Below are 115,343 nucleotides of genomic sequence, written 5' to 3'. Positions count from 1 at the left end.
CGCAGGCGCGTGCCAGCTGGTCGCGCAATGGCTTGGCATTTGCCGATAGCGCCGATCTGTACAGCATGCCGCAGCATGCTGCCGACGTGATCCTGGGGCAAAAAACCGCATGAAGCTGATATTGGCCGAACCCTTCAAACGCCTGTGGGCCGGGCGTGATGCCTTCGACGCCGTGGAGGCGCTGCAAGGCGAGGTCTATCGCGAGCTGGAAGGGCGCCGCACGCTGCGCACCGAAGTGGCTGGCGAGGGCTTTTTCGTCAAGATCCACCGTGGCATCGGCTGGGGCGAGATTTTCAAGAACCTGTTCACCGCCAAGCTGCCGGTGCTCGGTGCCGGCCAGGAGTGGAAGGCCATCCAGCGCCTGCACGAGGTGGGTGTGCCTACCATGACCGCAGTCGCCTATGGCGAGCGTGGCAGCAACCCGGCCGCGCAGCACTCGTTCATCATCACTGAAGAGCTGGCGCCGACCATCAGCCTGGAAGACTTCAGCATCGACTGGGTCAAACAGCCGCCTGAGCCGCGCCTGAAGCGTGCACTGATCGCCGAGGTGGCGAAGATGACTGGCGGGATGCACCGCGCCGGGGTCAACCACCGCGATTGCTACATCTGCCATTTCCTGCTGCACACCGACCGACCGGTGACGGCGGATGACTTCAAACTGTCGGTGATCGACCTGCACCGCGCGCAAACCCGTGCCAGAATCAGCCGCCGCTGGCGCGACAAGGACCTGGCTGCGCTGTACTTTTCGGCCCTGGACATTGGCCTGACCCAACGCGACAAGCTGCGCTTCCTGCGCGGTTACTTCCAGCGTCCGCTGCGGCAGGTGCTGAAGGACGAAGCCGCGCTGCTCGCCTGGTTGGAGCGCAAGGCCCAGAAACTCTACGATCGCAAGCAACGCTATGGGGACGCACTCTGATGGCGAGTTGGACACTGGCGCCGGGGTACGAACACCTGGCGGCGGACTTCGGCAGCCTCGACGCGGTGTTCGCCCTCCAGGGCGAACGGCTGACCCGCGACCCGCTCAGTGAGGTGGTACGCATCGAGCGTGACGGGATCAACTACTACGTCAAGCGCTACACCGGGGCCGGCAAGCACATGCGCCGGTACCTGGGGCGGCCACGCATCAAGGCCGAATGGCAAAACCTCAAGCAGTTCGCCAAATGGGGTATCCCCACTGCCGAAGTCGTGGCTTGGGGCCTGGAGCGCAACGGCCTGGCCTTTGGCCGTGGTGCTATGATCACCCGTGAACTGCCGCACACCGAAGACCTGTCGGCCCTGGCCGAACACAACGATGCGCGCTTGGCCGACCGCGCCTGGGTCGACCATGTCAGCCGTCAACTGGCGCGCCATACCCGGGTCATGCACCAACACCGCTTTGCCCATAACGACCTGAAGTGGCGCAACCTGCTGGTCGATGACCAAGGCACGCTATTCTTCATCGACTGCCCTACCGGCGACTTCTGGCGCGGTTTCATGTGGCGCCACCGGATGATCAAGGACCTGGCATGCCTGGACAAAGTGGCCAAATACCACCTGTCAGCTACCCAGCGCCTGCGCTTCTACCTGCAATACCGTGGCCGCGACCGGCTGAATGTGCGTGACAAAAAGCGCATTCATCGGGTACTGGGCTTTTTCGAGGGAAGGGAATGACCGATTACCTGGCCAGCGCGGACCTCGCGCTGCTCAAGCGCCATGGCCTGGACAACTTCGAGGCGCTGTGGGCGCTGCAACTTGATGCTGTGGACGAACCCAACACCGGCCGTGGTGGCTGGAGCAGCGTCTTCCGTCTGGAACTCGAAGGCAAGGGCTACTACCTCAAGCGCCAGAGCGACTACTTGACCCGTACCTTGCACCGGCCGTTCGGCGAGCCCACCTTCGCCCGCGAATTCCGCAACATCAGTCGCTACCAGAAGCTGCGCATTCCGGCATTGCAGGCGGTGTTCTACGGCGAGCGCAAGCAGGGCGGCAAGCACCGGGCTATCCTGATGACCCGCGCTCTGGACGAATGGGCCGACCTCGACAGCCTGCTGGCGCAGTGGCCGCGGTTGGGTGAAGCCGAGCGCACTGGCATCCTGCAGGCCTGCGGTCAGCTGGCGCGCACCCTGCACAGCGCCGGCCAGGTGCATGGTTGCTTCTACCCCAAGCACATTTTCCTGCGTCAACGCCGCGAGGGTTGGGACGCGCAATTGATCGACCTGGAAAAGACCCGGCCGCTGCTGTTCGGCATGCGTGACCGCCTCAAGGACCTGGAGCCGCTGCTGCGCCGCGCGCAGGCCTGGCGCGTGCAGGATGTACGTACTTTGCTGGCGACCTACCTGGGTCAGCCGGCGGACGGCGCGCTGGTCGACACCTGGCTGCAACGGCTGACGCAACGCCGTCGTGAAAAAGAGGCTCGCTGATGCGTTTGTCTGAACTGAAGGATGCCGGGCGCAGCCCGACGCTGCCCCTGAGTATCACGTTGGTTGATGCCGCCGGCAGTGCCGACTTGCAACTGCTCACCCTGCTGCGTGTGCTGCCGGGCCAGCGTTATGTGGGCGCTGGTGTCTGGCGTGGCACACCGGTGCTGGCGAAGCTGCTGGTCGGTGGTAACGCCGCGCGGCATTTCCAGCGCGAACTGCAGGGTGTGAAGTTGCTGGCCGAACAAGGCCTGACCACACCGACGCTACTGGCCGACGGCCTCAAGGAAGGCGAGGGCGGCTGGCTGCTGTTCGAGTTCCTTGACGGTGCCCAAAGCCTGTCCGATGCCTGGGCCGCAGTGGAAAACCTGCCAGTGCTGGCGGACGAGCAGCACCTGGTACTGGGCGAAGCGCTCACGGCTGTGGCGCACATGCACGCCCAAGGCCTTTGGCAGGAAGACCTGCACCTGGACAACCTGCTGCGCCATGCCGGCAAGCTGTACCTGATCGACGGTGCGGGCATCAGGGCGGAAACACCCGGTCAGCAGTTGTCGCGTCCACGCGTGCTGGAAAACCTCGGGGTGTTCTTCGCCCAGTTGCCCAAGCGCCTGGAGCCGTTCATCGAAGAGCTGCTGGTGCATTACCTGCTGGCCAATGCCGAGCATGCGTTGCCGCTGGAAGCCCTGCAAAAACAGGTGGACAAGGTGCGCACCTGGCGCCAGAAGGACTATCTGGACAAGGCTGGCCGCGAGTGCAGCCTGTTCAGCGTCCAGCGCACCCTCTCGGGCTTGCAGGCGATCCGCCGCAGTGAGGTCGAGGCCATGCAGCCTGTACTGGAGCAGGCCGATGCGCTGATCGACAAGGGCCATTTGTACAAGACCGGTGGCGCTGCCAGCGTGGCGCGCATCGAGGTCAATGGTCGCCCGTTGGTGATCAAGCGCTACAACATCAAGAACACCGCACATTGGTTCAAGCGCTTCTGGCGCCCGAGCCGGGCCTGGCATTCCTGGATTGAAGGCCACCGCCTGGAATTCCTCGACATCGCCACGCCACGCCCCCTCGCGGTGCTGGAGCAGCGGGTGCTGGGCCTGCGCAGCCGTGCTTACCTGGTCACCGAGTATGTCGACGGCCCGGACCTGACGGCATGCTTCGCGCCCTACGTCGAAAGCGGCGATGCGCCCGAGGAGCAGGTAGATGCCTTGGTGCACGTGATGCAGCAGCTGATTCGCGAGCGCATCAGCCACGGCGACTTCAAAGGCCATAACCTGTTCTGGCACAACGGCCAGTGGTCGCTGATCGACCTCGATGCCATGTGCCAGCACGCCACCCAGCTCAGCTTCGCCCCGGCCTATGCCCGTGACCGGGCGCGGCTGCTGCGCAACTGGCCCAATGGCAGTGCCTTGCATCAGCGGCTGGACCGGCTGTTGCCAAAACTGGTCGACTGAGGCCGCCGGTTCCGGCTGTCAGTGGGCCGGCGGTGGTTGATCTGGCAGTGTCAGCCAGTCACTGCTGCGCCCTGCCTGGCGAACGCGTATCAGCCACTGGCCGTTTTCGTGGCGCAGCACCGCCCACGGCACCACGCCGGCGTCGCTGGCGATGGCAAGCTGCAAGTGGTAATGATCCGGCAGCAGGTGGCGGCGCACAGGCAACTGCCCGTCCTCGAGCGCCAGGTACAGCTGATCGTCAGCTTGAAAAAGCCCTTGTTCGATGTTTACCGGCAGGCCGTCCACAGGCGTTTGCAGATAGCAGTCCTGCAGTAATTGTGTCAGGTCGGGTAGCCCGTCGTACCAGAGCACCGGTGAGTCGATGACCCACTGCCCGTCGGCTTTGCGCTTGAGCGGTTGCTGCAGATAGGCATCTGGCTGGTCAGGGTCGATGGCTCGCCAGCGGTAGCCGTCGAAGCTGACCCGGTAATAGCGGTTGTCGTTGTCCTTGACGAAGTACAGTGATTGCCCACCAAACGCCGAGCTTTGCTCGTAGACACCTTCACCGTAGATACCGTCTATGCGATAGCGCAGGCTGCTGCTGCCCGATTGTACCTGGAGGCGTGCGGGCAGCGGCAGTGGCGGTGGTTTGGGGATCCCGCGCAGGGATCGGCGTAGCACTCTGGAACCCAGAAAACTGGTACCCGCATCGTTGAGGTGGCTAAGCGCCTGATAGGCATGCCGCATCACCCCTTCGACATCCTCTTGCTTGAAGGCCTCGGCGCCGTCCCAGATGTCGATTGCCATGCGGCTGATCGACAGCACCAGCAGCGCACGGTTCGGCAGCAGCAGGCTGATGAAGTCCAGCAAGCGCCAGCTCAACGCCATGACCGATTCCGTATTCACTTCCCTGGTCGTCATGCTGTCGGCGTCGGCTTGGGCAATCAATGCTCGGGCCTCGGCCATGTAGTAGACGAAGAACAGGTCGTCCTGGATCTCGGGTGTCGTCAAATGTGTGCTCATGCGACCCTTCTCCAGCAGCCGCTGCACCGTGACGGCTGGCAGCAATGGCAGGCGCTGGGCTACGTATGCTCTCAACGTGGGCTGTTGGCGCAATGTGCGAAGCAGTTCGCGGGTTGTTCGAAAACGGCGCCAGGCCCTGCGGTCCGGGGCATCCGGGGTGTACAGCACGCATGCCGGAGACTTGTAGGGGAGGCTGTTGAGCAGAAGCACGCCCTGCAGGGTATGGCCCATGATGTTCAACTGCCGAACAGTGACCGGGTAGCCTGCTACTGGCGCACGCAAGGCATTGTGTGGTTGGTCCAGCACTGCGCGCACCCAGTTGTAGCCATGTTCGAAAGGGTCTTCGCCAAAGTGTCCGGCGTAGCGCGCCTTCACGGCTTCAGCGTGCATGCGTGCACGGTTGACCTTGCTGTGCGCAGTCAGGCGCCATTTGCCTGCTCTGGAACTGATCAGTTGGGTGTGCAGGTACTTTGCGTAGCTGTCACCCACGTTCAGTTCCCGGACCATGTGCTTGACATACTGCGGCGTGAGCCCGGCGGGCATGGCTTTGCCGTGGGCATGGATCACCCGGGCAGTCAGCCAGTAGTCGGTATCGAACCACGGCAAGTTCTTGAGGGCGATCTCTTCGAGGGTGTTGATTTCCTCGACCATTTCCACCATCTCGTGGCCCACGCGTCGCATGCCTACATAGGTGACATAGGATGAGAGGGCGAAGGGATGCATGATGGCGCCCGTGCGGCGGGCGCGCACGACGATGATCTTGATCTCGCGAGGATCTGTGTCGTATCCCAGGTCATGGCTCAGGCGCTCGCGAAGGCGTGCGTTGGCCCAGGCCAGCAGGCTATTGCGTTGTTTGAAGTCGTTAAGGCTCAGCACTCCCGGGGCAGCAGCCTGCTCGGCGATTGCCACCAGCGTTTGCATGGCCTGCATCATATGGCTCAGGCCTTGCGCAGATGTATTGCGCAGCCAGTTGGGCAGATTCTTCTCAAGCAATTGAGAGTAGCGTGTTTGCAGGATGGGTTTGGCGCCGACTTCGGGCCATAGCGCCAGGGCTTTATGTATTCGGGTGTGCTGGTCGGGTGAGCCGTTGCTCCACAAGCCGGTGTCACTCAGGCGTTGGCGTTGGGCTTCTATCACACTGTCGATCTGGGCCTCCAGCAGGCTGTCGGCGTACCAGTCATAGCGCAGGCGCTGTGACCGGCGAGCGCGGTCCGCCTGCGTGTCAGTGTACAGATGCAGCAGCGGTCTGCTCTGGAGTGGGTCTTCCAGGCGTTCGCAAAGCTCCTGGTGCAGTGCGCCCAAGGAGTCGAAAGCCTCGATGCCTTGTGACAGGCTGCACAGCAAAGCAGCGCCTGCGGCATCCTGAGGCGTGAGCATAGGGCCTTCGGCGGTACCGGCAACGATGATCAGTGTGCCTGGCAGGTAGCTTCGCCAGTTGGGCCGTAGGCCTTCCAGCAGAACGCGGTAGACCTGTGGCCTTTTGGCCAGGGGCATATGCCTGCGCTGGGAGGGTAGTGGCTGTTGCAGGCAGGCCCATAGTTGATCGGCTGAGCGGTAGCCCAAGGTCTCGTCGCCCAGGCGCAGTTCAACCTCGGCCAGCATCAGCGCCTTGCGCAGTGCCAGCAGCTTTTGTCTGGGGGTTTCGCCTTGCTCATCGGCCGTGGTCCAGAAGCTGGCCAGTTCGCCGTGCAGCCAGGTGCGCGTGTCGGGGTTGATGGGGTGTTGAAGGTCGAGGGTCGGAAGGCCGTCGAGCAAGTCACCGATTTGTCGGTCGATCTGTTCCAGTTGTTCGAGGGGGCGCATGGGGCGGTTCCTTGGTTGAGGAAAACCCCATGCTTGGCAATACCTGCGGTTGCGGGGTGGTAGCGGGCTAGCGCCCCCGACGCCAGAGCAGCCCGCGCAGGCTCAGCAGGGCCGGTAGGCCCAGGCCGGCCCATGCCAGAACGTCCCAGCCACCGTCGCCGAGCAGTGCGGCGAACAGGCCCAGAAAGCCAAGCAGGGCAATCAACACTGGCCAGGCGAAGAGGCGCGCAGTGGGTTGCGACCTGTGGCTCATGCGCGTGCCTCCCTGGGTTTGCGCTGCTTGCCCCACCACAGGTAGAGGCCGCTGCCGAGCACGATGATTGTCAGCACGTCCAGTAACGCCCAGAGGATCTGCATCGGTCGCCCGCCGTAATCGCCGAAATGCAGTGGCTGCGACAGGCCCATGGCATCCATGTACCAGGGACGGTTGCCGACGGCAGTCACTTCAAGGGTGCGAGCATCGATCAGTACCGGTGTGAACAGGTGCGAACTCAGGTGGGTGGCACCGTTCATGAACACCGCATAGTGGTGCTCGCTGGAGAAACGCGTGCCAGGAAACGCGATGAAGTCCGGGCGCATGCCGGGTGTGGCCCGCTCGGCAATTTCCAGCAGGCGAGAGGCTGGGGCGCGCTCGACGAGCGGCGGGGCGTCGCGGTAGGGGGCAACCATCGCAGCCAGGCTGTCGTTGCGCCAGGCTGCGATGACCAGGTCGGACAGGGCACTGATTACCCCGGTCACGCTCACCGTCAATGCCCAGGCCAGGGTGACCACGCCGATCAGGTTGTGCAGGTCGAGCCAGCGCAGGCGGCGGGACTTCTTGTGGCGTACGGTGCCGAATTCCAGGCGGCGCATGAACGGCGCATAGAGCACGGTGCCGGAGACAATCGCGACAATGAACAATACGCCCATGAAGGCCAGCAGCAGCTTGCCCGGCAGGCCTGCGAACATGTCCACATGCAGGCGCAGCATCACCATCATGAAACCGCCGTTGGCGGCCGGCATGGCCACCGCCTCGCCGGTGCGTGCATCGAGCATGAAGGTGTGCGACAGGTTGGGGTCGGTGCCGGCGGTGGCGGCGGTAATGGCGACCACGCCGTTGGGCTCGTCTTCATCGTAGCCGAAGTACTGCATGACCTCGCCGGGGCGATGTTGTTCGGCCTTGAGCACCAGTTGCTGCAGGTCGAGGTGCGGGGTGCCTGCCGGCATTTCACGCAGTTCAGGGGCGTCGCCTAGCAGGTGTTCGAGTTCGTGGTGGAAGATCAGCGGCAGGCCGGTGACTGCCAGCAACAGCAGAAACAGGGTACAGACCAGGCTGCTCCAGGTGTGGATCAAGGACCAGCGGCGGATGGTGGGGCTCTTCATCACGGTACCGATTGTTGTCGGTTGGAACCCGGGGCCGCAAGGCGGCCCCAGCTCACTCAGAACTTGTAAGTGGCGCTGGCGACAACGCTGCGCTCATCGCCGTAGTAGCAGTAGTACGCGTCACAAGTAGAGAGGTAGTCCTTGTTCAGCAGGTTGGTGGCGGTGACCGCGACCGACGCGCCCTTCAGGCTGCCGTTCAGGCGACCCAGGTCGTAATGCACCGACCCGTCGAAGACGGTGTAGGCCTTGGCCTTGCCCAGGTAGGTATTGCCTTGGTCGCCGTAGGTATTACCGGTATAACGCGCGCCCAGCCCGATGCCGAATCCGTCGAGTACGCCTGAGTGCCAGGTGTAGTCGCCCCAGATGGACGCTTGCTGGTTAGGCATCAGTTGCAGGCGGTTACCTTTGAAATCGCCATCCTGCACCTCGGACTTGGCCAGGGTGTAGGCGGCAATCACCTTCAGGTTGTCGGTCACATCGGAAACCGCTTCCAGCTCAAGGCCGCGGACTTTCACTTCACCGGTCTGGCTGGTGATGGTCACACCACCGACCGTGTTGGTGACCGAGACGTTTTTCTGAGTCAGGTCGTACACGGCTGCCGACAACAGGGTGTTGGACCCCGGCGGCTGATACTTCACGCCCAGCTCCCACTGTTTGCCTTCGGTGGGCTTGAACGAGTCCGAGGCCGACACACTGGCATTGCTGGACGGCTGGAACGACTCGGCATAGGACAGGTACGGCACGAAGCCCGAGTCGAACACGTAGCTGATGGCTGCGTTGCCGCTGAACTTCTTGTCCCGCTGGGTATTGGTGGCATCGCCCTGGTTGAAGAACTTGGTGCCGGTGTGCACCCAGTCTTCACGACCGCCCAGGGTCAGGCGCCAGTTACCAAGCGCCATCTGGTCCTGCACATACAGGCCGGTCTGACGGGTTTTCTGGTTGTAGTCGTAAAACGCGGTCGAGCGATCCGGGCGAGTGATCGGCAGCCCGTAGACCGGGTTGTTGACGTTGCTGTCCGGCACGGTGAAGTCGAAGATCGACAGGTAGTTGGTGTTGATGCGCTGGTGGTCCAGACCGATCAACAGCGTGTGGTTGATGTCCCCGGTAGCGAAGTCCGCCTGGAAGTTGTTGTCCACCGCGAACTGGCTGATGTCTTCATCGGTGTTGGTGGACATGCGGCTGACAGTGCCATCGTCTTTGACCGGGCCGCCGGGCTCGTAGTAACTGCCAGGGGTGATGGTCTGGAACGACAGGTCTGACTTGGTGTAGCGCAGGTTCTGGCGGAACTGCCAGACGTCGTTGATGCGGTGTTCGAAGGCGTAACCCAGCGCGTAGTAAGTACGGTCGTAGAACTCGTAATCCGGGTCACCCAGGTTCTTGTGGTGCGAGATCTTGCCGAACGGCATGTCGATCTTGGTGCCCTGGATGGGCCGGAATTGGCTGGTGGCACCGGTATCGTCACGGGTGAACTGGGTCAGGAAGGTCAGCGTCGTGTCTTCGTCAATGTTCCAGGTCAGGCTTGGGGCAATGTTGTAGCGCTTGTTGTCGATGTGGTCGATCTGGGTGCCACTGTCACGGATAACGCCACTGACGCCATAGAGAAAGCGACCTTCATCGTCGATCTTGCCGGTGCTGGCGAAGTTGATCTGGCGATGGTTGTCGCTGCCGTATTGAAGCTCGATTTCGTGAGCGCTTTCCGCTTGCGGACGGCGGCTGACCATGTCCAGCAGGCCGCCAGGTGGGGTCTGGCCGTAGATCGAAGAGGCCGGGCCGCGCAGCAGGGCGAGGCGGTCGAGGTTCCAGGTTTCGGCTTTCGGGTTGGCGTACACGCCGCGTGGCAGCGGCAGCCCATCGAGGAATTGCGTTGGTTCGAAGCCGCGCACGCGCATCCAGTCATACCGCGTATCGCTGCCGAAGCTGGCGGAGACGATACCTGGCATATAGCGCACTGCATCATCCAGGCTGTGTACACCGCGGTCTTTCATTTGCTCGCGGGTGGCCACAGAGATGGAGCGGGGGACCTCCACAAGTGCCGTGTCAGTCTTGGTGCCAGCAGCAGTGCGCTTGGCCACGTAGCCTTCAACCGGGCCCCAGGCGCTTTCGCTGGCGCTGGTGGCATTCACGGTGGTTTCCGGCAAGGCCAGTGTGCCATCCGGCACGGCCACCAGGCTGTAGCTGCCCGCACTGCTCTGCTGCAACTGCAGGCCGGTACCGCTCAGGGCGGCTTGCAGGGCGCCCAGGCCGTCGTATTGGCCGCTTACCGGGGCCGAGGTGCGTCCGCTGACCAGTGCCGGGTCGATGGCCAAGGCAATGCCGGCCTGGCTGGCGATCTGGTTGAGGGTGGTGGCCAGTGGCGCGCTGGGCAGGTTGTAGGCGCGCGACATGGATTGCTCGGCGGCGAACAAGGCAGGGCTGGTCAGCGGGGCAGCCAGGCCGATGGCCAGGGCCATCAGGCTGGGGCGCAGAATATGATCAACGGCACGGGACATGCGGCGGTTCCTCGACGGGTAAGTGCTTGCTGCTTCCTTGCCGAGCGAGATCTGAAAAGTGACAGGGTGAATCTGAAAAATATTGAGAATTATTTAAAAGAGGGTTTGCCAGCACCGGCCTCTTCGCGGGTGAACCCGCTCCTACGACGACCGTGATGTGTGCCCACCACCGTGGTAGGAGCGGGTTTACCCGCGAATACGGTGGTGGCGGCAACGGTGAACGGCGGGTGGAAATTGGCCAGCAGGCCCGGCCTCTTCGCGGGTGAACCCGCTCCTACGACGACCGTGATGTGTGCCCACCACCGTGGTAGGAGCGGGTTTACCCGCGAATACGGTGGTGGCGGCAATGGTGAACGGCGGGTGGAAATTGGCCAGCAGGCCCGGCCTATTTGGACGTGACGTTCACCCACCACTGCGTATGCCGCTCGATCTTCACCGGCAACGCCGGCACCAGCGAGGCCAGCGCCAGGTCGGTGTTGGTCAGCGGGAAGCTGCCGGTCACACGCAGGTCGGCGACCTTGGCATCCACCCCGAGGTAGCCGCTGCGGTACTGGCCCAGTGTGGCGAGCAGGTCGCCCAGGCGTACGTTGTCGACCACCAGCATGCCGCGGGTCCAGGCATCGGCACCGGCAGGCACCGTGCCAACCTCGCCGAGGCCGTTGGCGTTCATCAACACCTGCTGGCCTTCGCGCAGCACCTGTTCGTCGCCGCTGTTATGCGGCATGGCGGCGACCGAGGCTTGCAGCACTTCCAGGCGCGTACCGCCGGCTTCGCGGCGCACCAGGAAGCGCGTGCCCAGTGGCCGCAAGCGACCGTCTTCAGTGCGTACCAGCAGCGGGCGCGAGTCCTGGTGGCCGGTTTCGACCGAGATTTCGCCTTGGTGCAGCACGATCACCCGTTGCGCGCCGGCGTAGTCGATGTCCACGGCGGTGTGGGTGTTCAGGCTCAGCAGTGTGCCGTCTTCCAGGCGCAAGGTACGCAACTCTCCCGTGGCGGTGCGCTGGTCGGCCAGCCAGTAGCTGGGTGCCAGCGACGGGGCGCCGCCCCATGCCAGCAGCGCGCCGAGCAGAAACGTGCCAGCCAGCCCGCCGCCAACCTTGCCAATGCGTCGCCGCAGGCTGGCGCGTGATTGCAGCAGCGCCTGGCGTGCCGGGCCAGCCGCCGCGCTAACGCGTTGGTCCATGGCGCCGAGCTGGCGCCAGGCACGTGCGTGCTCTTCGCTGGCGGCATGCCAGCGCATGAATTCATTGCGCTCATCAGGCGTGCTGCTGCTGTCGCCGAGGCTGAGTTTCCAGGCAATCGCGGCTTCCAGGACCCGGGACGAAACCGGGACGTTGCTCACGTCGGCTCCCCATACAGGGCTACATAGCACTGGCGCATCCCTTGGGCGATGTACTGGCGCACCCGCGACACCGAAACGCCAAGGCGCTCGGCAATCTCGGCATGGCCCATGCCGTCCAGGCGGCTGTGCAGAAACGCCGCGCGAGCCTTGCTCGACAGCTTGCCGAGCAGGCGGTCGATGGCTTTGAGGTCTTCAAGGATCAGGTGCTGCATTTCTGGCGAGGGCTGTTCGGCTTCAGGGATCAATGCCAGTTCGGCCAGGTAGGCTTGTTCCAGCGCGGTGCGACGGAAGTGGTCGAACATCAGCCCCTTGGCCACGGCGGCCAGAAACGCGCGGGGTTCGCGGGGTGTCTCCAGTTGCTCACGACCAAGCAGGCGCACGAAGGTGTCCTGGCTCAGGTCTTCGGCACGTTGGCGGCAGGCCATGCTGCGTTGCAGCCAGGCGAGCAGCCAGCCGCGGTGGTCGCGGTACAGCGCACCGACCAGATCGGCGTGTGGGCTTTGTGCAGAAGACAAGCAGCGTCCCCCCGGAACGAATGCATTAACTAACGATAATTATTCTCGATTGTTGCAGAGGGGAGGGGGTGGGTGCAATGGACGCTTATCGGATTGCCATCATGGGGCTTGGTTTGAGTTATGTGGCGCCGGTGGGATCGAGCTTGCTCGCGATGCGCCGCACGGGCGGCGCTCGATCTCACCGGCGCTGCAAATCCCACGCCCTACAAACCATGACTCTGCATCTTGCGCCGTCGCCACCCGCGCAACCGTTGCTCCAGCTGCAGCGGGCTGTCCAGCTGCTGGCGCCGGGCCTGGCTGAACAGGATCAGCGCAAGCTCTGCGGTCACCTGGGCATCGGCACTGGCATGATGGCGTTCTTCAACCTGCAAGCCAAACCGTGCCACCCAGTCATCCAGCCCGGCCTCGCGCAGTACCGTGTCTGGGTTGAGCATCGGTGCCAGTTCGGCAACGTCGAGGAACATTGACTGCAAGCGATGCCCAAGGGTCTCTTTCAGCGCACGGGCCAGCATGCGCTGGTCGAATGACGCGTGAAACGCCAGCACCGGGCTGTTGCCAATGAAATCGAGTAAATCCAGCAAGGCCTCGGCCGGGTCGCAACCGGCAGCCAATGCGCTGGGGCCCAAGCCGTGGATCAGTACGCTGGCGTTGGTCTTCTGCAAAGGCCGGTGCAATGTGCGTTCGAACTGCTGGGCAAAGTCGATGGCACCGTCCTCGATGGCCACCGCCCCAATCGACAGTACCTGATCACGGTTGGGGTTGAGCCCGCTGGTTTCCAGGTCCAGCACCACCCAGCGCTGCTCACGCAGGGTACATACCCCCAGCGGCACGGGCTTGGGCAACCGGGCCAGGCGCTGGCGCTTGGCGTGGTCCAGCTCGGGCGCGCTGGGGCGCAGCCAGGCGAACAGGCTCACAACTGGTACCTCAAGGCCAGGCTGCTTTGCAGGCGCTGGGCCTGGCGCAGCGACTCGCGCAGGATGCGCCGGTCCAGGTGGTTGAGGCTGTCCGGGTCGACCCGGTTGGAGTAAGGCAGGTTGTCGCGTATCTGGCGCTGGTGCTGCTGCATGCGGGTTTGCTGGATGAAGTGGTAGGCCTCTTCATAGGCGGCGCCGTCCAACGGCTCGATCACGCCCTTGGCCACCAGTTGGCGTAGGCGCTCCAGGGTATTGCAGGCTGCTATGCCATTGGCCAGGGCCAGCAAACGGGCACCATCCACGAAGGGCGTCAGGCCCTGGACCTTGAGGTCGAGGGTCGCCGCCTTGTCGTTGCCCTGGCGTGTCAGCACGAACTCGCGCAACCGGCCCACCGGCGGGCGTTGGCGCAGGGCGTTGTCAGCCATCATGCGCTGGAAGATGCGGTTGTCGGCTACCTGTGCCAGCAGGCCTTGGCGCAGCTGCTCGCAGCCTTGCTCGTCGCCCCACACCACCCGCAGGTCGAAGTAGATGCTCGAGCCCAACAGGTTCTCCGGGCTGGCTTCGCGAACAAACCCGGCAAAGCGCCGCGCCCACTCGCTGCGCGACAGGCACAGTTCGGGGTTGCCGGCCATGACGTTACCCATGCACAGGGTGAAACCGCACTGGGCCAGGCATTGGTTGATGTATTGCGCCAGCGGCAGCAGGCGAGCGCGGATCGCGTCGGCCTCGGCGCCGTCGACTGCTTCGAAGAGGATGCCGTTGTCCTGGTCGGTGTGCAGGGTCTGCTCGCGTCGCCCTTCGCTGCCAAAGCACAGCCAGCTGAACGGCACGCCCGGGTCGCCACGTTCGGCCAGGGTCAGTTCGATGACCCGGCACACGGTATGGTCGTTGAGCAAGGTAATGATCTGGGTGATCTGCGTCGACGATGCGCCATGGGCCAGCATGCGTTCTACAAGCTGGCTGATTTCGCCGCGCAGCGAAACCAGCGTATCCAGGCGTGGCGCATGGCGTATGGTGCGCGCCAGGTGAACCAGATCGACCCGTTGCAGGGAGAACAGGTCGCGCTCGGAAACCACCCCGCACAGGCGACCGTTTTCCACCAGGCAGACATGGGCAATATGCCGCTCGGTCATGGCCATGGCGGCATCGAAGGCGCTGGCCTGGGGTGGGAGGTAGAACGGTTTGGCGGTCATGTGCTGGTCGATGGCGGCGCCCAGGTCGGCATCTACTGTCGCCACCACCTGGCGCAGGTCGCGCAAGGTGAAGATACCGATGGGGTAGCGCTGCGGGTCGACCACCACGATGCTGCCCACCTGTTGCTCGTGCATCAGCCGCACGGCTTCGCGCAGGGGCGTATGGGCGCTGCAGACCACCGGATGACGCATGGCCAGTTCACCCAGGGGGGTGTTCAGCGAGTATTGGGTGCCGAGGGTTTCCACAGCGCGCTGGCGTACTTGCTGATTGACCTGATCAAGCAGGCTGCTGACACCGCGCAGGGCAAAATCCCGAAACACTTCAGACATCGAGAACACGCGGATGAATGCGGCCTTGTTCAGTTGCAGGCAGAAGGTGTCTTCCCCGGCCAGGTGCTCGGTGCGGGTTGCCCGCTCACCCAGCAGGGCTGCCAGCGGGAAGCACTCCCCGCTGGTGATCTCGAACGTGGTTTCGACACCCGGTTTGGCCAGGTGCTGGCGCTCGCCAACCACGCGGCCCTGCTTGACGATGTAGAAGTGCTCGACCGGCCCGTCGGCAGGTTTGACGATGCTTTCACCGCAGGCGTAGAAGCGCAGCTGGCACTGCTCGACCAAGAAGGCCAGGTGGCTGTGCTCCATCTGATTGAACGGCGGAAAGCGCTGCAGGAACTGCAATGTGCCTTGGATGTTTTGCAGTACCGCTGTCTTGCCCGCCTGGCTGTAGGCGTCCTTTTTGCTCATGAAACTGACCGTATCGCTATGCCGAACTATATATATCTATATATAGGTACCGGCCATGTTGTTCTCTGCCTCCATGGTCGGCTTGCGGCGGGGTGGTGCCCATTGGACGTAAGTCTATGAGCGCCCTTGTCAAAGACCCGACGAAAGGCGAAACGGGTTACGCAAGTAATGCGGTCCTAATGCTGAAGCGGAATTATTTTGACGAGACAAGCATGCCCGAGCACACCGACATCCTGAGCGACGCCGAGCGCGAGGCCTTGGCCGTGATAAACCAAAGTGCGCCTGTGGAAGCCAGACCGTTGGTGCTGGTGGTGGATGACAACGCGGTGAACCGCGAGGCGCTGATCCTGTACCTGAAAAGCCGGGGCATTGATGCGGTGGGGGCGGATGGGGCCGAGGAAGCCAGGTTGTACCTGCACTACCAGAAGCGTATCGGGTTGATGATTACCGATTTGCGCATGCAGCCTGAAAGTGGACTGGACTTGATCAGGACAATTCGCGCGTCGGAGCGGGCGGCGTTGTCGATCATTGTGGTGTCGGGTGACACCGATGTGGAAGAAGCAGTGGATGTGATGCACCTGGGGGTGGTGGACTTCCTGCTCAAACCGGTGGATTTGGGCAAGCTGTTGGAGCTGGTGAGGAAAGAACTGAAAATGGGTTAATGCGCCAGGGGGCTGCAAAACGGCCCCCTGGCGCAGATGTTACTTACAACCCGTTACGCGCCTTGAACTCGCGGCGACGGCGGTGCAGTACCGGTTCGGTATAACCGTTCGGTTGCTTGCCACCTTCCACCACCAGTTCCACAGCCGCCTGGAACGCCACGTTGTCGTCGAAGTTCGGCGCCATCGGGCGGTACAGGGCGTCGCCAGCGTTCTGCTGATCGACCACCACGGCCATGCGCTTGAGGCTTTCCAGCACCTGCTCCTGGCTGACCACGCCGTGGCGCAGCCAGTTGGCCAGCAGCTGGGCAGAGATGCGCAGGGTGGCACGGTCTTCCATCAGGCCGACGTTGTTGATGTCCGGCACCTTCGAGCAACCCACGCCCTGGTCGATCCAACGCACCACGTAGCCGAGAATGCCCTGGGCGTTGTTGTCCAGCTCGTTGCGGATCTCTTCGGCCGACCAGTTGGTGTCGGCAGCCAGCGGAATGGCCAGAATGTCGTCCACCGACGCCGGGGTACGTGAAGCCAGTTCACGCTGGCGCGCCTGTACGTCCACCTTGTGGTAGTGCAGGGCGTGCAGGGTGGCGGCAGTTGGCGACGGTACCCAAGCGGTGTTGGCACCGGCCAGCGGGTGGGCGATCTTCTGCTCGAGCATGGCGGCCATCAGGTCAGGCATGGCCCACATGCCTTTGCCGATCTGCGCACGGCCTTGCAGGCCGGTGGCCAGGCCAACGTCGACGTTGTTGTTTTCGTAGGCGCCGATCCACTTCTCGTTCTTCATGGCACCTTTGCGCACCACGGCGCCGGCTTCCATCGAGGTGTGGATTTCATCGCCAGTGCGGTCAAGGAAGCCGGTGTTGATGAACGCCACGCGCTCGGCGGCTGCCTTGATGCAGGATTTGAGGTTGACCGTGGTACGGCGTTCCTCGTCCATGATGCCGACCTTGACGGTGTTGCGCGGCATGCCCAGCAGGTCTTCGACCTGGCTGAAGATCTCGGCGGCGAAGGCCACTTCCTCAGGGCCGTGCATCTTCGGCTTGACGATGTACACGCTGCCGCTGCGGGTATTCTTGCGGCTGGTGTTGCCGTTGAGGTTGTGCAGGGCGATCAGGTTGGTGAACAGCCCGTCCTGGATACCTTCGGGGATTTCGTTGCCTTGGGCATCGAGGATCGCCGGGTTGGTCATCAGGTGGCCAACGTTGCGCACGAACAGCAACGAACGACCGTGCAGGGTCACGCTGCCGCCGTTAGGCGCCGCGTACTCGCGGTCCGGGTTCATGGTGCGGGTGAAGGTTTTGCCACCCTTGCTCACGCTTTCGGCCAGGTCGCCTTTCATCAAGCCCAGCCAGTTGCGGTAGACGATGACTTTGTCGTCAGCGTCTACGGCTGCAACCGAGTCTTCGCAGTCCATGATGGTGGTCAGTGCCGACTCCATCAGGATGTCTTTGACGCCAGCGGCGTCGGTGCTGCCGACGGGGGTGCTGGCATCGACCTGGATTTCGAAGTGCAGGCCGTTGTGCTTGAGTAACACGGCAGTCGGCGCGGCGGCGTCGCCGTGGAAGCCGATCAGTTGCGCATCGTCGCGCAGGCCGCTGTTGCTGCCGCCTTTCAAGGCAACAACCAGCTTGCCGCCTTCGATGCGGTAGCCCGTGGAGTCAACGTGCGAGCCGGCGGCCAGTGGCGCGGCTTCGTCGAGGAAGGCGCGGGCGAAGGCGATGACCTTGTCGCCGCGTACCTTGTTGTAACCCTGGCCTTTTTCGGCGCCGCCTTCATCGCTGATGGCGTCGGTGCCGTAAAGGGCGTCGTACAGCGAACCCCAGCGGGCGTTGGCGGCGTTCAGGGCGAAGCGGGCGTTCATCACCGGCACGACCAGTTGTGGGCCGGCCATGTGGGCGATTTCTTCGTCCACGTTCTGGGTGGTGGCCTGGAAATCGTCGGCTTGTGGCAGCAGGTAGCCGATTTCCTGGAGGAATGCTTTGTAGGCTGCGGCGTCGTGGGCCTGGCCTTTGCGTGCCTGGTGCCAGGCGTCGATCTTGGCTTGCAGCTCGTCGCGCTTGGCGAGCAGGGCTTTGTTCTTTGGAGCGAGGTCATTGATGATCTTCTCTGCACCCGCCCAGAACTGCTCGGCGACGATGCCGGTCCCGGGGATGGCTTCGTTGTTCACGAAGTCGTACAGGACCTTGGCGACCTGAAGGCCACCGACTTGAACGTATCCAGTCATTGCTTGCCTCACTCTGCTCAGCTATTTCGCTCTTCTGTATTAAGCCTGTAGCGCTTCTCTAAACACGGCACCAGTGCATGCTCCCGGTTTTGCTCGGGGGCGGCTGGGTGCGGCCTGCCAGACAGGCTGGCGGGCAGTGTGCGTATTTTCACAGGCGCCTTGGCAGACATCCAAACGACGTTTTGTAGTCCGCGCCACGGGATACTACATGAAGCAGTAGGCGGGGCAAAATCAGACTAAAAGCGCCGTTATGCGACCCGTTGGTCGCGTATGGTCACGCTGGGAGAGGGTATGTTCGCAAAAAACAGGTGGATTGTTCCAGATAAATCTTGAAACAGTACACGATTGGCTGTGCAGATTGCCCTGCGGCAGGTTGCCGCGCCTTGCCTATACTGACTCGATCCCCCGATTTTCTGCCGCCCGGCGCGGTCCGACACGAGGAAGGGCTTGTGGATCATCTTGTACTGACTGTAATTGCCCCTGACAAGGCCGGCCAGGTCGAACGTATTGCCCAGTGCATCGCCGACCACAGTGGTAACTGGCTGGAAAGCCGCATGTCGCGTATGGCCGGGCAGTTTGCTGGCATTCTGCGGGTGGCGGTGCCGGCAGAGAATTACGCCGAGCTTGTGGCCTCGCTGCAGGGGCTGGCCAGGTATGACATTCGCGTGCTGATTGCCGAGAGTGGGATCGAGCCGTCGTGCACCTGGAAGCCAATTGCCATGGAGCTGGTGGGTAACGACCGGCCGGGGATCGTGCGGGACATTACCCGCTTGCTGGCCGAGTTGCAGGTAAACGTCGAGCGGTTTTCCACAGACGTGCAGCCGGCGCCGATGAGCAGTGAGCCGTTGTTCCACGCCGACGCATTGCTGGCGTTGCCGTTGACCTTGCCGCTGGAAGAACTGCAGCAGCGGCTGGAGAGCCTGGCGGATGACTTGATGGTGGAGTTGAAGCTGCGGGCAGAGGATTGATCAGCGATTGCCGGGGCCGCTTTGCGGCCCTATCGCGACACAAGCCCGCTCCCACACGGTCCTGCGTACACCGGACAAATGTGGGGCGGCCTTGTGTTGCGAAGCGGCCATCTGCGGTTATCCCGATATCACGGGGAAGGCCCTGTGGATAACCTGGGGGTGTACCTCTCCAGCCCAGGTATCACGTGCCTTGTACTGTTTTGCTCAAAAAATGCTCAATTATCAGCAGCTTGTGCACAAAGCGCGGGGACGAGGGTGTGGATAACCTATGGAGATGTCTCTGCAGGCCAGGCGCTACATGGCCTGCAGATCTTTGATCGTTTTCTGATCAGCTACGTTTGCGCAAGTTCAGCCATGCATCGACGCTGTAAATCGCCAAACCTGCCCAGATGAACATGAAGGCCGCCAGGGTGCTCGACGACAAATGCTCATCGAACAGCACTACAGCCTGCAACAGCACCAAGGTCGGTGCCAGGTACTGCAGGAAGCCCAGCGTGGTGTACGGCAGGTGCCGTGCGGCGGCGTTGAAGCATACCAGCGGCACCAGCGTCACCGGCCCGGCCGCCATCAGCCACAGCGCCTCGCTGCTGGTATAGAACGCGCCCTGGGCACTCATCGCGGCCGGGTGCAGCAGCAGCCAGCCAAGGGCCAGCGGCACCAGCATCCAGGTTTCCACCACCAGGCCGGGCAGTGCCGCCACCGGCGCCTGCTTACGGATCAGCCCATAGAAGCCGAAGCTCAACGCCAGCACCAGTGACACCCACGGCAGGCTGCCCACTTGCCACACCTGCTGCGCCACACCCACGGCAGCCATGCCCACCGCCAGCCATTGCAGGCGGCGCAGGCGCTCGCCAAGAATCAGCATGCCCAGCAGTACGTTGATCAGTGGGTTGATGTAATAGCCCAGGCTGGCCTCGAGCATACGGCCGTTGTTCACCGACCACACGTAGGTCAGCCAGTTACCGGCGATCAGTGCCCCGCTCAGTGCCAGGATGCCCAGCCGGCGCGGGTTGTTGCGCAGTTCCCGCCACCAGCCGGGGTGTTTCCACACCAGTAGCAGCAGCGAGCCGAACAGTGCTGACCAGAGCACCCGGTGGACAATGATTTCCACCGCCGGGACGCTCTGGATTGCCTTGAAGTAGAGGGGGAAAAGGCCCCAGATGATGTAGGCGCTCAAGCCCAGTATGTATCCGCGACGCGGGTTTGCGGCGTGCATGCAGAATCCTTGCTTAGGTTGCTAAATAAAGCGACGCCTATTGTAGACAGAGGCGGGCGTGCTTCTAGAACAATTTCAGCGGTGCTTCATCCAGCGCAGCCATCTGTTCGCGCAAGGCGAGAATCTGGTCGCCCCAGTAGCGTGGCTGGCCAAACCAAGGGAAGCTGGGCGGGAACGCGGGGTCGTCCCAGCGCCTTGCCAGCCAGGCGCTATAGTGCAGTTGCCGCAGGGCGCGCAGGGGCTCGATCAGGGCCAGTTCGCGCGGGTCGAAGTCGTGGAACTCGTTGTAGCCGTCGATCAGCTCGGCCAGTTGCCCCAGGCGCTCCTCGCGGTTGCCGGCCAGCATCATCCACAGGTCTTGCACCGCTGGGCCCATGCGGCAATCGTCGAGGTCGACCACGTGGTACACGTCGTCACGGTGCATCAGGTTGCCGGGGTGCAGGTCGCCATGCAGGCGGATGAGCTGGTGTGGTGTGCGAGCGTAGATGTCCTCCACCCGCTTGAGCAGATCGCGGGCCACGGACTCGAACGCCGGCAGCAGTTCACGCGGGACAAAATTACCCTCCAGCAAGGTGTTCAGCGAGGCGTGGCCAAAGTTGTCTACAGCCAGTGCCTCACGGTGCTTGAACGGCTTGCTGGCGCCCACGGCATGCAGGCGGCCAAGTAACTGACCCAGGCGATACAACTGGTCGAGGTTGCCAGGCTCGGGGGCGTGGCCGCCGCGACGGGGGAACAGCGTGAAGCGGAAGCCCTTGTGTTCGAACAAGGTGCGGTCATCGTGCTGCAGGGGCGCAACCACCGGGACTTCGCAGTCGGCGAGTTCGGCCGTGAAGGCGTGTTCTTCGAGGATGGCTGCATCGCTCCAGCGGCCTGGGCGGTAGAACTTGGCAATCAGCGGCTGCGCGTCTTCGATGCCCACCTGGTACACGCGGTTCTCGTAGCTGTTCAGCGCCAGCACCCGCGCATCGCTGAGAAAGCCCAGGCTTTCCACTGCGTCCAGGACCAGGTCGGGGGTGAGGGTGTCGAAGGGGTGGGACATGGTGGCTCCGGAGGGTAAGCGGCGTGGGGCCATGGTAGCGCGTTATGCCTGTGCCGGCCCCTTCGCGGGCGTGCCCGCACATTTCGGCCCAGATGCATCGGGTGGTGCGGTCCCTGTGGGAGCGGGCAAGCCCGCGAACCGCGCACCGCGCGGCCAGACTATGCGGGAACCCCGATCAACACATAAGACGGGTGAAACTGCACCCGCACCACACTGCCATCCACGACCTGCTGGGCAGCCAACCAGTGCGCATCAGCCATTGCACACAGGGTCTGCCCGTTGCCTAACGCCAGCCTGACTTCACTGGGCCCATCGACCTCTGCCAGCACTTCCTCCACCTTCGTGCAAAGGCAATTGCTCCCCGCTTCGGCCTCTTCCCCCTCCGCCAACAAGCGCACCCACCCGGCCTTGAGCAGCGCCACCACCGTTGTTCCCACTGTCAGCTCCAGGCGCGCAGTGCTGTCGTGGGTGATCAGCGCATCGATCTCCAGCCCGCCGCTCAATGCCAGGCTGACGCGGTCATACCGGCCTTCACGGCGCAGGCCGCTGACCTGGCCCTGCAACTGGTTGCGCGCACTGGTGCGCAGCATCAGGCGCCCGAGCAGGTCGAGGTCGCTGGATTCTTCGGCGGCTTCAAGGATTTGTGCCTGCAGGGCCTGCAGCCTTTGGTACAGGCGCAACACCCGCTCGCCTTCCGGCGACAAGTGCGCACCGCCACCGCCGCGGCCACCGGTGCTGCGCTTGACCAAGGGCTGGCTGGCCAGGTTGTTGAGCTCGTCGATGGCATCCCAGGCCGCCTTGTAGCTGATACCTGCGGCCTTGGCGGCGCGGGTGATTGAGCCTTGTTCGGCAATGTGCTGCAGCAGCGCGATGCGCTGTGGGCGGCGGGCGATGTGCTGGGTGAGAACGGGGGGTAGGGACATGGGTATTCCGTATACAAGGGTGCTTTACAAAGGGGCAGGTCGCGCCTGGTCATACATACCCCGGTTTGGGCGTACGTGCCAGGCAATACACATCCACCCGCCGCGCACCTGCCTTGCGCAGTGCCTGGGCGATAGCCTGCGCAGTGGCACCGGTGGTCAACACATCATCGACGATGGCGACATGCTTGCCTTCCAGTTTGCCCATGACCGCGAACGCCTGGCGCAAATTGCGCTGCCGTGCCTTGGCGCCCAGATGTTGCTGTGCCGGTGTCTCGCGTGTGCGGACCAGCAAACGCTCGTTGCAGGTTACCCCGACGTGCGACGACAACCACCGCCCAAGCATCCCCGCCTGATTGAACCCCCGCTCGCGTAGTCGACGCCTGGCCAAAGGCACAGGCAACAGCAGGTCAGGGCGAGGCAACCCTTCGGCATAGCGATACAGCAGCCCCTGCCCCAGCAGCTCAGCCATCAGGCGTCCCAAAGGCCATTGGCGATTGTGCTTGAAACGGCTAATCAACGTGTCCACCGGAAAACCGAAATGCCACAGGGCAATGACCTGATCGAAGGCCGGCAAGCAGCGGCCACACGGGGCGCAGGTCAAGCCGGCCATGGGCAAGGGCAGGGCGCAATGCCGGCACTGATCACCCAGCCAGGGCAGTGCCTGTTCGCAGGTAACGCACAGCGGGTAAGGCTGCTCGGCAGGCTCATCGCATAACAAGCACTTCTGATTAATAAGTGAGCACTTGTAAACCAGTCGCTTCCAGTGCAGTTGACAGTTCATAGGCCTTCCATGACTATGCGAGCTATCCGTGATGCGCTGGCGGGCTTTCCTGTCCCGGCGCCAGCTACAGCCTAAACAAGGAAACGCCGATGAGCGCCAGCACAACTGCAACAACACGTCACGATTGGGCCTTGGCCGAGGTCAAGGCGCTGTTCCAGCAACCGTTCAATGATTTGCTGTTCCAAGCGCAGACCGTGCACCGCGCGCACTTCGACCCCAACCGCGTGCAGGTTTCGACCTTGCTGTCGATCAAGACCGGCGCCTGCCCGGAAGATTGCAAATATTGTCCGCAGTCCGGCCACTACAACACCGGGCTGGAGAAACAGAAGCTGATGGAAGTGCAGAAGGTGCTGGAAGAAGCTGCCCGCGCCAAAGCCATCGGTTCTACCCGTTTCTGCATGGGGGCGGCGTGGAAGCACCCGTCGGCCAAAGACATGCCCTACGTGCTGGAGATGGTCAAAGGCGTCAAGGCCATGGGCCTGGAAACCTGCATGACCCTCGGCAAACTCGATCAGGAGCAAACCAAGGCCCTGGCCCACGCGGGTCTGGACTACTACAACCACAACCTCGACACCTCACCGGAGTTCTACGGCAGCATCATCACCACACGTACCTACAGCGAGCGCCTGCAGACCCTGGCCTACGTGCGCGATGCCGGGATGAAAATCTGCTCTGGTGGCATTCTGGGCATGGGTGAATCGCTGGATGACCGCGCCGGCCTGCTGATCCAGCTGGCCAACCTGCCGGAACACCCGGAGTCGGTGCCGATCAACATGCTGGTCAAGGTGGCCGGCACGCCGCTGGCTGAGGAAGAGGACGTCGACCCGTTCGACTTTATCCGTATGCTGGCCGTGGCCCGTATCCTCATGCCCAAGTCTCACGTGCGCCTGTCCGCCGGCCGCGAGCAGATGAACGAGCAGATGCAGGCCCTGGCCTTCATGGCGGGCGCCAACTCGATCTTCTACGGCGAAAAGCTGCTGACCACTGCCAACCCCCAGGCCGACAAGGACATGCAGCTGTTCGCACGCCTGGGCATCAAGCCCGAAGCGCGTGAAGAGCACGCCGACGAAGTGCACCAGGCAGCCATCGAGCAAGCGCTGGTCGAGCAGCGCAGCAGCGAGATGTTCTACGACGCCGCGACAGCCTGATATGGCTTTCGACCTGGCAGCGCGCCTGGCCGAACGGCGCGCCGCAGACCTGTATCGGCAGCGGCCATTGCTGGAAAGCCCGCAAGGGCCGGAAGTGGTGGTCGACGGCCAGCGGTTGCTGGCCTTCTGCAGCAATGACTACCTGGGCCTGGCCAACCACCCCGAGGTGATCGCCGCCTGGCAGGCCGGCGCCGAGCGCTGGGGTGTGGGGGGTGGTGCCTCGCACCTGGTGGTTGGCCACAGCACTCCGCACCATCAGGTTGAAGAGGCACTGGCTGAACTTACCGGCCGCCCGCGCGCACTGTTGTTCTCCACCGGTTATATGGCCAATCTGGGCGCCATCACGGCGCTGGTGGGGCAGGGCGACACGGTGCTGCAAGACCGCCTCAACCATGCTTCGCTGCTGGATGGCGGGCTGCTCAGTGGCGCCCGCTTCAACCGCTACCTGCACAACGACCCGGCCAGCCTGGCCAGCCGCCTGGACAAGGCGGTCGGCAATACCCTGGTGGTGACCGATGGCGTGTTCAGCATGGACGGTGACCTGGCCGACCTGCCGGCGCTGGCCAATGTCGCCCGTGCCCGCGGTGCCTGGCTGATGGTCGACGACGCCCATGGCCTGGGCACCCTGGGCGCCCAAGGCGGCGGTATCGTCGAGCACTTTGGCCTGGGCGTGGATGATGTACCCGTGCTGATCGGCACGTTGGGCAAGGCTTGCGGCACCGCGGGTGCCTTTGTTGCTGGCAGCGAAGCGCTGATCGAGGCGCTGGTACAGTTCGCCCGCCCCTATATCTACACCACCAGCCAGCCACCGGCGCTGGCCTGCGCCACACTCAAGAGCCTGGAGCTGCTGCGCCGCGAAACCTGGCGTCGTGAGCACCTGGCAGCCTTGATTCGCCAGTTCCGAGAAGGCGCGCAGCAGCTGGGGCTGCAGTTGATGGACAGCCCGACGCCGATCCAGCCCATCGTCATCGGCGACAGTGCGCAGGCGTTGCGCCTGTCACGCCTGCTGCGTGAGCGAGGCTTGCTGGTGACGGCCATCCGCCCACCCACCGTGCCGGCTGGCAGCGCACGCCTGCGGGTAACCCTGAGCGCCGCACACAGCGAGGCGCAGGTGCAGCTATTGTTGAATGCATTGGCCGAGTGTTATCCACAGTTGGAGAACGCCGATGCGTAATCGACTTGTTCTATTGCCCGGCTGGGGCTTGGGAACTGCTGCGCTGGAGCCGCTGGCCGCTAGCCTGCGTGCTCAGGACGCCCGCCTGCAGGTAGAGCTGATGCCCCTGCCAGAACTGGCCCACAGCGATGTGCAGGCCTGGATCGACCATCTGGACCGCAAGCTGCCCAGCAATGTCTGGCTGGGTGGCTGGTCACTGGGTGGCATGTTGGCCAGCGCGCTGGCGCACAAGCGTGGCGACCACTGCTGCGGGCTGCTGACCTTGGCCAGCAACCCCAGCTTCCTGGCCCGGCCAGATTGGCCCCATGGCATGGCCGAAGACACCTTCGGCACCTTCCTCGACGGCTGCCGCAACCATACCCAGGTCACCCTCAAGCGCTTCCGTACCTTGTGCAGCGACGGCGCCCTGCAGCCGCGCACCTTGTTGCGTCAGCTGGGTGTCGGCGTGCCGGATACCGACCCGTTGTACCTGGCCACTGGCCTTGAAGTGCTGGCCAAGCTGGACACCCGTGAAGCCTTGCAGGCCTATGGTGGCCCGCAACTGCACCTGTTCGCCGGCAGCGATGCGCTAGTGCCGGCAGAGGCGGCAAAGGCGTTGAGCGAGCTGTTGCCCGATGTAGAAGTGGGCCTGGTCGAAGACAGTTCCCACGCGTTCCTGCTGGAGTATCCGCAGGAGCTGGCGGCGGGCATCAAGAGTTTTCTGCATGAGAGTGGCGATGACTGACCTTTCCCGTCCGACCCTGCCCGGCGCATTGCCCGACAAGCGCCAGGTGGCGGCCTCGTTCTCCCGCGCCGCGGCCAGTTACGACAGCGTGGCGGCCCTTCAGCGCGCTGTAGGCCTGAGCCTGCTGGAGCTGTTGCCGGCAGGCCTGCAGCCGTCACACTGGCTGGACCTGGGCAGTGGCACCGGCCATTTCAGCCGCATGCTGGCCGAGCGTTTCGTCCAGGCCAGCGGCGTGGCGGTGGATATTGCCGAAGGCATGTTGCTTCATGCCCGTCATGTAAAGGGTGGGGCGCAGTATCACGTGGTTGGCGACGCCGAGCGTTTGCCGCTGTGCGATGGCAGCGTCGACCTGGTGTTTTCCAGCCTGGCGGTGCAGTGGTGCGATCAGTTCGCCAGTGTGCTGGCCGAGGCGCAGCGGGTGCTGCGCCCAGGTGGAGTACTGGCCTTCAGCAGCCTGTGCGTGGGCACCCTCGACGAACTGCGCGCCAGCTGGCAGGCGGTGGATGGCCTGGTGCATGTAAACCGCTTCCGCCGTTTCGAAGACTATCAGCGCCTGTGCGCAGCCAGCGGTTTTGAGCAGCTTGAGCTGGAGCGGTGCCCGCATGTGCTGCACTACCCGGATGTGCGCAGCCTGACCCACGAACTGAAGGCGTTGGGGGCGCACAATCTGAACCCTGGGCGACCTTCCGGCCTCACCGGCCGGGCGCGAATGCAGGGCCTGTTGCAGGCCTATGAGGCATTTCGCCAACCCGCGGGGCTGCCAGCCACCTATCAAGTGGTCTATGGTGTGTTGCGCAAGCCACTGGCGTAAGGGGAGCACGATGAGCCAGGCCTTTTTCATTGCGGGTACCGATACCGATGTCGGCAAGACCACCATCGCCGCTGGCCTGTTGCATGCGGCGCGTTTGCAGGGCATGAGCACACTGGGTGCCAAGCCGGTTGCCTCGGGCTGCACCATGACGCCGAAAGGTTTGCGCAATAGCGATGCCCTGGCGCTGATCGACGAAAGCACGGTCAAGCTGCCCTATGAGCAGGTCAATCCGTTTGCCTTCGAGCCTGCTATTGCCCCGCATGTGGCGGCGCGCGAGGCAGGGGTGACGCTGGCTGTGCCAGAACTGCTCGCGGCGATGCGCAATGTGCTGCAACAAAATGCCGACTTCACCCTGATAGAGGGGGCCGGTGGCTGGCGCGTACCGCTGTCGGGCCTGGAGAACCTGTCCGATCTTGCCGTTGCCCTGCGGTTGCCGGTGATTCTGGTGGTAGGTGTGCGGTTGGGTTGCATCAGCCATGCCTTGCTCAGCGCCGAAGCGATCGAGCGTGATGGGCTGCAGTTGGCGGGTTGGGTGGCAAACATCATCGAGCCGCGCACTTCACGCCTGGAAGAGAACCTGGCCAGCCTTGCAGAGCGCTTGCCGGCGCCTTGCCTGGGGCGGGTGCCCAAGCTCAAGCAGGCCAGTGCCGACATGGTGGCTGAGCATCTGCAGTTGGATCTGCTGGATTAGTGTGATGCAGGCCCGGCCTCTTCGCGGGTAAACCCGCTCCTACGAGGAGACGCATACGGTTGTGGGCGCGGGTTTACCCGCGAGGCGGCCAGTGCAGGAATACCCAAGGCCTATCAACTGGCATTGAGCCATTAGGGATTTAAACGGGCCTTTTCGCCCCTAGCCTGTTTTAATTGGGGCTGTTCGTCATCCAGCGTCAATGGAGTCCTGACATGGAAATCACCGGTAGCTCCGCCTACTACGCGGGCCTGAGCGCAATCCAGACCGGCCAGAACCGCGTCGATCAGGCCGCCAGCCAGATCGCCAACACCACTGCCGAACGTACCGCCACTAGCCAGTCCAGCGATTTTCAGGCCGAACGCCTGCGCGCGGTCGACCGCAGCCAGCAGATGGACCTGGCCACCAGTGTCGTGCAACAGGCGGTGGGCAAGACCGAAGTCGAGCTTGGCGCGAAGGTCGCCAAGGCATCCGACGAAATGCTTGGCCGGATCATCGACACCTACGCCTGAACACTTGCGTCATCCCCTATTTCAGCGCCTGCCCTTGTAGGAGCGGGCTTGCCCGCGAATGCGTCCGATCAGACAACAATTTTGTCTGGTCGGGCCTCTTCGCGGGCAAGCCCGCTCCTACAAGGGTTTGTGCCATGGCATGACTGATTTGCCATTTTTCGTGGCGTAAATGGCACCATAGTCCATCCTTGACAGAAAGCTGAGCTAAACGTAAGTTTCAAACAACTGTTTGATCGGCTTCCGCCAAGCGCGGGTCACCCCACAGAACTCACCTAGAGGTTCATCGCAATGCCTGACTACAAAGCCCCCTTGCGTGATATCCGCTTCGTTCGCGACGAGCTGCTTGGCTATGAGGCGCACTATCAGAGCCTGCCGGGCTGCCAGGACGCCACGCCCGACATGGTCGACGCGATCCTTGAAGAAGGCGCGAAGTTCTGTGAGCAGGTGTTGTCGCCGTTGAACCGCGTGGGTGACCAGGAAGGCTGCACCTGGAGCGAATCGGGGGTGAAAACCCCAACCGGCTTCAAGGAAGCCTACCAGCAGTTCGTCGAAGGCGGCTGGCCGAGCCTGGCACATGACGTCGAGCATGGCGGCCAAGGCCTGCCAGAGTCGCTGGGCCTGGCCCTGAGCGAAATGGTCGGTGGCTCGAACTGGTCGTGGGGTATGTACCCAGGCCTGTCGCATGGCGCGATGAACACTATTTCTGCGCATGGCACTGCCGAGCAGCAGCACACCTACCTGACCAAGCTGGTGTCCGGCGAGTGGACCGGCACCATGTGCCTGACCGAACCGCACTGCGGTACCGACCTGGGCATGCTGCGCACCAAGGCCGAGCCACAGGCCGACGGCAGCTACAAAGTGTCGGGCACCAAGATCTTCATTTCGGCCGGTGAGCACGACATGGCCGACAACATTGTCCATATCGTCCTGGCCCGCCTGCCGGACGCACCGGCCGGTACCAAGGGGATTTCGCTGTTCATCGTGCCGAAGTTCCTGCCCAACGCCGAGGGAGGCGTGGGCGAGCGCAACGGCGTGAGCTGCGGCTCGATCGAACACAAGATGGGCATCCACGGTAACGCTACCTGCGTCATGAACTTCGATGCTGCCACCGGCTACCTGATCGGCCCAGCCAACAAAGGCCTGAACTGCATGTTCACCTTCATGAACACTGCTCGCCTGGGTACCGCGCTGCAAGGCCTGGCCCACGCCGAGGTGGCGTTCCAGGGTGGCCTGAAGTACGCCCGTGAGCGCCTGCAGATGCGTTCCCTGACCGGTCCGAAAGCACCGGACAAGGCCGCTGACCCGATCATCGTCCACCCGGACGTACGGCGCATGCTGCTGACCATGAAGGCCTTCGCCGAAGGCAATCGCGCGATGGTTTACTTCACTGCCAAGCAGGTGGACATCGTCAAGTACAGCCAGGACGAAGAAGAGCGCAAGAAGGCTGATGCCCTGCTGGCGTTCCTGACCCCGATCGCCAAGGCATTCATGACCGAAGTCGGTTTCGAAGCCGCCAACCACGGCGTACAGATCTACGGCGGCCATGGCTTCATCGCCGAATGGGGCATGGAGCAGAACGTGCGCGACAGCCGTATCTCCATGCTGTACGAAGGCACTACCGGTATTCAGGCCCTCGACCTGCTCGGTCGCAAAGTGCTGATGACTCAGGGCGAAGCACTGAAGGGCTTCACCAAGATCGTGCACAAGTTCTGCCAGGCGCAGGAAGGTAACGAAGCGGTCAAGGAGTTCGTCGAACCGCTGGCGGCCATCAACAAGGAGTGGGGCGAGCTGACCATGAAAGTGGGCATGGCTGCCATGAAGGACCGTGAAGAAGTGGGTGCGGCTTCGGTCGATTACCTGATGTACTCCGGCTATGCCTGCCTGGCTTACTTCTGGGCCGACATCGCCCGCCTGGCCGCCGAGAAACTGGCAGCCGGTACCAGCGAGGAGGCGTTCTACACCGCCAAGCTGCAGACTGCCCGCTTCTACTTCCAGCGCATCCTGCCACGTACCCGTACCCATGTGGCGACCATGCTGTCGGGCGCCAACAACCTGATGGCGATGGACGAAGAGCACTTCGGCCTGTCGTACTGATACTGGCGCTGTACCCAAAACCCGCCTGCCCTGACCGGCAGGCGGGTTTTTTACGTCTTCAGGTTCAGCGTGGTCCCTCGTAGGAGCGGGTTTACCCGCGAAGAGGCCGGGCCTGCTGGCCAATCTCCATCAGCCGTTCACCGTTGCCGGCGCTACCGTATTCGCGGGTAAACCCGCTCCTACCACGGTGGAGGACACACATCAGGGGTTGGACACAGGCCGTGGTGTAGGAGCGGGTTCACCCGCGAAGAGGCCATGCCTGCTGGCCAATCTCCATCAGCCGTTCACCGTTGCCGGCGCCACCGTATTCGCGGGTAAACCCGCTCCTACCACGGTGGAGGACACACATCAGGGGTTGGACACAGGCCGTGGTGTAGGAGCGGGTTCACCCGCGAAGAGGCCATGCCTGCTGGCCAATCTCCATCAGCCGTTCACCGTTCCGGCGCTACCGTATTCGCGGGTAAACCCGCTCCTACAAGGCTCGCGTGGCGGCCGGAAGTTCGTTCATCCAACCGCAAATTCAACTGTTCCAGTGCACTGCCGATGAAGTGAGGGCACAATGCCATTATTGATCTGCCGGGTTGGAGATTACCCTTGTTTCGTTTTAATGCTGTTCGCGCAAGCCACTTCCTGCCGTCGCTGTTCTTGTTGCTGGCAGGGCTCGCCGCAGCCTATGTGAGAGACCTCAGCGTCTTTTTCACATCGCTGTTCAATGTCCTGCCTACCTTGGTTCTACTGCTGGGCGGCGCCTACTGCGCGGTTTACCGCCGCCAGCGTGAGCTGTTCCTGATGCTGACGGTGTACATCGCCTACTTCCTGCTCGATACCCAGACCGACTTCTACCGTGACCATGGCCGCGTGCGTGAGGACGCCGCGGTGATCTTCCACCTGGTCTGCCTGTTGCTGCCGGCGCTGTTCGGGCTGTACGGCGCCTGGCAGGAGCGCACGCACCTGCTGCAGGACCTGGTCGCCCGCGGTGCCGTACTGTTTGCTGTGGGCAGTGTGGCGGTGGCCCTCCAGCAAAGCTACCCCGAGGCGTTGCTGACCTGGTTGGCGGAGATCCGCTGGCCGGCTTTGCATGGCCACTGGATGAGCCTGATCCAGATGGTCTACCCACTTTTCCTGGGTGTGTTCATTCTGCTGGTGGTGCAGTACCTGCGTGCACCCCGGCCGCTGCACGCTGCGCAGTTGATCGGCCTGCTGGGCATTTTCTGGATGCTGCCGCAAACCTTCATCCTGCCGTTTACCTTGAACATCATGTGCAGTCAGGTAATGCTGATGATCGCCGCGGCAGTGGCGCACGAGGCTTATCAGATGGCCTTCCGTGACGAGCTGACTGGCCTGCCGGGGCGTCGTGCGCTGAACGAGCGCATGCAGCGCCTGGGGCGTAACTATGTGATCGCCATGACCGATGTCGACCACTTCAAGAAATTCAACGACACCCACGGCCACGATGTCGGTGACCAGGTGCTGCGGTTGGTCGCCAGCCGCTTGTCCAAGGTCACCGGCGGTGGCCGCGCCTACCGTTATGGCGGGGAGGAGTTCGCCCTGGTGTTCGCCGGCAAGACTGCCGCGGAATGCGTGCCGCATGTGGAAGCCGTGCGTGAAGTGATCGCCAATTACGTGATGCACCTGCGCGATCAGCACAACCGCCCGCAGGACGATACCGCCGGGCGCCAGCGCCGGGCGGGCAGCGCCGGCGGCACGGTCTCGGTCACCATCAGTATCGGCGTGGCCGAGCGCCAGGCCGATCATCGAAACCCCGAGGCGGTGCTGAAATCCGCCGACCAGGCGCTTTACAGTGCCAAAGGCGCGGGGCGAAATTGTGTCATGGTGCATGGGCGACAATCACAGCGTGGGGCAGTGCGCACGGCGTGACCAGGTGAGACTATACAGTCGATTGATGACCCTATGTCTCGCAAAAGTTGTTCGGTTACACTGCCAGTAACCCCAGTGTCGCGGTTCCCCGAGACCGCCCCGACCCGACTAGCGAGAGGTTGTCATGGCTGACTATAAAGCGCCGCTGCGCGACATGCGCTTCGTACTGAATGAAGTCTTCAACGTGGCCGAGCAGTGGACGCAGTTGCCCGGGCTGGCCGAGGTTGTCGATGCCGACACGGCCATGGCCGTGCTGGAAGAAGCCGGCAAGGTCACCGCCAGGACCATTGCGCCGCTCAGCCGCGCCGCCGACGAAGAGGGCTGCCACTGGGACAACGGCGCGGTACGCACCCCAGCCGGTTTCATCGAGGCCTACAACACCTACGCCGAAGGCGGCTGGGTGGGCGTGGGCGGCGACCCGCTGTTCGGCGGTATGGGTATGCCCAAGGCCATCTCGGCCCAGGTCGAGGAAATGGTCAACGCGTCCAGCCTGGCTTTCGGCCTGTACCCGATGCTGACCGCCGGCGCCTGCCTATCGATCAACGCCCACGCCAGCGAGGCCTTGAAGGAAAAATACCTTCCGAACATGTATGCCGGCGTTTGGGCCGGCTCCATGTGCCTGACCGAGCCGCATGCCGGTACTGACCTGGGCATCATCCGCACCAAGGCCGAGCCCCAGGCGGATGGCAGCTACAAGGTCAGCGGTACCAAGATTTTCATCACGGGTGGCGAACACGACCTGACCGAGAACATCATCCATCTGGTGCTGGCCAAGTTGCCGGATGCACCGGCGGGGCCGAAAGGTATTTCGCTGTTCCTGGTGCCGAAATTCCTGGTCAATGAAGACGGTAGCCTCGGCGCGCGGAACCCGGCCACTTGCGGCTCGATCGAGCACAAAATGGGCATCCAGGCCTCGGCTACCTGTGTGATGAACTTCGACGAAGCTGTCGGCTACATCGTCGGTGAGCCGAACAAAGGCCTGGCGGCCATGTTCACCATGATGAACTACGAGCGCCTGGGCGTTGGCATTCAAGGCCTGGCGTCGGCCGAGCGCTCCTACCAGAACGCCGTGGAGTACGCCCGCGATCGCCTGCAAAGCCGTGCCCCGGCCGGCCCACAAGCCAAGGACAAGGCTGCAGACCCGATCATCGTCCACCCGGACGTGCGTCGCATGCTGTTGACCATGAAGGCGCTGATCGAAGGTGGCCGCGCATTCTCCACTTATGTGGCCATGCAACTGGACAGTGCCAAGTACAGCGAAGACGCCAGCGTGCGCAAACGCAGCGAAGAGCTGGTGGCACTGCTGACGCCGGTGGCGAAGGCCTTCCTCACCGACCTGGGCCTGGAGTGCGCAGTGCACGGCCAGCAGGTATTTGGCGGGCATGGTTACATTCGTGAGTGGGGGCAGGAGCAGTTGGTGCGCGACGTGCGCATTACCCAGATCTACGAAGGTACCAATGGCATCCAGGCCCTCGACCTGATGGGGCGTAAAGTGGTGGCCAGCGGCGGGGCATACTACAAGCTGTTCTCTGACGAGATTCGTCAGTTCATTACCGGTGCAGGCAGCGAACTGGACGAATTCGCCAAGCCACTGGGCGCTTCGCTCGATCAGCTCGACGGGTTGACCGAGTGGGTACTGCAGCAGGCCAAGGGCAACCCGAATGAAATTGGCGCGGCTTCGGTCGAGTACCTGCATGCCTTTGGCTATGTTGCCTATGGCTACATGTGGGCACTGATGGCGCGGGCGGCACAGGCGGGCGAGGGGGATGCGCCGTTCTATTCGGGCAAGCTGGGTACGGCGCGGTTCTACTTCGCGCGGTTGCTGCCACGGGTGGATTCGCTGGTGGCTTCGGTGAAGGCGGGAAGTGAGTCGCTGTACCTGCTGGATGCCGAGCAGTTCTGATCGATTTCTGGGGCTGCTGCGCAGCCCAATCGCGACGCAAGGCCGCTCCCACAGGTATCGCCTAAGTTTGGATATGTGGGGCCTTGCGTCGCGATTGGGCCGCAAAGCGGCCTCAGCCATCGCATATCTGTGAATGAACTCCCTGTGTAAGCTTTTTCCTACACGACGCGGTGACTTTTCACCACTGTTCTAAGATTGGATCCACTGTTAATCTTTATCACATGGACGTTGCGCAGGAAGCGCATAGGACAGATCAAGGATGACGACGAAGGACCACCTGCCAGGATGGCGGGGCGATACGGATGTCACAGGGAAACAGTCTGGAAAACCCCGCTTCGGCGGGGTTTTCTTTGTGTGCGTGTTTTAGGCCAGCACATCCAGCGGTGATGCCCCCAGCAGGCGGGCGTCCGTCTCTTCCTCAAGCAATGTGCGCAGCAGCTCTACAGAGGCCTGCTGGCGCTGGGCATCGCGAAATACCAAGCCAACCTTCAATGGCACGCGCGGCTCGCTCAACGGCTTCCACAGCAGCCCCTGATCATCTTCGGCGGCCTCCTTGGCGCGCCCCGGCAGAATGGTAGCCAGCGCCGTGTGCGCGAGGCTATCGAGAATCCCTGCCATATTGTTCATCTCTGCCTGCACCTGCGGCCGTCGGCCTTGGCTGGCCAGCTGCGCCTGCCAGATCTGGCGGATCTGGAACTCTTCGCCCAGCATCAGCATGGGCAACTCGGCGGCCTGACGGATGGACACCTTCTTGAAGTCCTTCAGCGGGTGGGTATCGGGTATGACCAGTTGCAGCTCATCTTCGTACAACAGCAGGCCATGCAGCCCTGGCTGGCGCGGCGGCAAGTAGCTGATGCCGATGTCCAGGTTGCCATTGAGCAGGCGCCGTTCGATCTCTAACCCCGACAACTCGTAAATCTGCACGACCAGGTGAGGTTGAGCCTTGCGCAGCCGTTCAAGCAGCTGCGGTATCAGGCTTGGCCGCACGGTCTGCAATACACCGATAGCCAAGGTGCGCAGCGACTGGCCCTTGAAGTTGCGCATAGCCTCGTGGGCGCGCTGCAGGCCGTCGAGCAACGGCAGGGCATGGTTGTACAAGGTGTGGGCGGCCAGGGTCGGCAGCAAGCGTTTGTTGCTGCGCTCGAACAGGCTCAGGTCGAGGCTGTGCTCCAACTGGCGAATCTGCTGCGAAAGCGCCGGCTGTGACAGCGACAGGCGTTCGGCGGCACGGCCTACGTGGCCTTCTTCGTACACCGCGACGAAATAACGCAGTTGGCGGAAATCCATAAGTAATACTTATCGAAAATGCTGGAAAAACGAAATGGTCGAAAACCCTGCTGAAGCCTAGTCTATCGCCGTATTCCAAAGGGTTACAGCGATGATTCGGTCGATTGTTACCCCGGATGAAAAACACTTTTGATAGGAAAGGCAAAATATCGAGTGCCGGCACCAAGACCGCACCGTGGCTGCCCTTTACCGTGATTGGTTGGAGCCCTTGATGAACCTGTTCAACCTGCGCCGCTCGGCTCCTGCCGCCGCCGCCGAGCCCAAGCGTGCGCCGGTGATCGTGCCGCACGCGTCTGAGCTGTCGCCTGAGCGCCTGATGCCCGGCGCCGAACGTGCAGCGCAGGTATTCGTGCGTGGCCAGGGCTCATGGTTGTGGGACAACGAAGGGCATGCCTACCTGGACTTCACTCAGGGCGGTGCGGTCAACAGTTTGGGCCACAGCCCCAGCGTGCTGGTCAAAGCGTTGGGCAACCAGGCTCAGGCGTTGATCAACCCGGGCTCGGGCTTCCACAACCGTGGCCTGCTGGGGCTGGTCAACCGGCTGTGTCAGAGTACCGGCAGTGACCAGGCCTACCTGCTTAACAGCGGTGCCGAGGCCTGTGAAGGGGCGATCAAGCTGGCGCGTAAGTGGGGCCAACTGCACCGCAACGGCGCCTATCACATCATTACTGCCAGCCAAGCCTGCCATGGCCGTAGCCTCGGCGCGCTGTCCGCGTCCGACCCGTTGCCGTGCAATCGCTGCGAACCTGGCCTGCCGGGTTTCAGCAAGGTGCCGTTCAATGACCTCGCGGCGCTGCACGCCGAGGTGGATTCACGCACCGTGGCAATCATGCTCGAGCCGATACAGGGGGAGGCGGGCGTTATTCCCGCTACTCAGGAATACCTCAAGGGCGTGGAAACGCTCTGCCGTGAACTGGGCATCCTGCTGATCCTTGATGAGGTGCAGACCGGTATTGGTCGCTGTGGTGCGCTGCTGGCCGAGGAGCTCTATGGCGTGCGCGCCGACATCATCACCTTGGGCAAGGGCCTGGGGGGCGGCGTGCCGCTGGCCGCCTTGTTGGCAAGGGGCAAGGCATGCTGCGCCGAGCCTGGTGAGCTGGAAGGCAGCCATCACGGCAACGCGCTGATGTGCGCCGCCGGCCTGGCGGTGCTGGACAGCGTGCTGGAACCTGGCTTTTTAGCCCAGGTACAGGACAACGGTCGTCACCTGCGTGAAGGCCTGAGCCGCCTGACCGGGCGCTATGGTCAGGGTGAGGTGCGCGGTCACGGGCTGCTATGGGCCCTGCAACTGAAAGAAAACCTGGCCCGCGAACTGGTGGCTGCGGCCCTGCACGAAGGCCTGCTGCTCAACGCGCCGCAAGTGGATGTAGTGCGCTTTTCACCGGCGCTGACTGTGAGCAAAGGCAACATCGACGAAATGCTGCTGCGCCTGGCGCGCGCTTTCGCCCGCCTGCATGCCCAGCAGCAGGCCCGTCGCGAAATGCCGGCGTAGCGGCCTGGCAAAGAATTCAACGAACCGTCTGGCGTTCCTGCGCATCGCCCCTGGCCTGTTTCATTCGGCCCGGGGCGTTTTTTTTTGCCTGTGGAACCTCTACGGCTGGGAGCTAGTCTTTGATGTAACCCTTCAGGAGAGACTCGCATGGACTTTATTCGCATCATCATCGCCATTCTTCTGCCGCCGCTGGGGGTGTTCCTGCAGGTCGGGTTTGGTGGGGCGTTCTGGCTTAATATCCTGCTGACCCTGCTGGGGTACATTCCGGGGATCGTGCATGCGGTGTATATCATCGCCAAGCGTTGATACAGGCAGAGATTGGCCCCTGCAGGAGCAGCACAAGGTTGCTCCTGCGGGGGCGCCTGGAACTATTGCACCAACACCCGGCAATAAAATTTCCACTCTTCTTCCAAGGCATGCGCCAGGTTCTCCGCCTTGCGGAACCCATGCCGCTCTCCCGCATAAAAGTGCCCTTCAGCGTCGATCCCGTTGGCCTGCAACGCTGCCAGCATGGACCGCGTCTGTTCCGGCACCACCACTGCATCCAGCTCACCCTGGAAGAAAATCACCGGCACCTTGATGCGCTCTGCATGCAGCAGCGGCGTGCGCTGGCGATAGCGGTCAGCGTCCCGCTGCGGGTCGCCGATCAACCAGTCCAGATAATCACCCTCGAACTTGTGGGTGGCACGGCCCAGGGCTATCGGGTCGCTGACCCCGTACAGGCTGGCGCCGGCGCGAAACACGTCTTGGAACGCCAAAGCGCACAGGGTGGTGTAGCCCCCGGCGCTGCCGCCGCGGATGAACGCCTTGCGTTTGTCGACCACGCCCTGAGCTGCCAGGTATTCGACTACCGCGCAGGCATCGGCCACATCGCTCTCGCCCCAGCGCTGGTGCAGTGCCTGGCGGTATTCCCGACCATAGCCGGTGCTGCCCCGGTAGTTGAGGTCGGCCACGGCAAAGCCGCGCTGGGTCCAATACTGGATACGCGGGTCGAGCACGGGATAACAGGCTGAGGTTGGCCCGCCGTGGATGAACACCACCAGCGGTGCGGCGCCTTGCGGCTGCGCTGGCGGGTAGAAGAAACCATGGGCCTGCTCGCCGCCACTGTCGTAATGGATCGGCTGCGGCAGGCTGATTTGCCCTGCCGGCAGCATTTCGGCACCACCGGCCAGCACGCGTACTTCATGGTTGCTGCGGTCAATGGCAATGACTGCCGGGGGGCTGATGGGCGACGCGGCGATGGCATACAGGTGTTCGCTGTCCATGGCCAGGCTGCGAAAGCGTGTGTAGGCACTGGCGAAACGCTCCATACGGCCATCTTCACCACGCAGCCCCAATTGCCCGAAGCCGTCTTCGAACCAGCTGGCCAGGTAGCTTCGCGGGCCCAGTGCCAACCAGGTACAGGTGCCCAATTGCCAAGGCGCAGCAGCATGGTCTGCCGGTGCGGCAGGCAACGCCTGCCATTGGCCATCGACCTCACCCCAGGGTTGCCAGAAACCATTGCGGTCGGACAGGCAGTAGAGCCGACCTTCGGCATCGAAGCGTGGTTGTTGCAGCGATTCTTCTGCGGCGGCTACACATTGCGTCGGCCCCCAGTGGCCGCTGGCATCGCGCGCGCGATACATCAGCCGGGTGACGGTCCAGGGCTGCGCCGGGCGGTCCCATTCGATCCACGCCAGGCGCTGGCCATCGGCACTGACAGCAGGCGAGGCATAGAAGTCGGCGCCCTCGGCGAGCACCTCGCGGCTGCTGTCACCCAAAGCGACCAGGCGGTGCTCTACCTGCTCGGCATGGCGCTCTTCGACGGCCAGCACCTGGCCGTCGTGCCACTGCACATCGCCGTAGCGGCAGCTGACATCCTGGGTCAGCGCACGCGGTAGCGAATCGTCCAGCGGCTGGGTGTAGACCTGCTGGTCCTTTTCGTTGACGAACACCAGCCCGTCGCCACCTAGGCAGAAGCTGCCGCCGCCGTACTCATAAACCCGGCTGCGTACGCTGAAGCCGTCCGGGGTCAGGCAGCGGGCCTGGTAGTGCAGCCAGTGCCAGATACGGCACGCTCCATCGGCTGGGCGGAATTCGTTCCAGAACAGCCCGTCGGCACTGACCTTGAGTTCGGCGAAGTCGGTGCCGGCGGCAACCGCCTGGGCCGCGCTGAACTCAGCCGCGGGCGATGACACGGGAGTTTCGATCATTGCGGAAGGTCATCTGTTCGATCGCGAGCTGGGCGGTTTCTGCCTCCTCGCGGGCCTTGAGGATGATGCCGTGCTCGGTCGATTTGGCACACACCGGGTCTGCGTTGCTGGCATCGCCGGTCAGCATGAAGGCCTGGCAGCGACAGCCGCCGAAGTCCTTTTCTTTCTCGTCGCAGGAGCGGCAAGGTTCGCGCATCCACTCATAGCCACGGAAGCGGTTGAAACCGAACGACTCATACCAGATATGGTGCAAGTCGTGGTCGCGTACATTCGGAAACTGCACGGGCAGCTGGCGGGCACCGTGGCAGGGCAAGGCGGTACCGTCCGGGGTGATGGTGAGGAACAGGTTGCCCCAGCCGTTCATGCAGGCCTTGGGGCGCTCTTCGTAGTAGTCAGGGGTAACGAAAATCAGCTTGCACGGGTTGCCCTCGGCCTTGAGCTTGTCCCGGTATTCGTTGGTGATACGTTCTGCCCGCTCGAGCTGCGCGCGGGTTGGCAGCAGCCCAAGGCGGTTGAGGTGCGCCCAGCCATAGAACTGGCACGTGGCGAGTTCGACAAAGTCGGCCTCAAGGGCAATGCACAACTCGATGATGCGGTCGATCTTGTCGATGTTGTGCCGATGGGTGACGAAGTTGAGCACCATCGGGTAGCCATGGGCTTTTACCGCGCGGGCCATTTCCAGCTTCTGTGCAAAAGCCTTTTTCGAGCCGGCCAGCAGGTTGTTCACCTGCTCGTCGCTGGCCTGGAAGCTGATCTGGATATGGTCCAGGCCAGCCTTTTTGAAGTCGGCGATGCGCGCCTCGGTCAGGCCAATGCCCGAGGTGATCAGGTTGGTGTAGTAACCCAGGCGGCGGGCCTCTGCGATCAGCTGGGCAAGGTCCTGGCGTACCAGCGGTTCACCGCCGGAAAAGCCGATTTGTGCGGCACCCATTTCCCGCGCTTCAGCCATGACCTTGAACCACTGTTCGGTGCTCAGCTCTTGGCCCTGGGCGGCGAAGTCCAGCGGGTTGGAGCAATACGGGCACTGCAGCGGGCAGCGGTAGGTCAGCTCGGCCAGCAGCCACAGCGGCAGGCCGACCTCGGGCGTAGGTGGCAACTCAGGCGAGGACGATCCAGTGTTCGGCACGGGCCACCTCCATGAACTGCTCGATGTCATCGGCCACTTCCGGGACATCGGGGAATTGCTGTTCGAGTTCGCTGATAATCGCTGCCACATCACGCTGGCCGTCGATCAGGCCACCGATCAGGCTCGCGCTGTCGTTGAGCTTGATCATGCCTTCGGGGTACAGCAACACATGGCCCTTTTGCGCCGGCTCGTACTGGAAGCGGTAGCCGGGGCGCCAGTTCGGCACTTGGTTACGGTCGAAACTCATAGGGTGATTCCCTTGTGCCACACCCGTTCCTGGGTGACGGAGTGATAGGGTGGGCGGTTCAGTTCGTAGGCCATGCTCATGGCGTCGAGCATACTCCAGAGGATATCCAGCTTGAACTGCAGTATCTCCAGCATACGCTCCTGGCCCGCACGGGTGGTGTAGTGCTGCAGGGTAATCGCCAGGCCGTGTTCCACATCGCGTCGAGCCTGGCCCAGGCGGGTACGGAAATACTCATAGCCGGCGGGGTCGATCCACGGGTAGTGCTGCGGCCAGCTGTCCAGGCGTGACTGGTGGATTTGCGGGGCGAACAGCTCGGTCAGCGAACTGCTGGCGGCTTCCTGCCAGCTGGCGCGGCGGGCAAAGTTGACGTAGGCGTCCACGGCAAAGCGCACGCCAGGCAATACCAGTTCTTGCGAGCGCAATTGGTCCGGGTCCAGCCCGACAGCCTGGCCCAGGCGCAGCCAGGCTTCGATGCCGCCATCCTCGCCGGGCGCACCATCGTGGTCGAGCAGGCGCTGGATCCACTCGCGGCGCACTTCGCGGTCCGGGCAGTTGGCCAGGATCGCGGCATCCTTCATCGGGATGTTGACCTGGTAGTAGAAGCGGTTGGCTACCCAGCCCTGGATCTGCTCGCGGGTGGCGCGCCCCTGGTACATCGCCACGTGGTACGGGTGATGGATGTGGTAATAGGCGCCCTTGGCGCGCAGGGCCTGCTCGAATTCGGCAGGGGACATTGGCAGTGCGTCGCTCATTCGGCTGGCTCCTGTAGAACGATTATCTGGCCTGGCACATCCCTCTCCCTTGTGGGAGCGGGCGTGCCCGCGAACACCGGCGAAGCCGGTGCCATGGACCGTGTTGGCTTTTTCGCGGGCATGCCCGCTCCCACAGGGTCTGGTGTCGCCTCACAGACTGTTTTACAACGCGATGCTCATGCCATCGAAGGCAACTTCGACGCCCCGGCGCAGGACTTCGGCGCGCTCGGGTGAGTCTTCGTCGAGAATCGGGTTGGTGTTGTTGATGTGGATAAGTACCTTGCGCTGGCGCGGGAAGCCGTCGAGCACTTCCAGCATGCCGCCAGGGCCGTTCTGGGCCAGATGACCCATCTCGCGGCCGGTGCGGGTGCCCACGCCACGGCGCTGCATTTCGTCGTCTTCCCACAGGGTGCCGTCGACCAGCAGGCAGTCGGCACCGTGCATCATCGCCAGCAGCTTTTCGTCTACCTGGCCCAGGCCCGGGGCGTAGAACAGCTTGCCGCCGGTGCGGGTGTCTTCGACCATCAAACCCAGGTTATCGCCCGGGTGCGGGTCGAAGCGGTGTGGCGAATAAGGCGGCGCGGCGCTGCGCAGGGGGAAGGGGGTGAACTTGAGGTTGGGGCAGGCGTCGATCACGAAGCTGCCTTCCAGCTCGATACGGTTCCACTGCAGGCCACCGTTCCAGTGGCTGAGCATGTTGAACAGCGGGAAACCGGTGGTCAGGTCCTGGTGGACCATGTCCGTGCACCACACCTGATGCGGGCAGCCTTCGCGCAGGCTGAGCAGGCCGGTGGTGTGGTCGATCTGGCTGTCCAGCAGGACGATGGCGTTGATACCAGTGTCGCGCAGTGCCCGGGCCGGCTGCATCGGCGCAAAGGCCTGCAGTTGGGCGCGGATGTCGGGCGAGGCATTGCACAATATCCAGTGCACACCGTCGTCGGACAGGGCGATGGATGACTGGGTGCGCGCCGTGGCTTTCAGGGTGCCATCACGGTAGCCCTTGCAGTTGACGCAGTTGCAGTTCCACTGCGGGAACCCGCCACCGGCGGCGGAGCCGAGAACCTGGATGTACATGGCCACTCTCTATGCAGAAACCGGATCTGAAAAACGAAAACGCCCCGGCAGGCCGAGGCGTGAAACCCTAAGCCCGGCTTAGCGGTTAGCGAAGTACATGGTGACTTCGAAGCCGATACGCAGGTCAGTGTATGCAGGTTTGGTCCACATGGAATTACTCCTTCCGAATGAGGGTTGGGTTGTTCAGCTACTACTTGGGTACCGCCATGCGTTGGCAGTTCCGTGAAAACGGGATTGCGCTATCTTACAAGAAAAATTTGAACCGGAAGGTTAATTATTCGAGAAGCGCCGTTGCAGTTCGCGTAATAATCATCGATCTTCACCCAGCCAGGAAGTGTCTGGCGCGGCAGCGTTGGCCAAACATAGCCAAGCGGAACCTGGGTCGAGCAGGTCGCTCAGCAGGTGGTCCAGATCCGTCTGCCGCGTAGTCAGGATAGACCTGCGCAGTACATCCAGCCTATCGGCTTGTGTGCCCAAGTGTGTCTGCCACGCCCATTCGGCGACATCGGCATTGGCCATGGCGGGTTCGTCGAATTGCCCGGCCAACGCCTGGCGAGCGGCCGGGTCAAGGGTGACGCCATGGCGCAGCAGGCTGAGCAGGTGGTCGAGCACCTGTGCCTGACCGGTGTGGGGGGACTGCACACCGAACAGCAGCCCACCGACCCCCTCGACCTGACGAAAGGCGCTGAACACCGCGTAGCCGAGTTGCAAGTCTACCCGCAGGCGCTGGTAAACCGGCCCTTGCAGCAATTGGGCTAACAGGCGGCCTGCGGCCTCTTTTGCTGCCGGCAACGGGCAGAACAGCAGCAGGGCATGTTCGCTGCCTGGCACTTGGGCATGCTGCCAGCGGTGGTTGGCCCATGATGGCAGGGGCCCCGGCCGCGAGCCTTGCCCAGGGCACTGCAACAGCGCGGCGCCCAAGGCGTTTAGCGCGGTATCCTCGAAACCTGCAGCCATGCCATGCCACTCGGTGTGCAGCCACAGGCTGTCGAGCTGCTGCTGGGTCAGCGTGCAGGCAGGCACCGCTGCGGGCAGGCTACCCCGTACCGCGTCTGGCAGTTGCTTGAGCAGTGCCCTGATGGGGATCAGGGCCGGGGGCTGCGCCGTGTCGGGCAGCCAGCAACTGGCAGGTGGCTTGAGCATCAAGGCCAAGGCTTGTTCCACTGCCCGCAGCACTGCTGCTGGCAGGCCGGCGCAGCGCAACTGCCAGTATTCTCCGACGCTGCTGTACTGCAGTTGCACGGAGGCGCGGTCACAGCGTTCCTGCAGTGGTGCCAGGGCCAGTTCCAGCACACGCTGTAGCTGCTGGCGCAAAGGCGAAGGTACATACCAGCGCAGGTACAGCGCAGCGTATTGGCGCGCGGGCGGGAGCTGGTCACTGATCTTCAGCGCTGCCGGCAGCGGCTGCGCCTTGGTATGGGGCAGGTCAGCCTTCAGCAATGGATCGACTGGCAAAAGCTGCCAATCGCCATGGTCGCCACCTGGCAGGCTTTCCAGCAGGGCGCCAAGCGCCTGCAACCCTTGGGCATCCAGCCTGGCGAACGGCTGGCCTGTGCTGTCCCGGCGTGCCAGCTCGAGCGCGCTGGCACTGTGCGCACGGCTGTGCTGCAACAGGCCGAATTGGTGGTTCAACTGTTCGCGGTCGGCCTGGCGGATGAACCTGAACCAACCTTGCAGCAGGGCGCTGGCTTCGTCCGGGCAAGCGTCGGCACTGAGCTTCAGGTCAAGGTGCCACAGCAGCTGACCGGCGAACGCATACAGCCTTTCGGCCGTGAAACGTTGTAGCCAGTCACGCTCGCGAAGCGCGCCCAGCCAGGTACCTGGGCGGCTGTCCTCCAGGTAAGCGATCAGCAGTTCCAGGGCGTGCTCGGCACCGCTGGGGAGGCTTTGGTGCGTGAAGGTCAAAGCGCTAGCCATTGCTGGCAGTGGCGGCGGCAGCATTTGCGGCACGCGCTCACCTGCGGCGAACAGTTCGGCATGCTGCCGGGCAAGGCGTTCAAGTTCATCCAGCGGCTGCGGACCGCAAAGGCTCAGGCAGATCTGGCCGCCTTGGTAGAAGCGCTGATGAAAGCCCGCAAGCGCTTGCTGGAAGGCCGCATCGTGCAAGGCCAGGGTGTATCGATTGCCAGCATGAAAAGCGCCCAGTGGATGCTTGGCTGACACTGACTGCAGCAAGGCGAACTGCTGTTGGGCCGATGGATTGCGCGACCAGGCGATGAATTCGGCATGGATCACTTCGCGTTCACGGCGTTGGCGTTCGATGCCCAGATCCGGTTCTGCCAGCATTTGGCACAGGCGCTCGAGACCGCCACCGAGCGTGTTGGGGGGCACCTCGAAGAAAAAGTCGGTGGCGCGTTCCCGGGTGCTGGCGTTGACCTGGCCGCCCAGGGCTTGCACGTAGCGCATCAGGCCGTCTTCCAGCGGGAAGCGCGGGGTACCGAGGAAGAACAGGTGTTCGAGGAAGTGCGCCAGACCGGGCCATTTGGCAGGCGCGTCGTGGCTGCCCGCGTGCACCCGCAGTGCGGCGGCCGAGCGCTTGAGGCGCGGGGCGTGGCGCAGGGTCAGTTGCAAGCCGTTGGCGAGGGTAAGTTGGCGGATGGCGTCAAGCATGGGGGCTCCGGTGGCTGCTTTCCATGCTAACCGATTTGTTCGTAGGCCCGGCCTTTTCGCGGGTAGGGCGCCGGTATGAAAGGCAGCGCAGACCCCGTGGGAGCGGGCGTGCCCGCGAATGGGCCGCATAGCGGCCCTTGTCAGCCTTTACGCAGGTGCAGCTCCTGGCGCAAATCGGTCAGGTAGGGAAACGCCGTGCGCCCCTGCACCACCCGCTCATGTTCAAGCTCTGCCAACAACTGGCACTCATCCCGCCCGGCCATGGCCAGCAAGCTGCCATCCGGGCCGATGATGCTGCTCTGCCCGCAATACTCGATCTCGTCTTCCGCACCGCAGTAGTTGGCATATACCAGGTAGCACTGGTTTTCCTGTGCCCTCGCTCTCACGGTCACCTGGCAGGTAAAGTCGTACGGCGTCATGTTCGCCGTCGGCACCAGGATCAGCTCGGCGCCATCCAGCGCCAGGCGTCGGGCGTTCTCCGGGAACTCGATGTCGTAGCAGATCAGCAGGCCAACCTTCCAGCCTTCCAGTTCCACCACCGGGAAGTGGTCGGCACCTGGGCTGAACATCGAGCGGTCCAGTTCACCGAACAGGTGCGTCTTGCGGTAATTGCTCAGGCTGCGGCCATGCGCATCGATCAACTGCACGCTGTTGTAGATCGCCCCGTCGTCACCGCGCTCCGGGTAGCCATAGACAATGGCGATGCGGTGCGCCTGGGCGATCTCTACCACGGTCATGGCTGCCGGGCCATCGGCGGCCTCGGCCAGGCGCTCTACCTGGGCCAGGCCGATGTTGTAGCCGGTCAGGAACATCTCCGGGCACACCAGCAACTGTGCGCCGCGTTCGGCTGCCAGCTGCGCCTGGTGGCGCAGCCGTTGCAGGTTGCCGGGCACATCCAGTGGCTTGGGTGCGCCCTGGTACAGAGCGATGCGCATGGTGCCTCCTTGTCTCAATCCGCCAGGGCGATCGGGCCGATTTCGTTGAACACATCGCCCGGGCCCGGGTTGTCGGGGTGGGTGTGGCCACCAAAGTGGTTCATGATACCCCACACTGCATTCAGCGACGTCTGCACCGCGCCTTCAACCCAGGCGGGGGTCCATGACACGTCGTCACCGGCAATGAAGATACCGCGCTGCTCTGCCGGCATGTCCTGCTGCATGAAGTGCGCATACATGCGCTGGTTGTAGCGGTAATGGCCCGGAAGCGCGCCTTTGAAGGCGCCGAGGAAGTACGGGTCAGCCTCCCAGGAAACCGTGATCGGGTCGCCGATGATGTGGCCGGCGATATCGGTCTTCGGGTAGATCTTCTTCAGCGCATCCAAGGCCAGTTGTACGCGCTTCTCCACCGGGTGCGGCAGCATCTTCAGCGCGTCGCTCATCCACGAGTATGACAGGCAGATCACCCCGGGCTTGTCGTTGCCGTTGTCGAACAGGTAAGTGCCGCGGGTGAGGCGATCGGTGAGGGTCATGCTCAGCAGGTCACGGCCGGTTTCCGGGTCCTTGTCCTTCCAGAACGGGCGGTCGACCATGACGAAGGTTTTCGACGACTGCATGTAGCGGGTACGGTCCAGGGCCATCCACATCTTTTGCGAGAACAGCGATTCTTCGCAGTCGATCTGGGTGGTCAGCAACCAGGTCTGGCAGGTGGCGAGTACTGCGCTGTAGTGGCGGGTATCGCCCCAGTTGTCGGTGACCGCCAGGCGGCCATCGGCGGCGCGGGCAATGCGCTTGACCCCGGTACGCGGTGCGCCGCCATGCAGCGTGCTCAGGCTGGTGCCCTCTGGCCAATGCACGCAGCGTTCCGGTACGTGGCGCCAGATGCCTTGTGGCACTTGTTCCACGCCCCCGACCACCAGGTGCTGGTGGTCGTCGCAGTTGGTCATCACCACGCGGAAGATTTCCAGCATCGAGTTGGGGAAGTCCGAGTCCCAACCGCCGGTGCCGAAACCGACCTGGCCGAACACTTCGCGGTGCTGGAAGCTCAGCTTGGCAAAAGAGCGCGAGGTGGCGACGAAGTCGTAGAAGGTGCGGTCGTCCCACAGCGGCACCAGCTTGTTCCAAAGTTCCTTCAGGCGCGGTACATCACGGTCGCGGATGGCCTGCTGGATATCGGCGAACTGCGCACCGCTCTCCAGCGCATCGGCCCAGGCGTCGGCTACCTCATGAAACAGTTGTGGCAGGTCGGTGGGCTTCTCGGCGTAGTAGGTCTGGCCTTCCAGGTCGATCACCGTGCTGCCCGAAGCCGGGGTCAGCGGGTTGGGGAAGGGCTTGGTTTCCAGGCCCAGCTTGTCGACGTAGTGGTAGAAGGCGGTGGACGACACCGGGAAGCGCATGCCACCCAGCTCGGCAACGATCCCGTCAGTGCCATTGAAGGCTTGCGAGCGCAGCCGGCCGCCCAGCTTGGACGCCTCGTACACCACCGGCTTGAGGCCCAGCTTCATCAGCTCGTAGGCCGCTACCAGGCCGGCGATACCGGCACCGACAATGGCCACCTCTTCCCCATGGCGCTCAGCCGGAATGCTGCCCAGGCCTGCCGGGTGTTCCAGCCAGTCGTCGAACGCAAAAGGGAAGTCCGGGCCGAAAATGGTGATTGGCTTCTTGCCGTCGGCGGGGTGGCGGTTCTTCTTGTTCATGAAATGACCTTGCCAGAGAGGCTGCGCGAGGAGCGGAGCCTGAGTATAGGAGATGCCCGGCTGTCATTTTAGGGAGTGAGGTGTTCGTTATTAAGGTGCAGAGTGTTGTCTGAATGTAGTTAGTTTCGTCGTAATGATTAGGTTAATGTTCATTAAGACGAGGCAGGCGGTCGAGGTAATTCAAAAAACACCTTGGCCCTTTGTAGGCGCGGGTTCACCCGCGAATGCGTCGGTAGATTCTCTGCCCCATTCGCGGGTAAACCCGCTCCTACAACCGGCCTCATCGATAACCCCACCCGAGCGCCAGTCCGTTCAAAGCGGCTGTCCACGGTCCACCTTGCTGCTGAGAATGATCGACGTGGTGGTTTTCTCCACCCCGTCGACACTGCCAATCTGGTCGAGCAACTGATCCAGCTGCTCGGGCGAGTCCGTACGCAGCCAGGCCACATAGTCGAATTCGCCGCTTACCGCACACAGCTGCTGCACTTGGCCCATGGCACTCAGGCGCCGCACCACGTCCTTGCCGGAGCGTGGCTGCACCTTGATCCCGACATACGCCTGCAACCCGCCGCCTATCACACTCTGGCCCAGGCGTACGCCATAGCCGGAGATAACCTTGTTTTTCTCCAGCCGCTCCAGGCGCGAATTGACAGTGGTGCGGGCGATGCCCAACTGGCGGGCGAGGGTGGCGACGCTTTCGCGGGCGTTGATCTGCAGCAGGGCGATCAGCTGGCGATCGATTTCATCCAGCGTGATGGAGCGGGAATCCGACATGGCGAGTCTCTACGGTTGGCCCGCTAGCCTAGCCAGCCTGTGCCAATCAGGGCAAGGCCAGGTACAGTCGATCACCGTTGACGGCGTCGGCTTGGCACTTTGGGTTAGAACGGCCGCGCATGTCCGAAGGCTGCGTCTTCGACACTAATTCGGCATGATGAAGTGCTAGTTCAACGGGAACCTCAGCGTGAACCTCGACCACCTGCTCGAATGCTGGCGACTGGAAGTCTCCAACAAGAAAAGGCCCGGACGCCCTATCAGCCTGCTGTTCAACGTGCTGCGCCGCGCACGCAAGGACAACAAACTGCGTTTCCTCTTCGCCTATCGCCTGGCCCAGTACCTCGACGCCCGCGGCGGCCTTGCCCGGCGTCACGCCCGGCGCATGCAACAGCGGCTCAACCTCAAGTATGGGGTGGACATCGACATCGGCGCCCAGATTGCCCCCGGCCTGCGCATCGCGCACCTGCCGGGGGTGGTGATTACCCGGTATGTGAGCATCGGGCGCAACTTCTTCATCCGGCAGAACTGCTCGATCGGCATCAAGACCCTGGGGTTGCAGGAGTACGCACTGCGCATTGGTGACAACGTGAGCATGGGCGCCAACAGTTGCATCGTTGCTGATCGCATCGACATTGGCGATGACGTGGTGATTGGCGCGATGTCGTTGGTTACGCGGGATATTCCGCCTGGCATGACCTTCTACAACCCACGGCAGGTCGAGATGCGTCCGGGAGGGGATTAACCAACAGGGTTACATTTTTGCGGACGCTGGCGATGGCTTATTGATACTTTTACCGCCGCTACCTTCTGGACGATGTCGTTGTTGGTCATGACGTACTCGGGGTCGTGGCCTGGTAGGGACGTTCGGGCTGGTTGATCTGATAACGGGTACTGCGCCCTCCGCCGGGCAGTCGCCGCAAGCAGCCTTTCTCCAGCAGGTCGCTTAAGTGCCGAGTTGCGGTGGCCTTGGAGACCTGTGCCACAGATTGGTACTGCGCAGCACTTATGCCTGCCTCAAAGCCTTTCTCGCCGCCGTCAAGCAGCCGATTGAGTACTTTGATCTGCTCGGGGGCAAGAGAGTCTGTGCGATGTGCCTGCCAAAAGCGCGCTTTGGCCAGTACGCGGTCGATACGGGCAAGTGCCTGCTCCAGACTTTTAAGCAATGTGCCGAGAAACCACTGCAGCCAGGCAGTGATATCCAACGTGCTTTTCTGGCTCGCTTCGAGGATGCGGTAATAGCCGGCTCGGTCGTTGAGGATGCTTGCGGACATGGCGTAAAAACGGATGGCTTGCTGTTCGCCTTGGGCCAGCGCCAAGTCTGTGATGGCGCGAGTAAGACGGCCGTTGCCGTCATCGAAGGGGTGCAGGGTGACAAACCAGAAGTGGGCGATGCCGGCGCGTAGCAATGGGTCGAGGCTGGCATCGCTGCGGCTGCTCTCGAACCAGGCGAGGAACTCGGCCAATTGAGTTTCCAGCCCGGCACGGGGTGGAGCTTCGAAATGCACGGTAGGACGGTCAACGCGGCCTGAAACGACCTGCATGGGCTCCTCGCCCCGCAGTGTGCCAATACGTAGCGGGCGTGCCAGCAGGTTGTCGCCACTGGGGAACAGCCAGCAGTGCCAGCCGTACAGTCGCTCCAGATCCAAAGGTTGCTGGTGCGCGCGGATGGCATCGAGCAGTAACGCTGCCAAGCCTTCCGAGCGTGCAGTGGTGCGGCCTTCTTCGTTTATCCCCAGGCGCCGCGCCAGTGATGAACGCACTGAGCCGACATTCAGCTGCTCACCCTCGATAGCTGATGAGGTGACGATGTTCTGTAGCAGGGCATCCAGGCTGCTCTGCGCCTCGGTATCGCTACCGACAGCGCCGAGCATGCCAAGCAAGCGCCCCTGGGCCTGATTGCAGGCGCGCAGCAGCTGGGCAAGCGGTTCGGCTTGCCAGGTGAAGTGTGGCCAGTTGGACTGCTGCCAGATCCAGTAGGGTTCATTCATAGGCTTGCTCATTTGTGAGCCGATTAGCGAGCCTATTCGGCTCATTATGTGAGCTGATAATGCTGGCTATTCGGCTCATTGTCTAATCCTCACGCTAGGGTGCTTGGCTGGAAGAGTGCGCTTGGTCAGGGTTGTCGGTTGGGCGGGAATTTGCGGTGGTTCGGGATAGATTGTTGTATTTGCCCAAGTGGCTGATTAGCTGCTGGGCTTTGGTGGCTTCGGCGCGCTGGGTGGTCGGCTTCTTGGTGGGGCTGATTTCGCTGAGATGGTGTTTCAGCGCCACTTCCAAGGTCATGCGCTCGGCGCCGCTGCGCTGGATGTACACGCCCCGAACATTTATTTCTTGCGGGCATGAAAAAGCCGCGCAGTGCGCGGCTTGTAAGCTGGTGGGCCCACACGGACTCGAACCGTGGACCAAAGGATTATGAGTCCTCTGCTCTAACCGACTGAGCTATAGGCCCTCAGTAAGTGGGCGGATTATAACGAGGGTTTCGCACCTGTGCCATCTGAAAGATCCGATAGTGCTATGCGAAGAAACGCGGCCGCGAATTCCTCTGGTGGTAGCGGGAGGCTGACGATGTAGCCCTGGATCTGCTCGCAGCCTTCGGCTGCCAGAAAACGTTGCTGGGCCTGGTTCTCCACGCCTTCGGCAATGATGGTCAACTGCATGCTGCGGCCCAGGGCAATGATCGCCCGGGCAATGGCGGCGTCGTGTGGATCGTCGGGCAGGCCGCGGATGAACGACTTGTCGATCTTGAGGATGTCCAGCGGCAGGCGCTTCAGGTAGCTCAGCGACGAATAGCCGGTGCCAAAGTCGTCGATGGCTAGCTGCACACCCAGTTTCTTCAGTTGGTACAGCACGGCCAAGGCCTCCTCTGCCTGGCTCATGATGAAGTTCTCGGTGATTTCCAGCTGCAGGTCACCGGCCCTCAGCTGGTAGTGCTTGAGCAGTTGTTCGATGCGCCGTGCCAGGTGTGGGTGGCGCAGCTGGGCGCCGGCAAGGTTGATCGACAGCGGGCCGAAGGGTTCGTAGTGCTGCTTCCAGGCCTGCATCTGCCGGCAGGCTTGCTCCAGTACCCAGTCGCCGAGCTGCAGGATGGTGCCATTTTCTTCCGCCAAGTGGATGAAGTGTTCCGGCGGTACCTCACCAAAGGTCGGGTGGCTCCAGCGGATCAGCGCTTCGGCACCCACCAGGCTCTGGGTCTTCAGGCTGAGCTTGGGCTGGAAGCACAGGCTCATTTCGTTGCGTTCGACGGCCCGGCGCAGCTCATGCTCCAGGGCGATGCGCTCGCTGGCCTGGGCGGTGAGGTCGCGGGTGTAGGCTTCGACGCGGTTGCGGCCTTTGGCCTTGGAGCGGTACATGGCGGCGTCGGCGTTGCGGATCAGTGTGGAGACGTCAGTGCCATCCTGTGGGTAAAGACTGATGCCGATGCTGGCGCTGGTGAAAAACTCATGCTCGCCGGCTTGGAACGGTGCGTTGAAGCAGGCCAGTAGTTTGTTGGCGATAGTGCTGGCGTCACTGGGCTTGTGCAAGCCGGGCAGCAGAATGATGAATTCGTCGCCACCCAGGCGGGCTACGGTGTCAACGTCGCGTACCTGCTCTTTCAGGCGCTGGGCGATGCCCTTGAGCAGCAGGTCGCCGACCGGGTGGCCAAGGCTGTCGTTGATGTGCTTGAAGCGGTCGAGGTCCAGGAACAGCACTGCGCCCTGGCGGTTGGACACCTGCGCGCAGGTAAGTACGCCCTGTAGCCGGTTTTCGAACAAGGTGCGATTGGGCAGGCCGGTCAGCGGGTCGTGGTGGGCCTGATAGTCGAGTTTGGCCTGGGCGTGCTTGATGCTGGAGATGTCTGCAAAAACCGCCACGAAGTGGGTGATCTCGCGGTCGCTGTTGCGCACGGCACTGATGGTCAGCCAGCTTGGGTAAAGTTCGCCGTTCTTGCGCTTGTTGTAGATTTCGCCCTGCCAGTGGCCCTCGGCGGTAAGCTGGTGCCACATGGCCAGATAGAAAGCGCTGTCGTGCTGGCCAGAGGCGAGCAGGCGCGGGGTCTGGCCGAGGGCCTCGATCTCGCTGTAGCCGGTGATTTCGCTGAAGGCGCGGTTGACGGCACTGATGCGCTGGTCAATGTCGGTAATCAGCACCCCTTCGGCAGTGTTCTCGAACACAGTGGCGGCCAGCTGCAGTTTTTCTTGCATCAGGTGACGCTCGGTGATGTCGCGGGCGATGGTCAGCATGCAGTCGACGCCGGTAATCGGCAGGGGCCGGGCGGACAGCTCGCACAGTCGGATCTGCCCGTCGCTGCGGCGGATATGGCAGGTGAAGTCGCGCACGAAGCCGTCACGGTTGAGCTGGTCGACCAGGCGTTTGCGCTCGTTGAGGTCGACCCAGATACCCAGGTCCAGCGAGGTCTGGTCAATGGTTGGGTTGAGGTCGTAGCCGGTGAGGCGGCAGAAGCCTTCGTTCACCTCCAGCAGCAAACCGTCGCTCTGGCGCGACAGCAGCAGGCCGTCGGGCGAAGCGTGGAAAGCCTTTGCGAACTTTTCTTCAGAAGTTTGCAGCTGCTGCTGGGTCTCCTTGAGCTGGCTGATGTCGCGTACCGCCACTACCAGCGCGGGTGTGCCGTCCAGTTCGAAGGTTTCAGCCGAAGTCAGGCCGGTGAACAGTTGGCCGTTGCTGCGGCGGAAGCTCATTTCCAGGTTACGGATACCCCCTTGGTGCAACCTTTGAAGCAGGAGCGGGCCACTGCCCTCTACGCCCCACAGGTCAAGGTCGGTGGCAGTGCGGCCTATGACCTGGTCTGGGGGCAGCCCGATCTGCTCTTCGAAAGCCTCGTTCACCTCCAGCAGGCAGCCATCGCTGTGGCGAGCGATCAGCAAGATATCGGGGCACTGTTGGAATACCGAGGCGAACTTCTGTTCGGACAGACGCAGGGCATCCTCCGTGCGCTTGGTTTCGCTGATGTCGATCATCAGCCCGCGCATCACTGGCTGGTGGCCGTGCTCGATCATACTGACGATATTGCGTATCCAAAGGGGCTGACCGTCAGCCCGGATCACCCGGTAGTCCAGGCTGTGGTCGCGCCCCGCTGCGGTCTCGCTGTCGCAGTAGGCCTGGGCCCAGAGCGCGTCCTCCGGGTGCAGGATACTGCGCCAGAAACCGGGCCTGAGCCAGTCACTCAATGGGTAGCCGAGCAGATCTTCGGCATGGGGTGAAACGTAGCTGTAGGTGAAGTCGTTGGCATCGGCTTCCCAGGCGATGGCTGACAGGCTCTCGACCAGGCCGCGGTAGTGGTACTCGCTGCTGCGCAGTTCTTGCTCAAGGGCGATGCGCCGGGAAATTTCCGAGCTGAGCCGGCGGTTGATGCGAATGACCACTGCCAGCACAGCCATCAGCAACAGCACCGTTGGCAGGCCATACACCAGCAGGTCGGACCAGAACATCCGCTGGTCGACCACATTACCCACCCAGTGCTGCTGGATCTGGCTGATTTCGCTGCTGCTCATGTCGGCCATCACTTTGTCGAGGATGCCGACCAGCACGCTCTTGTCGCGGGGAACGGCCATCGCCAACTGGTAGCGGTAGGGTGTTTCGCCGCTGACGTAGAGGCCGTCGAGCTTGAGTTGGCGCAGGCTCCAGATACTGGAAGCGAGGTCGCCGACCACGGCATCCACTTGGTCGGTGGCCAGGGCTTGCAGCGTGGAGCTGACGTTTGGCAGGGCAACCAGGTTGAGGTCCGGGTGGTGGGTACGCAGCAACTCGTGCGGGGCGTAGTTCTCGACCACGGCAATTTTCAGGCCGTACAGGTCAGCCAGCTTGCGCGGTTGTGCGCCGCCTTTGTGCGCGAGGATGACAATGGGGAAGTCGAGGTACGGGCGAGTGAAAGCCAGGAAGCCCTGGCGTTCGGGGGTGGACATGATGCCGGGCAGCAGGTCGATACGGCTTTCCCGCGCTTGCGCCAGCACCTCGGTCCAGCTGCTGGGTTCGACCGGTTTGAACGTCACGCCCAGGCGCTGCTGGATCATGGCGATGTAGTCGGCGGCCAATCCCTGGTACCGGCCCTCCTGGTCGCGAAACTCGAACGGTGGCCAAGAGGCGTCTACACCCAGTTTCAGCTGCGGGTGGGCAGCCAGCCAGGCGTTCTCCTCATCTGTCAGGGTCAGGGCGCCGGCCGTTGTGTTCCACAAAATCAGGATCAGCAACAGAATGGCCGGCTTCAAGGACATGGCAGCCTCGCACTCAGGTGGTCTGCAGTCGAGTGTAGACGGGCATTGCTGCAGGTGTGCAACGGAAGGCGGGCTTTATGTCTCGGGCCACTAAAGAAAACCCCCGGCCTGGGCCGGGGTTTTGTCATCACTCGTCGAGGAAGGAGCGCAGGTGCTCGCTGCGAGTCGGGTGGCGCAGCTTGCGCAACGCCTTCGCTTCGATCTGACGGATCCGCTCACGCGTTACGTCAAACTGCTTGCCCACCTCTTCGAGGGTGTGGTCGGTGTTCATGTCGATACCGAAACGCATGCGCAGCACCTTGGCTTCACGTGCGGTCAGGCCCGAGAGCACGTCACGGGTGGCTTCCTTGAGGCTTTCGACCGTGGCTACGTCGATCGGGGACTGCATGGTCGAGTCCTCGATGAAGTCGCCCAGGTGCGAATCTTCGTCGTCACCGATCGGGGTTTCCATGGAGATCGGCTCTTTGGCGATCTTCAGTACCTTGCGGATTTTGTCCTCAGGCATTTCCATGCGCTCGCCCAGCTCTTCCGGAGTCGGTTCGCGACCCATTTCCTGCAGCATTTGGCGGGAAATACGGTTGAGCTTGTTGATCGTCTCGATCATGTGCACCGGAATCCGGATGGTGCGTGCCTGGTCGGCGATCGAACGGGTGATCGCCTGACGGATCCACCAGGTGGCATAGGTCGAGAACTTGTAGCCGCGACGGTATTCGAACTTGTCCACCGCTTTCATCAGACCGATGTTGCCTTCCTGGATCAGGTCGAGGAACTGCAGGCCACGGTTGGTGTACTTCTTGGCGATGGAAATCACCAGACGCAGGTTCGCCTCGACCATTTCTTTCTTGGCGCGGCGGGCCTTGGCTTCACCGATCGACATGCGACGGTTGATTTCCTTGATCTCGGCAACGGTCAGGCCGGTTTCGGTCTCAAGGTCGATCAGCTTCTGTTGGCAAGCGACGATGGCAGCGTTCTTTTCACCTAGGGCGGCAGCCCACTTGGTGTTGCGCTTGGCCAGGTCACCGCTCCAGGTCTGGTCGGTTTCGTTGCTTGGGAACATGCGCAGGAAGTCGGCTCGCGGCATGCGGGCGTCACGTACGCAGAGCTGCATGATGGCGCGTTCTTGCTGCCGCAGACGGTTCAGGGCATCACGTACACGCTCGACCAGTACCTCGAACTGCTTCGGTACCAGTTTGATCGGCATGAACAGGTCAGCCAGGGCCTGCAGGGCCTCGATGCTTTCCTTGTGGTTACGACCATTTTTCTTCAGGACCTTGGAGGTCGCCTGAAGCTGATCGGATACCGCACCGAAGCGTTGGGCTGCGACTACCGGGTCCGGGCCGCTCTCGGCCTCTTCCTCGTCGTCACCGCTTTCGGATTCTTCGTCGTCGTCGTCGGACTCTTCCTTCGCCGCTGCAGCCTTGGCGCCTGGGATCGGCACTTCTTCGGTTGGCGCGGCAATGTTGTCGTCAGGGTCGATGTAACCGCTGAGGACGTCCGACAGGCGGCCACCCTCGGTGGTGACGCGATCATATTCGCCGAGAATGTAGTCGACAGTGCCCGGGAAGTGGGCGATAGCGCCCATGACTTCACGAATGCCTTCCTCGATACGCTTGGCGATTTCGATCTCGCCTTCGCGGGTCAGCAGCTCGACAGTACCCATTTCGCGCATGTACATGCGCACCGGGTCGGTCGTGCGGCCGATATCGGTTTCAACTGCCGCCAATGCAGCAGCGGCTTCTTCGGCCGCGGCTTCATCGGTGTCGGCTTCCGCCAACAGAAGGGCATCCGCATCCGGAGCACTCTCGAATACGTTGATCCCCATGTCGTTGATCATGCGGATGATGTCTTCCACCTGTTCCGGATCTGAAATATCCTCAGGCAGGTGGTCGTTGACCTCCGCGTAAGTCAGGTAGCCCTGCTCACGACCGCGGGTGATCAACTCTTTGATACGAGACTGCTGTTGCGCTTTTCCGGACATAACACCCTATCCACTGAAGGTCTTGGCGGGCAAAAAACAAGCCGAGGATTATACCCGAGCATGGGCCTCACGCGCCAGATGAGGTCGGCGTTTGTGCGGGAACATTTCGGCTCAGCAGGGCAAGGAGCTGGGTTTTTTCCTCGCTGGTCAATTCGCTTTGACGTGATTTCCTGAGCAGTTGTTCCAGGCTGCGCTCGCGTTGGCGGGCGGACAAGCTAGTTATAGTGTCGAAAAACTGTTGTTCAAGGTTGTCGGCCACGATAAGCCATTCCTTTTCCGCCAGGGCCCGTAGCAGGCGGCCCTGTTCGGTGCCATGCCAACGTGCGATCAACTGCATTGAGCTTAGCCCAGGATTTTTCTGCGCGGCTTCGATCAGTGCCACCAGCAGCTGGCTGTACAGGTGTTCTTCGTCGGCGAAGTGGCTGGCATCTTCCACCTTGCCGGCCAGCAGTGGGTGGTGCAGCAGGGTGCGCAGGGCGGCCAGGGTGGGCGGCTCGACCGGTGCTGGCACGCGGGGAGGTGCTTCGTCGCGTTGCTGCCAGGGCTTGCCGCCCTTGCGGTTCTTATCCCAGGGTTTGTCGCTCCACGGCTTCTTGCTGCCCCCCTTGTTGGGTTTCCATGCCTGCTCCTGATGAACGGGGGCATAGTCGTGCTGCGGCATGTCGCCATAGTCGGGGGTGTAGCTGGCCATGGCGTCGTAATCGTAGCCAGGGTCGTAGTCCGGCATGCTGCTGGTCGCCGGCGCTTGCTGCGCCAACTGCTCGACCTGCTGCGGGTCGAGGCCGGTGATTTCCTTCAGGCGGTTGCGCATCAGCTGACGCAGGTTGGCGCCGGGGATCTTTTCGATCAACGGTGCGGCCAAGGTCGCCATATGCGCCTTGCCTTCCAGTGAGCGCGGGTCGGCTTCGACGCCAAGTTGCTCGAAGAAGTAGTCGGCCAGCGGTTGGGCGTGCTGGTTGATACGGGCCATGAAGGCGTCGGTACCTTCGGCACGCACCAGGCTGTCCGGGTCTTCGCCTTCGGGCAGGAACAGGAAGCGCGCGCGACGGCCGTCCTGCAGGTTCGACAATGTCGATTCCAGTGCGCGCCAGGCCGCCTTGCGCCCAGCCTGGTCACCGTCAAAACAGAACAGCACGCTGGGCACCACGCGGAACAGGCGCTTGAGGTGCTCTTCGCTGGTGGCGGTGCCAAGGGTGGCCACGGCATTGCGCAGGCCTTGCTGGGCCAGGGCAATGACGTCCATGTAGCCCTCGACGACGATGATCTCGTCGAGGTTGCGGTTGTGCTTGCGCGCCTCGTACAGCCCGTACAGCTCCTGTCCCTTGTGGAACACCGGGGTTTCCGGGGAGTTCAGGTACTTGGGCTTGTCGTCGCCGAGCACCCGGCCACCGAAGGCGATGATGCGCCCGCGGCTGTCACGTATCGGGAACATCACCCGGTCGCGGAAGCGGTCGTAGCGCTTGCCGCTCTCGGCGTTCTCGATCAGCAGGCCGGCATCGATCATCACCTTCTGCTGCAGGGTGTCGGCACCCAGGTGCTTGAGCAGGTTGTCCCAGCCGGGCGGGGCAAAGCCCAGGCCGAAGTCGCGGGCAATTTCCCCGGACAGGCCGCGGCCCTTGAGGTAGTCCACCGCTGCCTTGCGTGACGGGTGGCTGCGCAGGGCCTGGCGGTAAAACTCCGAGGCGGCGTCCAGTAGCGGGTACAGTGGCGAGTCAGTGGGCTGGCGCGGCTTCTGGTCGCGGCGGCCTTGCTCGCGGGGGACTTCCATGCCAGCGGCGCGTGCCAGTTCCTCGACGGCCTGGGGGAAGTCCAGGTTGTCGTGGTCCATGACAAAGCCCAAGGCGTTGCCACCGGCGCCACAGCCGAAGCAGTAGTAGAACTGCTTGTCGGGGCTGACCGTGAAGGACGGGGTTTTTTCTTTGTGGAACGGGCAGCAGGCCGAGTAGTTCTTGCCGGTTTTTTTCAGCTGGACGCGCGAACTCACCACGTCGACGATGTCGAGGCGGTTGATCAGGTCGTCAATGAAACTCTGGGGAATCAGCCCGGCCATGGCAGTCTCGTTATCTGGCAACTGGCAAGTCTAATCGCTCACGCGCCGAAGGGGGCGAGTGCTGCTTGGGGAAGTGCGAGGGAATGTGTGCTCGTCGCCAGCCCCTAAGGGCTCGTCAGTCGGACGTGCACGCCTGGTCATACAGCAAGGAGGACCAGCTCTGACGTTTCAGGCAGGTTGCCCATGATGCAGTTCGCATGAAGCTTGTGCAGGGCCTTGAGCTAGCTGCTCAAGTTTGAAACGACCACTGCCATCGCCCGGGGGTTAGCCGGGCAGGGCAGAAGCTTTGCGTTGAACGTCTGTATTAGTACAGACGAACGGCGCGGCGCTGTTCGCGCTGAACTTTCTTGGCGTGACGCTTAACAGCAGCAGCTGCTTTGCGCTTACGCTCTGCGGTCGGCTTCTCGTAAAACTCGCGGCTACGAACTTCAGCCAGTACACCGGCTTTTTCGCAGGAGCGCTTGAAACGACGCAGAGCTACGTCGAAGGGTTCGTTCTCTTTAACTTTGACGGCTGGCATCCAGGGCTACCTTAATTCATTACCGGGGTAGACGTGCTCCTGGCAAAACAAAGGTGTGCTGGAGAACGTCGGTTTTCAAGGGTTGCGGATGTTAACCCTTAGCAAGCCGGAATGCAAAGCCTCTGATCGAAAACCGCTGGTCGGCACCCGACACGGGGACTATCATGCGCGGCTTCGAATTCAGCCCCCACAAGGGACGAGCCCATGCTAGTACTGGGATTGGAAACATCCTGCGACGAAACCGGCGTCGCATTATACGACAGTGAACGCGGTTTGTTGGCCGACGCACTGTTCAGCCAGATCGACCTGCACCGCGTCTTCGGCGGCGTGGTGCCCGAGCTTGCCTCGCGTGATCACGTCAAGCGAATGCTGCCGCTCATCCGCCAGGTGCTGGACGAGGCAGGCTGCGTTGCCACCGAAATCGACGCCATCGCCTACACCGCGGGTCCCGGCCTGGTCGGTGCCTTGCTGGTGGGCGCTTCCTGCGCCCAGGCGCTGGCCTTTGCCTGGGACATCCCGGCGATCGGTGTGCACCACATGGAGGGTCACCTGCTGGCGCCCATGCTGGAAGAAAACCCACCAGCGTTTCCGTTCGTCGCTTTGTTGGTTTCCGGTGGCCATACCCAGCTGGTTCGGGTCGATGGCATCGGTCAGTACGAACTGTTGGGCGAGAGCCTGGACGATGCTGCCGGTGAAGCGTTCGACAAGACTGCCAAGCTGATCGGCCTCAATTACCCAGGCGGTCCGGAAATTGCGCGTCTGGCCGAACAAGGTGTGGCCGGGCGCTTCGTCTTCCCGCGGCCAATGACCGATCGGCCAGGCCTGGAATTCAGCTTCAGTGGCCTCAAGACCTTCGCCCTGAACACCTGGCAGCAATGCAAGAATGCTGGCGACGACAGTGAGCAAACCCGTTGCGACCTGTCCCTGGCATTCCAGCAGGCGGTGGTGGAGACTTTGACCATCAAGTGCAAGCGGGCGCTCAAGCAGACCGGCCTCAAGCGGCTGGTCATCGCGGGTGGCGTGAGTGCCAACAAGGCCCTGCGCGCGTCCCTGGAGGACATGCTCGGTAGCATCAAGGGCAACGTGTACTACGCGCGCCCGCAATTCTGTACCGACAATGGTGCGATGATCGCCTACGCCGGTTGCCAACGCCTGCTGGCCGGGCAGCAGCAAGACCTGGCGATCAGCGTGCAGGCACGCTGGCCGATGGAACAGTTGCCGCCGCTGTAAGGCAGCGCGTCGAAGGTTCAGAAATGCCGTTCGCGCCCTGCAAACAAGTCGCGCAGGTTGTTGCGGTGGCGCCACACGATCATCACAGTCAGTACGCTGATCGGCAGCAGGGCTTCGGGCTCGCGCCAGGCCAGCAATGGCAAGGTGAGTGGCGTGGCAATCAGTGCGGCCAGTGAGCTGGTACGCGTGAGGTAGAAGGTCAGCAGCCAGGCGCCGATGGCCAGCAGCGCGGCCGGGAAATACAGGCCCATGAGCATGCCGGCAGCCGTCGCCACGCCCTTGCCGCCCTTGAAACGGAAGTACAGGGGGAACAGATGGCCCAGCACCGCGCATATGCCCACCCAGGCCTGCGCGTGCAGGTCCAGCCCGGCAACGCGGGCGAGCAATACCGGCAAAAGGCCCTTGCACAGGTCGCCAAGCAGGGTCAGGATCGCCAGTTTACGGCCTGCCAGGCGTAGCATGTTGGTGGCGCCGGCATTGCCTGAGCCGCTGGAACGTGGGTCCGGGCTGCCCGAGAGGCGGCTGAGAACAATGGCGAAGGACAGCGAGCCGAGCAGGTAGGCGAGCAACGCCAGTAACCAAAACATGCTAACTATTCCGGGCGAGGACGCCCTGATTCTAACGGCGCCAGTCGCCCTTGTCGTGCTGTGGAGAGAAGTGCTTGGACAGAGTGTTCATCGAAGGCCTGGAAGTCGATACCGTTATCGGTGCCTATGACTGGGAGCGGGATATTCGCCAGTGCTTGCGCCTGGACCTGAGCTTTGCCTGGGACAACCGCCCGGCCGCCGCCGGAGACGACCTGAGCCTGGCGCTGGATTACGCCAGTGTGTCGGCGCGCATCCAGGCGTTTGCCGAACAGGCCCGTTTCGAGCTGGTTGAAACATTTGCCGAGCGCCTGGTGGCCACCCTGATGGACGAGTTCCACATCCCTTGGGTGCGCTTGAAGCTGACCAAGCCGGGCGCGGTGCCGGCGGCCCGCGGTGGTGTAGGCGTGGAGATCGAGCGCGGATGTCTTTGAGCACGGTTTACCTGGGCTTGGGCAGCAATATCGACCGTGAGGCGCATTTGTGCGCCGGGCTCGATGCGTTGGCTGGCATCCTGACCGACATGCGCTGTTCGCCGGCATTCGAAAGCCAGGCGGTGGGCATCAAGAGCGGGCCGTTCATCAACTTCGTGGTGACCGGGCAAACCGCGTTGCCGTTGATCGAGCTGGACCGCCGGCTGAAGTTCATCGAGGCCGACAATGGCCGCTATGCCCCGGACCGCAAAGGGTTGCCGCTGGATATCGACGTGCTGATGTATGACGATTTGCACGGTACCTTCGATGGGCTGGTATTGCCCCGGGCCGAGATCCTGAAGAACGCTTTTGTGCTGTGGCCGCTGTCGTTGCTGGCACCCGACCTGGTGCATCCGGGTGTGGGCAAGCGCATGGCGCAGCTGTGGCAGGAAGCGCAGATCGATCAGGTACTGGCCCCGGTCGCCTTTGAGTGGCGCGGGTTGCAGTTGACGCCCGCTTAAGCCTGTAACGGCCTCTTCGCGGGTTTACCCGCGGATACGGTGGCGGCTGCGACGGTGAACCGCGGGTGGAAATTGGCCAGCAGGTCCGGCCCTTTCGCGGGTAAACCCGCTCCTACAGCGGGCTGTGCCCAGCCCTTGATGTGTGCCCCTGTAGGAGCGGGTTTACCCGCGAAGAGGCCGGTAGGTCTAACCGCGCTGGTAAGCTTCGAGCGCTTTCAGCCGTTCACCTTTGAGTGCTTCGCCCAGTGCCTGCCCCGTGAGCCCGGCTTGCACCAACGGCTTCACATCCACCGCTCGCGCCGCCGCTGCTGCGCCTCGCAGGTAATCGGCCTGTGGGTAACCCTGCTCGCCATCGCCCCGCGCTGCCATCTCGCAAACGATCAAAAAATCCTCAAATCGCTGCGGCCGTCGGTACACATCGAACTTCTGCAACAGCTCCAGCAGTGCCGTGGCAGGCAGTTCGAGCGCCTGATTGCCCTGCGCCAGGCATTCCCCTGTCAGCATGGCCAGTTCCTGGCACTCACGCGGTGCCTTCAGGCGCTGGTTGACGGCTTTGATCGATGTCGGTGCCAACCCCCGCAACAGGCAGGCCCAGCGCACGTTCAGCGGTTGTTCGTGCGCCGCCGCCTGCTCCAGCGCAGCCAATGTCCGGGAGCTGTCATCGAGCTCAGGCAGCAACTCCTGCAGGGCCCCGCACGCGCTCAGCACCTTGAAGAACACCTGCGGTTGCACTTCCATCAGCGCGCGCTCGATTTCCTTCCAGCTGCGCTCGGCAGTGAGTGCCTGCAGTTCGCCCGAGGCGCTGATCTGGCGCATCAGCGCCAAGGTTTCATCGGCAACCCGGAACCCCAGTGGTGCGTAACGGGCAGCAAAGCGTGCAACACGCAGCACGCGCAAAGGATCTTCGGCGAATGCCGGGGAAACATGGCGTAGCAGGCGTTGATCCAGATCGTTCCTGCCTTGGTAGGGGTCGTAGACCGTGCCCGCCTCATCCTCGGCCATCGCATTGATGGTGAGGTCGCGACGGATCAGGTCCTCTTCCAGGGTTACGTCGGGGCTGGCGTGAAAAGTGAACCCGCCGTAGCCTCGCCCACTCTTGCGCTCGGTGCGCGCCAGGGCGTATTCCTCACCGGTTTTCGGGTGCAGGAACACCGGAAAATCGGCACCCACCGGCCGATAGCCCTTAGCTAGCATTTCTTCGACGGTGGCGCCCACCACCAGCCAGTCGATATCGCTGACAGGGCGGCCGAGCAGGCGGTCGCGCACGGCGCCGCCAACTTTGTAGATGTGCATGTGCAGCTCTCCATAACTGCCGACAGGATAACCCGTCGGCGGTCATGGGGTTGCATCAGAGGTGGTGGATAACAGCCAGGTCCATGCGGCCGTAGTCGGCGCTTTCGCTATGCTCGCCGCGCGGCGGCATGTGGTGAGTACTCATCACTTGCTCGCCTTGTACGGTCTCCAGGTGGATATCGAAGCCCCACAGGCGATGCAGGTGCTTGAGCACTTCGTCGGTCGAGTCGCCCAGCGGTTTGCGGTTGTGTTGCTGGTGTCGCAGGGTCAGTGAGCGGTCTCCGCGGCGGTCGACGCTCCAGATCTGTACGTTTGGTTCACGGTTGCCCAGGTTGTACTGCGCTGCCAGCTGCTCCCGAATCACCCGGTAACCGGCCTCATCATGGATGGCGGGCACCAGCAGGTCGTCGCGCTGGTCGTCATCGAGGATGCTGAACAACTTGAGGTCGCGCATCACCTTGGGCGACAGATACTGCAGGATGAAGCTCTCGTCCTTGAAGCTGCTCATGGCGAACTTGATGGTAGAAAGCCAGTCACTGCCGGCAATGTCGGGGAACCAGTGGCGATCTTCTTCGGTGGGGTTTTCGCACATGCGGCGGATGTCGGTGTACATCGCAAAGCCCAGCGCGTAGGGGTTGATGCCGCTGTAGTACGGGCTGTCGAAGCCGGGCTGGAACACCACGCTGGTGTGCGACTGCAAGAACTCCATCATGAAGCCTTCGGTAATCAGCCCCTCGTCGTACAGGTCGTTCATCAGGGTGTAGTGCCAGAAGGTTGCCCAGCCTTCGTTCATCACCTGGGTCTGGCGCTGCGGGTAGAAGTACTGGGCGATCTTGCGCACGATGCGCACTACTTCACGCTGCCAGGGTTCAAGCAGCGGGGCGTTCTTCTCGATGAAATACAGGATGTTTTCCTGCGGTTCGGCGGGGAAGCGCCCCTCATCGCGGTCGTTACCCTTTTCGGCGTTTTTCGGAATTGTCCGCCAAAGGTCGTTGATCTGACGCTGAAGGTGCTCTTCGCGCTCCTGTTGCCGGCGCCGCTCTTCTTCGGCAGAAATAGGGTAAGGCCGTTTGTAGCGGTCGACACCGTAGTTCATCAGGGCATGGCAGGAGTCGATCAAGTCCTCCACAGCATCGATACCGTGGCGCTCCTCGCACTGGGCGATGTACTGCTTGGCGAACACCAGATAGTCGATGATCGAACTGGCGTCAGTCCAGGTGCGGAACAGGTAATTGCCTTTGAAAAAACTGTTATGGCCGTAGCACGCGTGCGCAATCACCAGTGCCTGCATGCACATGGTGTTTTCTTCCATCAGGTAGGCGATACAAGGGTCGGAGTTGATCACGATCTCGTAGGCCAGGCCCATCTGGCCGCGGCTGTAGGACTTTTCCGTACTGAGGAACTGCTTGCCGTAGGACCAGTGGTGGTAGCCCAGCGGCATGCCGACCGAGGCGTAGGCGTCCATCATCTGTTCGGCAGTGATGACCTCGATCTGGTTGGGGTAGGTGTCCAGGGCGTAACGCTCGGCCAAGCGGCTGATTTCCCGGTCGTAGGTCTGGATCAGCTCGAACGTCCACTCGGACCCAGTGGAAATGGGTTGGCGTCTCTGTGCTCTGGCGGTCATGTGGCTAACCTGCGCTGGAAGAGTTCACGGAAGACCGGGTAGATATCGCCGGCCGATACCAACTGCTGCTGGGCGAACGTGTCGGGGAAAGCATCTCCGATACGCTCGTATTCATACCACAGCGCCTGGTGTTCACGGGGGGTGATCTCAACGTAAGTGTAGTACTGCACATGCGGCATGATCTGTTTGGAGAGGATGTCGCGGCAGATGGGCGAGTCGTCGTTCCAGTTGTCGCCATCAGAAGCCTGCGCGGCATAGATGTTCCAGTCGCTGGCCGGGTAACGCTCGGCCATGATCTCCTGCATCAGCTTGAGGGCACTGGAGACGATGGTGCCGCCGGTTTCCCGCGAGTAGAAGAACTCTTCTTCATCGACTTCCCGAGCACTGGTGTGGTGGCGAATGAACACGACTTCGATGCGCTCGTAGTTACGCTTGAGGAACAGGTACAGCAGGATGAAGAAGCGCTTTGCGATGTCCTTGGTGGCCTGGGTCATTGAGCCGGATACGTCCATCAGGCAGAACATCACTGCCTTCGAGCTGGGGTTGGGTTGCTTGACCAGCAGGTTGTACTTGAGGTCGAAGGTGTCGAGGAAGGGCAGGCGGTTGATACGTGCCTTCAGGCGCTCGATTTCCTGTTCGACTTCCTGGATATCGGTGAAATTGTCTGGCTCTTCGACCCGCAGGCGATCGAGTTCCTTTTGTGCTTCGCGCAGCAGGGCGCGGCTGCTGCCGGTCAGGGCGATACGCCGGGCATGGGCCGAGCGCAGGGTGCGCACGATGTTGATGCGTGACGGGTTGCCTTCGTTGGCGATGCCGGCGCGAACAGTCTTGAAGGTATCGGCGCCAGTCAGGTGACGTTTGACCAGGTTGGGTAGCTCAAGGTCTTCGAACATGAATTCGAGAAATTCTTCCTGGGTGATCTGGAAGACGAACTCGTCCATGCCCTCGCCGGAATTGCCGGCCTTGCCGCGACCGCCACCGCCTCCACCGCCTTGCGGCCGTGGGATGTGTTCACCGGCAGTGAACTCTTTGTTGCCAGGATGCACGATGGTCTGTTTGCCCCCACGACCATGATGCAAGACGGGTTCGTCGATGTCGCGCCCGGGAATACTGATCTGCTCGCCGTGTTCCATATCCATGATGGAACGGCGGCTCACCGCCTCTTCGACGGCCTTCTTGATGTGTTCGCGGTACCGCCGCAGGAAGCGCTGGCGGTTGACCGTGCTCTTGTTCTTGCCGTTCAGGCGTCGGTCTATAACGTAGCTCATGGTCCCTCCGGTGACTGGATGCAGCTGCAACCCACAAGCTGCAAGCCACAAGCTTCAAGCTGCAAGAAAGAGCAGCCACCGCCGCTGCAAGCTGTGACGCGGGCAGCAATGCCAACGCCAGGCAGCTTGCAGCTTGCGGCTCGTAGCTTGCCGCTTTATTGCGATTTCCTGACCCGCAGGTACCATTCCGACAGCAGGCGCACCTGTTTGTCGGTATAGCCACGCTCCACCATCCGGGTGACGAAGTCGTTGTGTTTCTTCTGGTCCTCTTTGCTGGCCTTGGCGTTGAAGCTGATGACCGGCAGCAGGTCTTCGGTGTTGGAGAACATTTTCTTCTCGATCACGACCCGCAGCTTTTCATAACTCAGCCAGCTTGGATTCTTGCCATTGTTGTTGGCGCGTGCGCGCAGTACGAAGTTGACGATCTCGTTGCGGAAGTCTTTCGGGTTGCTGATGCCAGCCGGTTTCTCGATCTTTTCCAGTTCCTCGTTGAGCGCAATGCGGTTGAGAATTTCGCCGGTTTCCGGGTCGCGGTATTCCTGATCCTGGATCCAGAAGTCTGCATACAACACGTAGCGGTCGAAGATGTTCTGGCCGTATTCGCTGTAGGACTCCAGGTAGGCGGTCTGGATTTCCTTGCCGATAAACTCGATGTAGCGCGGTGCCAGGTATTCCTTCAGGTAGCGCAGATAGCGTTCGCGCACTTCAGCCGGGAACTGTTCCTGTTCGATCTGCTGTTCGAGGACATACAGCAGGTGCACCGGGTTGGCGGCAATTTCGTGTGGGTCGAAGTTGAACACCTTGGACAGGATCTTGAAGGCGAAGCGCGTCGACAGGCCGTTCATGCCTTCGTCGACACCCGCAGAGTCCCGGTATTCCTGGATCGACTTGGCCTTTGGATCGGTGTCCTTGAGGTTTTCCCCGTCGTAAACGCGCATCTTGGAATAGATATTGGAGTTCTCTGGCTCTTTCAGGCGGGAAAGCACCGTGAACTGAGCCAGCATCTTGAGCGTATCTGGGGCACAGTGGGCCTTGGACAGCGAGCTGTTGACCAGCAGTTTGTCGTAGATCTTTATTTCATCGCTGACCCGCAGGCAGTACGGCACCTTGACGATATAGATCCTGTCGATGAACGCTTCGTTGTTCTTGTTGTTACGGAAGGTGTGCCACTCCGATTCGTTGGAGTGCGCCAGCAGAATCCCGGTATAGGGAATCGCCCCAAGGCCTTCAGTACTGTTGTAGTTGCCTTCCTGGGTGGCGGTGAGCAAGGGGTGCAGGACCTTGATCGGCGCCTTGAACATTTCGACGAATTCCATCAGGCCCTGGTTGGCCCGGCACAGCGCGCCCGAGTAGCTATAAGCATCGGCGTCGTTCTGTGGGTATTCCTCAAGTTTGCGGATATCGACCTTGCCGACCAGGGCCGAGATGTCCTGGTTGTTTTCATCGCCGGGTTCGGTCTTGGCAATGGCGATCTGGTTAAGAATCGACGGGTACAGCTTCACCACCTTGAACTTGGAGATGTCCCCGCCAAACTCCTGCAGGCGCTTGGTGGCCCAAGGCGACATGATGGTATTGAGGTAGCGCCGTGGGATGCCGAACTCTTCCTCGAGAATGGCCCCATCTTCGGTGGCATTGAACAAGCCCAGAGGTGACTCGAATACCGGCGAGCCCTTGATCGCGTAGAACGGCACCTTTTCCATCAGCTGCTTGAGTTTTTCCGCCAGCGAGGACTTGCCGCCGCCTACCGGGCCCAGCAGATAGAGGATCTGTTTCTTCTCTTCCAGGCCTTGGGCGGCGTGGCGGAAGTACGACACGATCTGGTCGATGCACTCTTCCATGCCATGGAAGTCGGCAAAGGCCGGATAGCGGCGGATAACCTTGTTGGAGAAGATGCGCGACAGCCTGGAGTTGGTAGAGGTGTCGATCAGCTCTGGCTCACCGATGGCCAGCAACAGCCGTTCGGCCGCCGATGCGTAGGCACTGCGATCCTCTTTGCACAGCTCGAGGTACTCCTGCAGCGAGAGTTCTTCCTGGCGCGTAGACTCGAAACGTTGTTGGAAGTGGCTAAAAATACTCATGACGTCACCTCGCTCGATACGTGGAGACGACGCCGGATCAGTCAGCTGATGCTGGCATGCAACCGGGTTGGCCGATTGCTGTATACCCCCCAGAACACCCTGTAACGCTACCGATGACCCGCACGCCGGTGTACCGGCTCTCCCCTTTTTTGGATGGCCTGAGCTTAAGCGTAGTTGGTTATCTGCAAGGTCAAGGGGCGAGGAGGGCAGAAGTTACGAATGACCGTTCGTCAGATAAGCCGCAAGCCCGCACGGGGCGCGGGCTGCAGGAAAAATTAAAAAAATTATTCAGTGCTGCCTTGGGCGGTCTCGGCCGGGTAGGTCGCACGCCACAGTTCGAAGCCGCCGTCCACGCTGTAGACGTCGGAGAAACCCTGGCCTACCAGGTAGGCGGCAGCGCTTTGGCTGGAATTGCCGTGATAGCAGACCACCAGGGTTGGCGCGTCGAGGTCGGCGTTGCGGATGAAATCGGCGACCGAGTGGTTATCCAGGTGCCGGGCGCCGGTGATGTGGCCGGCGGCGAAGGCCTGTGGGTCGCGAATGTCGACGACGACCGCACCTTCTTTCTTGCGAAGCTCCAAGGCCTGCTCAGGAGGGATGCGCTTGAATTCGCTCATGGGTACTACTTCCTTCAGGTGTGGTCGTTGAGTGTAGTGGGTTGTGCCGGCTGGCGCAGGGTGCCGTCGTCGGCGCAGTCGCAGCGGTGGTATTCGCCGCTGTCGACGTTGTACAGGGTCATGGCGCCGCCCCATACGCAGCCAGTGTCCAGGGCGATGACGTCGGGCTCGGTGACCTCACCCTGCAGAGCGGCCCAATGGCCAAAGATGATCTTCACGTGGCGTGAGCGGCGGTCCTTGTGCGCGTACCAGGCTTTGTAGCCTTTGGGCGCGCTACCCAGGCCTTCCTTGCTCTTGAGGTCGAGTTTGCCATCGGCCGTGCAGAAGCGCATGCGGGTAAAGTAGTTGGTGATGACCCGCAGGCGTTCGACGCCGGCGAGGTTCTTGCTCCACTTGTTCGGCTCGTTGCCATACATGCCGTCGAGGTACAGCTGCAGGCGGGTGTCGTCACGCAGCACTTCCTCGACCTCGGCAGCGAGCTCCAGGGCTTTGCCAAGGGTCCATTGTGGCGGTATGCCGGCATGAACCAGGGCGATGCCGCGGGGCTCGTCGTAATGCAGCAGCTTCTGCTGGCGCAGCCAGTCGAACAGCTGGTCGGCGTCCGGGGCTTCGATGATCTCGCGCAGTGTGTCGCTTTTCTTGAGGCGCTCGACGTTGTGCCAGGCGGCCAGCAGGTGCAGGTCATGGTTGCCCAGCACGCAGACCAGTGAATGACGGATCGAGTACAGGAAGCGCAGGGTTTCCAGTGACTCGGGGCCGCGGTTGACCAGGTCGCCGACCAGCCACAGGCGGTCGACGGCGGGGTTGAAACTGACGCGATCGAGCAGGCATTTGAGTGGCTGCAGGCAGCCCTGTAGGTCACCGACGGCGTAGGTGGCCATCAGTGCAGCGCTCCGGGCACTGCCAGCCGAAAGGGGGCAATCTCGGCGTCGAAGCGCTTACCGTCTTCGGCGAACATCTGGTAGCTGCCCTGCATGGTGCCAACGCGGGTGCTGATGACGGCACCACTGCTGTAAGTGTGGCTCTGGCCTGGGTCGATGTTGGGTTGCTGACCGACCACACCGGCGCCGCGGACTTCCTCTACCTCGCCGTCACCGTTGGTGATCAGCCAGTGGCGCGACAGCAACTTGGCGCTGAGCGAGCCGTTGTTCTGCACGGTAATGGTGTAGGCGAAAGCGAAGCGACTGTTTTCGGGGTCGGATTGTTCTTTCAGGTAGCGGGTCACGACGCTGACGTCGATTTGATAGCGGGGGTCGGACATGCAAGGGCCTTGGGCGAACTGACGCAATAATGCAGTCTAGGCCATTGGGAGGGGGGAGGGCCAGCGGTGATCGGGCTTGGGGGGTGTGTTGTCTGTGCCGGCCGCTTCGCGGGTAAACCCGCTCCTACAAGGGGTCGCACAGGATTTGAGGGTTGTGCGATCCCTTGTGGCCCGCGAAGCGGCCGGTACAGGCTAAATCAGGCTTGTTGCTGATCCGCCAGCTGGTCAGCCAGGCGCACGAAGGCTGCCAGGTCGAGCTGTTCAGGGCGCAGGCTGCCATCAACGCCGGCAGCCTCGATGGCGGCGCTGTCCAGCAGGCCTTTCATGGTGTTGCGCAGCGTCTTGCGGCGCTGGTTGAACGCTTCGCGAACGACACGCTCCAGCAGCAGGTGGTCCTTGGCCGGGAACGGCAGCACTTCGTGCGGCACCAGGCGGACGATTGCCGAATCCACTTTCGGGGGTGGGTTGAAGGCACCAGGGCCGACATTGAACAGGTGCTCCACGCGGCAGTGGTACTGCACCATGATCGACAAGCGCCCCCAGTCACCGCCGCCAGGACCGGCGGCCATGCGCTCGACCACTTCCTTCTGCAGCATGAAATGCATGTCGCGGATCAGCCCGGCGTGGCTGAGCAGGTGGAAGATCAGCGGGGTGGAGATGTTGTAGGGCAGGTTGCCAACCACCTTGAGGCTGCGCGGCGGCACGCCCAGCTGGTTGAAGTCGAACTTCAGGGCGTCGCCCTGGTGCAGGCGGAAGTTGCTGCGATCAGCGAACTTGTGCTGCAGGATCGGCACCAGGTCTTTGTCCAGCTCCACCACGTCCAGCTGTGCGCCACTGCCCAGCAGGCCTTCGGTCAGGGCGCCTTGGCCCGGGCCGATTTCCAGCAGGTGTTCGCCGGCCTTGGCGTTGATGGCACGCAGGATGCGGTCGATGATACCGGCGTCGTGCAGGAAGTTCTGGCCGAAGCGCTTGCGCGCCCGGTGTTGGTATTGCTCGTTCATGGTCGGTTCTCGGCCATCTGGTAGGCGGTTTCCAGTGCGACGCGCAGGCTGCCGGTGTCGACTTTGCCAGTGCCGGCCAGGTCCAGGGCGGTGCCGTGGTCAACCGACGTGCGGATGATTGGCAGGCCCAAGGTCACGTTCACTGCTGCGCCGAAGCCTTTGTACTTGAGTACGGGAAGGCCCTGGTCGTGGTACATCGCCAGCACCGCATCGCAGTGCTCCAGATATTTGGGGGTAAACAGGGTATCGGCCGGCAGTGGCCCGCGCAGGTCCATGCCTTCGGTGCGCAGGCGGGCCAGGGTCGGCTCGATGATGTCGATTTCTTCGCGGCCCAGGTGGCCGCCCTCGCCCGCGTGCGGGTTGAGGCCACACACCAGGATACGCGGGTTGGCAATGCCGAACTTGTCGCGCATGTCGGCATGCAGGATACGGGTTACACGTTCGACGCGCTCTGCAGTGATAGCGTCGGCAACATCACGCAGTGGCAGGTGCGTGGTCACCAGGGCCACGCGCAGGCCGCGGGTGGCCAGCATCATTACCACTTGTGCGGTGCGGGTCAGTTCGGCAAGGAATTCGGTATGCCCGGAAAAGGCGATACCGCTTTCGTTGATCACTCCCTTGTGAACCGGGGCCGTGATCATCCCGGCGAAGTGCCCGTCCAGGCAGCCTTGCCCAGCGCGGGTCAGGGTTTCCAGCACGAACGCTGCGTTGGCCTTGTCCAGCTGGCCTGGCACCACCGGAGCCGCCAAGGGGGTATCCCAGACGTACAGGCTACCTGCGGGTGCCGGGAGGTCAGGCCATTGGCCCGGGGCTACCGGCAGCAGGCTGACGGCCAGCCCCAGCTGCGTGGCCCGCTCGGCGAGCAGGTCACGGCTGGTGATGGCGATCAGGGGGTGGGGCTGGGCGTCTGCGGCGAGCAGCAGGCACAGGTCGGGGCCTATGCCGGCCGGCTCGCCGGGGGTGACGGCGAAGCGCAGGGGCTTCACTGGGCGGCCTGGTCAGCGCCAGGCAGCTTGATTTCAACGTAGGCTTCGTCGCGGATCTGGCGCAGCCAGGTTTGCAGCTCTTCGTCGTACTTGCGGTTGCGCAGTACGCTCAGGGCCTGCTGTTCGCGAGCCTGCTCGGTGCTGTCGGTGGCGCGGCGGCCCAGCACTTCCAGAACGTGCCAGCCGTACTGGGTCTTGAACGGTTTGGTCACCACGCCTTGCTGGGCATTGGCCATCTGTTCACGGAACTCCGGTACCAGGCTGTTCGGATCGACCCAGTTGAGGTCGCCGCCGTTGAGTGCCGAACCCGGGTCTTCCGAGAAGCTCTTGGCCAGTTCGCCGAAGTCTTCGCCGTTCTTGATCCGATCGTACAGGCGCTCGGCCAGCTGCTGGGTGGCCGCCTCGCTGCGGATCTCGCTTGGCTTGATCAGGATGTGGCGTACATGCACTTCGTCACGCAGTACGTTCTCGCTGCCGCCGCGCTTCTCCTCGAGCTTGAGGATGATGAAGCCGTTGGGGATGCGAATAGGCTGGGTAATTTCGCCCACCGGCATGCTGCTGAGCATCTTGGCGAAGTCGGGTGGCAGCTGACCGGCTTTACGCCAGCCCATCTCGCCGCCTTCCAGGGCGTTTTCGCTGGCCGAGTTGGCAATCGCCATCTGGCCGAAGTCAGCACCCTGGCGCAGTTGCTGGTAAACGTCACCGACCTTGCGCGCAGCCTTCTGGATATCGTCCGAGTTGGCGGCTTCCGGGGTCGGGATGAGGATGTTGGCCAGGCGGTACTCTTCCGACATCTGCATCTTGCCCAGGTCCGAGGCCAGGAAGTTCTTCACTTCCTGCTCGGACACCTGGATGCGTTCGGCAACGCGGCGTTGGCGCACGCGGCTGATGATCATCTCGCGCTTGACCTGCTCGCGAGCGTCGTCGAACGACAGGCCGTCATGGGCCAGCGCCGCGCGGAACTGGTCCAGCGACATGCCATTGCGCTGGGCAATGGTGCCAATGGCCTGGTTCAGCTCTTCGTCGGTGATGCGGATGCCAGAGCGCTCGCCGATCTGCAGCTGCAGGTTCTCGACGATCAGGCGTTCCAGTACCTGCTGTTCCAGGGCGCTGGTCGGCGGCACGCCGCCGCCGCGCTTGGCGATGGTTTGCTGGACCTCATGGACACGCTGGTCCAGCTGGCTTTGCATGACCACGTCGTTGTCGACGATAGCCACCACGCGATCAAGAGGTTGCACCGCGGCATGCACCGCGCCACTCAGCAAAGCGACGCCCAGCAACACTGGGCGCAGACGATCAATAAGCTTGGTCTTCACGTTCACGGTAACCTTGAATGCCTTGGTCGAGGAAAGACTCGACCTTGTTGCCAACTACGCCGCCGAGGCCTTTCAGGACGATCTGAAGGAAGACACCGTGGTCGCCTTTTTCGTTCTGTGGAAGGGCCTGGCTGAAATCGTCGTAGTCGATCCAGTAACGGTTGATCAGGCGCAGCTTCCAGCAGCAGTTGTCGTATTCGAAACCACCCATGGCTTCCAGGGTACGGTTGCGGTTGTAGTCATGCTGCCAGCGAGCGATTACGTTCCACTGCGGCACGATCGGCCAAATGACCGAGAAGTCGTGCTGCTGGATCTTGTAGTAATCCTTGATGTAGTTCGGATCGCCCGGGGTGCCATAGTCACCGCCCTCCGTCCATTTTCCGGTCGTTGAGTCGTAGGCAATGGTGTCATTGCGGTAGCGATAACCGAGGTTGACCACCTTGTTCGGGTTGTCTTCAGGCTGGTAATGGAACATCGCGCTGCCCGAGCGGGTGCTGCGGCTGTCCGGGTCCCAGTTGAAGTCCGAATTGAAGCGCCAGTCGCGATTGAAGTAGTAGTTGTACAGCAACGCGTATGGCGAAACATCAGCCTTGGAGGAGTCACGAGTACGGTAGTCGATGCCTGGTAGCTGAACCTTGCGGTCCTTGAAGTACAGCGCTTGGCCGATGCTGAAGTTCTGGCGCTCGAAGCCGTTGTCTTCGATCCATCGGGTAGTCACGCCCAGCGACAGCTTGTTCTCGTCGCCGATGCGGTCGGTGCCGCTGAAACGGTTATCGCGGAATAGCGAGTCGTAGCTGAAGAGGGTCTCACCCGTATCGAACAGCGGGATGTCCTTTTGGTCCTTGTACGGGACGTAGAGGTAGAACATGCGTGGTTCGAGAGTTTGGCGATAGTTGTTGCCGAACATCGAGGTGCTGCGGTCGAAGTACAGGCCACTGTCCACGCTGAAGATCGGGATATCACGGTTCAGCGTACTGCTATAGCTGCCGTATGCTGGATCTGCCGACTGTGTGATTGCTTCGGCCTTGCCCTTGCTATCGAGGTCAAGATCGTAGTGGGTATACGCGTACTTTAACTTTGGTGTGAAGAAGCCATAGCTGGCATTCATTGGCAGACTGATCGATGGCGCCACGTTCAGACGAGTACCGTTGGCGCGGGCAATGCCGGTGACGTTCTCATCCAAGCGGCGACCTTCTGCCCCGGCAGAAAAGTCTGGATTACCATCTTTGTCGCGGACGAAATCGTTCTTTAGATCACGATCAAAGCGAACCGCTTCGGTTTCGTAACCCAGGTTCAAACCGCCAGGCTGGAACGGCAGCGTACCGTTCAGGGTCAGCTGCGGCAGGCGATCATACGGCGTGATCTGCGAGATGGTAGCCATCTCGTAGGCATGCACGTTCAACCGCGCGGTGTAGCTGTCGCCTCGGTAGGTCAACGCACCCTGCTGGTTCAGCAGGTCGCGGCTTTCCACGCCAATCTGGTCAGATTCCAGGTCCTGGAAGTAGAACGGGTCGCTGATGTCGGTGTAGTCCACCTCGGTCATCAGGCGTTCGTCCAGGCCACCCTTGTGCTGCCAGTTGACCATCCAGCGCTGATCTTTGTAATCCGTCTGATCTTTGCGGTCGTCGTTCTTGTCGTTCAGGTAGGCGCCGCCGAACTGGCCTTCGCTGGAAGGTGTCAGGTAGCGGAACTCGCCTTCCATCAGCAGGCCGCGCTTGGCCATGTAACGCGGGTACAACGTGGCGTCGTAGTTAGGCGCCAGGTTGAAGTAGTACGGCGTGACCAGCATGAAGCCGGTGTCGCTGCTGGTGCTGAACGACGGCGGCAGGAAACCGGACTGGCGACGGTCGTCAATCGGGAAGTAGATGTACGGTGTATAGAACACCGGGAAATCCTTGACCCGTAGCGTAACGTTGGTCGCAGTACCGAAACCGGTGGCCGGGTTCAGGGTGATGTTGTTGCCCTTCAGCTGCCAGGCGTTGCTGCCCGGTTCGCAGGTGGTGTACGTACCGTCTTTGAGGCGGATGATGGCGTTTTCGCCACGCTTGGCGTACAGGGCACTGCCGCGGATGTGCGACTTGTGCATCACGTATTCGGCGTTGTCGACCTGGGCTTCGCCAGTGTCGAGCTGGATCTGGGCCTCGTCACCGACCACCAGCGAACCGTTGTCACGGATCTTGACGTTGCCCTTGAGCTCGCCACGGTTTTCGGCCTGGTAGAGGTTGGCCTCGTCGGCTTCGGCCTGCATGCTGCCCTGGCGCATTACCACGTCACCGGCGAGGGTAGCGACCTGCTGCTCCTGCTGGTACTTGGATACCTTGGCATTGATGTAGGTTGGCGACTCGTCCTTCGGCGTGGTGTCGGCCATGCCCGGGCGGGTTGGCTCGATATACGCGCCACCGCAGTACGGGCCGGTTTCAGCCAGCTGCGCGGCGGTGAGCTTTTCACGCGGAACCCAGTCCAGGTGGCTGTAGTCTTCGCTGCGCGACTTCAGACCACGGCCCTTGGCCTCGGTAACCAGCACGGGCCGGTCCGCAGTTTCGGCTTCGCCCGCCGCTTCGGTACCGGAGCTGACGGCTGCACCTTCGTGCACCGGGCGCGGTGGCAAGTTGTTGACTGGGGTTTTGGGCTTGCAGTCCCAACCACCGGCGGCGGACACTTGGCAGTCGAACTGTTCGGCTGCCACTACGTATGAGGTGGCCAGAGGTTGCAGGGCCAGCAGACCGCCGGTTACCAGCAACGGAAACTTTCTACGAAACGCGGGGGATTTCAATGCCATCTTATTAGTCCGGGCTTCCTGCGTGCCATCTGCCCGCGTGTGGGGCCGCACGCCTCTCGATGGTCTGAAAAAGATGCTGGATAATAAAGCATGACCCGCTTGACGGCTAGGGCCGTCGGAGACCCTTGCAATGCCTGAACACGATGTACGCCTGCAACAACTGACGGTCTGGCTCGATGAACAGCTCAATGATCTTTTCCGTGACAACGCCTGGGGCGAGGTGCCTGCAGGCAGCTTGACCGCTGCCAGCAGCGACGCCAGCTTCCGCCGCTATTTCCGCTGGCAGGGCGCTGGCCACAGTTTCGTGATCATGGATGCGCCCCCCCCGCAGGAGAACTGCCGACCGTTCGTCGCCATCGACCACCTGCTGGCCAGCGCTGACGTCCATGTGCCGCTGATCCACGCCCAGGACCTGGAACGCGGCTTTTTGTTGCTTGGGGATCTGGGCACTCAGACATACCTTGACATCATCAATGCCGACAACGCCGATGGCCTGTTCGCCGACGCCATCGATGCCCTTCTGAAGTTCCAGCGTTTGCCGATGGACGCGCCGCTGCCCAGCTACGATGACGCCCTGCTGCGCCGTGAAGTGGAACTGTTCCCCGAATGGTACGTTGGGCGTGAGCTGGGCCTGACCTTCACCGATGCACAGAAGGCCACCTGGCAGCGCGTCAGCCAGTTGCTGATCGACAGCGCCCTGGCGCAACCCAAGGTGCTGGTACACCGTGACTACATGCCGCGCAACCTGATGCAGAGCACCCCCAACCCTGGTGTGCTGGACTTTCAGGATGCGGTATACGGCCCGGTCACCTACGACATTACCTGCCTGTTCAAGGACGCCTTTGTCAGCTGGCCGCAGGCGCGGGTCGAAGGCTGGCTGAGCGACTACTGGCAGCGGGCGCAGGCGGCTGGCATCCCGGTGCAGGCCGAGTTCGAAGCCTTCCACCGCGCCAGTGACCTGATGGGCGTGCAGCGGCACCTGAAGGTGATCGGCATCTTCGCCCGTATCTGCCACCGCGACGGTAAGCCGCGTTACCTGGGCGACGTGCCGCGTTTCTTCGCCTATATAAATGAAGTGATCGGTCGCCGGCCCGAATTGGCGGAGCTGGGTGAGCTGATTGCCGAGTTGCAGGCCGGAGCGCGTGCATGAAGGCCATGATCCTGGCTGCGGGGAAGGGCGAGCGCATGCGCCCGCTGACCCTGCACACCCCAAAACCGTTGGTCCCGGTCGCCGGCCAGCCGCTGATCGAGTACCACCTGCGCGCCCTGGCGGCAGCGGGCGTGACCGAAGTGGTGATCAACCATGCCTGGCTTGGCCAGCAGATCGAGGACCATCTGGGCGACGGTAGCCGCTTCGGCCTGAGCATCCGCTATTCACCTGAAGGTGAACCGCTGGAAACCGGCGGCGGCATCTTCAAGGCCCTGCCTTTGTTGGGTGAGGCGCCGTTCCTGCTGGTGAATGGCGATGTGTGGACCGACTACGACTTCGCGCGTCTGCAGGCTCCCCTGCAAGGCCTGGCTCACCTGGTGCTGGTCGACAACCCTGGCCATCACGGCCGCGGTGACTTCCGCCTGATGGGCGAGCAGGTCGTTGACGGCGATGACGCACCAGGCACGCTGACCTTCAGCGGCATTTCGGTGCTGCACCCGGCGCTGTTCGAAGGTTGCCAGGCGGGTGCCTTCAAGCTGGCACCGTTGCTGCGCCAGGCGATGGCGGCCGGCAAGGTATCTGGCGAACACTACCGTGGGCACTGGGTGGATGTTGGCACGCTTGAACGCCTGGCCGAGGCTGAGTCTCTGATTGGCGAGCGCGCCTGACATGTGGTGGCCAGGCACGGTGATTGGTGTGAGTGCCGGTTTTGCCGTTGCGAGCATACCGGGTGCCTTGCTCGGTGCGTTGCTTGGGCAGGCCATTGACCGCCGGCTGCGCTTGCAAGGCTGGGAAGACATGCGCGAACGCCTGGGTGGGCGCCCCGCATTACGCGATGACGAGTTGTTGTTCGTGATGCTCGGGCGTCTGGCCAAGTGCGATGGCCGGGTAGCCGAGCAGCATATCCAGCAGGCGCGTCAGGAGATGGTGCGCCTGGACCTGGCCGAGGCAGCCCGGCTGCGCGCCATCAATGCGTTCAACCGTGGCAAGGCGGGCAAGGACCGGCTTGGCGGGCACCTGCGGCGCATCAGTCAGCAGCCCCACGCGGCGGAAGGTACCTTGCGGGCCTGTTGGCGCATGGTCTGGGCTGACGGCAAGATGGGCAACAAGGAGCGTGAGCTGCTGCTCGACTGGGGGCAGAAGCTGGGCATGAGCCGACGCCAGGTGCAGGCTATGTCGCTGGAGTACGAGCCGCGCAAGGCCACGGGCGCAGAAAGCGTGCCCATGACCTACGCGGCAGCGTTGCGCTTGCTGGCGGTGGACGCAGACACCGACACCGATAAGGTCAAGCAGGCGTATCGTCGGCTTGTCAGTCGGCATCACCCGGACAAGCTGGCGGGTACTGGTGCCAGCGAGGCGCAGGTGCGTGAAGCGACCGCACGCACCCGTGAGTTGCACCAGGCCTATGCCATGATCCGCAAGCGGCGCGGCCTTTGACGCCCCGCCACAAGGATCAAGCCGAACTCAGCCCTGAGGGCTCATCCACCCCCGCACCCGGCGGAACAATTGCTCTTGTTCCGCCGCTTTGTTTGCTGGCATGGCAATCAATGACAATTGTCGGTACTGGCTATCCTTCTGCCGCTTGCTGGCCTGCAGCCGTTGCTGGGCTGCGTTGCGGTCAGCGCTGCGGGTGGCGTAGTAGATATCGGCCGTGGGTACCTTCAAGGTTGGGGCCAGGCTTTCCAGGTCCTGCTCCACCCGTGCAGGGGTCTGTGCAGCGACCATCACCAGTTTTTGTACCTGCGGTGGCTGCTTCTCGCTCAGGTAGCGCGCCGCCCAATATGCACCGCTACCATGGCCGATCAGTACGATGCTGCGGGCATTGTGTTGTTGGGCGAACGCCACGGCGGCATCCAGGCGGGCGAAGATGCGTTCGGCATCTGCCGGGTCGGCCTGCTCGCTGGCTTGTTCGGCATCGGTGCTTTCTGCTGTGTCGGCATCGGCCGCGGTGGCTTGGGCCACGTTGGCGTTGGCGTCGGCCGGTACGTCCTTGACCGGTGCGCTTTCGCCTTTGTCTGGCGCAGGCGCTGCCGGTGGTGTGGCTTCGACCCGTGCTTGCGGGCTGTCTGCGAGCAGGTCGGGCAGGCTTACGCTGAGGCTGTGCCAGCCGATATCCGGGAATTTTTGCCGCAGTGGGCCGACTGCATTTGGCCAGTCGGCCGTTTCGCCTGCACCGGGGACAATGATCACCGCCCCTTGCGGATCGTTGTCGTTGGCCGGCTTCCACAGGGCCAGGAAGCTGTCGGCACCGGCCTGCAGGGTCTGCTGCTCAGCCTTGGGCAGCAGCCGCTCCAGCGCCAGTGCATCCTCCTGGCTGCGTTCCAGCAAGGGTGGGCGTGGGGCCTCGGCAGCCGGTGCCATGGTATTTGCAGGTGGTTTTTCGGCATCGGCGGCCAGGGCGCCGAGTGGAAGGACCGAGGCCAGGCAGCACATTGCCAGCGTCGTGCGATAAAGTGTGGACATGAGTCAACCCAAGGCCAGAATGAAACCGGCAGCCTAATAGTATTTGCCCGTGACGGCCATGCTGCATGGCCGTCTTTGCCAAGTCGAGCGTATAGATGAAGCGAGTGCGTCGCCTGTTGGTTATCGGCTGCTTGTGGCTGCCCTTGATTGCCTGGGCCAAGCCCGAGGCAATGCCAACTGTGGTGCTGGAGCCTGACCAGCAGCAGTGGCTGGACACCCACCGCAGCCTGCGTGTCGGCCTGGTGTTGCAGGCGCCCTACGCCCAGTTCGACCGGCGTCTGCAGCAACTGTATGGGGCCAATGTGGAGCTGGTGAACAGCCTGGCGCAGGCGCTGCGGCTGGACCTCACCTGGCGTAACTTCAGTGACCAGGCCAGTTTGGAGCATGCCCTGCAAAGCGGCGAAATCGACTTCGCCCCTGGCCTTACCCAGACGCCAGCCAGCCTGCGCCTGTGGCTATTTAGCGACCCGTACATGCGCGTGCCACAGCTGGTGGTGGGGCCGCGCACCGGGGCCATGGCCGTGGAGCTGGAAAAGCTTGAAGCCGAGCAACGCGTGGCGGTGCGCATGCCCAGCCCGCTGGCGGATTACCTGCGCGGCAACTACGGCAACCTCAACCTGCAGGGGGTGCCCGACGATCGTGAGGCCTTGCAACTGGTGGTAGGTGGCCAGGCCAGTTTCGCCGTGCTGGATGAAGCGCAGCTCAGCCGCCTGTCGCGCGAGAGCGAGTTCGGTGAGCTGGCGGTGGTCGGCGATATTGGCCTGCCGCAGCTGTTGCGTATCGGTTCGCGGCGCGACTGGCCGCTGCTGGCCGATGTACTTGAACGTGGCTTGCAGGCAGTGCCGGCCAAGGAGCTGGAACAACTGCATCAGCGCTGGTTGCAGCCGAAGTACCCGCGCCTGAGCGAGTCGCCGGGCTTCTGGCAGAACATGGCCTTGCTGTTCGGTCTGTTGCTGTTGTGTGCCTTGGCCACGCTGGTGTGGCAACGCCGTCAGCAGCGCCAGCTGGAGCGCAGCCTGTTGGCCGCGCGGGAGAGCCTTGTTGAACGCCAGGTGCGCGAAGAGGCGTTGCGCCTGAGCCAGTTCGCCATCGATCAGAGCACCGTGGGTATCCTCTGGGTCAACTGGGACAGCCATGTGCGTTACGCCAACCATGCCGCCGAGCGCATGTTGGGCTACAGCGAAGGGGCGTTGCTGGAGCGGCCGCTGAGCGACTTCGAGCCGAGCCTGAACATGGACCGTTGGCTGGAGCTGTGGAAAGGGGCGCGGACAGGGGCGGGGGGTGTCGGTCAGTTTGAGACGCAATGCCGGCGGGCTGATCAAAGCTTGCTACCCGTGGAGCTGTCACTGAGCTTTCTGCGCTTTCGTGATTCCGAATATCTGGTGGTCTACCTCGCCGATGTCACTGAGCGCCACCGTGCCTTGGCGGCCCTTCGCGAAAGCGAGGCGAGGCTCAAGGGCATTGCTGGCAACGTACCAGGGTTGGTGTTTCGCCTGGAACGTGACCCAGCCGAGGGCGATCTGGAGTTCCCCTATATCAGTGAGGGTAGCGAGGCATTGGTGGGTTATGCACCCAGCGAGATCCAGCACCCGCAGATGGGCCTGCGCAACCTGGTGCACCCCGAGGACCGTGCTGATTATCACCGGGTGCAGGACCTGGCCCTGGCCAGCGACCAGGACTGGTCCTGGCAGGGGCGCATCCTCACCCGGCAGGGCGAACAGCGCTGGGCCGATATCAAGGCCAGCGCCCGGCATCTGGGCAACGGCCAGGTGGTGTGGGACGGTGTAGTCTGGGACATCACACAGGGCAAGCGGGCCGAGCTGGCGCTGGCAAAGTCCCAGGAGCAGCTGCGCGAACTCTCGGCCCACCTGGAGAGCGTGCGTGAAGAAGAAAAAGCCCGTATCGCCCGGGAAGTGCATGATGAGCTGGGGCAGATGCTGACCGTGCTCAAGCTGGAAGTGTCGATGTGCGAGCTGGCCTATGCCGAGCTGGACCCTGGCCTGAATGATCGCCTGGCGAGCATGAAACGCCTGATTGCCCAGTTGTTCCAGTTGGTGCGCGATGTCGCCACTGCCTTGCGTCCGCCGATCCTCGATGCCGGCATTGCCTCGGCCATCGAATGGCAGGCGCGGCGTTTCGAGGCTCGCACGCAAATCCCCTGTCTGGTGCAAGTGCCCGATAATCTGCCAGCATTGAGTGATGCCAAGGCCACCGGGCTGTTTCGTATCCTCCAGGAGGCGCTGACCAATGTGATGCGTCACGCCCAGGCGCACAGCGTAGAGATTGAGCTGGTACGTGAGGGCGGACAGTTGCGCATGACGGTCAGTGATGATGGCCAAGGCTTTTGCCGCGAGCAGACCCGGCCTACCTCGTTTGGCCTGGTGGGTGTTCGCGAGCGGGTGCTGATGCTGGGGGGGAGCATGACGCTGGAAAGCGAGCCGGGCGAAGGCACCAGCCTGAGTGTGGCCATTCCGTTGGAGTAGGAGAGCAATCGTGATTCGAGTACTGGTGGCCGAAGACCACACCATTGTCCGTGAAGGCATCAAGCAGTTGATTGGCCTGGCCAAGGACATGCAAGTGGCGGGGGAGGCCGGTAATGGCGAGCAGTTGCTCGAAACCCTGCGCCACACACCGTGCGAGGTGGTACTGCTGGATATCTCGATGCCGGGTGTGAACGGCCTGGAGGCGATCCCGCGTATCCGTGCGCTGCACGATGCTCCAGCGATCCTGATGTTGTCGATGCACGATGAGGCACAGATGGCGGCGCGGGCGCTGAAGGCCGGTGCGGCGGGCTATGCCACCAAAGACAGTGATCCGGCGTTGTTGTTGACAGCGATTCGTCGGGTGGCCGGTGGCGGGCGTTATATTGACCCGTCGCTGGCCGACCGCATGGTGTTCGAAGTAGGCCTCACCGAATCCCGGCCGTTGCACACATTGCTCTCGGAGCGGGAGTTTTCGGTGTTCGAGCGCCTGGCCCAAGGCGCCAACGTCAACGACATCGCCCAGCAGTTGGCGCTGTCGAGCAAGACCATCAGCACCCACAAGGCACGCCTGATGCAGAAGTTGAAAGTGAACTCGCTGGCGGAGCTGGTGAAGTACGCCATGGAGCACAAGCTGGTCTGATTGCGACATACGGGTGCCCGAAACTTCCCGAAGCCTCTGTGGGAGCGGGCATGCCCGCGAACGGGCCTGGCCTGCTGATCTCTATGGCTGAGCCGGCCTCTTCGCGGGCATGCCCGCTCCCACAGGTTTCGTGGTTGGCTCGCAAGGGCATGCCAATTCCGCCATCCTTGTAGGGCGATCCCTACAACAAATCTTCCATCCGGATGATGGCATTCTCTCAGTACCCCCGATTTTCGGGCGCTTGCGTCTCTTCTACTCTTTTGCCTACGCAGTCATCCAACAAGAAGGTGCAGGCATGAGCGAGGCGAAGTCGAACGCTGCAACCGGCGAAACGCTGGTCAGCTTCCGTGGTGTGCAGAAGAGCTACGACGGCGAGTCGCTGATCGTCAAAGACCTCAACCTGGATATCCGCAAGGGCGAGTTCCTCACCCTGCTTGGCCCGTCCGGCTCCGGCAAAACCACCAGCCTGATGATGCTGGCGGGCTTCGAGACCCCCACCGCCGGTGAAATCCAGCTTGGCGGCCGCTCGATCAACAACGTGCCGCCGCACAAGCGTGATATCGGCATGGTGTTCCAGAACTACGCGCTGTTTCCGCACATGACCGTGGCCGAGAACCTGGCCTTTCCGCTGACCGTGCGCAACCTGAGCAAGACCGATATCAGCGAGCGGGTCAAACGTGTGCTGAACATGGTCCAGCTCGACGCTTTCGCCAAACGCTACCCCGGCCAGCTGTCTGGCGGCCAGCAGCAGCGTGTGGCGCTGGCCCGGGCATTGGTGTTCGAGCCGCAACTGGTGCTGATGGACGAGCCACTTGGCGCGCTGGACAAGCAGCTGCGCGAACACATGCAGATGGAGATCAAGCACATTCACCAGCGCCTGGGTGTGACCGTGGTGTACGTGACCCACGACCAGGGCGAAGCGCTGACCATGTCTGACCGCGTGGCGGTGTTCCACCAGGGCGAAATCCAGCAGATCGCCGACCCGCGCACGCTGTACGAAGAGCCTTGCAACACCTTCGTCGCCAACTTCATCGGCGAGAACAACCGCATTAGCGGCACCCTGCTGGCCAGCGATGGCAAACGTTGCCAGGTGCAGTTGCCTCGCGGTGAGCGGGTCGAGGCGCTGGCGGTGAATGTCGGCCAGGCCGGCGAGCCGGTGACCCTGTCGATACGCCCGGAGCGCGTGCGCCTGAACGGCCACAGTGAAAGCTGCGTGAACCGGTTCTCTGGCCGGGTGGCCGAATTCATTTACCTGGGCGACCACGTGCGGGTGCGTCTGGAGGTTTGCGGCAAAGGCGACTTCTTCGTGAAGCAGCCTATTGCCGAGCTCGACCCGGCGTTGGCCGTGGGCGATGTAGTACCGCTGGGCTGGGAGGTGGAGCACGCCCGCGCGCTCGATCCGATTGCCGAAGCCCATTGATGGATTGCTTCACCAACCCTGTACTGTGGAGAGAATAATAATGCGCAAGCAGTTGAAACTGACCGCCCTGGCTTTGGGGCTGTTCACCGCTGGCCAGGCCATGGCCGCAGACCTCACCGTGATCTCGTTCGGCGGCGCCAACAAGGCTGCCCAGGTCAAAGCGTTCTACGAACCCTGGGAAAAAGCGGGTAATGGCAAGATTGTCGCGGGTGAGTACAACGGCGAAATGGCCAAGGTCAAGGCGATGGTCGACACCAAGAGTGTGTCGTGGAACCTGGTAGAGGTTGAGTCGCCAGAGCTGGCGCGCGGTTGCGACGAGGGCATGTTCGAAGAGCTAGACCCGGCCCTGTTCGGTAACGAGTCCGATTATGTGAAGGGCGCCATCCAGCCGTGCGGCGTAGGTTTCTTCGTTTGGTCCACGGTCATGGCCTACAACGCTGACAAACTGAAGACCGCACCCACCAGCTGGGCGGATTTCTGGGACACCAAGAAATTCCCTGGCAAGCGCGGCCTGCGCAAGGGCGCCAAGTACACCCTGGAGTTCGCCCTGATGGCCGACGGTGTGGCACCGAAGGACGTGTATCAGGTACTGGGCACCAAAGAGGGTGTGGACCGCGCCTTCAAGAAACTCGATGAACTCAAGCCCAGTATCCAGTGGTGGGAAGCGGGTGCACAGCCGCCACAGTTCCTGGCCTCTGGCGACGTGGTCATGAGCTCTGCCTACAACGGCCGTATTGCCGCTGTGCAGAAAGAGAGCAACCTCAAAGTGGTGTGGAACGGCGGCATCTACGACTTTGATGCATGGGCGATCCCTAAGGGTGCCAAGAACGTCGAAGAGGCGAAGAAGTTCATCGCCTACAGCGTTAAGCCCGAGCAGCAGAAGATCTACTCCGAAAACATCGCCTATGGCCCGGCCAACTCCAAGGCCGTGAGCCTGCTGTCGGACGACGTGAAGAAAGACATGCCGACCACGCCTGAGAACATTGCCAACCAGGTGCAGATCGACGTGGCGTTCTGGGCCGACAACAGCGAGCAGCTGGAGCAACGCTTCAACGCCTGGGCGGCGAAGAAGTAAACGTCCAGTGTGTGGGGCCGTAAAGCGGCCCCCAATTCAGCCTGTATTGCGGAGTTCGCCATGGCCATTGCAGTGCCCCTCAACGAAGGCGCAGGTCCAAGTCTCAAGCAGCGCCTCAAACACGCCGAGCGGGTCAACCGCTGGAAGGCGCAGGCGTTGATCGCGCCGCTGGCGCTGTTTCTTCTGCTGGTGTTCCTGGTGCCGATTGCGGCGCTGCTGTACAAGAGCGTCGGCAACCCTGAAGTGGTCGGCGGCCTGCCGCGCACGGTGGAAATCATCAGCCAGTGGGATGGCAAAAGCCTGCCAGGCGAGGACGTTTACAAGGCGTTGAGCCAGGATTTGGCCGAGTCGCGCAAGAACCAGACCCTTGGTGACCTCTCCAAACGCTTGAACATGGAGCTGGCCGGTTACCGCAGCTTGTTGACCAAGACTGCCCGTGCACTGCCCTTCAAGGCTGAGCCTGCCTCTTATAAAGAGGCGTTGCAGGCTGTCGACGAGCGTTGGGGCGACCCGGCTTATTGGCAGGCGATACGCCGCAATACCAGTTCGGTGACTTCTTTCTACCTGCTGGCCTCGGTGGACCATCGCATCGATGACCTTGGTGAGCTGGCCAAGGCCACCCCGGACCAGGCCATTTACCTGGACATTTTTGTCCGTACCCTGTGGATGGGGGTGGTGATTACCACTATCTGCCTGGTACTGGCCTACCCACTGGCCTACTTGTTGGCCAACCTGCCGACCCGGCAGAGCAACCTGCTGATGATTCTGGTGCTGTTGCCTTTCTGGACATCGATCCTGGTGCGGGTGGCGGCCTGGATCGTGCTGCTGCAGTCGGGCGGGCTGATCAACAGCGCGCTGATGGCCATGGGCATCATCGACCAGCCGCTGGAGCTGGTGTTCAACCGCACAGGTGTCTACATCTCGATGGTGCACATCCTGCTGCCGTTCATGATCCTGCCGCTGTACAGCGTGATGAAGGGTATTTCCCCGAGCTACATGCGTGCGGCGATCTCGCTGGGCTGCCACCCGTTCGCCAGTTTCTGGCGGGTGTACTTCCCGCAGACTTACGCCGGTGTTGGCGCCGGTTGCCTGCTGGTGTTCATCCTTGCCATCGGTTACTACATCACCCCGGCGCTGCTAGGTAGCCCCAACGATCAGATGGTCAGCTACTTCGTCGCCTTCTACACCAACACCAGCATCAACTGGGGCATGGCCACCGCACTGGGCGGGCTGTTGCTGCTGGCGACCGTGCTGTTGTACCTGATCTATAGCTGGCTGGTCGGCGCCAGCCGTCTGCGCCTGAGCTGAGGAGCCTGTCATGCTGAGCCCATACATGTCGCCCGTGGAGCGGGTCTGGTTCTACAGCCTGCGTATTCTCTGCGGCTTGATCCTGCTGTTCCTGATCTTGCCAGTGCTGGTGATCGTGCCGCTGTCGTTCAACAGTGGCAGCTTCCTGGTGTACCCGCTGCAGGGCTTCTCGCTGCAGTGGTATCAGGACTTCTTCGGCTCGGCCGAATGGATGCGGGCGTTGAAAAACAGCATCATCGTTGCCCCAGCGGCCACGGTGCTGGCCATGGTGTTCGGCACGTTGGCGGCCATCGGCCTGACCCGTGGCGATTTCCCCGGCAAGTCGCTGGTGATGGCGCTGGTGATCTCGCCCATGGTGGTGCCGGTAGTGATCATCGGGGTGGCCAGTTACCTGTTCTTCGCTCCTCTGGGCATGGGCAACAGTTTCACCTCGCTGATTCTGGTGCATGCGGTACTGGGTGTGCCGTTCGTCATCATTACCGTGTCGGCGACGCTACAGGGGTTCAACTACAATCTGGTGCGTGCGGCGGCCAGCCTGGGAGCCTCGCCTCTGCTGGCTTTCCGCCGGGTGACCCTGCCGCTGATCGCGCCCGGTGTCATCTCGGGCGCCCTGTTTGCCTTTGCCACCTCGTTTGACGAGGTGGTGGTGACGCTGTTCCTCGCCGGGCCGGAACAGGCAACTCTGCCGCGGCAGATGTTCAGTGGTATTCGCGAGAACCTGAGCCCGACCATTGCCGCGGCGGCGACCTTGCTGATTGCGTTCTCGGTGTTGTTGCTGCTGACCCTGGAATGGTTGCGTGGGCGTAGTGAGAAGCTGAGGACTCAACAGCCGGCTTGATGATGGGTTGCCTGTGCATGCCTCTTCGCGGCTAAAGCCGCGAAGAGGCATGCACAGGTTGCGCTGGTCGACACCAATTGATACCAATCAGCCTTCATCGCTTTCCCTGAGTTACAATGCGCGCCACCGTGACTCTGCCAACAGGTGCGCCATGCAGCCCTACGCTATTGCCCCCTCCATTCTCTCTGCCGATTTTGCCCGCCTGGGTGAGGACGTCGACAAGGTATTGGCTGCGGGTGCAGACATCGTCCACTTCGATGTCATGGACAATCACTATGTCCCCAACCTGACCATCGGTCCGATGGTTTGCACCGCTCTGCGCAAGTACGGCGTTACTGCGCCGATCGACGTGCACCTGATGGTCAGCCCGGTTGACCGCATCATTGGCGACTTTATCGAAGCGGGTGCCACCTACATCACCTTCCACCCTGAAGCCACGCAGCACATCGACCGTTCGCTTCAGCTGATCAAGGATGGTGGTTGCAAGGCCGGCCTGGTGTTCAACCCGGCCACCAGCCTGGACGCCCTGAAGTATGTGATGGACAAGATCGACATGGTGCTGCTGATGAGCGTCAACCCAGGCTTCGGCGGGCAGAAGTTCATCCCCGGCACCCTCGACAAGCTGCGCGAAGCGCGTGCGCTGATCGACGCCAGTGGCCGTGATATCCGTCTGGAGATCGATGGTGGCGTGAACGTCAACAACATCCGCGAGATCGCTGCCGCTGGCGCCGACACCTTCGTGGCCGGCTCGGCGATCTTCAACGCCCCGGACTACCAGGAAGTGATCGCCAAGATGCGCGCCGAACTGGCCCTGGCCCGCCCATGAGTGGCTTCGAGCAGCTGTTCCCGGGGGCGCTGCCAAGGCTGGTAATGTTCGATCTGGACGGTACCCTGATCGATTCCGTGCCTGACCTGGCCGCCGCTGTGGACCGCATGCTGCTCGAACTGGGGCGCCCGCCTGCTGGCCTTGAGGCAGTGCGCCACTGGGTTGGCAATGGCGCCCAGGTGCTGGTGCGCCGCGCGTTGGCGGGCGGCATCGACCATGCCGACGTGGACGATGCGCTGGCAGAACAGGCGCTGGCGCTGTTCATGGACGCTTATGCCGAAAGCCATGAACTTACCGTGGTCTACCCCGGTGTGCGCGACACCCTGCGCTGGCTGCGCAAGCAGGGCGTGGAGATGGCGCTGATTACCAACAAGCCTGAGCGCTTTGTTGGCCCACTGTTGGACCAGATGAAGATCGGTAATTTCTTCCGCTGGATCATTGGTGGCGACACCCTGCCGCAGAAAAAGCCCGACCCGGCGGCGTTGCTGTTCGTCATGCAGATGGCCGGTGTCACCCCGCAGCAGTCCCTGTTTGTCGGTGATTCGCGCAGTGACGTGCAGGCGGCCAAGGCGGCTGGCGTGCAATGCGTGGGCCTGACCTACGGCTATAACCATGGCCGGCCGATCGACGACGAATCCCCCAGCCTGGTAATCGACGACCTGCGCGCATTGCTGCCCGGTTGCGCAGACCCGGCCACTGGGATAACGTTGGCGGACCTTCAAGCCTCACAAGACAGAGAGTCCACCGTGGCGGTTACTGGCAAATTCTGGATGAAAGTCATCAAGGCCTTGGCCCGTTGGCGTTGGCGCGCCTGACTTCAGCCTGCCGGCGTGTGCCGGCCCGTCCGTTTGCCTGACCTATTGCTGCTTGCCACGAGACCACTCATGAACCGCGAAGAATTCCTGCGCCTGGCCGCTGCCGGCTACAACCGTATTCCCTTGGCCTGTGAAACCTTGGCCGACTTCGACACGCCGCTGTCGATCTACCTGAAACTGGCTGACCAGCCCAACTCGTACCTGCTCGAATCGGTGCAGGGCGGCGAGAAGTGGGGCCGTTACTCGATGATCGGCTTGCCATCGCGCACCGTGATGCGTGTGCATGGCTACCATGTCAGCATCCTGCACGATGGCGTCGAGGTGGAAAGCTGCGAGGTCGAAGACCCGCTGGCATTCGTTGAAACCTTCAAGGACCGCTACAAAGTTGCCGATATCCCCGGCCTGCCGCGTTTCAATGGCGGCCTGGTTGGCTACTTTGGCTACGACTGCGTGCGTTATGTAGAAAAGCGCCTGGGCGCCAGCCCCAACCCAGACCCGCTGGGCGTACCGGATATCCTGCTGATGGTGTCCGACGCGGTGGTGGTGTTCGACAACCTGGCGGGCAAGATGCACGCCATCGTGTTGGTCGACCCCGCTGAAGATCAGGCCTTCGAACAGGGCCAGGCACGTCTGCAAGGTTTGCTGGAAACCTTGCGCCAGCCAATCACCCCACGCCGCGGCCTGGACCTGAGCGGCCCGCCGGCGGCCGAGCCGGCGTTCCGCTCCAGCTACACCCGCGAGGATTACGAAAACGCCGTCGGTCGTATCAAGGAATACATCCTGGCCGGGGACTGTATGCAGGTGGTGCCGTCGCAGCGCATGTCGATCGACTTCAAGGCTGCGCCTATCGACCTGTATCGCGCGCTACGCTGCTTCAACCCGACGCCATATATGTACTTCTTCAACTTCGGTGACTTCCATGTGGTCGGCAGCTCGCCCGAAGTGCTGGTACGTGTCGAGGACAACCTGGTCACCGTGCGCCCGATTGCCGGTACCCGCCCGCGTGGTGCGACCGAAGAGGCCGATCGTGCGCTGGAAGACGACCTGCTGTCGGACGACAAGGAAATTGCCGAGCACCTGATGCTGATCGATCTGGGCCGCAACGATGTCGGCCGTGTGTCTTCGACCGGCAGTGTGCGCCTGACCGAGAAGATGGTGATCGAGCGTTACTCCAACGTGATGCACATTGTTTCCAACGTTACCGGCCAGCTGCGTGAAGGCCTGACGGCGATGGATGCACTGCGGGCGATTCTGCCGGCTGGCACCTTGTCGGGTGCGCCCAAGATCCGCGCGATGGAGATTATCGACGAGCTGGAACCGGTCAAGCGTGGGGTTTACGGCGGTGCTGTCGGCTATTTTGCCTGGAACGGCAACATGGATACCGCAATTGCCATTCGTACTGCGGTGATCAAGGATGGCGAGCTGCATGTGCAGGCCGGTGGCGGCATCGTTGCCGACTCGGTGCCGGCGCTGGAATGGGAAGAAACCATCAACAAGCGCCGGGCGATGTTCCGTGCAGTGGCGTTGGCAGAGCAGACTTCCGCCAGATAAATTGATTGGGGCTGCTGCGCAGCCCATTCGCGGGTAAACCACGCTCCTACAAGGTTGTGTAGGAGCGGGTTCACCCGCGAAAGGGCCGGGCCTGCTGGCCAATTTCTACCTGCCGTTCACCGTTGCCGCCGCCACCGTATTCGCGGGTAAACCCGCTCCTACAAGGGATGCGCAAGCCTCAGGCATACCAGGCCGTCGTAGGAGCGGGTTCACCCGCGAATGGGCCGGGCCTGCTGGCCAATTTCCACCAGGCGTTCACCGTTTCCGCCGCTACCGTATTCGCGGGTAAACCCGCTCCTACAAGGGTTGCGCAAGCCTCAGGTATACGGGGCCGTCGTAGGAGCGGGTTTACCCGCGAATGGGCCGCAAAGCGGCCCCCAGCAATTCAGAAGTCCACGCTAACCCCCACGCTAACGCCCTGCTGCGTCAACTCATCACTCTTGCGCCAATTGTAGTTCCCGCGCAAATGCACCCCTGCCACCAGTTCATGGCTCACACCCAGGCTCGCCCGGGTCAGGTCGCTGTGCGGCGTATACCCGGTCAGGGTGAAATCATTCGCCGGCAAGCTGGTCAGGTGCATCGTCACATCCTGCTCGTCGTCCTCAAACTCATGCTCCTGCGCCACCTCGGCAAAAAGCCGGGTATTTGGCTGTACCTGCACACTGCCCAACAACCCCACGCCCAGGCGACGTGACGTGCGCTCCTGGTCATCGAAGCCAAGCGCCGTCGAGCGCCCGCTCTTCTCTTCGTAGCCATCCACCTTCACCCGCGCATAGTCGGCACTGATGAAAGGTGCCAACTGCCAGTTGCTGGTGTCGGCCGCCAGGTTGTAGCCCAGCCGCCCGGACATTGCCCAGGCCTCGCCGTCGGTGTCGCCTTTTTCACTGCGGTCATTCACGCCCAGGGCGAAGGTACGCTTGAGGTCGCTGTAGTCCAAGTGCCCGGCGGTCAGCGCCGCGTCGGCCCACCAGCGATCCTGACGGTATTGGGCAAAGGCGCTGGCCATATAGCTGTTCAGCTTGTAGTCCGAATCCTGTTCGCCAGCTTCCAGCTTCTGCCGGTACGCACCGCCGGCCAGGCCCAGGCGCCAGGCGTCGTTCAGGCGATAGCTGCCGCCCACGGTCAGGTTGTAGCCGCGGCCGTCACCGCTGGCCGCGCTGCGCTGGCCGTCGAAGTCCAGGTCCTGAGCGCCACTGGCGACAAAGGCTTGCCATTGGCCAACGGCTTGCCAAGGCGTCTGCCACTGATTGCGCAACTCATCCTGATGAGCCCGCAGGCTGGCGTGGGCCATTTCCGGTAGCAGGGTCAGTTCCCAGGGGGCTGCGAGGATCGAGTAGGCGTAATCGGCAATCAGCTGCTGACCCGCGATGGTCGGGTGGACCGAGTCGTTGAACAGCAGTTTGGTCGGGTCTGGCGTTGTGCCGTTGATACCGTACACCGGGTTTTCCACGCAGCTATCACCGCTGTAGCAGGTACCGACCAGGTTCTGGTCGCTGGCCAGGCCGAACTGACTGGGGCTGGACAGCGCCTCGCTCAACAGCACAGGGATGTTCAGTGGAATGATCTGGGCATCGATCTGCCCTAGCTGGCTGATCAGTGACTGGTTGAACGCAGCGGAGAGCAGTGACAGTGGGTTTTGCTGTGGCGTGCCGCTGAAATTGGGCGTTTGGCCGAGGTCAGGTAGCAGCCAGACCATGATGTAGCGCGCGCCTCCTTGCTGAAGGGCTTGGGCGCTGGCAGCCAGGCGGGCGCCGGCGGCTACGGCGTCGGCCGGGCTATTCACCAGGCCCTGCAGGAAGTCGTTACCGCCACCTGTCAGGTAATACAAGGCATTTGGGTCGGCGCGCAGGCCGTTGGCCAGGTAGCCGGGGCGCTCGCGCAGCACCAACCCGGCATTGGGGTTTCCTGGTGGGATGACGGTCTCGGACGTTGTCGTGATCGAGTCCAGGATCTGTTGGGTGGTGTACCCGCCAACTGCCCAGTTATTACCATCGGGCTGGATGCCTATGGATGTCGACGGGTTCAGGTCGCCAGGCGCGACGCCCAGGCGGCCACCGAGGATCATCGGTGACACCGGAGCGAAGTTGCCGTCGGCATCGCGGTTGGTGAAACGCGCGCCTGGGGTACCGCCGCTCAGGTCGGGAAACTGCCCGGCATCGGCGAGGCTGTCGCCAAACACGATGAGGGTTGAATAGGGCGAAGGGCCGGCCAACGCCTGGCTACAGGCCAAGGCCAGTGAAGCGAGGGTAAAGCGCAATAACGGGGCTTTTCGCATCAGGGAACATCCTTTTCTTTGTTTTTATCAGGACAACCCCATCGACCTTAGCAAATCGTAGTGCTTCGCTCCCAAGTCCATTCGTTTCCCCGTGTTTACAGGCATATTGCGCCCGTCGCCCCGGTAGGCTACTGTGCCGGGACGTATGAGCGAGACCTATCCTGTGTTGATCGTCAGCAAACTCTTGATGCGCGTAATCAAGGCCCACGCCCGTTGGCGTTGGCGCGCCTGACTTTATCTCCTGCCGGCCCGCCCGGCCCGCCCCCGTTTGCCTTCTCGTTTACCGCCTGTTGTGGCAAAGCCGCGCCTGTGGCTGGTGCAGGAAGGTTCGAATCATGAAGTCAGTAGATTCAAGAGGTTTAACACCATGTTACTGATGATCGACAATTACGACTCATTCACTTACAACGTCGTTCAGTACCTTGGCGAGCTGGGTGCCGAGGTCAAGGTCATTCGCAATGACGAATTGACCATCGCTCAGATCGAGGCCCTCAACCCTGAGCGCATCGTCGTATCCCCGGGCCCATGCACCCCAAGCGAGGCGGGCGTGTCCATCGAGGCCATCCTGCATTTCGCCGGGAAGTTGCCAATCCTCGGCGTATGCCTGGGCCACCAGTCAATCGGGCAGGCCTTTGGCGGCGACGTTGTACGTGCACGCCAGGTCATGCACGGCAAGACCAGCCCGGTATATCACCGCGACCTGGGCGTGTTCGCCAGCCTTAACAACCCGCTGACCGTGACCCGTTACCACTCGCTGGTGGTAAAGCGTGAAACCTTACCCGACTGCCTGGAAGTGACCGCCTGGACCTCCCATGCCGACGGTTCGGTCGATGAGATCATGGGCCTGCGCCACAAGACGCTGAATATCGAAGGGGTGCAATTCCACCCTGAGTCGATCCTGACCGAGCAGGGCCACGAACTGTTCGCCAACTTCCTCAAGCAGACCGGCGGCCGCCGTTAAGGATCGAACATGGATATCAAGAGTGCGTTGAGCCGTATCGTCGGCCAGTTGGACCTTACTACCGAAGAAATGCGCGAGGTCATGCGCCAGATCATGACCGGTCAGTGCAGCGAGGCGCAGATAGGCGCTTTCCTGATGGGCATGCGCATGAAAAGCGAAAGCATCGACGAAATCGTCGGTGCGGTGTCGGTGATGCGTGAGCTGGCCGAAAAGGTCGAGCTGCAAAGCCTCGATGGTGTCGTCGATATTGTCGGGACCGGCGGTGATGGCGCCAACATCTTCAACGTGTCCACCGCTTCGTCCTTCGTCCTGGCGGCGGCGGGTTGCCCGGTGGCCAAACATGGTAACCGCGCAGTATCGGGCAAGAGCGGCAGTGCCGACCTGCTGGAAGCTGCCGGCATCTACCTGAACCTGACGCCGACTCAAGTGGCACGCTGCATCGACAGCCTGGGCATCGGCTTCATGTTCGCGCAAAGTCACCACTCGGCCATGAAACATGCCGCTGGCCCACGTCGAGAACTGGGGTTGCGCACCCTGTTCAATATGCTCGGCCCGCTTACGAATCCGGCCGGAGTGAAGCACCAGGTGGTCGGTGTGTTCGCGCAAACCCTTTGCCGCCCGCTGGCTGAGGTGCTGCAGCGCCTGGGGAGCAAGCATGTGCTGGTCGTACACTCGAAGGATGGTCTGGACGAGTTCAGCCTGGCTGCACCCACCTTCGTTGCCGAACTGAAAAACGGCGAAATCACTGAATATTGGGTAGAGCCGGAAGACCTCGGCATGAAGAGCCAGAGCCTTCATGGCCTGGCTGTCGAGAGCCCTCAGGCTTCGCTGGAGTTGATCCGCGATGCGCTGGGCCGGCGCAAGACCGAGGACGGTCAGAAGGCCGCCGAGATGATCGTGCTTAATGCCGGCGCGGCGCTGTATGCCGCTGACCATGCCATGAGCCTGAAAGCCGGTGTAGAACTGGCCCATGATGTACTGCACACCGGCTTGGCCTGGGAAAAGCTGCAGGAATTGGGGGCCTTTACTGCAGTATTCAAGGTGGAGAACGAAGCATGAGTGTGCCGACGGTGCTGGAAAGGATCATTGCCCGCAAGTTTCAGGAAGTGGCCGAGCGCAGTGCGCGCGTCAGCCTCGCCGAACTGGAGGGCCTGGCCAAGGCCGCTGACGCCCCGCGAGGCTTCGCCAACGCGCTGATCGAGCAGGCCAAGCGCAAGCAGCCAGCGGTGATTGCCGAAATCAAGAAAGCGTCGCCAAGCAAGGGCGTGATCCGCGAGCACTTCGTGCCAGCGGAAATCGCGGTCAGCTACGAGAAGGGCGGGGCCACCTGCCTGTCGGTGTTGACCGATGTCGATTATTTCCAGGGTGCCGATGAGTACTTGCAGCAGGCCCGCGCGGCGGTTTCGCTGCCGGTGATCCGCAAGGACTTCATGGTCGACCCTTACCAGATCGTCGAAGCCCGGGCCCTGGGCGCAGATTGCGTACTGCTGATCGTGTCGGCGCTGGATGACGTGAAGATGGCTGAACTGGCGGCCACCGCCAAGGACGTCGGCCTCGACGTGCTGGTAGAAGTGCACGATGGCGATGAACTGGAGCGCGCGCTGAAAACCCTGGATACACCGCTGGTTGGGGTGAACAACCGCAACCTGCACACCTTCGAAGTCAGCCTGGAAACCACCCTTGACCTGCTGCCGCGCATTCCGCGTGACCGTCTGGCGATTACCGAAAGCGGTATTCTCAACCGGGCCGATGTGGAGCTGATGGCAATCAACGAGGTTTACTCGTTCCTGGTGGGAGAGGCGTTCATGCGCGCCGAGCAGCCTGGCCTGGAATTACAGCGGCTGTTCTTCCCCGAGCAGGTGAAGAAGACTGTTCAGCAACTGGACTGATCAAATGAAGCCGGCGTTTTTGCCGGCTTTTTTGTACCTGTAATGGCCGTGTCGCGGGCAAGCCCGCCCCCACACAGGTATGCGCCCTGTTGTAGGAGCGGGTTTACCCGCGAAGAGGCCCTTGAAATCAACATCATAGGTGGATCAATGACCGATCAACCCCTGGCCCTGAGCGTCGAACAAGGCCTGCACGCCGAGCAGGAACTGCTGGCCGCCGTCTGCCGCGGCGAACGCGAGAATGGTGTGCTGTTCTGGCGCCCCACCGACCACGCGCTGGTCATGCCTCGACGCATGAGCCGGCTGGGCAACTTCGAGGTCGCCTGCGCGGAATTGGCTATTGCTGGCTGGCCGGTGCTGCTGCGAGAAACTGGCGGTGAGCCGGTGCCTCAGTCGCATTCGACGGTGAACGTTGCACTGGTCTACGCCGCGCCGCGCAGTGAAGGCGACCACGGCCGTATCGAAAATGCCTACGAGCGCCTGTGTCTGCCGCTGTGCGATGTGCTGCGCGAGTGGGGCGGGGTGGCGTCAGTCGGGGAAATCGACGGGGCCTTCTGCGATGGCCGCTACAACGTCAACCTCAATGGCCGCAAATTGGTGGGTACCGCCCAGCGCTGGCGTCAGGGCCTGGGTGGCAAGCGCCCTGTGGTGCTGGTGCACGGTGCGCTGCTGCTGGACAACGAGCGTGAGTCGATGGTGGCGGCGGTCAACCGCTTCAACGAGTGCTGTGAGCTGGAGCAACGCTGTCGCGCCGATGCGCACATCGCCTTGCACGAAGTGGCGCCGGCAGCGCCCTGGTTCGAGCGCCTTTCGCAGGCCTACGCCAAGGTGCTGGCCGAGTTGCCCAAGGACTAGCGGGTACCGTGGACCACCATGGTCTTGCCCTTGACCTGCACCAGGCTGCGTTCCTCGAGGTCTTTGAGAACGCGGCCGACCATTTCCCGAGAGCAACCGACGATTCGGCCGATTTCCTGACGGGTAATCTTGATTTGCATGCCATCGGGGTGGGTCATGGCGTCGGGCTGCTTGCACAGTTCCAGCAGGCAACGGGCAACTCGCCCGGTCACGTCGAAAAATGCCAAATCGCCAACCTTGCGCGTAGTGTTGCGCAGGCGCTGGGCCATTTGACTGCCCAGGGCGTAGAGGATTTCAGGGTCCTGGCGCGCCAGTTCGCGAAACTTTTCGTAGCTGATTTCGGCCACTTCGCATTCGGTCTTGGCGCGTACCCAGGCACTGCGCTGCTGCTCGCCATCAACGGGCTCGAACAGGCCTAGCTCGCCAAAGAAATCGCCATTGTTGAGGTAGGCGATGATCATTTCATGGCCGTCGTCGTCCTCGATGAGGATGGTGACCGAACCCTTGATGATAAAAGACAGTGTCTCGGCCCGGTCGCCGGCGCAGATGATGTTGCTTTTGGCGGTGTAGCGGCGGCGCTGGCAGTGTACCAGCAGCTTGTCGATGTTCTTTATCTTGGCGGGTAGGGCGGAGGCAACCATCACGAAATCCTGTTCGATACGACGCATAGGCTTTTTATAGAGGTTGGCTGACGGAGAGCGCCAGTCATTTGGCGCCAGCTTATCAGACACTACGAGATGTTTCGGTACTAAACCGACACATCTCGTGCTTTTCCCACAGCCGCACAAGGTCTAAGCTGACACCCTTTTCCGAAAATCAGGAGTCCGGGTAGATGAAGGCACGTATCCAGTGGGCCGGTGAGGCAATGTTCCTCGGCGAATCGGGGAGCGGCCATGTCGTCGTAATGGACGGCCCGCCCGAGGCCGGCGGCCGCAACCTGGGCGTGCGACCGATGGAAATGCTGTTGCTGGGCCTGGGTGGCTGCAGCAGCTTTGACGTGGTGAGCATTCTGAAGAAGTCGCGCCAGGCAGTGGAAAGCTGTGAGGCATTTCTGGAGGCAGAGCGCGCCAGCGAAGACCCGAAGGTGTTCACCAAGATTCACATGAACTTCGTGGTGAAGGGGCGGGGGCTGAAAGAAGCGCAGGTCAAGCGGGCAGTGGAACTGTCGGCGGAAAAGTATTGCTCGGCTTCGATCATGCTCGAGCGTGCCGGGGTTGAGATTACCCATGGGTATGAAATCGTAGAGCTGGGTTAAGGCTGAGATTCCGGGGCCGCTTTGCAGCCCTTGTGGAAGCGGGTGAGCCCGCTCCCACCTGCGGCCCGGGCGAGCTTCAGTCGCGCAGGGCCGGGAGGGCCATCCGCAACCATTGCGGAAGACTGCTTCTTAGCGCCTGGCTCAACCGCTCCCGGCGCTTTTGGTAAACCAGGCCAAGCCAGATAACCCCCAGCCCGATCATGGTCAGCACCAACGGGAACAGCAACGACTGGGCAAACACCTCGTACGACAGATATCCCAGATAAGCCGCCACCCCCAGCGCACCAAACACCATGAACACCGGCCGACGCAGCAGCACCGCCATGCCCATCAGCGCAATGTTGATCAGGCAGTACATGGCCTTGCCCAACTCACTGCCGCTGTCCAGTAGCGTCAACCCGCCCCAGAACGCTGCCAGCCCGGCGAGGTAACCCCAACGGGCGTAGTCCTCACGTGTGCGGCCGTCTATCACGAGGAAAACCACCAGCAAGCCCAGCCCAAACCACAGGGAGACGTGGCGACGCTGCTCCCAACTGAACGGTGAGCCGAAGAACCACTCGCTAAGGTCCATCGACATGAACCACAAGGCCACGGCCATTGGCATGACGACGAACGGGTAGGGGATCAGTCGCAGCATTAGCAGCCCGGCAAGCACCGTGGCTGCTTCCATCGCCAGCCAGCCGCCTTGCACGTAGGTGTAGTACTGGTGGTAGTCAGCCTGCGCATCGTCCAGTGGCCACCAGCCGAGCATGCGTTCGATAGCGAATACCGCCAGCGGCACGATGCTGACGGCTACTGCTGCCAGCACGCCAGCAGCGACGGGCTGGGCGCGGCGTTGCAGATTGAGGGCGAACAAGGTGATCAGCAGGATATAGAGGCTGGCGATGATCAACAGCGCGCCGTCACCGAGGCTCATCCAGGCCTCGGTGAGCAACCAGCCCATTGCCGCCATGATCAGCATGGCGCCAAAGTAGAAGGCAACATGGGCCAGCTGAAAGCTGCCACGTGGTGCGGGTTGCTGGCGCAGGAATGCCAACAGGCTTTGGTCCTGGCCTGGTTGGAGAATGCCTGCTTGCACGGCGCGCGCCAGGTCCTTGGCGTCGAATCGATCCGTCATGGTGATGCCTTCAGATGCGGTATGTGCTCTTGGTCATGACCTTGGCCAGCAAGCTCATGCCAAAGCGGACGGGGGCCGGGAAGCGATAACCACCGGCTTCCAGCGCAGACTCGGCGTGCTGCTCTTCGTCTATGCGCATCTGCTCGAGAATGGCCCGGGATTTTTCATCTTCGTGCGGGAGTTGCTCCAGGTGCTCGTCGAGGTGCTTGCACACCTGATGTTCGGTAGCGGCGACGAAGCCCAGGCTGACCTTGTCGCTGACCAGCCCGGCCAGTGCGCCAATGCCGAACGACATGCCGTAGAACAGAGGGTTGAGCACGCTCGGGTGGCTGTTCAGCTGGCGAATGCGCTGCTCGCACCAGGCCAGGTGGTCGATTTCTTCCTCAGCGGCATGCTCCATGGCCTTGCGCACTTCGGGCAGCTTGGCGGTCAGGGCCTGGCCTTGGTACAACGCCTGGGCGCAGACTTCACCGGTATGGTTGATGCGCATCAGCCCGGCAATATGGCGGGCCTGTTGCTCGTCCAGGTCAACGTCTGGCTGGACGATGGCCGGCGATGGCCGGGCAGGTTGGCCGCTGAAAGGCAGCAAGGTGCGCATGGCGGTATCGGCCTGCAGCAACAAGCGGTCGAGCGGCGAGTAGTGACGTTCGGTAGCCATCGGGCACCTCCGCAAGAATGTGCCCGACAGTTTACCGCAATAGCGGCGGGGTCGCTTGCCGTGGGTCAGCCCGGTGGCCAGTTCATCTGGCGCTGGCCAAGCACGTGCATATGGATGTGGTAGACAGTCTGGCCGCCTTTGGGGTTGCAGTTCATGACCACGCGGAAACCTTCCTCGCAGCCTTGTTCGACAGCCAGTCGCTGGGCGGTGAACAGGATGTGGCCAGCCAGGGCCTTGTCTTCTTCGGTCAGGTCATTGAGGGTGCGAATGTGCTTTTTCGGGATGACCAGAAAATGTACCGGTGCCGCGGGTGCAATGTCCTTGAAGGCCAGGATCTGGTCGTCTTCATAGATGATATCTGCCGGGATTTCCCGGTTGATGATTTTGAGGAATAGATCGTCCACAGCACTTGCTCCATGGTGAGGGTCGGGCCGAGTGTACTCAGCCGGGCGCCGCTCGCCCAGTGGCTATTCCATGCCTAAGGGGCAATAGCGGCGGTGGATGGCCCCGGCCAGCTTGCGCACCAGCCAGCGCGGCAACAGTCGCGGTGCGAACGCCAGCCAGCGGTTGCGCCGGCCAGGCATGATCAGTGCGCGGTTCTTGTCCAGTGCCCGCACGGTGTACAGCGCCACTTCCTCGGGGCTGAGACAGCGCGGCTTGCCATCGAGCCGCGCAATGCGCCGGCGTGCGGAACGTACCGGGCCAGGGCACAGTACAGAGACCTTGATGCCGGTGCGCTTGAGTTCTTCGCGCAGGGCCTGTGAAAAGCTCAGCACATAGGCCTTGCTGGCGGCATAGGCGGCCATCCATGGGCCAGGCGCCACCCCGGCCAGGCCGGCGACGTTGAGAATCTGCCCGCCACCCTGCACAGCCATCAGGTTACCGATGGCGTGACACAGGCGGCTCAGGGCCAGCACGTTGACTTCCAGCAGATCCTGTTCGTCGGCCCATTCATGGGCCAGGAACGGCCCATAGGTGCGCAAGCCCGCGCAGTTGACCAGCAAATCGATACGCCGCTCACCTTCTTCCAGCTCGAGCACGAAGCCTGAAAGGCGCAACGGCTGACTGAGGTCGCAGGCGCGGAACAGCACCTCGACACCGAAACGCTGGGTCAGCTCGATGGCGACAGGCTCCAGCGTTTCTCGTTGGCGTGCCACCAGGATCAGATTGCGCCCGCGCCGTGCCAGCGCTTCCGCCAAGGCCAGGCCCAGGCCGCTGGAAGCACCAGTGATCATGGCGTAACGGGTCATGCAAGGCTCCTGGGGGCGGAAGAGGGCGCCTAGTGTACAACTTGCCCGTGCAAGGTGTTGCCTTTTGCTACAAGGCGCGGGCACGCAAAACCTGGCAGCGTTCCAGGGCTTGTCGGTACTCGCCATGCAGGCGCTCGATCAATGCGCTGGCGCTGGGCAGGTCATGGATGTCTCCGACACCCTGGCCCGCTGACCATACGGTCTTCCAGGCCTTGGCTTCGTCATCGATCGGTTTGAGCTTGCCTTGCACCTGCCCCCCCTTGAGGGTGTTCATGTCGTAGCCGGCCTGCTCCAGGCTCTGGCGCAGGAAGCTGGCGGGGATGCCGGACACCACGGGTGTGTGGATGATGTCGGCGGCATGGGCGTTCAGCAGCATCTGTTTGTAGGCGCCCTGAGCCTGGCTTTCTGTGGTGGCGATGAAGCGCGTGCCCATGTACGCCAGGTCCGCCCCCAGCAGTTGTGCGGCCAGGATTTCGTGGCCGTGGTTAATGCAACCAGCCAGCAGCAGGGTCTTGTCGAAGAACTGGCGAATTTCTGCGGCCAGGGCGAACGGGCTCCAGGTGCCGGCATGGCCGCCTGCGCCTGCGGCGACGGCGATAAGGCCATCGACACCCGCTTCGGCGGCTTTTTCGGCATGCCGGCGGGTGGTGACATCGTGGAGCACCAGGCCGCCGTAGGCGTGTACGGCATCGACCACTTCCTTTACCGCCCCCAGGCTGGTGATAACGATTGGTACACGGTGTTCGACACACAAGGCCAAGTCGGCCTGCAGGCGCGGGTTGGTCGGGTGGACGATCAGGTTGACGGCGTAGGGCGCTGGCGCCTGCAGTTGAGCCAGGCCAGCCTCGATCTCTTCCAGCCAAGCCTTGAAGCCAGCGCTGTCGCGTTGGTTCAGGGCCGGGAAACTGCCAACCACGCCGCTGGCGCAGCAGGCCAGCACCAGTTGGGGGTTGGAGATGAGGAACATCGGCGCGGCAACCACGGGCAGCCGCAGGCGTTGTTCGAGCGAGGCAGGTAGCGACATGGCAAGGCTCCTTGAGCGGGTGGCTATGTCAGAACGGTTTCACCACCACCAGAATGACGATACCCAGCAGGATCAGCACGGGCACTTCGTTGAACCAGCGATAGTAGACGTGGCTGCGGGTGTTGGTGCCATTGGCGAAGCGTTTGCGCTGGGCACCGCACACGTGATGGTAGCCGGTCAGCAGGATCACCAGGGTGAGCTTGGCATGCAGCCACCCCTGGCTCAGCCAGCCGGGGGTGAGGTACAGCATCCAGGCGCCAAAAACGTAGGTGGCGATCATCGCCGGATTCATGATGCCGCGGTACAGCTTGCGCTCCATGGTCGCAAAGCGTTCCTGGCTGATGCTGTCCTGGCTCTGGGCGTGGTAGACGAACAGCCTGGGCAGGTAGAACAGGCCGGCGAACCAGCAGACCACGCTGACGATATGCAGCGCTTTGATCCATAGGTAAAGCATGGAGGGAGTTCCTTCAGGTAATCACGGTCGTCAGATAGTAGTGGTCTAGCGCCCGAAGGGTCACCCGAAGAGTTGTTACAGGCGCCCTGCGCCCCTATTATCGTGCGCTTTCCAGACGGCTCGTTGATAAGGGGCAAGCGTTATGATCAAGGTCGGTATCGTCGGCGGCACGGGTTACACCGGCGTCGAACTGTTGCGTCTGCTGGCACAGCATCCACAGGCCGAAGTGGCGGTCATTACTTCGCGCTCCGAGGCGGGCGTGGCGGTGGCGGACATGTACCCGAACCTGCGCGGCCACTATGACGGGTTGGCGTTCAGCGTGCCGGACAGCAAGGCTCTGGGGGCCTGTGATGTGGTGTTCTTCGCCACTCCGCATGGTGTTGCACACGCCCTGGCCGGTGAGCTGCTGGCGGCCGGCACCAAGGTGATCGACCTGTCTGCCGACTTCCGCCTGCAGGATGCCGCCGAGTGGGGCAAGTGGTACGGTCAGCCCCATGGCGCGCCTGAGCTGCTCAAGGACGCGGTATACGGCCTGCCAGAAGTGAACCGCGAGAAGATCCGCCAGGCGCGTCTGATCGCTGTGCCGGGTTGCTACCCGACTGCCACCCAGCTGGGCTTCCTGCCGCTGCTGGAAGCGGGCCTGGCCGACGCGTCGCGCCTGATCGCCGACTGCAAGTCGGGTGTCAGCGGTGCTGGCCGTGGCGCCGCGGTCGGTTCGCTGTTCTGCGAAGCCGGCGAGAGCATGAAGGCCTATGCAGTCAAGGGGCATCGTCACTTGCCAGAAATCAGCCAGGGCTTGCGCCTGGCCGCAGGCAAGGATATCGGCCTGACGTTCGTGCCGCACCTGACGCCGATGATCCGTGGTATCCACGCCACCCTGTACGCAAACGTGGTCGATACCTCGGTCGACCTGCAGGCGCTGTTCGAGAACCGCTACGCCGATGAACCGTTCGTCGACGTGATGCCAGCTGGCAGCCATCCGGAAACCCGCAGCGTGCGTGGTGCCAACGTCTGCCGCATTGCCGTTCATCGCCCGCAGGGTGGTGACCTGGTGGTGGTGCTGTCGGTGATCGACAACCTGGTCAAGGGCGCCTCCGGCCAGGCGGTGCAGAACCTCAACATCCTGTTCGGGCTGGATGAACGCATGGGCCTGTCCCATGCCGGCTTGCTGCCGTAAGGCCACCAGCATTGGAAAAGGCCCGCGTCGTGCGGGCCTTTTTGCAGGTCGCGACTAAAGCCGCACAATTCTTGACCGATTTTCTCGGGAAAGCGGATAATGCGCGTCATCGAGTTTTATGGCGGCTACCGCGCCGGGAGAATCAACATGAGCGTCGAAACCTTCACCCCTACCGGTCTGGAATTTACCCACGGGGCAGCCCAGAAGGTGAAGAACCTGGTCAATGAGGAAGGCAATGAGCGTCTGAAGCTGCGAGTGTTCGTTACCGGTGGCGGTTGCTCCGGCTTCCAGTACGGCTTCACCTTCGATGAAGACGTGGCCGAAGATGACACCATTGTCGAGCGCGAGGGCGTTTCCCTGGTGGTCGACCCGATGAGCTTCCAGTACCTGGCGGGTGCCGAAGTGGACTACCAGGAAGGCCTGGAAGGTTCGCGGTTCGTGATCAAGAACCCGAATGCCGCGACCACCTGCGGTTGCGGGTCGTCGTTCTCGATCTAAGGGCTGGGCATACGAAAACGCCGCGCAATTGCGCGGCGTTTTGCTTTCTGGCGTAGCGGCTATGCCGGGTAGATTGCGCCCAGTACGCGCAGGCCCTTGGCGGCAGTGACGCTGGGGCGGTTGGCGGCGATACCCTCCAGGCAGCAGTGAGCCAGCCAGGCGAAGGCCATGGCTTCGACCCAGTCCGGGTCTACGCCATAGGCGCCAGTGCTTGCAACACGGGCCGCCGGTAGCAGTTGGCCAAGACGGGCCATCAGCGCGCCGTTGCGGGCGCCCCCACCACAGACCAACAGCGCCTCGGTGCCTTGCTGGGCTTTGCCAAGCGAATCGATGATGCTGCGTGCGGTCAGCTCCAGCAGTGTCGCCTGCACGTCCTGGGCCCGGTATGCCGGCAGGTTGGCCAGGTGGCGATCCAGCCAAGGCAGGTTGAACACCTCGCGGCCGGTACTCTTGGGGCCGCTGCCGGCAAAGAACGGGTCAGCCATCAGTGCGCTGAGCAACCCGTGCTGAACCACACCCGAGGCAGCCCAGGCGCCATCTGCATCGTAGGCGTGGCCGTGCTCGCGCTCGATCCAGGCATCCAGCAGCACGTTCCCCGGGCCGCAATCGAACCCATGAACTGGCTTGTCCTGCTCAATCAGGCTGAGGTTGCTGAAACCGCCTACGTTGAGGATTGCCAGGCGTCGGCCAAGCTGGCTGAACAGGGTTTCGTGGAAGGCCGGTACCAGTGGCGCGCCCTGGCCACCGGCAGCCACATCGCGACGGCGGAAGTCGGCGACCACGCTGATGCCGGTCAGCTCGGCGAGCAGTGCGGGGTTACCGATCTGCACAGTAAAGCCGCGGGACGGTTCATGGCGAATGGTCTGGCCGTGGCTGCCGATGGCGCGAATGGCTTCGGGCTTCAGTCCCTGGCGAGCCAGCAGTTGGTGGATACCTTCGCCGGCCAGGCTGGCCCAGCGGTTTTCCGCCAGTGCGGCACGGGCAATCTCGTCAGTGCCGCTGCTGCACAGGGCCAGCAGGTCCTTGCGCAGGTCCGGGGGCATGGGCAGGTAGTGGGTGGCGAGCAGTTCAAGCTGCTCGCCTTGTTCGATCAGGGCGATATCCAGGCCATCGAGGCTGGTACCGGACATCACCCCCAGGTAGAGCGCCATGGCTTAGCGCTTGTTCGCTGCGAGCAGGGTGGCCTTTTCCTGATCCATGCGGGCAATCAGCGGCTGGCTCTGCTGCAGGAAGCGCTGACGCTCGTTCTTGGCAATCGGGTCAGCCATTGGCACCTTCTGGCTCAGCGGGTCGACGTGCACGCCGTTGACCTGGAACTCGTAGTGCAGGTGTGGGCCGGTGGACAGGCCGGTAGTGCCGATGTAGCCAATGATCTGGCCCTGTTTGACCGTACTGCCGGTCTTGATGCCTTTGGCAAAGCCCTGCATGTGGCCATACAGCGTCTTGTAGCGGTTGCCATGCTGAATGATCACGGTATTGCCGTAGCCACCACGGCGCCCGGCCAGTTCGATGCGACCGTCACCGGCTGCCTTGATCGGCGTACCTCGTGGGGCCGCGTAGTCGACGCCTTTGTGGGCGCGGATCTTGTTCAGGATGGGGTGCTTGCGACCGGCGGAAAAGCGCGAGCTGATGCGGGCGAAGTCCACCGGGGTGCGGATGAATGCCTTGCGCAGGCTGTTGCCGTCGGCGGTGTAGTAGGTAGTGTTGCCCTGCTTGTTGGTGTAGCGCACGGCAGTGTAGGTTTTGCCGCGGTTGGTGAAGCGCGCAGAGAGGATGTTACCGGTGCCGACGACCTTGCCGTCCATCACCTTCTGTTCGTAGACCACGTCGAACTCGTCCCCTGGGCGAATATCCTGGGCGAAGTCGATGTCGTAACCCAGCACGCGGGCCATGTCCATGGTCATGCTGTGGGACAGGCCGGCGCGCTGGGCGGAAGCTGACAGCGAGCTCTTGATCACGCCGTGGGCATAGGCGGTGCGTATCACCGGCTTGCTGATTTCACGGTTGAATGTGTAGCCCTTGGCGGTTTTGGTCAGGCGAATGGTTTCGAGGTTGCTGACTTTGCTGTGCAGACTGGCCAGCTGGCCATCCTTGTCGAGCTCGAACTGCAAGACCTGGCCGTGCTTGAGCTGGCTGAATTGCTTGGCCTGCTTGTTGCTGGCCAGCAAGTCATGCACAGCATTGGCGGGCAGGCCGACCTTGGCGAACAGGGTGGACAGGGTATCGCCGCGGGCCACGGTGACTTCGCGGTGGCCAGGCTCCTTGGCGGCCTCGGCAACCGGTTCGGCAGCCGGGGCCTGTTGATCGGCCTTCTGGGTTTCGGGGGTAGCCTCTTCGATCTGGGCGAAAGGCGAGCCTTGCTCACCTTCGCTTTGCACCAGGGGCGCAGCGCGGGATTCGTCTTTCAGCTGCTCGGCAGGGCTTTCGAGCTCGAGGTTGAGGGTAGTTTTCTTGGCTTCCACTTCGCTGGAAGGAAATACCAGCAAAGCCAGGCTGAGCAGGGCGGCGATGCCGCTGGCGGCCAACAGATGGCTCTTCGGATAAAGCGGGGGCGCTTTAGGCGGTTCGTTGGTCATGGGCAAGGTGACTTTGAAAAAGGTGAAATGGAAAAGATGAATGACATGATGAAGATGAAATAACTGTATAAAATATAACCAAATCCATTTTCACGCAAGGGCGCGTAGACGCCGCAAGCCTGTGTTCGGGTCACATTCCTTTGCGAAACTTGTATTTGACGGCCGATCTTGTATGGTTGGCTCCCCCTGAATCTGAGCCTTGCGGGTTTGTCTATGAAGTCGGTTGAAGAGCAGCTGGCGCTTATCAAGCGCGGTGCGGAAGAAGTACTGGTCGAGTCGGAACTGGTGGAGAAGCTCAAGCGCGGCCAACCTCTGCGCATCAAGGCCGGCTTCGACCCGACCGCTCCGGACCTGCACCTGGGTCACACGGTGCTGATCAACAAGCTGCGCCAGTTCCAGGATCTGGGCCACCAGGTCATCTTCCTGATCGGTGACTTCACCGGCATGATCGGTGACCCGAGTGGCAAGAGCGCCACGCGCCCGCCGCTGACCCGCGAACAGGTGCTGGAGAACGCCGAGACGTACAAGCAGCAGGTGTTCAAGATTCTTGATCCGGCCAAGACTGAAGTCGCGTTCAACTCTACGTGGATGGACAAGCTGACCCCTGCCGACTTCATTCGCCTGGCTTCGCAGTACACCGTCGCGCGCATGCTGGAGCGTGATGACTTCGACAAGCGTTACACCACCAATCAGCCGATTGCCATCCACGAGTTCCTCTACCCGCTGGTGCAAGGCTATGACTCGGTGGCGCTGAAGGCGGATGTTGAGCTGGGTGGTACCGACCAGAAGTTCAACCTGCTGATGGGGCGTGAACTGCAGCGGTCTTATGGGCAGGAAGCGCAGAACATCGTGACCATGCCACTGCTCGAAGGGCTCGACGGTGTGAAGAAGATGTCGAAGTCGCTGGGCAACTATGTCGGCATCCAGGAAGCGCCAGGGGTGATGTACAGCAAGCTGGTGTCGATCCCGGATACCCTGATGTGGCGTTACTTCGAGCTGCTGAGCTTCCGTTCGATGGAAGAAATCGAGCAGTTCCGGGCCGATGTTGCCAATGGCGCCAACCCACGTGACATCAAGATCAAGCTGGCGGAAGAAATTGTGGCGCGCTTCCACGGTGAGGAGGCTGCAGCCAATGCTCACCGTGCTGCCGGTAACCGTATGAAGGAAGGCGAGCTGCCGGAAGACTTGCCGGAGATCGAAGTGGCTGCGGCGGAAGACCTGCCAATTGCTGCGGTGTTGAATCGGGCTGGTCTGGTCAAGAACTCGGCTCAGGCGCGAGATTTGCTGAGTGGCGGCGCGGTGAAGGTTGATGGTGCAGTGGTCGACAAGGACTTCATGTTTGTCCTTGGTGCTACGCATGTGTGCCAGGCGGGCAAGAAGTCGTTTGGCCGGGTCACCCTCAAGGCAGAGTAATTGCCTGGATGGTTTAGCTATATAGAAGCGGGGAGGCCGATAGGCCTCCCCGCTTCGTTTTCAGCAATATTAAGGTTTCTTGAAATAAAAGGTTGACGCCCTCTCGAATCCCCTTATAATGCGCCCCACTTCCAGCGACAACGGAACGACAAACTCCTTGAGATTCAATGAGTTAGGCGATTCAGGAGATGTTGGAAGTGCTACGATCGAATGATCGAAAGCGGTTGAAATGGTGGTTGACAGCGCTTCCTAGTGCTGTATGATTCGCCTCCCGCTACGAGAGATCGCAGCGAGCCAAGTGTTTGAAGCTAAACGAGTTTCTCGCAAAAAACTTCAAAATAAACGCTTGACAGGCTCTGAGGAAGGCGTAGAATGCGCGCCTCGGTTGAGACGAAAAGCTCTTAACCAAACGCTCTTTAACAAATCGAATCAAGCAATTCGTGTGGGTGCTTGTGAGTACGGACTGATAGTCAAAAAGATTATCAGCATCACAAGTGACCATGCGAGAAATCACATAGTCATTTGAGATTGCTGAGCCAAGTTTAGGGTTTCTTAAAAACCCAAGCAGTATTGAACTGAAGAGTTTGATCATGGCTCAGATTGAACGCTGGCGGCAGGCCTAACACATGCAAGTCGAGCGGATGACGGGAGCTTGCTCCTTGATTCAGCGGCGGACGGGTGAGTAATGCCTAGGAATCTGCCTGGTAGTGGGGGACAACGTTTCGAAAGGAACGCTAATACCGCATACGTCCTACGGGAGAAAGCAGGGGACCTTCGGGCCTTGCGCTATCAGATGAGCCTAGGTCGGATTAGCTAGTTGGTGGGGTAATGGCTCACCAAGGCGACGATCCGTAACTGGTCTGAGAGGATGATCAGTCACACTGGAACTGAGACACGGTCCAGACTCCTACGGGAGGCAGCAGTGGGGAATATTGGACAATGGGCGAAAGCCTGATCCAGCCATGCCGCGTGTGTGAAGAAGGTCTTCGGATTGTAAAGCACTTTAAGTTGGGAGGAAGGGCAGTAAGCTAATACCTTGCTGTTTTGACGTTACCGACAGAATAAGCACCGGCTAACTCTGTGCCAGCAGCCGCGGTAATACAGAGGGTGCAAGCGTTAATCGGAATTACTGGGCGTAAAGCGCGCGTAGGTGGTTTGTTAAGTTGGATGTGAAAGCCCCGGGCTCAACCTGGGAACTGCATCCAAAACTGGCAAGCTAGAGTACGGTAGAGGGTGGTGGAATTTCCTGTGTAGCGGTGAAATGCGTAGATATAGGAAGGAACACCAGTGGCGAAGGCGACCACCTGGACTGATACTGACACTGAGGTGCGAAAGCGTGGGGAGCAAACAGGATTAGATACCCTGGTAGTCCACGCCGTAAACGATGTCAACTAGCCGTTGGAATCCTTGAGATTTTAGTGGCGCAGCTAACGCATTAAGTTGACCGCCTGGGGAGTACGGCCGCAAGGTTAAAACTCAAATGAATTGACGGGGGCCCGCACAAGCGGTGGAGCATGTGGTTTAATTCGAAGCAACGCGAAGAACCTTACCAGGCCTTGACATGCAGAGAACTTTCCAGAGATGGATTGGTGCCTTCGGGAACTCTGACACAGGTGCTGCATGGCTGTCGTCAGCTCGTGTCGTGAGATGTTGGGTTAAGTCCCGTAACGAGCGCAACCCTTGTCCTTAGTTACCAGCACGTTATGGTGGGCACTCTAAGGAGACTGCCGGTGACAAACCGGAGGAAGGTGGGGATGACGTCAAGTCATCATGGCCCTTACGGCCTGGGCTACACACGTGCTACAATGGTCGGTACAGAGGGTTGCCAAGCCGCGAGGTGGAGCTAATCTCACAAAACCGATCGTAGTCCGGATCGCAGTCTGCAACTCGACTGCGTGAAGTCGGAATCGCTAGTAATCGCGAATCAGAATGTCGCGGTGAATACGTTCCCGGGCCTTGTACACACCGCCCGTCACACCATGGGAGTGGGTTGCACCAGAAGTAGCTAGTCTAACCTTCGGGAGGACGGTTACCACGGTGTGATTCATGACTGGGGTGAAGTCGTAACAAGGTAGCCGTAGGGGAACCTGCGGCTGGATCACCTCCTTAATCGACGACATCAGCCTGCTGATGAGCTCCCACACGAATTGCTTGATTCATTGTCGAAGACGATCAAGACCCTATATAGGTCTGTAGCTCAGTTGGTTAGAGCGCACCCCTGATAAGGGTGAGGTCGGCAGTTCAAATCTGCCCAGACCTACCAATATGCGGGGCCATAGCTCAGCTGGGAGAGCGCCTGCCTTGCACGCAGGAGGTCAGCGGTTCGATCCCGCTTGGCTCCACCACTTGCTGTACCTTGATCAAACTCAGAAATGAGCATTCGCATCGAATGTTGATTTCTGGCTTTTGTCAGATCGTTCTTTAAAAATTCGGATATGTGATAGATATAGACTGAACACCAGTTTCACTGCTGGTGGATCAGGCTAAGGTAAAATTTGTGAGTTCTGCTCGAAAGAGCAACGTACGAATTTTCGGCGAATGTCGTCTTCACAGTATAACCAGATTGCTTGGGGTTATATGGTCAAGTGAAGAAGCGCATACGGTGGATGCCTTGGCAGTCAGAGGCGATGAAAGACGTGGTAGCCTGCGATAAGCTTTGGGGAGTCGGCAAACAGACTGTGATCCAGAGATCTCTGAATGGGGGAACCCAGCCAGCATAAGCTGGTTATCTTGTACTGAATACATAGGTGCAAGAGGCGAACCAGGGGAACTGAAACATCTAAGTACCCTGAGGAAAAGAAATCAACCGAGATTCCCTTAGTAGTGGCGAGCGAACGGGGACCAGCCCTTAAGTTGGTTTGAGATTAGTGGAACGCTCTGGAAAGTGCGGCCATAGTGGGTGATAGCCCCGTACACGAAAATCTCTTATCAATGAAATCGAGTAGGACGGAGCACGAGAAACTTTGTCTGAATATGGGGGGACCATCCTCCAAGGCTAAATACTACTGACTGACCGATAGTGAACCAGTACCGTGAGGGAAAGGCGAAAAGAACCCCGGAGAGGGGAGTGAAATAGAACCTGAAACCGTATGCGTACAAGCAGTGGGAGCCTACTTTGTTAGGTGACTGCGTACCTTTTGTATAATGGGTCAGCGACTTATATTCAGTGGCGAGCTTAACCGAATAGGGGAGGCGTAGCGAAAGCGAGTCTTAATAGGGCGTTTAGTCGCTGGGTATAGACCCGAAACCGGGCGATCTATCCATGGGCAGGTTGAAGGTTAGGTAACACTGACTGGAGGACCGAACCGACTACCGTTGAAAAGTTAGCGGATGACCTGTGGATCGGAGTGAAAGGCTAATCAAGCTCGGAGATAGCTGGTTCTCCTCGAAAGCTATTTAGGTAGCGCCTCATGTATCACTGTAGGGGGTAGAGCACTGTTTCGGCTAGGGGGTCATCCCGACTTACCAAACCGATGCAAACTCCGAATACCTACAAGTGCCGAGCATGGGAGACACACGGCGGGTGCTAACGTCCGTCGTGAAAAGGGAAACAACCCAGACCGTCAGCTAAGGTCCCAAAGTCATGGTTAAGTGGGAAACGATGTGGGAAGGCTTAGACAGCTAGGAGGTTGGCTTAGAAGCAGCCACCCTTTAAAGAAAGCGTAATAGCTCACTAGTCGAGTCGGCCTGCGCGGAAGATGTAACGGGGCTCAAACCATGCACCGAAGCTACGGGTATCATCTTACGATGATGCGGTAGAGGAGCGTTCTGTAAGCCTGTGAAGGTGAGTTGAGAAGCTTGCTGGAGGTATCAGAAGTGCGAATGCTGACATGAGTAACGACAATGCGAGTGAAAAACTCGCACGCCGAAAGACCAAGGTTTCCTGCGCAACGTTAATCGACGCAGGGTTAGTCGGTCCCTAAGGCGAGGCTGAAAAGCGTAGTCGATGGAAAACAGGTTAATATTCCTGTACTTCCAGTTATTGCGATGGAGGGACGGAGAAGGTTAGGCCAGCCTGGCGTTGGTTGTCCAGGTTTAAGGTGGTAGGCTGAAATCTTAGGCAAATCCGGGATTTCAAGGCCGAGAGCTGATGACGAGTTGCCTTTAGGCGACGAAGTGGTTGATACCATGCTTCCAAGAAAAGCTCCTAAGCTTCAGATAACTGGGAACCGTACCCCAAACCGACACAGGTGGTTAGGTAGAGAATACCAAGGCGCTTGAGAGAACTCGGGTGAAGGAACTAGGCAAAATGGCACCGTAACTTCGGGAGAAGGTGCGCCGGCGAGGGTTAAGGACTTGCTCCGTAAGCCCATGCCGGTCGAAGATACCAGGCCGCTGCGACTGTTTATTAAAAACACAGCACTCTGCAAACACGAAAGTGGACGTATAGGGTGTGACGCCTGCCCGGTGCCGGAAGGTTAATTGATGGGGTTAGCGCAAGCGAAGCTCTTGATCGAAGCCCCGGTAAACGGCGGCCGTAACTATAACGGTCCTAAGGTAGCGAAATTCCTTGTCGGGTAAGTTCCGACCTGCACGAATGGCGTAACGATGGCGGCGCTGTCTCCACCCGAGACTCAGTGAAATTGAAATCGCTGTGAAGATGCAGTGTATCCGCGGCTAGACGGAAAGACCCCGTGAACCTTTACTATAGCTTTGCACTGGACTTTGAATTTGCTTGTGTAGGATAGGTGGGAGGCTTTGAAGTGGGGACGCCAGTTCTCATGGAGCCATCCTTGAAATACCACCCTGGCAACTTTGAGGTTCTAACTCAGGTCCGTTATCCGGATCGAGGACAGTGTATGGTGGGTAGTTTGACTGGGGCGGTCTCCTCCCAAAGAGTAACGGAGGAGTACGAAGGTGCGCTCAGACCGGTCGGAAATCGGTCGTAGAGTATAAAGGCAAAAGCGCGCTTGACTGCGAGACAAACACGTCGAGCAGGTACGAAAGTAGGTCTTAGTGATCCGGTGGTTCTGTATGGAAGGGCCATCGCTCAACGGATAAAAGGTACTCCGGGGATAACAGGCTGATACCGCCCAAGAGTTCATATCGACGGCGGTGTTTGGCACCTCGATGTCGGCTCATCACATCCTGGGGCTGAAGCCGGTCCCAAGGGTATGGCTGTTCGCCATTTAAAGTGGTACGCGAGCTGGGTTTAGAACGTCGTGAGACAGTTCGGTCCCTATCTGCCGTGGACGTTTGAGATTTGAGAGGGGCTGCTCCTAGTACGAGAGGACCGGAGTGGACGAACCTCTGGTGTTCCGGTTGTCACGCCAGTGGCATTGCCGGGTAGCTATGTTCGGAAGAGATAACCGCTGAAAGCATCTAAGCGGGAAACTTGCCTCAAGATGAGATCTCACTGGGATCTTGAATCCCCTAAAGGGCCGTCGAAGACTACGACGTTGATAGGTTGGGTGTGTAAGCGCTGTGAGGCGTTGAGCTAACCAATACTAATTGCCCGTGAGGCTTGACCATATAACACCCAAGCAATTTGCTGACGCAGATTGCGGTGGTGAAGACGAAAGACCCGAAAATTCGTAAGACCACAAATATCGCATATCCGAATTCGCTGGGCTGTCCATCTGGACATTCTGGCAACAGAATTTCTTGACGACCATAGAGCATTGGAACCACCTGATCCCATCCCGAACTCAGTAGTGAAACGATGCATCGCCGATGGTAGTGTGGGGTTTCCCCATGTGAGAGTAGGTCATCGTCAAGATTCATTTCGCAAAACCCCTATCTGCGCATGCAGGTAGGGGTTTTGTCTTTGTGGGCAAAAAAGCCTGGCCTGCCACTGCTTCTCTCTGTGATTGCGATACAAGGCCTCTCCTGCAGGCCCTTTTCCTATGCAAGCCAACAGCCCATGGCTATCATGCCTCCCTTATTCCAAGTCGAGACTGGCATGCTGAAGTTGTTGAATCTCCTCAAGGACGGTCGGTTCCATTCCGGAGAAGCTCTGGGGGCAGCCCTAGGGGTGAGTCGCAGCGCAGTTTGGAAGCAGCTGCAGCATCTGGAAAGTGAGCTGAACCTCACCATTCACAAGGTTCGTGGGCGCGGTTACCAGTTGGCCGCGCCACTGGCTTTGCTTGAGGCCCAGGCAATCGCCGAGTTCGCCGTGGGCAAACAGTGGCCGGTATTCATCCACGAAACCATCGATTCGACCAATGCCGAAGGCTTGCGCCTTGCCAGTGAAGGGCAGGCGGCTCCATTCCTGGTTCTGGCTGAGCGCCAGAGCGCCGGACGCGGTCGGCGCGGCCGGCAGTGGGTCAGTCCATTTGCTGAAAATCTCTATTACAGCCTGGTGCTGCGCGTCGATGGAGGCATGCGTCAGCTCGAGGGGTTGAGCTTGGTAGTGGGGTTGGCGGTAATGCGCACCTTGCAGGCGTTCGGTGTAAAGGATGTCGGGCTCAAATGGCCTAACGATGTGCTGGTACGTGGGCAGAAGATCACCGGGATTCTCCTGGAGTTGGTGGGCGATCCTGCAGATGTCTGTCATGTAGTGCTAGGCATTGGTGTCAATGTAAACATGCAGGTAAACGAACAGGTCGATCAGCAGTGGACCTCTATGCGGCGTGAGGTTGGAGCAGCCATAGATCGCAATCACTTGGTAGCGCTGCTCAGTCAGCAGCTACAGCACGAATTGGCGCGCCATCGCCGCTACGGCTTTGCTGCATTCCAGGAGGAGTGGGAGCAGGCACACTTGTGGCAGGGGCGCAATGTATCGCTTGTTGCTGGTAGTACACGTATTGATGGTGTGGTTCTTGGCGTCGACGGGCAGGGTGGTTTGCGCCTTGAGGTGGACGGGATGGAAAAGAGCTTCAGTGGTGGTGAGCTCAGTTTGAGGTTGCGTGATGATTCTTGAGCTCGATTGCGGTAACAGCTTCATCAAGTGGCGGGTGATCCATGTCGCCGATGCTGTGATTGAAGGTGGCGGGATCGTCGATTCCGACCAGGCGCTGGTGGCCGAAGTGGCTGCGCTCGCTTCAGTACGCCTCACGGGATGCCGTATTGTCAGTGTGCGCAGCGAAGAAGAAACCGATGCGCTTTGCGCGTTGATTGCTCAGGCATTTGCCGTGCAGGCAAGAGTTGCCCACCCTGTCCGTGAAATGGCAGGTGTGCGCAATGGCTATGACGACTATCAGCGTCTGGGTATGGATCGTTGGCTGGCGGCGCTGGGGGCATTTCACCTGGCCAAGGGCGCGTGCCTGGTGATTGACCTGGGTACCGCGGCCAAAGCGGACTTCGTGTCTGCAGATGGCGAGCATCTGGGGGGCTACATCTGCCCGGGTATGCCATTGATGCGTAGCCAGTTGCGCACTCACACCCGTCGTATCCGCTATGACGATGCCTCTGCGGAGCGCGCATTGAACAGCTTGTCACCAGGTCGCTCGACTGTCGAAGCGGTGGAGCGCGGTTGCGTATTGATGCTCCAGGGCTTTGCCTACACCCAGCTTGAGCAGGCTCGTGTGCTATGGGGTGAGGAGTTCACCGTGTTCCTCACTGGCGGTGATGCGCCG

The 115,343-nt window shown here is 61.7% G+C and carries 96 protein-coding genes, 3 tRNA genes, 3 rRNA genes and 1 pseudogene (2 of these 103 running past the window's edge); 49 read left to right on the top strand and 54 right to left on the bottom strand.

Features of this window, described 5'->3' with window-relative positions; genetic code table 11:
* The 5 genes in view from V6093_RS16135 to V6093_RS16115 are tightly spaced (each overlapping or abutting the next) and all read left to right on the top strand, a layout consistent with a single transcriptional unit that may run on beyond the window.
* Positions 1–113, top strand: the 3' end of a protein-coding gene (locus tag V6093_RS16135) for a glycosyltransferase family 4 protein (RefSeq protein ID WP_010951696.1). The gene continues 1,012 nt to the left of window position 1, outside the view; only the last 113 of its 1,125 coding nucleotides appear in the window; the start codon falls outside the window, past its left edge; its stop codon occupies positions 111–113.
* Positions 110–916: a lipopolysaccharide core heptose(I) kinase RfaP gene (gene rfaP, locus V6093_RS16130; protein WP_003255644.1), complete on the top strand. Its 807-nt coding sequence runs from the start codon at positions 110–112 to the stop codon at positions 914–916. Before V6093_RS16135 ends, rfaP begins: the two co-directional genes overlap by 4 nt.
* A complete protein-coding gene (locus V6093_RS16125; protein ID WP_014755099.1) occupies positions 916–1,650 on the top strand; it encodes a lipopolysaccharide kinase InaA family protein in 735 nt (244 codons plus the stop codon). The genes rfaP and V6093_RS16125 overlap by 1 nt, the downstream gene beginning before the upstream one ends.
* A complete protein-coding gene (locus V6093_RS16120) occupies positions 1,647–2,399 on the top strand; it encodes a lipopolysaccharide kinase InaA family protein (protein WP_003255640.1) in 753 nt (250 codons plus the stop codon). The genes V6093_RS16125 and V6093_RS16120 overlap by 4 nt, the downstream gene beginning before the upstream one ends.
* Entirely contained in the window at positions 2,399–3,841 is a 1,443-nt protein-coding gene (locus tag V6093_RS16115; RefSeq protein WP_047603153.1) for a lipopolysaccharide kinase InaA family protein, read from the top strand. Before V6093_RS16120 ends, V6093_RS16115 begins: the two co-directional genes overlap by 1 nt.
* 18 nt (positions 3,842–3,859) lie before the next feature.
* Here the strand turns inward: V6093_RS16115 and V6093_RS16110 are convergent, their stop codons facing one another.
* From V6093_RS16110 to V6093_RS16075, 8 genes are all read right to left on the bottom strand, one after another.
* Positions 3,860–6,646, bottom strand: a complete 2,787-nt coding sequence (locus V6093_RS16110) for a dermonecrotic toxin domain-containing protein (RefSeq protein ID WP_406669555.1) — start codon at positions 6,644–6,646, stop codon at positions 3,860–3,862.
* A 67-nt stretch (positions 6,647–6,713) separates the two neighbouring features.
* Entirely contained in the window at positions 6,714–6,899 is a 186-nt protein-coding gene (locus V6093_RS16105; protein WP_019750253.1) for a hypothetical protein, read from the bottom strand.
* Complete coding sequence (locus tag V6093_RS16100; RefSeq protein WP_047603142.1) at positions 6,896–8,008, bottom strand: PepSY domain-containing protein; 1,113 nt, start codon at positions 8,006–8,008, stop codon at positions 6,896–6,898. The genes V6093_RS16105 and V6093_RS16100 overlap by 4 nt, the downstream gene beginning before the upstream one ends.
* Before the next feature lie 56 nt (positions 8,009–8,064).
* Entirely contained in the window at positions 8,065–10,497 is a 2,433-nt protein-coding gene (locus tag V6093_RS16095) for a TonB-dependent siderophore receptor (RefSeq protein WP_003255632.1), read from the bottom strand.
* Positions 10,498–10,882: 385 nt separating this feature from the next.
* Entirely contained in the window at positions 10,883–11,839 is a 957-nt protein-coding gene (locus V6093_RS16090) for a FecR domain-containing protein (protein WP_003255630.1), read from the bottom strand.
* The gene (locus V6093_RS16085) at positions 11,836–12,354 is read right to left on the bottom strand and encodes an RNA polymerase sigma factor (RefSeq protein WP_003255629.1); all 519 of its coding nucleotides are present in this window, start codon (positions 12,352–12,354) and stop codon (positions 11,836–11,838) included. The genes V6093_RS16090 and V6093_RS16085 overlap by 4 nt, the downstream gene beginning before the upstream one ends.
* 203 nt (positions 12,355–12,557) lie before the next feature.
* Entirely contained in the window at positions 12,558–13,268 is a 711-nt protein-coding gene (locus V6093_RS16080; protein ID WP_004577114.1) for a PolC-type DNA polymerase III, read from the bottom strand.
* Positions 13,265–15,202, bottom strand: coding sequence for a putative nucleotidyltransferase substrate binding domain-containing protein (locus V6093_RS16075; protein ID WP_406669554.1), 1,938 nt, complete (start codon positions 15,200–15,202; stop codon positions 13,265–13,267). The genes V6093_RS16080 and V6093_RS16075 overlap by 4 nt, the downstream gene beginning before the upstream one ends.
* 116 nt (positions 15,203–15,318) lie before the next feature.
* Between V6093_RS16075 and V6093_RS16070 the strand changes: the two genes are divergently transcribed.
* Positions 15,319–15,864: a response regulator gene (locus V6093_RS16070; RefSeq protein ID WP_011953277.1), complete on the top strand. Its 546-nt coding sequence runs from the start codon at positions 15,319–15,321 to the stop codon at positions 15,862–15,864.
* A gap of 43 nt (positions 15,865–15,907) precedes the next feature.
* Here the strand turns inward: V6093_RS16070 and V6093_RS16065 are convergent, their stop codons facing one another.
* On the bottom strand, positions 15,908–18,085 hold the full coding sequence (locus tag V6093_RS16065) for a malate synthase G (protein ID WP_003255621.1): 2,178 nt from the start codon (positions 18,083–18,085) through the stop codon (positions 15,908–15,910).
* A 449-nt stretch (positions 18,086–18,534) separates the two neighbouring features.
* Between V6093_RS16065 and V6093_RS16060 the strand changes: the two genes are divergently transcribed.
* Positions 18,535–19,053: a glycine cleavage system protein R gene (locus V6093_RS16060; protein ID WP_003255620.1), complete on the top strand. Its 519-nt coding sequence runs from the start codon at positions 18,535–18,537 to the stop codon at positions 19,051–19,053.
* Between the two features lie 328 nt (positions 19,054–19,381).
* On the opposite strand, the gene rarD is transcribed toward V6093_RS16060, so the two are convergent.
* The 4 genes from rarD to V6093_RS16040 all read right to left on the bottom strand — a co-directional run bounded on the left by rarD (position 19,382) and on the right by V6093_RS16040 (position 23,012).
* Entirely contained in the window at positions 19,382–20,269 is an 888-nt protein-coding gene (gene rarD, locus V6093_RS16055) for an EamA family transporter RarD (RefSeq protein WP_003255619.1), read from the bottom strand.
* Between the two features lie 64 nt (positions 20,270–20,333).
* Entirely contained in the window at positions 20,334–21,308 is a 975-nt protein-coding gene (locus tag V6093_RS16050) for a serine/threonine protein kinase (protein ID WP_003255617.1), read from the bottom strand.
* A 158-nt stretch (positions 21,309–21,466) separates the two neighbouring features.
* Positions 21,467–22,231, bottom strand: a complete 765-nt coding sequence (locus V6093_RS16045) for a TOBE domain-containing protein (RefSeq protein WP_047603140.1) — start codon at positions 22,229–22,231, stop codon at positions 21,467–21,469.
* 49 nt (positions 22,232–22,280) lie between these two features.
* Positions 22,281–23,012 (bottom strand): ComF family protein, encoded by a 732-nt coding sequence (locus V6093_RS16040; protein ID WP_003255613.1) that lies wholly within the window; start codon positions 23,010–23,012, stop codon positions 22,281–22,283.
* Between the two features lie 89 nt (positions 23,013–23,101).
* Between V6093_RS16040 and bioB the strand changes: the two genes are divergently transcribed.
* From bioB to V6093_RS15995, 9 genes are all read left to right on the top strand, one after another.
* Entirely contained in the window at positions 23,102–24,160 is a 1,059-nt protein-coding gene (gene bioB, locus V6093_RS16035; protein WP_003255611.1) for a biotin synthase BioB, read from the top strand.
* Position 24,161: 1 nt separating this feature from the next.
* Positions 24,162–25,334 carry an 8-amino-7-oxononanoate synthase gene (gene bioF / locus V6093_RS16030; RefSeq protein WP_003255609.1) on the top strand — a complete coding sequence of 391 codons (1,173 nt, stop codon included), beginning with the start codon at positions 24,162–24,164 and terminating at the stop codon, positions 25,332–25,334.
* On the top strand, positions 25,327–26,058 hold the full coding sequence (locus V6093_RS16025; RefSeq protein WP_003255608.1) for an alpha/beta fold hydrolase: 732 nt from the start codon (positions 25,327–25,329) through the stop codon (positions 26,056–26,058). Before bioF ends, V6093_RS16025 begins: the two co-directional genes overlap by 8 nt.
* Entirely contained in the window at positions 26,051–26,869 is an 819-nt protein-coding gene (bioC, locus tag V6093_RS16020; protein ID WP_014860214.1) for a malonyl-ACP O-methyltransferase BioC, read from the top strand. Before V6093_RS16025 ends, bioC begins: the two co-directional genes overlap by 8 nt.
* A gap of 10 nt (positions 26,870–26,879) precedes the next feature.
* On the top strand, positions 26,880–27,560 hold the full coding sequence (bioD, locus tag V6093_RS16015; protein WP_003255605.1) for a dethiobiotin synthase: 681 nt from the start codon (positions 26,880–26,882) through the stop codon (positions 27,558–27,560).
* Positions 27,561–27,772: 212 nt separating this feature from the next.
* Positions 27,773–28,069, top strand: coding sequence for a hypothetical protein (locus tag V6093_RS16010; RefSeq protein WP_003255603.1), 297 nt, complete (start codon positions 27,773–27,775; stop codon positions 28,067–28,069).
* Between the two features lie 288 nt (positions 28,070–28,357).
* The gene (locus V6093_RS16005; protein WP_010951720.1) at positions 28,358–30,163 is read left to right on the top strand and encodes a phenylacyl-CoA dehydrogenase; all 1,806 of its coding nucleotides are present in this window, start codon (positions 28,358–28,360) and stop codon (positions 30,161–30,163) included.
* Positions 30,164–30,757: 594 nt separating this feature from the next.
* Positions 30,758–32,041 (top strand): diguanylate cyclase, encoded by a 1,284-nt coding sequence (locus tag V6093_RS16000; protein ID WP_003255601.1) that lies wholly within the window; start codon positions 30,758–30,760, stop codon positions 32,039–32,041.
* A gap of 124 nt (positions 32,042–32,165) precedes the next feature.
* Positions 32,166–33,944, top strand: a complete 1,779-nt coding sequence (locus V6093_RS15995; protein WP_234546305.1) for an acyl-CoA dehydrogenase C-terminal domain-containing protein — start codon at positions 32,166–32,168, stop codon at positions 33,942–33,944.
* Positions 33,945–34,307: 363 nt separating this feature from the next.
* Here the strand turns inward: V6093_RS15995 and V6093_RS15990 are convergent, their stop codons facing one another.
* The gene (locus V6093_RS15990; protein WP_003255599.1) at positions 34,308–35,231 is read right to left on the bottom strand and encodes a LysR family transcriptional regulator; all 924 of its coding nucleotides are present in this window, start codon (positions 35,229–35,231) and stop codon (positions 34,308–34,310) included.
* Between the two features lie 211 nt (positions 35,232–35,442).
* Here V6093_RS15990 and V6093_RS15985 point away from each other — a divergent pair, with 211 nt between their 5' ends.
* Positions 35,443–36,723 carry an aspartate aminotransferase family protein gene (locus V6093_RS15985; protein ID WP_003255598.1) on the top strand — a complete coding sequence of 427 codons (1,281 nt, stop codon included), beginning with the start codon at positions 35,443–35,445 and terminating at the stop codon, positions 36,721–36,723.
* Between the two features lie 147 nt (positions 36,724–36,870).
* Positions 36,871–37,029 (top strand): YqaE/Pmp3 family membrane protein, encoded by a 159-nt coding sequence (locus V6093_RS15980; RefSeq protein ID WP_003177654.1) that lies wholly within the window; start codon positions 36,871–36,873, stop codon positions 37,027–37,029.
* Between the two features lie 62 nt (positions 37,030–37,091).
* Here the strand turns inward: V6093_RS15980 and V6093_RS15975 are convergent, their stop codons facing one another.
* The 10 genes from V6093_RS15975 to V6093_RS15930 form a co-directional block, all read right to left on the bottom strand.
* Positions 37,092–38,915, bottom strand: a complete 1,824-nt coding sequence (locus V6093_RS15975) for a prolyl oligopeptidase family serine peptidase (RefSeq protein ID WP_406669553.1) — start codon at positions 38,913–38,915, stop codon at positions 37,092–37,094.
* Positions 38,881–40,041, bottom strand: a complete 1,161-nt coding sequence (pqqE, locus tag V6093_RS15970) for a pyrroloquinoline quinone biosynthesis protein PqqE (protein WP_014860209.1) — start codon at positions 40,039–40,041, stop codon at positions 38,881–38,883. The genes V6093_RS15975 and pqqE overlap by 35 nt, the downstream gene beginning before the upstream one ends.
* Entirely contained in the window at positions 40,013–40,288 is a 276-nt protein-coding gene (gene pqqD, locus V6093_RS15965) for a pyrroloquinoline quinone biosynthesis peptide chaperone PqqD (protein WP_003255595.1), read from the bottom strand. Before pqqD ends, pqqE begins: the two co-directional genes overlap by 29 nt.
* The gene (gene pqqC, locus V6093_RS15960) at positions 40,285–41,040 is read right to left on the bottom strand and encodes a pyrroloquinoline-quinone synthase PqqC (protein WP_003255592.1); all 756 of its coding nucleotides are present in this window, start codon (positions 41,038–41,040) and stop codon (positions 40,285–40,287) included. Before pqqC ends, pqqD begins: the two co-directional genes overlap by 4 nt.
* 162 nt (positions 41,041–41,202) lie before the next feature.
* Positions 41,203–42,114 carry a pyrroloquinoline quinone biosynthesis protein PqqB gene (gene pqqB, locus V6093_RS15955; protein ID WP_003255590.1) on the bottom strand — a complete coding sequence of 304 codons (912 nt, stop codon included), beginning with the start codon at positions 42,112–42,114 and terminating at the stop codon, positions 41,203–41,205.
* A gap of 78 nt (positions 42,115–42,192) precedes the next feature.
* Positions 42,193–42,264: a pyrroloquinoline quinone precursor peptide PqqA gene (gene pqqA / locus V6093_RS15950; protein WP_003243383.1), complete on the bottom strand. Its 72-nt coding sequence runs from the start codon at positions 42,262–42,264 to the stop codon at positions 42,193–42,195.
* A gap of 159 nt (positions 42,265–42,423) precedes the next feature.
* Positions 42,424–44,724 (bottom strand): pyrroloquinoline quinone biosynthesis protein PqqF, encoded by a 2,301-nt coding sequence (gene pqqF / locus V6093_RS15945; RefSeq protein ID WP_406669552.1) that lies wholly within the window; start codon positions 44,722–44,724, stop codon positions 42,424–42,426.
* Between the two features lie 140 nt (positions 44,725–44,864).
* The gene (locus tag V6093_RS15940) at positions 44,865–45,659 is read right to left on the bottom strand and encodes a carbon-nitrogen hydrolase family protein (RefSeq protein ID WP_003255587.1); all 795 of its coding nucleotides are present in this window, start codon (positions 45,657–45,659) and stop codon (positions 44,865–44,867) included.
* A 14-nt stretch (positions 45,660–45,673) separates the two neighbouring features.
* Positions 45,674–47,356: an NAD(P)/FAD-dependent oxidoreductase gene (locus V6093_RS15935; RefSeq protein WP_003255585.1), complete on the bottom strand. Its 1,683-nt coding sequence runs from the start codon at positions 47,354–47,356 to the stop codon at positions 45,674–45,676.
* 312 nt (positions 47,357–47,668) lie between these two features.
* Positions 47,669–48,130, bottom strand: a complete 462-nt coding sequence (locus V6093_RS15930) for an Lrp/AsnC family transcriptional regulator (protein WP_003255583.1) — start codon at positions 48,128–48,130, stop codon at positions 47,669–47,671.
* A 187-nt stretch (positions 48,131–48,317) separates the two neighbouring features.
* Here V6093_RS15930 and V6093_RS15925 point away from each other — a divergent pair, with 187 nt between their 5' ends.
* Complete coding sequence (locus V6093_RS15925; RefSeq protein ID WP_003255582.1) at positions 48,318–48,872, top strand: serine acetyltransferase; 555 nt, start codon at positions 48,318–48,320, stop codon at positions 48,870–48,872.
* Positions 48,873–48,957: 85 nt separating this feature from the next.
* On the opposite strand, the gene V6093_RS15920 is transcribed toward V6093_RS15925, so the two are convergent.
* From V6093_RS15920 to rpsU, 7 genes and pseudogenes are all read right to left on the bottom strand, one after another.
* Positions 48,958–50,118: a Fic family protein gene (locus tag V6093_RS15920; protein ID WP_143999482.1), complete on the bottom strand. Its 1,161-nt coding sequence runs from the start codon at positions 50,116–50,118 to the stop codon at positions 48,958–48,960.
* Positions 50,119–50,290: 172 nt separating this feature from the next.
* Positions 50,291–50,452, bottom strand: a pseudogene (locus V6093_RS15915) (site-specific integrase); the annotation flags it as partial.
* 50 nt (positions 50,453–50,502) lie between these two features.
* Positions 50,503–50,579: transfer RNA gene (locus V6093_RS15910), tRNA-Ile, on the bottom strand.
* Positions 50,580–50,595: 16 nt separating this feature from the next.
* A complete protein-coding gene (locus V6093_RS15905) occupies positions 50,596–54,339 on the bottom strand; it encodes a bifunctional diguanylate cyclase/phosphodiesterase (RefSeq protein WP_003255580.1) in 3,744 nt (1,247 codons plus the stop codon).
* Positions 54,340–54,466: 127 nt separating this feature from the next.
* Complete coding sequence (gene rpoD, locus V6093_RS15900) at positions 54,467–56,317, bottom strand: RNA polymerase sigma factor RpoD (protein WP_047603127.1); 1,851 nt, start codon at positions 56,315–56,317, stop codon at positions 54,467–54,469.
* 67 nt (positions 56,318–56,384) lie between these two features.
* Positions 56,385–58,367: a DNA primase gene (gene dnaG, locus V6093_RS15895; protein ID WP_003255577.1), complete on the bottom strand. Its 1,983-nt coding sequence runs from the start codon at positions 58,365–58,367 to the stop codon at positions 56,385–56,387.
* Between the two features lie 304 nt (positions 58,368–58,671).
* Positions 58,672–58,887 (bottom strand): 30S ribosomal protein S21, encoded by a 216-nt coding sequence (gene rpsU / locus V6093_RS15890; protein WP_003255575.1) that lies wholly within the window; start codon positions 58,885–58,887, stop codon positions 58,672–58,674.
* 204 nt (positions 58,888–59,091) lie between these two features.
* On the opposite strand from rpsU, the gene tsaD reads away from it, so the two are divergent.
* Positions 59,092–60,117, top strand: coding sequence for a tRNA (adenosine(37)-N6)-threonylcarbamoyltransferase complex transferase subunit TsaD (gene tsaD, locus V6093_RS15885; RefSeq protein ID WP_011953302.1), 1,026 nt, complete (start codon positions 59,092–59,094; stop codon positions 60,115–60,117).
* A 17-nt stretch (positions 60,118–60,134) separates the two neighbouring features.
* Here the strand turns inward: tsaD and plsY are convergent, their stop codons facing one another.
* Entirely contained in the window at positions 60,135–60,704 is a 570-nt protein-coding gene (plsY, locus tag V6093_RS15880) for a glycerol-3-phosphate 1-O-acyltransferase PlsY (RefSeq protein ID WP_004576187.1), read from the bottom strand.
* Positions 60,705–60,778: 74 nt separating this feature from the next.
* Between plsY and folB the strand changes: the two genes are divergently transcribed.
* A complete protein-coding gene (folB, locus tag V6093_RS15875; RefSeq protein WP_003255570.1) occupies positions 60,779–61,135 on the top strand; it encodes a dihydroneopterin aldolase in 357 nt (118 codons plus the stop codon).
* Positions 61,126–61,635, top strand: coding sequence for a 2-amino-4-hydroxy-6-hydroxymethyldihydropteridine diphosphokinase (gene folK, locus V6093_RS15870; RefSeq protein ID WP_003255569.1), 510 nt, complete (start codon positions 61,126–61,128; stop codon positions 61,633–61,635). The genes folB and folK overlap by 10 nt, the downstream gene beginning before the upstream one ends.
* Before the next feature lie 186 nt (positions 61,636–61,821).
* Here folK and V6093_RS15865 read toward each other — a convergent pair whose 3' ends face one another.
* The 11 genes from V6093_RS15865 to V6093_RS15815 all read right to left on the bottom strand — a co-directional run bounded on the left by V6093_RS15865 (position 61,822) and on the right by V6093_RS15815 (position 75,858).
* On the bottom strand, positions 61,822–62,928 hold the full coding sequence (locus tag V6093_RS15865) for a multifunctional CCA addition/repair protein (protein ID WP_179052341.1): 1,107 nt from the start codon (positions 62,926–62,928) through the stop codon (positions 61,822–61,824).
* 55 nt (positions 62,929–62,983) lie between these two features.
* Positions 62,984–64,552, bottom strand: a complete 1,569-nt coding sequence (locus V6093_RS15860; protein WP_003255566.1) for a SpoVR family protein — start codon at positions 64,550–64,552, stop codon at positions 62,984–62,986.
* Positions 64,549–65,820 carry a YeaH/YhbH family protein gene (locus V6093_RS15855; protein ID WP_003255564.1) on the bottom strand — a complete coding sequence of 424 codons (1,272 nt, stop codon included), beginning with the start codon at positions 65,818–65,820 and terminating at the stop codon, positions 64,549–64,551. Before V6093_RS15855 ends, V6093_RS15860 begins: the two co-directional genes overlap by 4 nt.
* Positions 65,821–65,975: 155 nt before the next feature.
* Positions 65,976–67,898 (bottom strand): PrkA family serine protein kinase, encoded by a 1,923-nt coding sequence (locus tag V6093_RS15850; RefSeq protein WP_003255563.1) that lies wholly within the window; start codon positions 67,896–67,898, stop codon positions 65,976–65,978.
* A 284-nt stretch (positions 67,899–68,182) separates the two neighbouring features.
* Entirely contained in the window at positions 68,183–68,515 is a 333-nt protein-coding gene (gene glpE / locus V6093_RS15845) for a thiosulfate sulfurtransferase GlpE (RefSeq protein WP_003255562.1), read from the bottom strand.
* Between the two features lie 14 nt (positions 68,516–68,529).
* Entirely contained in the window at positions 68,530–69,396 is an 867-nt protein-coding gene (locus V6093_RS15840; protein ID WP_004576191.1) for a symmetrical bis(5'-nucleosyl)-tetraphosphatase, read from the bottom strand.
* Entirely contained in the window at positions 69,396–69,776 is a 381-nt protein-coding gene (gene apaG / locus V6093_RS15835; protein ID WP_003255559.1) for a Co2+/Mg2+ efflux protein ApaG, read from the bottom strand. The genes V6093_RS15840 and apaG overlap by 1 nt, the downstream gene beginning before the upstream one ends.
* A gap of 197 nt (positions 69,777–69,973) precedes the next feature.
* The gene (gene rsmA, locus V6093_RS15830; RefSeq protein ID WP_003255558.1) at positions 69,974–70,777 is read right to left on the bottom strand and encodes a 16S rRNA (adenine(1518)-N(6)/adenine(1519)-N(6))-dimethyltransferase RsmA; all 804 of its coding nucleotides are present in this window, start codon (positions 70,775–70,777) and stop codon (positions 69,974–69,976) included.
* Entirely contained in the window at positions 70,774–71,763 is a 990-nt protein-coding gene (gene pdxA, locus V6093_RS15825; RefSeq protein ID WP_003255557.1) for a 4-hydroxythreonine-4-phosphate dehydrogenase PdxA, read from the bottom strand. Before pdxA ends, rsmA begins: the two co-directional genes overlap by 4 nt.
* Complete coding sequence (surA, locus tag V6093_RS15820) at positions 71,760–73,085, bottom strand: peptidylprolyl isomerase SurA (protein ID WP_019750284.1); 1,326 nt, start codon at positions 73,083–73,085, stop codon at positions 71,760–71,762. Before surA ends, pdxA begins: the two co-directional genes overlap by 4 nt.
* The gene (locus V6093_RS15815; RefSeq protein WP_029380498.1) at positions 73,060–75,858 is read right to left on the bottom strand and encodes an LPS-assembly protein LptD; all 2,799 of its coding nucleotides are present in this window, start codon (positions 75,856–75,858) and stop codon (positions 73,060–73,062) included. Before V6093_RS15815 ends, surA begins: the two co-directional genes overlap by 26 nt.
* Before the next feature lie 130 nt (positions 75,859–75,988).
* Here V6093_RS15815 and V6093_RS15810 point away from each other — a divergent pair, with 130 nt between their 5' ends.
* The 3 genes from V6093_RS15810 to V6093_RS15800 are packed head-to-tail and all read left to right on the top strand — an operon-like array spanning position 75,989 to position 78,445.
* Entirely contained in the window at positions 75,989–77,008 is a 1,020-nt protein-coding gene (locus V6093_RS15810; protein WP_003255554.1) for an aminoglycoside phosphotransferase family protein, read from the top strand.
* The gene (gene murU, locus V6093_RS15805; RefSeq protein ID WP_003255553.1) at positions 77,005–77,676 is read left to right on the top strand and encodes an N-acetylmuramate alpha-1-phosphate uridylyltransferase MurU; all 672 of its coding nucleotides are present in this window, start codon (positions 77,005–77,007) and stop codon (positions 77,674–77,676) included. The genes V6093_RS15810 and murU overlap by 4 nt, the downstream gene beginning before the upstream one ends.
* 1 nt (position 77,677) lies before the next feature.
* Complete coding sequence (locus V6093_RS15800) at positions 77,678–78,445, top strand: TerB family tellurite resistance protein (protein WP_003255552.1); 768 nt, start codon at positions 77,678–77,680, stop codon at positions 78,443–78,445.
* Positions 78,446–78,472: 27 nt separating this feature from the next.
* Here the strand turns inward: V6093_RS15800 and V6093_RS15795 are convergent, their stop codons facing one another.
* A complete protein-coding gene (locus V6093_RS15795; protein ID WP_003255551.1) occupies positions 78,473–79,471 on the bottom strand; it encodes an alpha/beta hydrolase family protein in 999 nt (332 codons plus the stop codon).
* Positions 79,472–79,566: 95 nt separating this feature from the next.
* On the opposite strand from V6093_RS15795, the gene V6093_RS15790 reads away from it, so the two are divergent.
* From V6093_RS15790 to trpE, 9 genes are all read left to right on the top strand, one after another.
* Positions 79,567–81,954, top strand: a complete 2,388-nt coding sequence (locus V6093_RS15790; RefSeq protein WP_265978725.1) for a PAS domain S-box protein — start codon at positions 79,567–79,569, stop codon at positions 81,952–81,954.
* A 7-nt stretch (positions 81,955–81,961) separates the two neighbouring features.
* A complete protein-coding gene (locus V6093_RS15785) occupies positions 81,962–82,594 on the top strand; it encodes a response regulator transcription factor (protein ID WP_173401663.1) in 633 nt (210 codons plus the stop codon).
* Positions 82,595–82,889: 295 nt separating this feature from the next.
* On the top strand, positions 82,890–84,014 hold the full coding sequence (locus tag V6093_RS15780; RefSeq protein ID WP_003255547.1) for an ABC transporter ATP-binding protein: 1,125 nt from the start codon (positions 82,890–82,892) through the stop codon (positions 84,012–84,014).
* Positions 84,015–84,054: 40 nt separating this feature from the next.
* Entirely contained in the window at positions 84,055–85,089 is a 1,035-nt protein-coding gene (locus V6093_RS15775) for an ABC transporter substrate-binding protein (protein ID WP_047603124.1), read from the top strand.
* A gap of 60 nt (positions 85,090–85,149) precedes the next feature.
* Positions 85,150–86,397 (top strand): ABC transporter permease, encoded by a 1,248-nt coding sequence (locus V6093_RS15770; protein ID WP_010951751.1) that lies wholly within the window; start codon positions 85,150–85,152, stop codon positions 86,395–86,397.
* 10 nt (positions 86,398–86,407) lie between these two features.
* Positions 86,408–87,235: an ABC transporter permease gene (locus V6093_RS15765; RefSeq protein WP_003255542.1), complete on the top strand. Its 828-nt coding sequence runs from the start codon at positions 86,408–86,410 to the stop codon at positions 87,233–87,235.
* A gap of 151 nt (positions 87,236–87,386) precedes the next feature.
* Positions 87,387–88,061, top strand: a complete 675-nt coding sequence (gene rpe / locus V6093_RS15760) for a ribulose-phosphate 3-epimerase (protein ID WP_003255539.1) — start codon at positions 87,387–87,389, stop codon at positions 88,059–88,061.
* On the top strand, positions 88,058–88,876 hold the full coding sequence (locus V6093_RS15755; RefSeq protein ID WP_054888495.1) for a phosphoglycolate phosphatase: 819 nt from the start codon (positions 88,058–88,060) through the stop codon (positions 88,874–88,876). Before rpe ends, V6093_RS15755 begins: the two co-directional genes overlap by 4 nt.
* Before the next feature lie 69 nt (positions 88,877–88,945).
* Positions 88,946–90,427 (top strand): anthranilate synthase component I, encoded by a 1,482-nt coding sequence (gene trpE, locus V6093_RS15750; protein ID WP_003255536.1) that lies wholly within the window; start codon positions 88,946–88,948, stop codon positions 90,425–90,427.
* Positions 90,428–90,812: 385 nt separating this feature from the next.
* Here the strand turns inward: trpE and estP are convergent, their stop codons facing one another.
* Complete coding sequence (estP, locus tag V6093_RS15745; protein ID WP_185279913.1) at positions 90,813–92,702, bottom strand: esterase EstP; 1,890 nt, start codon at positions 92,700–92,702, stop codon at positions 90,813–90,815.
* Between the two features lie 367 nt (positions 92,703–93,069).
* Here estP and V6093_RS15740 point away from each other — a divergent pair, with 367 nt between their 5' ends.
* The 4 genes from V6093_RS15740 (at position 93,070) to V6093_RS15725 (ending at position 96,404) form a co-directional block, all read left to right on the top strand.
* A complete protein-coding gene (locus V6093_RS15740) occupies positions 93,070–93,663 on the top strand; it encodes an aminodeoxychorismate/anthranilate synthase component II (protein ID WP_004574924.1) in 594 nt (197 codons plus the stop codon).
* 9 nt (positions 93,664–93,672) lie between these two features.
* Positions 93,673–94,722, top strand: a complete 1,050-nt coding sequence (gene trpD, locus V6093_RS15735; protein ID WP_003255529.1) for an anthranilate phosphoribosyltransferase — start codon at positions 93,673–93,675, stop codon at positions 94,720–94,722.
* A complete protein-coding gene (trpC, locus tag V6093_RS15730) occupies positions 94,719–95,552 on the top strand; it encodes an indole-3-glycerol phosphate synthase TrpC (protein ID WP_003255528.1) in 834 nt (277 codons plus the stop codon). Before trpD ends, trpC begins: the two co-directional genes overlap by 4 nt.
* A gap of 147 nt (positions 95,553–95,699) precedes the next feature.
* Positions 95,700–96,404, top strand: coding sequence for a lipoyl protein ligase domain-containing protein (locus V6093_RS15725; protein ID WP_003255526.1), 705 nt, complete (start codon positions 95,700–95,702; stop codon positions 96,402–96,404).
* Here the strand turns inward: V6093_RS15725 and crp are convergent.
* A complete protein-coding gene (gene crp / locus V6093_RS15720; protein ID WP_003255524.1) occupies positions 96,401–97,045 on the bottom strand; it encodes a cAMP-activated global transcriptional regulator CRP in 645 nt (214 codons plus the stop codon). The genes V6093_RS15725 and crp overlap by 4 nt on opposite strands.
* A gap of 191 nt (positions 97,046–97,236) precedes the next feature.
* Between crp and V6093_RS15715 the strand changes: the two genes are divergently transcribed.
* Positions 97,237–97,659 carry an OsmC family protein gene (locus tag V6093_RS15715; protein WP_004376171.1) on the top strand — a complete coding sequence of 141 codons (423 nt, stop codon included), beginning with the start codon at positions 97,237–97,239 and terminating at the stop codon, positions 97,657–97,659.
* Positions 97,660–97,735: 76 nt separating this feature from the next.
* Here the strand turns inward: V6093_RS15715 and V6093_RS15710 are convergent, their stop codons facing one another.
* The 6 genes from V6093_RS15710 to hemJ all read right to left on the bottom strand — a co-directional run bounded on the left by V6093_RS15710 (position 97,736) and on the right by hemJ (position 102,162).
* Entirely contained in the window at positions 97,736–98,776 is a 1,041-nt protein-coding gene (locus V6093_RS15710; RefSeq protein WP_003255522.1) for a hypothetical protein, read from the bottom strand.
* A 10-nt stretch (positions 98,777–98,786) separates the two neighbouring features.
* Positions 98,787–99,434, bottom strand: a complete 648-nt coding sequence (coq7, locus tag V6093_RS15705; RefSeq protein WP_003255520.1) for a 2-polyprenyl-3-methyl-6-methoxy-1,4-benzoquinone monooxygenase — start codon at positions 99,432–99,434, stop codon at positions 98,787–98,789.
* Between the two features lie 65 nt (positions 99,435–99,499).
* Positions 99,500–99,838, bottom strand: coding sequence for a histidine triad nucleotide-binding protein (locus tag V6093_RS15700; protein WP_003255518.1), 339 nt, complete (start codon positions 99,836–99,838; stop codon positions 99,500–99,502).
* A gap of 63 nt (positions 99,839–99,901) precedes the next feature.
* Positions 99,902–100,684, bottom strand: a complete 783-nt coding sequence (locus V6093_RS15695) for an SDR family oxidoreductase (protein ID WP_003255516.1) — start codon at positions 100,682–100,684, stop codon at positions 99,902–99,904.
* Positions 100,685–100,751: 67 nt separating this feature from the next.
* On the bottom strand, positions 100,752–101,708 hold the full coding sequence (locus V6093_RS15690; protein WP_108078005.1) for a nitronate monooxygenase family protein: 957 nt from the start codon (positions 101,706–101,708) through the stop codon (positions 100,752–100,754).
* A 28-nt stretch (positions 101,709–101,736) separates the two neighbouring features.
* Entirely contained in the window at positions 101,737–102,162 is a 426-nt protein-coding gene (gene hemJ / locus V6093_RS15685; RefSeq protein WP_003255513.1) for a protoporphyrinogen oxidase HemJ, read from the bottom strand.
* A gap of 142 nt (positions 102,163–102,304) precedes the next feature.
* Between hemJ and argC the strand changes: the two genes are divergently transcribed.
* A complete protein-coding gene (gene argC, locus V6093_RS15680; RefSeq protein ID WP_406669551.1) occupies positions 102,305–103,339 on the top strand; it encodes an N-acetyl-gamma-glutamyl-phosphate reductase in 1,035 nt (344 codons plus the stop codon).
* 147 nt (positions 103,340–103,486) lie between these two features.
* Positions 103,487–103,837, top strand: coding sequence for an iron-sulfur cluster insertion protein ErpA (gene erpA, locus V6093_RS15675; protein ID WP_003255511.1), 351 nt, complete (start codon positions 103,487–103,489; stop codon positions 103,835–103,837).
* A 59-nt stretch (positions 103,838–103,896) separates the two neighbouring features.
* On the opposite strand, the gene V6093_RS15670 is transcribed toward erpA, so the two are convergent.
* Both V6093_RS15670 and V6093_RS15665 read right to left on the bottom strand, forming a co-directional pair.
* Positions 103,897–104,988: an anhydro-N-acetylmuramic acid kinase gene (locus V6093_RS15670; RefSeq protein WP_070096556.1), complete on the bottom strand. Its 1,092-nt coding sequence runs from the start codon at positions 104,986–104,988 to the stop codon at positions 103,897–103,899.
* A gap of 3 nt (positions 104,989–104,991) precedes the next feature.
* Entirely contained in the window at positions 104,992–106,413 is a 1,422-nt protein-coding gene (locus V6093_RS15665; protein ID WP_003255509.1) for a peptidoglycan DD-metalloendopeptidase family protein, read from the bottom strand.
* Positions 106,414–106,626: 213 nt separating this feature from the next.
* Between V6093_RS15665 and tyrS the strand changes: the two genes are divergently transcribed.
* The 8 genes from tyrS to V6093_RS15625 all read left to right on the top strand — a co-directional run.
* Positions 106,627–107,826 (top strand): tyrosine--tRNA ligase, encoded by a 1,200-nt coding sequence (tyrS, locus tag V6093_RS15660; RefSeq protein WP_004574941.1) that lies wholly within the window; start codon positions 106,627–106,629, stop codon positions 107,824–107,826.
* A gap of 572 nt (positions 107,827–108,398) precedes the next feature.
* Positions 108,399–109,935: ribosomal RNA gene (locus V6093_RS15655) — 16S ribosomal RNA — on the top strand.
* A 77-nt stretch (positions 109,936–110,012) separates the two neighbouring features.
* Positions 110,013–110,089, top strand: a tRNA-Ile gene (locus tag V6093_RS15650).
* Between the two features lie 6 nt (positions 110,090–110,095).
* Positions 110,096–110,171: transfer RNA gene (locus V6093_RS15645), tRNA-Ala, on the top strand.
* A gap of 234 nt (positions 110,172–110,405) precedes the next feature.
* A 23S ribosomal RNA gene (locus V6093_RS15640) occupies positions 110,406–113,298 on the top strand.
* A gap of 131 nt (positions 113,299–113,429) precedes the next feature.
* Positions 113,430–113,545 (top strand): 5S ribosomal RNA (gene rrf, locus V6093_RS15635).
* The 16S, 23S and 5S rRNA genes sit together here with 2 tRNA genes alongside, the layout of an rRNA operon.
* 183 nt (positions 113,546–113,728) lie before the next feature.
* On the top strand, positions 113,729–114,688 hold the full coding sequence (gene birA / locus V6093_RS15630) for a bifunctional biotin--[acetyl-CoA-carboxylase] ligase/biotin operon repressor BirA (RefSeq protein WP_047603571.1): 960 nt from the start codon (positions 113,729–113,731) through the stop codon (positions 114,686–114,688).
* On the top strand, positions 114,678–115,343 hold the 5' portion of the coding sequence (locus V6093_RS15625; RefSeq protein ID WP_004575793.1) for a pantothenate kinase. It continues 84 nt past the right edge of the window; only the first 666 of its 750 coding nucleotides appear in the window; its start codon is at positions 114,678–114,680; its stop codon lies beyond the right edge, outside the window. The genes birA and V6093_RS15625 overlap by 11 nt, the downstream gene beginning before the upstream one ends.

It is taken from the genome of Pseudomonas putida group bacterium ESBL64, assembly GCF_045277175.1.
In the GTDB taxonomy this organism is placed as follows: domain Bacteria; phylum Pseudomonadota; class Gammaproteobacteria; order Pseudomonadales; family Pseudomonadaceae; genus Aquipseudomonas; species Aquipseudomonas alloputida.
The sequence above is the reverse complement of the archived record's forward strand: the minus strand, read 5'-3'. Positions and strand labels throughout refer to the sequence as shown.

Excerpts from the sequence above, each read along its gene's own strand:
- rfaP (WP_003255644.1), top strand. The coding sequence starts at position 110 with ATGAAGCTGATATTGGCCGAACCCTTCAAACGCCTGTGGGCCGGGCGT.
- V6093_RS16125 (WP_014755099.1), top strand. The coding sequence starts at position 916 with ATGGCGAGTTGGACACTGGCGCCGGGGTACGAACACCTGGCGGCGGAC.
- V6093_RS16120 (WP_003255640.1), top strand. The coding sequence starts at position 1,647 with ATGACCGATTACCTGGCCAGCGCGGACCTCGCGCTGCTCAAGCGCCAT.
- V6093_RS16115 (WP_047603153.1), top strand. The coding sequence starts at position 2,399 with ATGCGTTTGTCTGAACTGAAGGATGCCGGGCGCAGCCCGACGCTGCCC.
- V6093_RS16110 (WP_406669555.1), bottom strand. The coding sequence starts at position 6,646 with ATGCGCCCCCTCGAACAACTGGAACAGATCGACCGACAAATCGGTGAC.
- V6093_RS16105 (WP_019750253.1), bottom strand. The coding sequence starts at position 6,899 with ATGAGCCACAGGTCGCAACCCACTGCGCGCCTCTTCGCCTGGCCAGTG.
- V6093_RS16100 (WP_047603142.1), bottom strand. The coding sequence starts at position 8,008 with ATGAAGAGCCCCACCATCCGCCGCTGGTCCTTGATCCACACCTGGAGC.
- V6093_RS16095 (WP_003255632.1), bottom strand. The coding sequence starts at position 10,497 with ATGTCCCGTGCCGTTGATCATATTCTGCGCCCCAGCCTGATGGCCCTG.
- V6093_RS16075 (WP_406669554.1), bottom strand. The coding sequence starts at position 15,202 with ATGAGCAAAAAGGACGCCTACAGCCAGGCGGGCAAGACAGCGGTACTG.
- V6093_RS16070 (WP_011953277.1), top strand. The coding sequence starts at position 15,319 with ATGAGCGCCCTTGTCAAAGACCCGACGAAAGGCGAAACGGGTTACGCA.
- V6093_RS16065 (WP_003255621.1), bottom strand. The coding sequence starts at position 18,085 with ATGACTGGATACGTTCAAGTCGGTGGCCTTCAGGTCGCCAAGGTCCTG.
- rarD (WP_003255619.1), bottom strand. The coding sequence starts at position 20,269 with ATGCACGCCGCAAACCCGCGTCGCGGATACATACTGGGCTTGAGCGCC.
- V6093_RS16050 (WP_003255617.1), bottom strand. The coding sequence starts at position 21,308 with ATGTCCCACCCCTTCGACACCCTCACCCCCGACCTGGTCCTGGACGCA.
- V6093_RS16045 (WP_047603140.1), bottom strand. The coding sequence starts at position 22,231 with ATGTCCCTACCCCCCGTTCTCACCCAGCACATCGCCCGCCGCCCACAG.
- V6093_RS16040 (WP_003255613.1), bottom strand. The coding sequence starts at position 23,012 with ATGAACTGTCAACTGCACTGGAAGCGACTGGTTTACAAGTGCTCACTT.
- bioB (WP_003255611.1), top strand. The coding sequence starts at position 23,102 with ATGAGCGCCAGCACAACTGCAACAACACGTCACGATTGGGCCTTGGCC.
- bioF (WP_003255609.1), top strand. The coding sequence starts at position 24,162 with ATGGCTTTCGACCTGGCAGCGCGCCTGGCCGAACGGCGCGCCGCAGAC.
- V6093_RS16025 (WP_003255608.1), top strand. The coding sequence starts at position 25,327 with ATGCGTAATCGACTTGTTCTATTGCCCGGCTGGGGCTTGGGAACTGCT.
- bioC (WP_014860214.1), top strand. The coding sequence starts at position 26,051 with ATGACTGACCTTTCCCGTCCGACCCTGCCCGGCGCATTGCCCGACAAG.
- bioD (WP_003255605.1), top strand. The coding sequence starts at position 26,880 with ATGAGCCAGGCCTTTTTCATTGCGGGTACCGATACCGATGTCGGCAAG.
- V6093_RS16010 (WP_003255603.1), top strand. The coding sequence starts at position 27,773 with ATGGAAATCACCGGTAGCTCCGCCTACTACGCGGGCCTGAGCGCAATC.
- V6093_RS16005 (WP_010951720.1), top strand. The coding sequence starts at position 28,358 with ATGCCTGACTACAAAGCCCCCTTGCGTGATATCCGCTTCGTTCGCGAC.
- V6093_RS15995 (WP_234546305.1), top strand. The coding sequence starts at position 32,166 with ATGGCTGACTATAAAGCGCCGCTGCGCGACATGCGCTTCGTACTGAAT.
- V6093_RS15990 (WP_003255599.1), bottom strand. The coding sequence starts at position 35,231 with ATGGATTTCCGCCAACTGCGTTATTTCGTCGCGGTGTACGAAGAAGGC.
- V6093_RS15985 (WP_003255598.1), top strand. The coding sequence starts at position 35,443 with ATGAACCTGTTCAACCTGCGCCGCTCGGCTCCTGCCGCCGCCGCCGAG.
- V6093_RS15980 (WP_003177654.1), top strand. The coding sequence starts at position 36,871 with ATGGACTTTATTCGCATCATCATCGCCATTCTTCTGCCGCCGCTGGGG.
- V6093_RS15975 (WP_406669553.1), bottom strand. The coding sequence starts at position 38,915 with ATGATCGAAACTCCCGTGTCATCGCCCGCGGCTGAGTTCAGCGCGGCC.
- pqqD (WP_003255595.1), bottom strand. The coding sequence starts at position 40,288 with ATGAGTTTCGACCGTAACCAAGTGCCGAACTGGCGCCCCGGCTACCGC.
- pqqC (WP_003255592.1), bottom strand. The coding sequence starts at position 41,040 with ATGAGCGACGCACTGCCAATGTCCCCTGCCGAATTCGAGCAGGCCCTG.
- pqqB (WP_003255590.1), bottom strand. The coding sequence starts at position 42,114 with ATGTACATCCAGGTTCTCGGCTCCGCCGCCGGTGGCGGGTTCCCGCAG.
- pqqF (WP_406669552.1), bottom strand. The coding sequence starts at position 44,724 with ATGCTTGACGCCATCCGCCAACTTACCCTCGCCAACGGCTTGCAACTG.
- V6093_RS15940 (WP_003255587.1), bottom strand. The coding sequence starts at position 45,659 with ATGCGCATCGCTCTGTACCAGGGCGCACCCAAGCCACTGGATGTGCCC.
- V6093_RS15935 (WP_003255585.1), bottom strand. The coding sequence starts at position 47,356 with ATGAACAAGAAGAACCGCCACCCCGCCGACGGCAAGAAGCCAATCACC.
- V6093_RS15930 (WP_003255583.1), bottom strand. The coding sequence starts at position 48,130 with ATGTCGGATTCCCGCTCCATCACGCTGGATGAAATCGATCGCCAGCTG.
- V6093_RS15920 (WP_143999482.1), bottom strand. The coding sequence starts at position 50,118 with ATGAATGAACCCTACTGGATCTGGCAGCAGTCCAACTGGCCACACTTC.
- V6093_RS15905 (WP_003255580.1), bottom strand. The coding sequence starts at position 54,339 with ATGTCCTTGAAGCCGGCCATTCTGTTGCTGATCCTGATTTTGTGGAAC.
- rpoD (WP_047603127.1), bottom strand. The coding sequence starts at position 56,317 with ATGTCCGGAAAAGCGCAACAGCAGTCTCGTATCAAAGAGTTGATCACC.
- dnaG (WP_003255577.1), bottom strand. The coding sequence starts at position 58,367 with ATGGCCGGGCTGATTCCCCAGAGTTTCATTGACGACCTGATCAACCGC.
- rpsU (WP_003255575.1), bottom strand. The coding sequence starts at position 58,887 with ATGCCAGCCGTCAAAGTTAAAGAGAACGAACCCTTCGACGTAGCTCTG.
- tsaD (WP_011953302.1), top strand. The coding sequence starts at position 59,092 with ATGCTAGTACTGGGATTGGAAACATCCTGCGACGAAACCGGCGTCGCA.
- plsY (WP_004576187.1), bottom strand. The coding sequence starts at position 60,704 with ATGTTTTGGTTACTGGCGTTGCTCGCCTACCTGCTCGGCTCGCTGTCC.
- folK (WP_003255569.1), top strand. The coding sequence starts at position 61,126 with ATGTCTTTGAGCACGGTTTACCTGGGCTTGGGCAGCAATATCGACCGT.
- V6093_RS15865 (WP_179052341.1), bottom strand. The coding sequence starts at position 62,928 with ATGCACATCTACAAAGTTGGCGGCGCCGTGCGCGACCGCCTGCTCGGC.
- V6093_RS15860 (WP_003255566.1), bottom strand. The coding sequence starts at position 64,552 with ATGACCGCCAGAGCACAGAGACGCCAACCCATTTCCACTGGGTCCGAG.
- V6093_RS15855 (WP_003255564.1), bottom strand. The coding sequence starts at position 65,820 with ATGAGCTACGTTATAGACCGACGCCTGAACGGCAAGAACAAGAGCACG.
- V6093_RS15850 (WP_003255563.1), bottom strand. The coding sequence starts at position 67,898 with ATGAGTATTTTTAGCCACTTCCAACAACGTTTCGAGTCTACGCGCCAG.
- glpE (WP_003255562.1), bottom strand. The coding sequence starts at position 68,515 with ATGAGCGAATTCAAGCGCATCCCTCCTGAGCAGGCCTTGGAGCTTCGC.
- V6093_RS15840 (WP_004576191.1), bottom strand. The coding sequence starts at position 69,396 with ATGGCCACCTACGCCGTCGGTGACCTACAGGGCTGCCTGCAGCCACTC.
- apaG (WP_003255559.1), bottom strand. The coding sequence starts at position 69,776 with ATGTCCGACCCCCGCTATCAAATCGACGTCAGCGTCGTGACCCGCTAC.
- rsmA (WP_003255558.1), bottom strand. The coding sequence starts at position 70,777 with ATGAACGAGCAATACCAACACCGGGCGCGCAAGCGCTTCGGCCAGAAC.
- V6093_RS15815 (WP_029380498.1), bottom strand. The coding sequence starts at position 75,858 with ATGGCATTGAAATCCCCCGCGTTTCGTAGAAAGTTTCCGTTGCTGGTA.
- V6093_RS15810 (WP_003255554.1), top strand. The coding sequence starts at position 75,989 with ATGCCTGAACACGATGTACGCCTGCAACAACTGACGGTCTGGCTCGAT.
- murU (WP_003255553.1), top strand. The coding sequence starts at position 77,005 with ATGAAGGCCATGATCCTGGCTGCGGGGAAGGGCGAGCGCATGCGCCCG.
- V6093_RS15800 (WP_003255552.1), top strand. The coding sequence starts at position 77,678 with ATGTGGTGGCCAGGCACGGTGATTGGTGTGAGTGCCGGTTTTGCCGTT.
- V6093_RS15795 (WP_003255551.1), bottom strand. The coding sequence starts at position 79,471 with ATGTCCACACTTTATCGCACGACGCTGGCAATGTGCTGCCTGGCCTCG.
- V6093_RS15790 (WP_265978725.1), top strand. The coding sequence starts at position 79,567 with ATGAAGCGAGTGCGTCGCCTGTTGGTTATCGGCTGCTTGTGGCTGCCC.
- V6093_RS15780 (WP_003255547.1), top strand. The coding sequence starts at position 82,890 with ATGAGCGAGGCGAAGTCGAACGCTGCAACCGGCGAAACGCTGGTCAGC.
- V6093_RS15775 (WP_047603124.1), top strand. The coding sequence starts at position 84,055 with ATGCGCAAGCAGTTGAAACTGACCGCCCTGGCTTTGGGGCTGTTCACC.
- V6093_RS15770 (WP_010951751.1), top strand. The coding sequence starts at position 85,150 with ATGGCCATTGCAGTGCCCCTCAACGAAGGCGCAGGTCCAAGTCTCAAG.
- V6093_RS15765 (WP_003255542.1), top strand. The coding sequence starts at position 86,408 with ATGCTGAGCCCATACATGTCGCCCGTGGAGCGGGTCTGGTTCTACAGC.
- rpe (WP_003255539.1), top strand. The coding sequence starts at position 87,387 with ATGCAGCCCTACGCTATTGCCCCCTCCATTCTCTCTGCCGATTTTGCC.
- V6093_RS15755 (WP_054888495.1), top strand. The coding sequence starts at position 88,058 with ATGAGTGGCTTCGAGCAGCTGTTCCCGGGGGCGCTGCCAAGGCTGGTA.
- trpE (WP_003255536.1), top strand. The coding sequence starts at position 88,946 with ATGAACCGCGAAGAATTCCTGCGCCTGGCCGCTGCCGGCTACAACCGT.
- estP (WP_185279913.1), bottom strand. The coding sequence starts at position 92,702 with ATGCGAAAAGCCCCGTTATTGCGCTTTACCCTCGCTTCACTGGCCTTG.
- V6093_RS15740 (WP_004574924.1), top strand. The coding sequence starts at position 93,070 with ATGTTACTGATGATCGACAATTACGACTCATTCACTTACAACGTCGTT.
- trpD (WP_003255529.1), top strand. The coding sequence starts at position 93,673 with ATGGATATCAAGAGTGCGTTGAGCCGTATCGTCGGCCAGTTGGACCTT.
- trpC (WP_003255528.1), top strand. The coding sequence starts at position 94,719 with ATGAGTGTGCCGACGGTGCTGGAAAGGATCATTGCCCGCAAGTTTCAG.
- V6093_RS15725 (WP_003255526.1), top strand. The coding sequence starts at position 95,700 with ATGACCGATCAACCCCTGGCCCTGAGCGTCGAACAAGGCCTGCACGCC.
- crp (WP_003255524.1), bottom strand. The coding sequence starts at position 97,045 with ATGGTTGCCTCCGCCCTACCCGCCAAGATAAAGAACATCGACAAGCTG.
- V6093_RS15715 (WP_004376171.1), top strand. The coding sequence starts at position 97,237 with ATGAAGGCACGTATCCAGTGGGCCGGTGAGGCAATGTTCCTCGGCGAA.
- V6093_RS15710 (WP_003255522.1), bottom strand. The coding sequence starts at position 98,776 with ATGACGGATCGATTCGACGCCAAGGACCTGGCGCGCGCCGTGCAAGCA.
- coq7 (WP_003255520.1), bottom strand. The coding sequence starts at position 99,434 with ATGGCTACCGAACGTCACTACTCGCCGCTCGACCGCTTGTTGCTGCAG.
- V6093_RS15695 (WP_003255516.1), bottom strand. The coding sequence starts at position 100,684 with ATGACCCGTTACGCCATGATCACTGGTGCTTCCAGCGGCCTGGGCCTG.
- V6093_RS15690 (WP_108078005.1), bottom strand. The coding sequence starts at position 101,708 with ATGTCGCTACCTGCCTCGCTCGAACAACGCCTGCGGCTGCCCGTGGTT.
- hemJ (WP_003255513.1), bottom strand. The coding sequence starts at position 102,162 with ATGCTTTACCTATGGATCAAAGCGCTGCATATCGTCAGCGTGGTCTGC.
- argC (WP_406669551.1), top strand. The coding sequence starts at position 102,305 with ATGATCAAGGTCGGTATCGTCGGCGGCACGGGTTACACCGGCGTCGAA.
- erpA (WP_003255511.1), top strand. The coding sequence starts at position 103,487 with ATGAGCGTCGAAACCTTCACCCCTACCGGTCTGGAATTTACCCACGGG.
- V6093_RS15670 (WP_070096556.1), bottom strand. The coding sequence starts at position 104,988 with ATGGCGCTCTACCTGGGGGTGATGTCCGGTACCAGCCTCGATGGCCTG.
- V6093_RS15665 (WP_003255509.1), bottom strand. The coding sequence starts at position 106,413 with ATGACCAACGAACCGCCTAAAGCGCCCCCGCTTTATCCGAAGAGCCAT.
- tyrS (WP_004574941.1), top strand. The coding sequence starts at position 106,627 with ATGAAGTCGGTTGAAGAGCAGCTGGCGCTTATCAAGCGCGGTGCGGAA.
- birA (WP_047603571.1), top strand. The coding sequence starts at position 113,729 with ATGCTGAAGTTGTTGAATCTCCTCAAGGACGGTCGGTTCCATTCCGGA.